The organism is Mycolicibacter algericus DSM 45454 (genome assembly GCF_002086455.1).
Classification (GTDB): domain Bacteria; phylum Actinomycetota; class Actinomycetes; order Mycobacteriales; family Mycobacteriaceae; genus Mycobacterium; species Mycobacterium algericum.
In genome coordinates, this window is the sequence record NZ_MVHC01000006.1 from 57,422 (window position 1) to 168,788 (window position 111,367).

General features: G+C 69.1%; 114 protein-coding genes and 2 pseudogenes (2 of these 116 cut by a window edge). 30 read left to right on the plus strand and 86 right to left on the minus strand.

Features of this window, described 5'->3' with window-relative positions; genetic code table 11:
• Positions 1-1,021, minus strand: partial view of a primosomal protein N' gene (locus BST10_RS08115; protein ID WP_083037481.1) — the 5' portion only. Its footprint begins 923 nt before the window's first position; only the first 1,021 of its 1,944 coding nucleotides appear in the window; it begins with the start codon at positions 1,019-1,021; its stop codon lies beyond the left edge, outside the window.
• Between the two features lie 177 nt (positions 1,022-1,198).
• Between BST10_RS08115 and BST10_RS08120 the strand changes: the two genes are divergently transcribed.
• On the plus strand, positions 1,199-2,557 hold the full coding sequence (locus BST10_RS08120) for a DUF4226 domain-containing protein (RefSeq protein ID WP_083037387.1): 1,359 nt from the start codon (positions 1,199-1,201) through the stop codon (positions 2,555-2,557).
• Between the two features lie 33 nt (positions 2,558-2,590).
• Here BST10_RS08120 and BST10_RS08125 read toward each other — a convergent pair whose 3' ends face one another.
• Positions 2,591-3,310 (minus strand): lysoplasmalogenase, encoded by a 720-nt coding sequence (locus BST10_RS08125; RefSeq protein ID WP_041318052.1) that lies wholly within the window; start codon positions 3,308-3,310, stop codon positions 2,591-2,593.
• Between BST10_RS08125 and BST10_RS08130 the strand changes: the two genes are divergently transcribed.
• Together BST10_RS08130 and BST10_RS08135 are read left to right on the plus strand one after the other, a co-directional pair.
• Complete coding sequence (locus BST10_RS08130; RefSeq protein ID WP_083037388.1) at positions 3,309-4,262, plus strand: alpha/beta hydrolase; 954 nt, start codon at positions 3,309-3,311, stop codon at positions 4,260-4,262. The genes BST10_RS08125 and BST10_RS08130 overlap by 2 nt on opposite strands.
• 52 nt (positions 4,263-4,314) lie before the next feature.
• A complete protein-coding gene (locus BST10_RS08135) occupies positions 4,315-5,811 on the plus strand; it encodes a flavin-containing monooxygenase (RefSeq protein ID WP_083037389.1) in 1,497 nt (498 codons plus the stop codon).
• Positions 5,812-5,886: 75 nt separating this feature from the next.
• Here the strand turns inward: BST10_RS08135 and metK are convergent, their stop codons facing one another.
• The 7 genes from metK to mihF form a co-directional block, all read right to left on the minus strand.
• Complete coding sequence (metK, locus tag BST10_RS08140; RefSeq protein ID WP_083037390.1) at positions 5,887-7,098, minus strand: methionine adenosyltransferase; 1,212 nt, start codon at positions 7,096-7,098, stop codon at positions 5,887-5,889.
• 243 nt (positions 7,099-7,341) lie between these two features.
• Positions 7,342-7,956, minus strand: a complete 615-nt coding sequence (locus tag BST10_RS08145) for a TetR/AcrR family transcriptional regulator (protein WP_083037391.1) — start codon at positions 7,954-7,956, stop codon at positions 7,342-7,344.
• Entirely contained in the window at positions 7,953-9,311 is a 1,359-nt protein-coding gene (gene hpnE / locus BST10_RS08150) for a hydroxysqualene dehydroxylase HpnE (protein ID WP_083037392.1), read from the minus strand. The genes BST10_RS08145 and hpnE overlap by 4 nt, the downstream gene beginning before the upstream one ends.
• 85 nt (positions 9,312-9,396) lie before the next feature.
• Positions 9,397-10,641, minus strand: a complete 1,245-nt coding sequence (gene coaBC / locus BST10_RS08155; protein ID WP_013829237.1) for a bifunctional phosphopantothenoylcysteine decarboxylase/phosphopantothenate--cysteine ligase CoaBC — start codon at positions 10,639-10,641, stop codon at positions 9,397-9,399.
• A gap of 30 nt (positions 10,642-10,671) precedes the next feature.
• Positions 10,672-10,998 carry a DNA-directed RNA polymerase subunit omega gene (rpoZ, locus tag BST10_RS08160; protein ID WP_013829238.1) on the minus strand — a complete coding sequence of 109 codons (327 nt, stop codon included), beginning with the start codon at positions 10,996-10,998 and terminating at the stop codon, positions 10,672-10,674.
• A 62-nt stretch (positions 10,999-11,060) separates the two neighbouring features.
• Positions 11,061-11,663 carry a guanylate kinase gene (gene gmk, locus BST10_RS08165; RefSeq protein WP_083037393.1) on the minus strand — a complete coding sequence of 201 codons (603 nt, stop codon included), beginning with the start codon at positions 11,661-11,663 and terminating at the stop codon, positions 11,061-11,063.
• 7 nt (positions 11,664-11,670) lie between these two features.
• Positions 11,671-11,988, minus strand: a complete 318-nt coding sequence (gene mihF / locus BST10_RS08170) for an integration host factor, actinobacterial type (RefSeq protein ID WP_003932123.1) — start codon at positions 11,986-11,988, stop codon at positions 11,671-11,673.
• An 826-nt stretch (positions 11,989-12,814) separates the two neighbouring features.
• Between mihF and BST10_RS08175 the strand changes: the two genes are divergently transcribed.
• Complete coding sequence (locus BST10_RS08175) at positions 12,815-13,147, plus strand: hypothetical protein (protein WP_083037394.1); 333 nt, start codon at positions 12,815-12,817, stop codon at positions 13,145-13,147.
• A 37-nt stretch (positions 13,148-13,184) separates the two neighbouring features.
• Here the strand turns inward: BST10_RS08175 and pyrF are convergent, their stop codons facing one another.
• The 7 genes from pyrF to pyrR are packed head-to-tail and all read right to left on the minus strand — an operon-like array spanning position 13,185 to position 21,862.
• On the minus strand, positions 13,185-14,018 hold the full coding sequence (gene pyrF / locus BST10_RS08180) for an orotidine-5'-phosphate decarboxylase (RefSeq protein ID WP_083037395.1): 834 nt from the start codon (positions 14,016-14,018) through the stop codon (positions 13,185-13,187).
• Positions 14,018-17,362 (minus strand): carbamoyl-phosphate synthase large subunit, encoded by a 3,345-nt coding sequence (gene carB / locus BST10_RS08185; RefSeq protein ID WP_013829242.1) that lies wholly within the window; start codon positions 17,360-17,362, stop codon positions 14,018-14,020. The genes pyrF and carB overlap by 1 nt, the downstream gene beginning before the upstream one ends.
• A gap of 28 nt (positions 17,363-17,390) precedes the next feature.
• Positions 17,391-18,509 (minus strand): glutamine-hydrolyzing carbamoyl-phosphate synthase small subunit, encoded by a 1,119-nt coding sequence (gene carA / locus BST10_RS08190; RefSeq protein ID WP_083037396.1) that lies wholly within the window; start codon positions 18,507-18,509, stop codon positions 17,391-17,393.
• Positions 18,506-19,018, minus strand: coding sequence for a PH-like domain-containing protein (locus BST10_RS08195; protein WP_013829244.1), 513 nt, complete (start codon positions 19,016-19,018; stop codon positions 18,506-18,508). The genes carA and BST10_RS08195 overlap by 4 nt, the downstream gene beginning before the upstream one ends.
• Positions 19,015-20,307, minus strand: a complete 1,293-nt coding sequence (locus BST10_RS08200; protein ID WP_083037397.1) for a dihydroorotase — start codon at positions 20,305-20,307, stop codon at positions 19,015-19,017. The genes BST10_RS08195 and BST10_RS08200 overlap by 4 nt, the downstream gene beginning before the upstream one ends.
• Positions 20,304-21,284, minus strand: coding sequence for an aspartate carbamoyltransferase catalytic subunit (locus tag BST10_RS08205; RefSeq protein ID WP_083037398.1), 981 nt, complete (start codon positions 21,282-21,284; stop codon positions 20,304-20,306). Before BST10_RS08205 ends, BST10_RS08200 begins: the two co-directional genes overlap by 4 nt.
• On the minus strand, positions 21,281-21,862 hold the full coding sequence (gene pyrR / locus BST10_RS08210) for a bifunctional pyr operon transcriptional regulator/uracil phosphoribosyltransferase PyrR (protein WP_013829247.1): 582 nt from the start codon (positions 21,860-21,862) through the stop codon (positions 21,281-21,283). The genes BST10_RS08205 and pyrR overlap by 4 nt, the downstream gene beginning before the upstream one ends.
• 100 nt (positions 21,863-21,962) lie before the next feature.
• Between pyrR and BST10_RS08215 the strand changes: the two genes are divergently transcribed.
• Positions 21,963-23,165 (plus strand): serine hydrolase domain-containing protein, encoded by a 1,203-nt coding sequence (locus BST10_RS08215; RefSeq protein ID WP_083037399.1) that lies wholly within the window; start codon positions 21,963-21,965, stop codon positions 23,163-23,165.
• 7 nt (positions 23,166-23,172) lie between these two features.
• Here the strand turns inward: BST10_RS08215 and BST10_RS08220 are convergent, their stop codons facing one another.
• The 8 genes from BST10_RS08220 to BST10_RS08255 are packed head-to-tail and all read right to left on the minus strand — an operon-like array spanning position 23,173 to position 31,611.
• Positions 23,173-24,324, minus strand: a complete 1,152-nt coding sequence (locus tag BST10_RS08220; RefSeq protein WP_083037400.1) for an acyl-CoA dehydrogenase family protein — start codon at positions 24,322-24,324, stop codon at positions 23,173-23,175.
• Between the two features lie 34 nt (positions 24,325-24,358).
• Entirely contained in the window at positions 24,359-24,928 is a 570-nt protein-coding gene (locus BST10_RS08225) for a TetR/AcrR family transcriptional regulator (RefSeq protein ID WP_083037401.1), read from the minus strand.
• A 60-nt stretch (positions 24,929-24,988) separates the two neighbouring features.
• On the minus strand, positions 24,989-27,691 hold the full coding sequence (locus tag BST10_RS08230) for a fumarate reductase/succinate dehydrogenase flavoprotein subunit (protein WP_083037402.1): 2,703 nt from the start codon (positions 27,689-27,691) through the stop codon (positions 24,989-24,991).
• Complete coding sequence (locus BST10_RS08235; RefSeq protein ID WP_083037403.1) at positions 27,688-28,419, minus strand: ABC transporter ATP-binding protein; 732 nt, start codon at positions 28,417-28,419, stop codon at positions 27,688-27,690. Before BST10_RS08235 ends, BST10_RS08230 begins: the two co-directional genes overlap by 4 nt.
• Positions 28,416-29,264, minus strand: a complete 849-nt coding sequence (locus BST10_RS08240) for an ABC transporter permease (protein WP_083037404.1) — start codon at positions 29,262-29,264, stop codon at positions 28,416-28,418. Before BST10_RS08240 ends, BST10_RS08235 begins: the two co-directional genes overlap by 4 nt.
• Positions 29,261-30,619, minus strand: a complete 1,359-nt coding sequence (locus BST10_RS08245) for an ABC transporter substrate-binding protein (RefSeq protein WP_083037405.1) — start codon at positions 30,617-30,619, stop codon at positions 29,261-29,263. Before BST10_RS08245 ends, BST10_RS08240 begins: the two co-directional genes overlap by 4 nt.
• A gap of 24 nt (positions 30,620-30,643) precedes the next feature.
• Positions 30,644-30,871 carry a 4Fe-4S dicluster domain-containing protein gene (locus BST10_RS08250; RefSeq protein ID WP_083037406.1) on the minus strand — a complete coding sequence of 76 codons (228 nt, stop codon included), beginning with the start codon at positions 30,869-30,871 and terminating at the stop codon, positions 30,644-30,646.
• Positions 30,868-31,611, minus strand: a complete 744-nt coding sequence (locus BST10_RS08255) for a GntR family transcriptional regulator (protein WP_083037407.1) — start codon at positions 31,609-31,611, stop codon at positions 30,868-30,870. The genes BST10_RS08250 and BST10_RS08255 overlap by 4 nt, the downstream gene beginning before the upstream one ends.
• Positions 31,612-31,809: 198 nt before the next feature.
• Here BST10_RS08255 and BST10_RS08260 point away from each other — a divergent pair, with 198 nt between their 5' ends.
• Positions 31,810-32,751, plus strand: a complete 942-nt coding sequence (locus BST10_RS08260) for an ERCC4 domain-containing protein (RefSeq protein ID WP_205277400.1) — start codon at positions 31,810-31,812, stop codon at positions 32,749-32,751.
• A gap of 30 nt (positions 32,752-32,781) precedes the next feature.
• Here the strand turns inward: BST10_RS08260 and BST10_RS08265 are convergent, their stop codons facing one another.
• A complete protein-coding gene (locus tag BST10_RS08265) occupies positions 32,782-35,523 on the minus strand; it encodes an aminotransferase class I/II-fold pyridoxal phosphate-dependent enzyme (RefSeq protein WP_109559459.1) in 2,742 nt (913 codons plus the stop codon).
• A 156-nt stretch (positions 35,524-35,679) separates the two neighbouring features.
• Here BST10_RS08265 and BST10_RS08270 point away from each other — a divergent pair, with 156 nt between their 5' ends.
• Positions 35,680-35,955, plus strand: a complete 276-nt coding sequence (locus tag BST10_RS08270; protein ID WP_083037410.1) for a hypothetical protein — start codon at positions 35,680-35,682, stop codon at positions 35,953-35,955.
• A 6-nt stretch (positions 35,956-35,961) separates the two neighbouring features.
• On the opposite strand, the gene nusB is transcribed toward BST10_RS08270, so the two are convergent.
• Genes nusB through BST10_RS08285 form a run of 3 tightly spaced genes read right to left on the minus strand, consistent with a single transcriptional unit; the run spans position 35,962 to position 38,212 of the window.
• Positions 35,962-36,507 (minus strand): transcription antitermination factor NusB, encoded by a 546-nt coding sequence (nusB, locus tag BST10_RS08275; protein ID WP_083037411.1) that lies wholly within the window; start codon positions 36,505-36,507, stop codon positions 35,962-35,964.
• 2 nt (positions 36,508-36,509) lie between these two features.
• Positions 36,510-37,073, minus strand: coding sequence for an elongation factor P (gene efp, locus BST10_RS08280; protein WP_013829260.1), 564 nt, complete (start codon positions 37,071-37,073; stop codon positions 36,510-36,512).
• A 14-nt stretch (positions 37,074-37,087) separates the two neighbouring features.
• Positions 37,088-38,212 carry an aminopeptidase P family protein gene (locus BST10_RS08285; RefSeq protein ID WP_083037412.1) on the minus strand — a complete coding sequence of 375 codons (1,125 nt, stop codon included), beginning with the start codon at positions 38,210-38,212 and terminating at the stop codon, positions 37,088-37,090.
• Between the two features lie 33 nt (positions 38,213-38,245).
• Between BST10_RS08285 and BST10_RS08290 the strand changes: the two genes are divergently transcribed.
• The gene (locus BST10_RS08290) at positions 38,246-38,992 is read left to right on the plus strand and encodes a B-4DMT family transporter (RefSeq protein WP_205277401.1); all 747 of its coding nucleotides are present in this window, start codon (positions 38,246-38,248) and stop codon (positions 38,990-38,992) included.
• Here the strand turns inward: BST10_RS08290 and aroQ are convergent.
• The 14 genes and pseudogenes from aroQ to BST10_RS08360 form a co-directional block, all read right to left on the minus strand.
• Positions 38,968-39,402 carry a type II 3-dehydroquinate dehydratase gene (gene aroQ, locus BST10_RS08295; protein WP_013829263.1) on the minus strand — a complete coding sequence of 145 codons (435 nt, stop codon included), beginning with the start codon at positions 39,400-39,402 and terminating at the stop codon, positions 38,968-38,970. The genes BST10_RS08290 and aroQ overlap by 25 nt on opposite strands.
• The gene (gene aroB, locus BST10_RS08300; protein ID WP_041319911.1) at positions 39,399-40,496 is read right to left on the minus strand and encodes a 3-dehydroquinate synthase; all 1,098 of its coding nucleotides are present in this window, start codon (positions 40,494-40,496) and stop codon (positions 39,399-39,401) included. Before aroB ends, aroQ begins: the two co-directional genes overlap by 4 nt.
• A 98-nt stretch (positions 40,497-40,594) precedes the next feature.
• Positions 40,595-41,122: pseudogene (locus BST10_RS08305) on the minus strand (shikimate kinase); the annotation flags it as partial.
• 2 nt (positions 41,123-41,124) lie between these two features.
• Positions 41,125-42,351, minus strand: a complete 1,227-nt coding sequence (gene aroC / locus BST10_RS08310; protein WP_193374388.1) for a chorismate synthase — start codon at positions 42,349-42,351, stop codon at positions 41,125-41,127.
• 113 nt (positions 42,352-42,464) lie between these two features.
• The gene (locus BST10_RS08315; protein ID WP_232062428.1) at positions 42,465-42,869 is read right to left on the minus strand and encodes a hypothetical protein; all 405 of its coding nucleotides are present in this window, start codon (positions 42,867-42,869) and stop codon (positions 42,465-42,467) included.
• 191 nt (positions 42,870-43,060) lie between these two features.
• Complete coding sequence (locus BST10_RS08320; RefSeq protein WP_083037413.1) at positions 43,061-43,489, minus strand: prepilin peptidase; 429 nt, start codon at positions 43,487-43,489, stop codon at positions 43,061-43,063.
• Positions 43,490-43,499: 10 nt separating this feature from the next.
• A complete protein-coding gene (locus BST10_RS08325; protein WP_083037414.1) occupies positions 43,500-44,336 on the minus strand; it encodes a shikimate dehydrogenase in 837 nt (278 codons plus the stop codon).
• Positions 44,314-45,567 (minus strand): endolytic transglycosylase MltG, encoded by a 1,254-nt coding sequence (locus BST10_RS08330; RefSeq protein ID WP_083037415.1) that lies wholly within the window; start codon positions 45,565-45,567, stop codon positions 44,314-44,316. The genes BST10_RS08325 and BST10_RS08330 overlap by 23 nt, the downstream gene beginning before the upstream one ends.
• A complete protein-coding gene (gene ruvX / locus BST10_RS08335) occupies positions 45,560-46,087 on the minus strand; it encodes a Holliday junction resolvase RuvX (protein WP_041318079.1) in 528 nt (175 codons plus the stop codon). The genes BST10_RS08330 and ruvX overlap by 8 nt, the downstream gene beginning before the upstream one ends.
• A complete protein-coding gene (gene alaS, locus BST10_RS08340) occupies positions 46,084-48,789 on the minus strand; it encodes an alanine--tRNA ligase (protein ID WP_083037416.1) in 2,706 nt (901 codons plus the stop codon). Before alaS ends, ruvX begins: the two co-directional genes overlap by 4 nt.
• A 93-nt stretch (positions 48,790-48,882) precedes the next feature.
• A complete protein-coding gene (locus BST10_RS08345) occupies positions 48,883-49,287 on the minus strand; it encodes a secondary thiamine-phosphate synthase enzyme YjbQ (RefSeq protein ID WP_013829273.1) in 405 nt (134 codons plus the stop codon).
• Between the two features lie 22 nt (positions 49,288-49,309).
• Entirely contained in the window at positions 49,310-50,221 is a 912-nt protein-coding gene (locus BST10_RS08350) for an HpcH/HpaI aldolase/citrate lyase family protein (RefSeq protein WP_083037417.1), read from the minus strand.
• Between the two features lie 25 nt (positions 50,222-50,246).
• Positions 50,247-51,431: a CaiB/BaiF CoA transferase family protein gene (locus BST10_RS08355; RefSeq protein ID WP_041319913.1), complete on the minus strand. Its 1,185-nt coding sequence runs from the start codon at positions 51,429-51,431 to the stop codon at positions 50,247-50,249.
• Positions 51,431-52,780 carry an LLM class flavin-dependent oxidoreductase gene (locus tag BST10_RS08360; RefSeq protein ID WP_083037418.1) on the minus strand — a complete coding sequence of 450 codons (1,350 nt, stop codon included), beginning with the start codon at positions 52,778-52,780 and terminating at the stop codon, positions 51,431-51,433. The genes BST10_RS08355 and BST10_RS08360 overlap by 1 nt, the downstream gene beginning before the upstream one ends.
• A 50-nt stretch (positions 52,781-52,830) precedes the next feature.
• Here BST10_RS08360 and BST10_RS08365 point away from each other — a divergent pair, with 50 nt between their 5' ends.
• On the plus strand, positions 52,831-53,505 hold the full coding sequence (locus BST10_RS08365) for a GntR family transcriptional regulator (RefSeq protein ID WP_041318082.1): 675 nt from the start codon (positions 52,831-52,833) through the stop codon (positions 53,503-53,505).
• A gap of 55 nt (positions 53,506-53,560) precedes the next feature.
• Here the strand turns inward: BST10_RS08365 and BST10_RS08370 are convergent, their stop codons facing one another.
• A complete protein-coding gene (locus BST10_RS08370) occupies positions 53,561-54,913 on the minus strand; it encodes a replication-associated recombination protein A (RefSeq protein WP_205277402.1) in 1,353 nt (450 codons plus the stop codon).
• An 81-nt stretch (positions 54,914-54,994) separates the two neighbouring features.
• Between BST10_RS08370 and BST10_RS08375 the strand changes: the two genes are divergently transcribed.
• Positions 54,995-56,461 (plus strand): HNH endonuclease signature motif containing protein, encoded by a 1,467-nt coding sequence (locus tag BST10_RS08375; protein ID WP_083037420.1) that lies wholly within the window; start codon positions 54,995-54,997, stop codon positions 56,459-56,461.
• Positions 56,462-56,471: 10 nt separating this feature from the next.
• On the opposite strand, the gene BST10_RS08380 is transcribed toward BST10_RS08375, so the two are convergent.
• Together BST10_RS08380 and BST10_RS08385 are read right to left on the minus strand one after the other, a co-directional pair.
• Positions 56,472-57,581 carry an NDMA-dependent alcohol dehydrogenase gene (locus BST10_RS08380; RefSeq protein ID WP_041318085.1) on the minus strand — a complete coding sequence of 370 codons (1,110 nt, stop codon included), beginning with the start codon at positions 57,579-57,581 and terminating at the stop codon, positions 56,472-56,474.
• A 41-nt stretch (positions 57,582-57,622) separates the two neighbouring features.
• The gene (locus BST10_RS08385) at positions 57,623-58,462 is read right to left on the minus strand and encodes a DUF3097 domain-containing protein (RefSeq protein WP_083037421.1); all 840 of its coding nucleotides are present in this window, start codon (positions 58,460-58,462) and stop codon (positions 57,623-57,625) included.
• A 449-nt stretch (positions 58,463-58,911) separates the two neighbouring features.
• Between BST10_RS08385 and BST10_RS08390 the strand changes: the two genes are divergently transcribed.
• Positions 58,912-59,256, plus strand: a complete 345-nt coding sequence (locus tag BST10_RS08390) for a transglycosylase family protein (protein ID WP_013829284.1) — start codon at positions 58,912-58,914, stop codon at positions 59,254-59,256.
• A 6-nt stretch (positions 59,257-59,262) separates the two neighbouring features.
• Here the strand turns inward: BST10_RS08390 and BST10_RS08395 are convergent, their stop codons facing one another.
• Positions 59,263-59,670, minus strand: a complete 408-nt coding sequence (locus tag BST10_RS08395; RefSeq protein ID WP_013829285.1) for a PaaI family thioesterase — start codon at positions 59,668-59,670, stop codon at positions 59,263-59,265.
• Positions 59,671-59,712: 42 nt separating this feature from the next.
• On the minus strand, positions 59,713-61,482 hold the full coding sequence (gene aspS, locus BST10_RS08400; protein ID WP_013829286.1) for an aspartate--tRNA ligase: 1,770 nt from the start codon (positions 61,480-61,482) through the stop codon (positions 59,713-59,715).
• A gap of 106 nt (positions 61,483-61,588) precedes the next feature.
• Here aspS and BST10_RS08405 point away from each other — a divergent pair, with 106 nt between their 5' ends.
• Positions 61,589-62,680, plus strand: a complete 1,092-nt coding sequence (locus BST10_RS08405; protein ID WP_013829287.1) for a hypothetical protein — start codon at positions 61,589-61,591, stop codon at positions 62,678-62,680.
• A 90-nt stretch (positions 62,681-62,770) separates the two neighbouring features.
• On the opposite strand, the gene BST10_RS08410 is transcribed toward BST10_RS08405, so the two are convergent.
• The 4 genes from BST10_RS08410 to BST10_RS08425 form a co-directional block, all read right to left on the minus strand.
• Complete coding sequence (locus BST10_RS08410; RefSeq protein WP_013827941.1) at positions 62,771-63,055, minus strand: WXG100 family type VII secretion target; 285 nt, start codon at positions 63,053-63,055, stop codon at positions 62,771-62,773.
• A 20-nt stretch (positions 63,056-63,075) separates the two neighbouring features.
• Positions 63,076-63,363 carry a WXG100 family type VII secretion target gene (locus tag BST10_RS08415; protein ID WP_083037422.1) on the minus strand — a complete coding sequence of 96 codons (288 nt, stop codon included), beginning with the start codon at positions 63,361-63,363 and terminating at the stop codon, positions 63,076-63,078.
• A gap of 81 nt (positions 63,364-63,444) precedes the next feature.
• Entirely contained in the window at positions 63,445-64,650 is a 1,206-nt protein-coding gene (locus BST10_RS08420) for a PPE family protein (protein ID WP_205277403.1), read from the minus strand.
• Positions 64,651-64,664: 14 nt separating this feature from the next.
• Positions 64,665-64,964, minus strand: a complete 300-nt coding sequence (locus BST10_RS08425; RefSeq protein WP_065023201.1) for a PE family protein — start codon at positions 64,962-64,964, stop codon at positions 64,665-64,667.
• A 489-nt stretch (positions 64,965-65,453) separates the two neighbouring features.
• On the opposite strand from BST10_RS08425, the gene ypfJ reads away from it, so the two are divergent.
• Positions 65,454-66,329: a KPN_02809 family neutral zinc metallopeptidase gene (gene ypfJ, locus BST10_RS08430; RefSeq protein ID WP_083037423.1), complete on the plus strand. Its 876-nt coding sequence runs from the start codon at positions 65,454-65,456 to the stop codon at positions 66,327-66,329.
• Between the two features lie 13 nt (positions 66,330-66,342).
• Here the strand turns inward: ypfJ and BST10_RS08435 are convergent, their stop codons facing one another.
• Positions 66,343-67,212, minus strand: a complete 870-nt coding sequence (locus BST10_RS08435; RefSeq protein ID WP_013829292.1) for a dihydrodipicolinate synthase family protein — start codon at positions 67,210-67,212, stop codon at positions 66,343-66,345.
• 18 nt (positions 67,213-67,230) lie between these two features.
• Positions 67,231-68,013 (minus strand): aldolase, encoded by a 783-nt coding sequence (locus tag BST10_RS08440; RefSeq protein ID WP_013829293.1) that lies wholly within the window; start codon positions 68,011-68,013, stop codon positions 67,231-67,233.
• Positions 68,014-68,096: 83 nt separating this feature from the next.
• Here BST10_RS08440 and BST10_RS08445 point away from each other — a divergent pair, with 83 nt between their 5' ends.
• Together BST10_RS08445 and BST10_RS08450 are read left to right on the plus strand one after the other, a co-directional pair.
• The gene (locus BST10_RS08445) at positions 68,097-68,630 is read left to right on the plus strand and encodes a helix-turn-helix domain-containing protein (protein WP_041319921.1); all 534 of its coding nucleotides are present in this window, start codon (positions 68,097-68,099) and stop codon (positions 68,628-68,630) included.
• Positions 68,627-68,968 carry a gamma-glutamylcyclotransferase family protein gene (locus BST10_RS08450; RefSeq protein ID WP_013829295.1) on the plus strand — a complete coding sequence of 114 codons (342 nt, stop codon included), beginning with the start codon at positions 68,627-68,629 and terminating at the stop codon, positions 68,966-68,968. The genes BST10_RS08445 and BST10_RS08450 overlap by 4 nt, the downstream gene beginning before the upstream one ends.
• Before the next feature lie 7 nt (positions 68,969-68,975).
• Here BST10_RS08450 and BST10_RS24275 read toward each other — a convergent pair whose 3' ends face one another.
• The 3 genes from BST10_RS24275 to BST10_RS08465 form a co-directional block, all read right to left on the minus strand.
• Entirely contained in the window at positions 68,976-69,533 is a 558-nt protein-coding gene (locus BST10_RS24275; protein ID WP_109559451.1) for a hypothetical protein, read from the minus strand.
• 84 nt (positions 69,534-69,617) lie between these two features.
• Positions 69,618-70,907 carry a histidine--tRNA ligase gene (gene hisS, locus BST10_RS08460; protein WP_083037424.1) on the minus strand — a complete coding sequence of 430 codons (1,290 nt, stop codon included), beginning with the start codon at positions 70,905-70,907 and terminating at the stop codon, positions 69,618-69,620.
• A complete protein-coding gene (locus BST10_RS08465; protein ID WP_083037483.1) occupies positions 70,904-71,581 on the minus strand; it encodes an MBL fold metallo-hydrolase in 678 nt (225 codons plus the stop codon). Before BST10_RS08465 ends, hisS begins: the two co-directional genes overlap by 4 nt.
• A gap of 110 nt (positions 71,582-71,691) precedes the next feature.
• Here BST10_RS08465 and BST10_RS08470 point away from each other — a divergent pair, with 110 nt between their 5' ends.
• On the plus strand, positions 71,692-72,576 hold the full coding sequence (locus BST10_RS08470; RefSeq protein ID WP_083037425.1) for a peptidylprolyl isomerase: 885 nt from the start codon (positions 71,692-71,694) through the stop codon (positions 72,574-72,576).
• An 81-nt stretch (positions 72,577-72,657) separates the two neighbouring features.
• On the opposite strand, the gene BST10_RS08475 is transcribed toward BST10_RS08470, so the two are convergent.
• From BST10_RS08475 to yajC, 6 genes are all read right to left on the minus strand, one after another.
• A complete protein-coding gene (locus BST10_RS08475; protein ID WP_041319925.1) occupies positions 72,658-74,982 on the minus strand; it encodes a RelA/SpoT family protein in 2,325 nt (774 codons plus the stop codon).
• Between the two features lie 87 nt (positions 74,983-75,069).
• Complete coding sequence (locus BST10_RS08480; RefSeq protein ID WP_083037426.1) at positions 75,070-75,615, minus strand: adenine phosphoribosyltransferase; 546 nt, start codon at positions 75,613-75,615, stop codon at positions 75,070-75,072.
• Entirely contained in the window at positions 75,612-77,270 is a 1,659-nt protein-coding gene (locus tag BST10_RS08485) for an ABC transporter substrate-binding protein (protein ID WP_013829302.1), read from the minus strand. Before BST10_RS08485 ends, BST10_RS08480 begins: the two co-directional genes overlap by 4 nt.
• A gap of 5 nt (positions 77,271-77,275) precedes the next feature.
• On the minus strand, positions 77,276-78,586 hold the full coding sequence (gene secF, locus BST10_RS08490; RefSeq protein WP_083037427.1) for a protein translocase subunit SecF: 1,311 nt from the start codon (positions 78,584-78,586) through the stop codon (positions 77,276-77,278).
• A 4-nt stretch (positions 78,587-78,590) separates the two neighbouring features.
• Positions 78,591-80,690 carry a protein translocase subunit SecD gene (gene secD / locus BST10_RS08495; RefSeq protein WP_235673610.1) on the minus strand — a complete coding sequence of 700 codons (2,100 nt, stop codon included), beginning with the start codon at positions 80,688-80,690 and terminating at the stop codon, positions 78,591-78,593.
• A 272-nt stretch (positions 80,691-80,962) separates the two neighbouring features.
• Entirely contained in the window at positions 80,963-81,271 is a 309-nt protein-coding gene (gene yajC, locus BST10_RS08500) for a preprotein translocase subunit YajC (protein ID WP_041318096.1), read from the minus strand.
• Between the two features lie 175 nt (positions 81,272-81,446).
• On the opposite strand from yajC, the gene BST10_RS08505 reads away from it, so the two are divergent.
• Positions 81,447-81,767, plus strand: a complete 321-nt coding sequence (locus BST10_RS08505; protein ID WP_083037428.1) for a hypothetical protein — start codon at positions 81,447-81,449, stop codon at positions 81,765-81,767.
• A gap of 37 nt (positions 81,768-81,804) precedes the next feature.
• Positions 81,805-83,145: a 4-aminobutyrate--2-oxoglutarate transaminase gene (gene gabT / locus BST10_RS08510; protein ID WP_041319927.1), complete on the plus strand. Its 1,341-nt coding sequence runs from the start codon at positions 81,805-81,807 to the stop codon at positions 83,143-83,145.
• 9 nt (positions 83,146-83,154) lie between these two features.
• On the opposite strand, the gene ruvB is transcribed toward gabT, so the two are convergent.
• The 5 genes from ruvB to BST10_RS08535 form a co-directional block, all read right to left on the minus strand.
• Positions 83,155-84,231 carry a Holliday junction branch migration DNA helicase RuvB gene (ruvB, locus tag BST10_RS08515; RefSeq protein ID WP_013829308.1) on the minus strand — a complete coding sequence of 359 codons (1,077 nt, stop codon included), beginning with the start codon at positions 84,229-84,231 and terminating at the stop codon, positions 83,155-83,157.
• The gene (gene ruvA, locus BST10_RS08520; RefSeq protein WP_013829309.1) at positions 84,228-84,818 is read right to left on the minus strand and encodes a Holliday junction branch migration protein RuvA; all 591 of its coding nucleotides are present in this window, start codon (positions 84,816-84,818) and stop codon (positions 84,228-84,230) included. Before ruvA ends, ruvB begins: the two co-directional genes overlap by 4 nt.
• The gene (ruvC, locus tag BST10_RS08525) at positions 84,815-85,372 is read right to left on the minus strand and encodes a crossover junction endodeoxyribonuclease RuvC (RefSeq protein ID WP_013829310.1); all 558 of its coding nucleotides are present in this window, start codon (positions 85,370-85,372) and stop codon (positions 84,815-84,817) included. The genes ruvA and ruvC overlap by 4 nt, the downstream gene beginning before the upstream one ends.
• A 99-nt stretch (positions 85,373-85,471) precedes the next feature.
• On the minus strand, positions 85,472-86,281 hold the full coding sequence (locus BST10_RS08530) for a sulfotransferase family protein (protein WP_013829311.1): 810 nt from the start codon (positions 86,279-86,281) through the stop codon (positions 85,472-85,474).
• Between the two features lie 5 nt (positions 86,282-86,286).
• Complete coding sequence (locus tag BST10_RS08535; protein ID WP_013829312.1) at positions 86,287-87,042, minus strand: YebC/PmpR family DNA-binding transcriptional regulator; 756 nt, start codon at positions 87,040-87,042, stop codon at positions 86,287-86,289.
• Positions 87,043-87,233: 191 nt separating this feature from the next.
• Between BST10_RS08535 and BST10_RS08540 the strand changes: the two genes are divergently transcribed.
• From BST10_RS08540 to BST10_RS24155, 4 genes and pseudogenes are all read left to right on the plus strand, one after another.
• The gene (locus BST10_RS08540) at positions 87,234-87,428 is read left to right on the plus strand and encodes a hypothetical protein (protein ID WP_083037429.1); all 195 of its coding nucleotides are present in this window, start codon (positions 87,234-87,236) and stop codon (positions 87,426-87,428) included.
• A gap of 94 nt (positions 87,429-87,522) precedes the next feature.
• Positions 87,523-87,645, plus strand: a pseudogene (locus tag BST10_RS24280) (PGRS repeat-containing protein); the annotation flags it as partial.
• 290 nt (positions 87,646-87,935) lie between these two features.
• On the plus strand, positions 87,936-88,370 hold the full coding sequence (locus BST10_RS24150) for a cellulase family glycosylhydrolase (RefSeq protein WP_264079537.1): 435 nt from the start codon (positions 87,936-87,938) through the stop codon (positions 88,368-88,370).
• Positions 88,316-89,227 carry a cellulase family glycosylhydrolase gene (locus BST10_RS24155; RefSeq protein ID WP_264079538.1) on the plus strand — a complete coding sequence of 304 codons (912 nt, stop codon included), beginning with the start codon at positions 88,316-88,318 and terminating at the stop codon, positions 89,225-89,227. The genes BST10_RS24150 and BST10_RS24155 overlap by 55 nt, the downstream gene beginning before the upstream one ends.
• Before the next feature lies 1 nt (position 89,228).
• Here the strand turns inward: BST10_RS24155 and pdxT are convergent, their stop codons facing one another.
• From pdxT to BST10_RS08570, 4 genes are all read right to left on the minus strand, one after another.
• Entirely contained in the window at positions 89,229-89,825 is a 597-nt protein-coding gene (pdxT, locus tag BST10_RS08555; RefSeq protein ID WP_083037432.1) for a pyridoxal 5'-phosphate synthase glutaminase subunit PdxT, read from the minus strand.
• Positions 89,822-90,667, minus strand: coding sequence for an acyl-CoA thioesterase II (tesB, locus tag BST10_RS08560; RefSeq protein WP_083037433.1), 846 nt, complete (start codon positions 90,665-90,667; stop codon positions 89,822-89,824). Before tesB ends, pdxT begins: the two co-directional genes overlap by 4 nt.
• Positions 90,668-90,676: 9 nt before the next feature.
• The gene (gene pdxS / locus BST10_RS08565) at positions 90,677-91,594 is read right to left on the minus strand and encodes a pyridoxal 5'-phosphate synthase lyase subunit PdxS (RefSeq protein WP_041319931.1); all 918 of its coding nucleotides are present in this window, start codon (positions 91,592-91,594) and stop codon (positions 90,677-90,679) included.
• Between the two features lie 72 nt (positions 91,595-91,666).
• Positions 91,667-92,320 (minus strand): TetR/AcrR family transcriptional regulator, encoded by a 654-nt coding sequence (locus tag BST10_RS08570; protein WP_083037434.1) that lies wholly within the window; start codon positions 92,318-92,320, stop codon positions 91,667-91,669.
• 58 nt (positions 92,321-92,378) lie between these two features.
• On the opposite strand from BST10_RS08570, the gene BST10_RS08575 reads away from it, so the two are divergent.
• Positions 92,379-93,161 carry a Coq4 family protein gene (locus BST10_RS08575; RefSeq protein WP_013829320.1) on the plus strand — a complete coding sequence of 261 codons (783 nt, stop codon included), beginning with the start codon at positions 92,379-92,381 and terminating at the stop codon, positions 93,159-93,161.
• A 73-nt stretch (positions 93,162-93,234) separates the two neighbouring features.
• On the opposite strand, the gene BST10_RS08580 is transcribed toward BST10_RS08575, so the two are convergent.
• The 8 genes from BST10_RS08580 to BST10_RS08615 all read right to left on the minus strand — a co-directional run bounded on the left by BST10_RS08580 (position 93,235) and on the right by BST10_RS08615 (position 101,389).
• A complete protein-coding gene (locus BST10_RS08580) occupies positions 93,235-94,248 on the minus strand; it encodes an alcohol dehydrogenase catalytic domain-containing protein (protein WP_083037485.1) in 1,014 nt (337 codons plus the stop codon).
• Between the two features lie 47 nt (positions 94,249-94,295).
• Positions 94,296-95,342 (minus strand): NUDIX hydrolase, encoded by a 1,047-nt coding sequence (locus BST10_RS08585; protein ID WP_083037435.1) that lies wholly within the window; start codon positions 95,340-95,342, stop codon positions 94,296-94,298.
• Positions 95,342-96,466, minus strand: a complete 1,125-nt coding sequence (locus BST10_RS08590) for a glycosyltransferase family 4 protein (protein ID WP_083037436.1) — start codon at positions 96,464-96,466, stop codon at positions 95,342-95,344. The genes BST10_RS08585 and BST10_RS08590 overlap by 1 nt, the downstream gene beginning before the upstream one ends.
• Complete coding sequence (locus BST10_RS08595) at positions 96,466-97,389, minus strand: phosphatidylinositol mannoside acyltransferase (protein WP_232062721.1); 924 nt, start codon at positions 97,387-97,389, stop codon at positions 96,466-96,468. Before BST10_RS08595 ends, BST10_RS08590 begins: the two co-directional genes overlap by 1 nt.
• 17 nt (positions 97,390-97,406) lie before the next feature.
• A complete protein-coding gene (gene pgsA / locus BST10_RS08600) occupies positions 97,407-98,069 on the minus strand; it encodes a phosphatidylinositol phosphate synthase (RefSeq protein WP_083037438.1) in 663 nt (220 codons plus the stop codon).
• A complete protein-coding gene (locus BST10_RS08605; RefSeq protein WP_083037439.1) occupies positions 98,066-98,638 on the minus strand; it encodes an ATP adenylyltransferase in 573 nt (190 codons plus the stop codon). The genes pgsA and BST10_RS08605 overlap by 4 nt, the downstream gene beginning before the upstream one ends.
• Positions 98,635-100,683 carry a threonine--tRNA ligase gene (thrS, locus tag BST10_RS08610; RefSeq protein WP_083037440.1) on the minus strand — a complete coding sequence of 683 codons (2,049 nt, stop codon included), beginning with the start codon at positions 100,681-100,683 and terminating at the stop codon, positions 98,635-98,637. Before thrS ends, BST10_RS08605 begins: the two co-directional genes overlap by 4 nt.
• Before the next feature lie 91 nt (positions 100,684-100,774).
• Positions 100,775-101,389, minus strand: a complete 615-nt coding sequence (locus tag BST10_RS08615) for a PaaI family thioesterase (protein WP_013829328.1) — start codon at positions 101,387-101,389, stop codon at positions 100,775-100,777.
• 65 nt (positions 101,390-101,454) lie between these two features.
• Here BST10_RS08615 and BST10_RS08620 point away from each other — a divergent pair, with 65 nt between their 5' ends.
• Positions 101,455-101,952 (plus strand): DUF1990 family protein, encoded by a 498-nt coding sequence (locus BST10_RS08620; RefSeq protein WP_013829329.1) that lies wholly within the window; start codon positions 101,455-101,457, stop codon positions 101,950-101,952.
• Between the two features lie 73 nt (positions 101,953-102,025).
• On the opposite strand, the gene BST10_RS08625 is transcribed toward BST10_RS08620, so the two are convergent.
• A complete protein-coding gene (locus BST10_RS08625; RefSeq protein ID WP_083037486.1) occupies positions 102,026-102,478 on the minus strand; it encodes an Rv2617c family stress response/phage resistance protein in 453 nt (150 codons plus the stop codon).
• A 95-nt stretch (positions 102,479-102,573) separates the two neighbouring features.
• Here BST10_RS08625 and BST10_RS08630 point away from each other — a divergent pair, with 95 nt between their 5' ends.
• Positions 102,574-103,287 carry a helix-turn-helix transcriptional regulator gene (locus tag BST10_RS08630; protein ID WP_013829331.1) on the plus strand — a complete coding sequence of 238 codons (714 nt, stop codon included), beginning with the start codon at positions 102,574-102,576 and terminating at the stop codon, positions 103,285-103,287.
• Here the strand turns inward: BST10_RS08630 and BST10_RS08635 are convergent.
• From BST10_RS08635 to fdxA, 5 genes are all read right to left on the minus strand, one after another.
• A complete protein-coding gene (locus BST10_RS08635; protein WP_083037487.1) occupies positions 103,284-104,171 on the minus strand; it encodes an NAD(P)H-dependent flavin oxidoreductase in 888 nt (295 codons plus the stop codon). The genes BST10_RS08630 and BST10_RS08635 overlap by 4 nt on opposite strands.
• A 74-nt stretch (positions 104,172-104,245) precedes the next feature.
• Complete coding sequence (locus tag BST10_RS08640; protein ID WP_083037441.1) at positions 104,246-104,584, minus strand: cupin domain-containing protein; 339 nt, start codon at positions 104,582-104,584, stop codon at positions 104,246-104,248.
• 49 nt (positions 104,585-104,633) lie between these two features.
• Complete coding sequence (locus BST10_RS08645) at positions 104,634-105,059, minus strand: hypothetical protein (protein WP_083037442.1); 426 nt, start codon at positions 105,057-105,059, stop codon at positions 104,634-104,636.
• Entirely contained in the window at positions 105,056-105,811 is a 756-nt protein-coding gene (locus BST10_RS08650; protein WP_083037443.1) for a helix-turn-helix transcriptional regulator, read from the minus strand. The genes BST10_RS08645 and BST10_RS08650 overlap by 4 nt, the downstream gene beginning before the upstream one ends.
• Positions 105,808-106,152 carry a ferredoxin gene (gene fdxA, locus BST10_RS08655; protein ID WP_041318112.1) on the minus strand — a complete coding sequence of 115 codons (345 nt, stop codon included), beginning with the start codon at positions 106,150-106,152 and terminating at the stop codon, positions 105,808-105,810. Before fdxA ends, BST10_RS08650 begins: the two co-directional genes overlap by 4 nt.
• 50 nt (positions 106,153-106,202) lie before the next feature.
• Between fdxA and BST10_RS08660 the strand changes: the two genes are divergently transcribed.
• Both BST10_RS08660 and BST10_RS08665 read left to right on the plus strand, forming a co-directional pair.
• The gene (locus BST10_RS08660) at positions 106,203-106,508 is read left to right on the plus strand and encodes a DUF2249 domain-containing protein (RefSeq protein WP_235673611.1); all 306 of its coding nucleotides are present in this window, start codon (positions 106,203-106,205) and stop codon (positions 106,506-106,508) included.
• A 172-nt stretch (positions 106,509-106,680) separates the two neighbouring features.
• Positions 106,681-107,472 (plus strand): enoyl-CoA hydratase/isomerase family protein, encoded by a 792-nt coding sequence (locus BST10_RS08665; protein WP_083037444.1) that lies wholly within the window; start codon positions 106,681-106,683, stop codon positions 107,470-107,472.
• Here BST10_RS08665 and BST10_RS08670 read toward each other — a convergent pair.
• A complete protein-coding gene (locus BST10_RS08670) occupies positions 107,469-109,130 on the minus strand; it encodes an acyl-CoA synthetase (protein ID WP_083037445.1) in 1,662 nt (553 codons plus the stop codon). The two genes, BST10_RS08665 and BST10_RS08670, sit on opposite strands and share 4 nt — an antisense overlap.
• A gap of 116 nt (positions 109,131-109,246) precedes the next feature.
• Here BST10_RS08670 and BST10_RS08675 point away from each other — a divergent pair, with 116 nt between their 5' ends.
• From BST10_RS08675 to BST10_RS08685, 3 genes are all read left to right on the plus strand, one after another.
• Entirely contained in the window at positions 109,247-109,912 is a 666-nt protein-coding gene (locus tag BST10_RS08675) for a DedA family protein (RefSeq protein ID WP_083037446.1), read from the plus strand.
• Positions 109,913-110,009: 97 nt separating this feature from the next.
• Entirely contained in the window at positions 110,010-110,630 is a 621-nt protein-coding gene (locus BST10_RS08680) for an antibiotic biosynthesis monooxygenase (protein WP_083037447.1), read from the plus strand.
• Between the two features lie 131 nt (positions 110,631-110,761).
• Positions 110,762-111,367 carry the 5' portion of an RsiV family protein gene (locus BST10_RS08685; RefSeq protein ID WP_083037448.1) on the plus strand. 168 nt of this gene lie beyond the right edge of the window, so 606 of the gene's 774 nt are visible here — the first part of the coding sequence; its start codon is at positions 110,762-110,764; its stop codon lies off the right edge, out of view.

The following is a 111,367-nucleotide window of genomic DNA, read 5'->3' on the forward strand; positions in this document are numbered from 1 at the left end:
GCAGGGCGACCGCGGGCAGTCGGGCGGTGCGCGCCGCGGCGTCACGCTCGTCCGCATACCCGCTGTCGTCGAGGGCCACCACTCGCGGTGCCGCAGCCCGCACCACCGCCCGCGACGCCACCACGTCGTGCGCCCATCCGGCACTCACCAGGGCGTGCGCCTCGGCGGTGCGCGCATAGCCGCCGATCAGTGCGGCACAGCCCGACAGATGCGCCCGCAGCATCGCCACCTCACGGGCGTGCGGGTAAGGCGCCCGCGGCTCGGCCAGGCTGTCATCGCCGTCATCCCAGACCATGACCAGCCCCAGCTCTGGCAGCGGGGCGAAGACCGCACTGCGGGTGCCGATCACCAGCCGGGCGCCGCCGCGCAGCACCGACAGCCAGCGCCGGTACCGGGTGGCCGGCCCCAGCCCCGCCGACAGGGCGGCGACCGCCGACTCGCCGATCCGGGCTGTCGCGGCATTCCACAATGCGTCGACGTCACGCTGATCGGGCACGATCGCCACGGCCGTGTGCCCGGCACGGATGGCGGCGACGGCAGCCTCGGCGAACCGATCGGTCCATGAGTCGCCCGGCAGCACCTGCCAGACCGCACGTGCGGCCCGCCCCTCCTCCAGCGCCGCCAGATACGCGCCGCCGGCCGGATAGCGCTGCCAGCCCGCCGGATTCACCGGTTCGAGCACCGGCGCCTCCGGTAGCTCCACCGCTTCGCGTTCCACCCGGGCGTGGCGCGGCGGTATCGCCAGGCGCAGCACGTCGGCCCGGCTGCCGGCGTAACGGGCAGCCACCGCTTCCACCAGCCGGCGAACCTCGGCGGTGAGCACCGGTTCGGCCGAGATCACCCGCTCCAGCCGGCCCAGTCTGCCGGTGTGGTCGGTATCGGCGCGGCGCTCCCAGATGAAGGCATCGACCAGCCGACCGTGGAAGCGCACCCGCACGCGGGTGCCGGGCAACGCGTGTTCAGCCTGCTCCGGTGTGACGAGATAGTCGAACTCGCGGTCCAGATGCGGCACCGTCAGCATCGGCAGCACCCGGGCGATGGGGCCGCCGGGCTCGCCGGGTTCGCTCTCGAGGCGCTCGACGCTCACCACGCAGGTCTAGCAGACGCCGCCGACCCCGGCATCCGCCGGATCACAGGGCCGCCCGGCCTGTGGATCGGCGGGCGCGCCGGTGCTCGCGCCGAATTACCTTGCTGCGGTATGCCCGAACAGCGCGGCGCCCACGCGGAGACGGCGCAGGCCCGCGAGGGCTCACTCGTCGTCCGGCAACAGACCGCAGCCCGCACCGACGACGTGCTGTCCACGGCACTGCGCGGCGCGGTCGATCACGCCCGGGAGGGTCGTCGGCGTCTCGATACCATCGGCGCCGAGATCCGCGATGCGCTGGGCGACCAGCGGGCGCCGGCATCGGACACCCCGGCCGGTGTCCGCCAGTTCCAGCTCTTCCTGGCCGCCAAGGCCCGAGACATCCGCCGGGTGGTCGCCGACGTCGCCGCCGACAACCGGGCGGGTACGGCGCTGCTGCAGTCGCTGGGGTCCGACTATGGGATCGCGGCCCGAGTGCGCGACCGGTTGAACCGGCAGGCTCTCGCCGATGACATCAGCCGGGTGGAGCACGCCACCGAGGCGATCAGCGCCGCGGACATGATCCGCTACGACAACGCGCTGCGGGTCCGTGACGGGCTGCGGTGCAACGCCGACGCGGGCACCGGGGCGGTGCTGTTGCTCAGTTATGACCCGGCGGCGTTCGCCGGCCGGGGCCGGGCCGCCATCGCGATCGGCGACCCCGACACCGCCGACAACACCACCGTGCTGGTGCCCGGGGCGCACAGCAGCGTCCGTGACGGCTACCTGTCGAATCCCGACGGGGTGAACGTCTACCGCGAGGCCACCCGCGCCGATCCGGCCCGATCGAATTCGGTCATCCTGTGGATGGGTTATCGCGCCCCGGACAGCCTGTTGGATCCACTGGTGGCGCAACCGGATTCGGCGCGGTCCGGCGGCAGCATGCTGGCCGCCGACGTCAACGCCCTGCGGGCGGCGCACCGCGGCACCGGCCATATCACCGTGGTCGGGCATTCGTACGGCTCGACCACGGTGGCCGACGCCGCGGCCGGCTTCGGGATGCGGGCCGATGATGTGGTGCTCGTCGGCTCGCCGGGAACCGACCTGGCACGCAGCGCCAAGGACTTTCATCTGCCGCGGGACGGACACGTGTATGTGGGCGCGGCATCGTCGGATCCGATCACCGGATTCGCCGGCGAACCACAACTGCCGGTGCCCGCAACCGCGGCAACGGTCGGGCTGGGCCCCGACCCGGCCGACGACGGCTACGGCTCGACCCGGTTCAAAGCCGAGCCCCCGTGGTTGTCCTCACCGATGGCCGGTCACAGCTCCTATTTCAAACCGGGCAGCGAATCGCTGTTCAGCATCGGCGACATCGCGTCCGGCCACGGCGACGCGCTGGCGCACGACCACATGACCGCACCGCACCGCCACCGGCTTCCTGCTTTCGACCCGGAACTGCTGCGTCCCGGAACAGGGCATCACCGGCACTGACTGATCTGGCCCGCCGGCAGGCCTCAGTCTTGCTCAGTCCAAGGCCGGCTGCTCGCCGCCGGAGCGGCCGAAGAAGAAGCCGGCCGTGATGAGCAGCTGCGCCGCCGCATAGGCCCACCAGATCGGCACCGCCAGCATCTCGTTGCCCAGCACGAACTTGCCGGCCCCGATCATGGCGTCCGACACCGCGAAGAACACCGCACCCAATGCCGTCCAACGGGTGGGCAGCTTCGCCAGCAGGGCCGCGCACACCATGGCGCCGAGCACCAGCACGTAGACGGTCACCGGGACGGTCATCCCCTCGCGAGACAGGCCGGGCCAGAACCACACCAACAGGGCCAGGCAACTGACGCCGACCAGCCCCGCCCCGATCAGCCCGCCGCGAGAGACCACCGCCAGCTGAAGCAGTGCCCCCAGAAAGCACAAGTGCGCCAACAGGAACGCGGTCAGGCCGGCAACGAACGACGGCTCCCACCACGGGATCGCCAGCAGCCAGTCACCGGCGGCCGACAGGATCAGCGCAGGGATCAGCCAGCGCGCCTCGCGCAGGATCGGGTGCGCCGCCGCGGCCACCGCCAGCAATACCGCCATGGCCGCCTTGAACGCCGGCTGGCCGACCCAGTGCCCGGTCAGCGCATCGCCCGGCGGTGATCGCAGCGCCAGCACGGTCAGAAAGATCCCGTACCCGACAGCGACCCAACCGGCCGCGGCCCAGGCGGTGGGGACCAGTCGTGTTGCGTACGGTGTTCCCATGCCGCTCGTCGACGATGACTCCGCTATCGACCCCATAGTGCTGAAGGTACTGGACGCCGTCCCCTACCGGCTGACTCTGGCCGACGGCGTCGAAGCGGCGCGCCGCACGATGCGCGACCTGCCACGCCGGCCGGTGTACCCCGAGTTGCCCGCGCAGGACCGGGTCATCGAAGGCCCTGGCGGTGACCTGCCGGTGCGGATTTATCGCCCGCCGAGCCCTGGCGCCGCTCCGGTGGTGGTGTTCTTCCACGGCGGCGGCTTCGTCGCCGGTGACCTCGACACCCACGATGGCACCGCCCGCCAGCACGCGGTCCACGCCGACGCGGTGGTGGTGTCGGTCGATTACCGGTTGGCTCCCGAGCACCCGTTCCCGGCCGCCGTCGAGGATGCGATGGCGGCCACCGAATGGGTGGCGGCACATGCCGAGGAGCTGGGCGCAGATCCGGCCCGGCTGGCGGTGGCCGGCGATTCGGCCGGCGGAAACCTGGCGGCGGTGGTGTCGCAGCTGGCCCGCGACAATCGGACGCCTTGCATCACTTTTCAGTTGCTGTGGTATCCGGCGACCACCTATGACACCACGCTGCCATCTTTCACCGAGAACGCCTCGGCGCCGATCATCGACCGCGAGGCCCTGGCAGAGGTCACCTTCGCCTACGCCGCGGGGGTCGACCTGAGTGATCCGCCGCCGATGCTGGCGCCGGCGCGGGCCGCGGATCTGGCGGGTCTGCCGCCGGCCTATATCGCGGTGGCCGGCCACGATCCGCTGCGTGACGACGGTATCCGCTACGGCGAACTGCTGTCGGCCGCCGGGGTGCCGGTGCAGGTGCACAACGCGACGACCCAGGTGCACGGCTACCTGGGCTACGCCGGGATCATCCCGTCGGCCACCGAGGCCACCGACCTGGGGCTGGCGGCCCTGAAAGCGGCCCTGCACGCCCCCGTTTCTGACTGACGCGACCGCCCGGCGCGCTACGGTCGAGCAATATCAGCGACGAGGAGCCACCGTGACCGAGAAACCCGACCATGAAGTCCTGATCGTCGGCGCCGGCTTCTCCGGCATCGGCGCGGCGATCGGCCTCGACCGAGCCGGCATGCCCGACTATCGGATCATCGAGGCCGGCGACGGGGTCGGTGGCACCTGGCATTGGAACACCTATCCCGGTATCGCCGTGGATATTCCGTCGTTCTCGTATCAGTTCTCCTTCGAGCAGAGCACCGAGTGGTCGCGTACCTACGCACCCGGCCGAGAGCTGAAGAACTATGCCGAGCACTGCGTCGACAAGTACGGGCTGCGTTCCCGGATCCAGTTCGGGACCAAGGTGCTGTCGGCGGAGTTCGATGACGAACGCGACGTGTGGCGGGTGCAGCTGGAACCGCCGCATGGCGCCAGCGGCTGGGTCACGGCGCGCTTTCTCATCAACGCCAGCGGCGTGCTGACCACACCGCAGCTGCCCGATATCGACGGCGTCGACACCTTCGCCGGCGTGGCCATCCACACCGCGCGCTGGGACCATTCCCAGGACCTGACCGGCAAGCGCGTCGCGGTGATCGGTACCGGGGCATCGGCGGTGCAGGTGATCCCGGAGATCGCGCCGACCGTGTCCTCACTCACCGTTTTTCAGCGCACCCCGATCTGGTGCTTCCCGAAGCTGGACCTGCCGCTACCGGCTCCGATCCGCTGGGCGATGCGGGTTCCCGGCGGCATGGCGGTGCAGCGGCTGGCCAGCCAGGCCTACGTCGAGGCGACCTTCCCGATCGCGGCGCAGTACTTCACGGTGTTCCCGCTGGCCAAGCAGATGGAGTCCGCCGGGCGGGCGTACCTGCGCCGGCAGGTGCATGATCCGGTGGTGCGGGATCAACTCACGCCGCGCTACGCCGTCGGCTGCAAGCGCCCCGGCTTCCACAACACCTACCTGTCGACGTTCAACCGCGACAACGTTCATTTGGTGGTTGATCCCATCGACCGGATCACCCCCACCGGGGTCGTCACCGCTTGCGGGTCGTCCCACGAGGTCGACGTGCTGATCCTGGCCACCGGGTTCAAGGTGATGGACAGTGACAACATCCCGACATTCGCCGTCACCGGGGCCGGCGGCCAGTCGCTGAGCCGGTTCTGGGACGAGCACCGGCTGCAGGCTTACGAGGGGGTCAGCATCCCCGGATTCCCCAATCTCTTCAGCGTTTTCGGTCCGTACGGCTACGTCGGGTCATCGTATTTCGCGCTCGTCGAAGCACAGACCCATCACATCGTGCGGTGCCTGACGAGCGCCCGTGGCCGTGGGGCGACCCGGATCGAGATATCCGAGGCGGCCAACGCCCGCTACTTCGACGAGATGATGAGCAAACGCCACCGGCAGGTGTTCTGGCAGGACAGCTGCAAGTCGGCCAACAGCTATTACTTCGACAAGAACGGGGATGTCCCGTTGCGACCCACCACGACGGTGGAGGCCTACTGGCGCAGCCGACGCTTCGACCTCGACGACTACCGGTTCACCGCCTGATTTCTACGGCGCGAGCAGACACGAAAGCCCCCAAATCCGGCCGGAAATGGGGGCTTTCGCGTCTGCTCGGCGGAATTAAATGGCGCGCTTGAGGTCGTCGACCTTGTCGAGCTGCTCCCACGGCAGTTCGATGTCGGTGCGGCCGAAGTGGCCGTACGCGGCGGTCGGCGCGTAGATCGGGCGCAGCAGGTCCAGGTCGCGCACGATCGCGCCCGGGCGCAGGTCGAAGACCTCGGGCACGATCTTCTCGATCTTGACCGGGTCGACGGTGGCGGTGCCGAAGGTCTCGATGAACAGCCCGACCGGGGCGGCCTTGCCGATGGCGTAGGCCACCTGGACCTCAACGCGCTGCGCCAGGCCGGCGGCGACGATGTTCTTGGCCACCCAGCGCATCGCGTAGGCGGCCGAACGGTCGACCTTCGACGGGTCCTTGCCGGAGAAGGCGCCGCCGCCGTGGCGGGCCCAGCCGCCGTAGGTGTCGACGATGATCTTGCGCCCGGTCAGGCCGGCGTCACCCATCGGCCCGCCGACGACGAACTTGCCGGTCGGGTTGATCAGCACCCGGGTCGACGACGAGTCCAGCGTCTCGTGGGCGAGCTCGGCGAGCACGGTGGTGATCACGTGCTCCCGCAGGTCGGGGTCCAGGGTCTTCACCAGGTCGATCCCGTCGGCGTGCTGGGTGGAGATCACCACGGTGTCCAGCCGGGTCGGGACGTCGTCCTCGTATTCGATGGTGACCTGGGTCTTGCCGTCCGGGCGCAGGTAGGCCAGCGTGCCGTTCTTGCGGACCTCGGTCAGCCGCCGCGACAGCCGGTGGGCCAGCGCGATCGGCAGCGGCATCAGCTCGGGGGTGTCAGCGATCGCGTAGCCGAACATCAGGCCCTGGTCGCCGGCGCCCTGGGAGTCCAGCGGGTCGGCCGCGCCCTCGACGCGGGCTTCGTGGGCGGTGTCGACACCCTGCGCGATGTCGGGTGACTGGGCGCCGATGCCGATGTTGACCCCGCAGGTCTCACCGTCGAAGCCCTTGTCCGACGAGTCGTAGCCGATGTCGAGGATGCGCTCGCGCACGGTGTTGGTGATGTTGGCGAACGCCTCGCGGGCGCTGGTCGTCACCTCGCCGACCACGTGCACCTGACCGGTGGTGACCAGGGTCTCCACCGCGACCCGGGAGCGGGGGTCATCGGCGAGCAGTGCGTCGAGCACCGAGTCGCTGATGGCGTCACAGATCTTGTCGGGATGTCCCTCGGTCACCGACTCACTGGTGAACAGCCGACCCTTTTCGCTCACAATGTCACCCTCCGGGTATCGATCCAAAAGTTAGCTCGGGCAAATATAGCTATGCGCTCCTGGTGACGGCCTGACAGTCCGGTGGGGCGCCCCCAGGTCGCGGGCCGGGTAGTGCCTGTGCTCCCCCCGCGACCGGGAGATGCTCGACGACACGCCCCACGACGAGACACCTGAACGACTCGGCCCTGTGGCTGCCCACCTTACCGTCCTGGCTGCGTGCGGCGGCAGGCCGGGTGGCGGCTGTCACGGTGTCGGCGGCGTCGCCGTCTCGAGGCGGACCGCCCAGCCGACCAGCGACCGCAGATAGCGCAGCACCAACTCATCCGGATACGCATCGGGGTCGGTCAGGTGCAGCAGCGCCAGTTCCTCCAGTGCGGACAACAGCAGTCGCGCCGTCGCGCCGTCGGCGTCGACCGGGTGACCGGTGAGCCCGGACAACCTGTCTGCCGCGATACGGCGGGCATAGCGGCGGCCCAGCTCGGTGCGGGCTTGCAGTTGCGGTGGTGCTGCGGCGGGCGGGCTCAAGATGATGCGCCAGCTCGTCGGCGCCGCGTGCAGGTAGGCCAGGATGCCCCGGCCGACCGCGTCCGGGTCATCGTCGGGCGGGCCGTCCACACTGCGCATGCCGGCGAAGGCGATCTCCGATTCCCGGTCGAGCAGCGCCGACATCAATCCGGCCAGGTCGCCGAAGTTCTGGTACACCACCGTGCGGGTGACCCCGGCGGCGCGGGCCACCCGTTCGATGGTCACCGCGGCGAAACCCTCGGTGGCGACGATGTCGCGGGCACGGTCGAGCAGCTGGGCACGGCGGGCCTGTCCCGACATCCGCCGCCGCGGCGACGCCGGCTGCGCGCTCATCGGTGTTCCGGCAGTGCGAGCAGCAGCTTTACCGCGCGGGCCGCACTCTGCGCGGCGCTTTCCATCGTCGCCGACCAATCGGTGCGGGTCCAGTCGCCGGCGAGCACCAGGCTCGGCACCGAGGTGCGCTGGTCCGGGCGCAGCCCGTCGGTGCCGACGGCCTGCGAGAAAGTCGCCTTCGGCATCTTGACCACCTGGGCGGCCACCACGTTCGCCTCGGCGGCGGCCGGATAGTAGCGGCGCAGCAGCTCCAACTGCTCGGCCACGATCTGGTCGCTGGACCGGTGGATCTGTTCGTAGGCGCCGCTGGTGGTCAGGCAGTACAGCCATGCGCCGTCCGGGTCGCGGCCCTGCATCCGCTGCCGGTCGAAGACCTCGTCGATGATGCCGGTGCCGCCGATCACCGCCTCCATCGCTGCTTCGGTGCCCAGCGGCCGGTCCAGGTAGAGGTTGGTGCTCACGATCGGGGTGTGATGCAACTTGTCTGCCGCGGCGTAGATTTCGGCGTGCTCGGGCAGGTCGTCGAGCAAGCCGCCGATATGGGAGTTGGGCACCGCGCACACCACCGCGTCTGCCGGTATCTCGGTACCATCGGCCAGTTCCACCGCGCGGACCGCGTTGTGCTGCACCACGATTCGCCTGGCCACCGTGCGATAGCGCACGTCGACGCCGCGTCGGTCGAACAGCGCGAGCGCACCCGTGATGTAGAGCGTGTCGAGGTCGGTGGTCGGGTAGCCGATCGTCACCGCGGTGCGGTGCCGCAGGCCCAGCCGGATTCCGGTGGCGAGCACGTCGGCGAAGACTTTGGCCGAGCCACGCTCCACCGGCTCGGCGGCGATGCCGAGAGCTAGCCAGTCCCATACCGCCTGGCGCGCCGACGCCGGCATGCCCACCCGCCGAAACCACTGGTCGGTGGAGAGATCGGGCAGATCGGCGGGTTGGCGCAGTGCCTGGTGTGTCAACCGTGCCGTCGCCACCGCCGTGCGCACGCGGTCGAGCAGGCTTGCCTCCGGGTGCACACCGAACAGCGTCCGCACCGCACCCAGCCCGCGGGTCGCCATGGTGGTCGTGGCGCCTCCCGGCCAGCGCAGGGTGCCGCCGGCCGGGAACTCGACCATGGACCGGGTGCCGACGCTGGTCAGGTAGCGGAACAGGTGTTCATAGCCGCTTGCGATGACGTGCTGGCCGTTGTCCGGAAGGTCGGCTATCCCGTCCACTTTCATCGCGTGGGTGCGCCCACCGAGCCGTCCACGCCGCTCCAGCAGGGTCACCTTCTTGCCCGCCTCGGCCAGCCAGACCGCCGAGGCCAGCCCCGCCAGGCCGCCCCCGATCACCACATACCGTCGGTCGTCCATGTCGGGCCCCTTCCGAGTAACTTACGAATCGTAAGTTACTGCGGCGGCGATTGCGCGGTCAACCGCACCCCGGCCGGCGGCGGCGCTAATCGCGGCCGCCCAGGAAAGCCACCACCGCGTCCACGATCCGGCTGGCCATCAGGGTCTTCGAACCGGGCTCCAGGGCGGACTCGGTCCCGTCGGCGGCCAGCAGCCAGCCGTCATTGTGGTCCACCTCGAAAGCCCGGCCTTCCCCGACGGCGTTGACCACCAGCAGGTCGCATCCCTTGCGCTGCAGTTTCGCCCGGGCGTGGAACAGCACGTCGCCGTTCTCATCTCCGGTCTCGGCCGCGAAGCCGACGATGGCCCGCATGTTGGGCAACTGCCCGTCGGCGCGGGCCCGAACCGCGCCGGCCAGCACGTCGTCATTGCGGATCAGTTCGATGGTCGGCTCCCCCTGGTTGTCCGGCCCCTTCTTGATCTTCGCCTGCGCCGTCCGGGCGGGGCGGAAGTCGGCCACCGCGGCGGCCATCACCAGAACCTGTGCCTCGGGGGCGTGCTTGGTCACCGCGTCCTGCAGTTGCTGGGCGGAACTGACGCGCACCACGTGGACCCCGGCCGGGTCGATCAGCCCGGCGGCGTGCGCCGCGATCAGGGTGACCTCAGCGCCACGCTGAGCGGCCACCCGGGCCACCGCGTAGCCCTGCTTGCCCGAACTGCGGTTGCCGATGAACCGCACCGGGTCGATCGGCTCACGGGTACCGCCGGCGGTCACCAGCACTTTGCGACCCGCCAGGTCGTAGGGCAACGCGTCGGACCGCTCCAGCAGCAGCGAGACGACGGTGTTGATCTCCTCGGCCTCGGGCAGTCGCCCGGGCCCGGTGTCGGCGCCGGTCAGTCGGCCCGACGCGGGTTCGAGAACCACCGCGCCGCGTTCGCGCAGCGTTGCCACATTGGCGACGGTGGCCGGATGCTGCCACATCTCGGTGTGCATCGCCGGGGCGAACAGCACCGGACAGCGGGCGGTGAGCAAGGTGGCGGTCAGCAGGTCGTCGGCGCGGCCGGCGACCGCGCGAGCCAGCAGGTCGGCGGTGGCGGGCGCCACCACCACCAGGTCGGCCTGTTGGCCGATGGCGACGTGCGGAACCTGTGGGACGTCATCGAAGACGCCGGTGTGCACCGGCAGCCCGGAGAGTGCCTCGAAGGTCGCAGCCCCGACGAACCGCAGCGCGGACTCGGTCGGTACGACCTGGACGGAGTGGCCGGCCTCGGCCAGCTGCCGGACCACCGTGCAGGCCTTGTATGCAGCGATCCCACCGGAGACACCGACGACGATCCGCTTGTGCTCCACGGCTACCGACCCGTCCCGTCTCGGCCTCTGTTACTCGCCTTCGGTGTATTCGAGCAGGTCGCCGTGGATCTCGCGCAGCGCGATCGACAGCGGCTTCTCCTGCAGACCGGGCTCGACCAGCGGCCCGACGTACTCGAGGATGCCTTCGCCGAGTTGGTTGTAGTAGTCATTGATCTGTCGCGCGCGCTTGGCCGCGTAGATCACCAGGGCGTACTTGCTCGACGCCCGCTGCAGCAGTTCGTCGATGGGCGGGTTGGTGATGCCCAGCGGCGTGTCGTAGCCACCGATCATCGCCGGGTCGAATTCGGCGTCGGTGGCCGGCGAGATGGTGGCCGCGTCGGCCTGTGAGGTACTCACGTAAGACAATCTCCTGGCGATTTAGGGGCTTGGGGTGAAGCTGTTGGCGCTGTCCGGACCGATCACACCGCGCCCGGTGCGGTATCCACCAGCAAGGATACCAATTCTGAGCAGGCGGTTTCCAATCGAGCGTTGACCACGACCGCGTCGAAGTCGCCTTGCGCGGCCAACTCGGTGCGGGCGGTGGCCAGCCGACGTTCCATGACGTCCGCCGATTCGGTGCCACGCCCGACCAGTCTGGCCTGCAGCGTGTCCCAATCCGGCGGCGCCAAAAACACCGTCACGGCCTCCGGCAGGGCCTTCTTGATGGCCCGGGCCCCGGCGAGGTCCACTTCGATCAGCACCGGCCGGCCGGCTCGGGTCGCCTCGGCCACCGGGGCCGACGGGGTTCCGGATCGCTGCAGGCCGCCGTGGATGTCGGCCCACTCCAGCAGTGCGTCGGTCTCGATCAGCCGGTCGAACTCCCCCGGCGTCACGAACCGGTAGTCGACGCCGTCGACCTCCCCGGGACGGGGCGCCCGGGTGGTCGCCGACACACTGAAATACAGGTCCGGCACCCGTTCCCGCAAGCACCGGACCAGGCTCGACTTACCGACCGCGGATGGGCCGGACAGCACCACCACGCGTCCCGCGTGTCGGCTGTCCGGCCCTCCACCGGCATTCACCGACAGGTCAGGAGAAGTCGAACTTCTCCAGCAGCGCCTTGCGCTGCCGGTCGCCCAGGCCGCGCAACCGGCGGGTGGGAGCGATCTCCAGCTCGGTCATGATCTCCTGCGCCTTGACCTTGCCGACCTTCGGCAACGCCTCCAGCAGCGCGGAAACCTTCATCTTGCCCAGGACCTCGTCGGTCTCGGCGTCCTTGAGCACCTGCTTGAGGTTGGTGCCGCCACGCTTGAGCCGGTCCTTGAGCTCCGCTCGGGCCCGACGTGCGGCCGCCGCCTTCTCCAACGCGGCGGCGCGCTGCTCGTCGGTCAACTGGGGAAGGGCCACGATTCCTCCGTCTCGTCATCATCGACAACGTCGATGTTTTCCATGTCCCGGCCGGGTACTCCCGCCAGAGACGACGACCGTACCCACGCCGTCTGACGAAATCTAACCCCACCCCCCGTTTCCGGCTACAAATGCCCAGCGTGTGGCGGCTGCGCGCGGCCCACTCACCGAACCGGACCGGCGCCCTCCAGGCCGGCCACCGAGGGCCGCCATTGGTGTCAGCCAGCCTCGAGAAACAGCTTCTAGCAGGGCTTTCATCGATTTCGCCAGCCGACGGGAGCATCCGGGCCCCACCCCCGCCGGGTAGCTGAGAGACGGGCCGAATCTTCAGCGCATTGAATTCGCACCTCGCGGCGTGTCGGGCGTGTCGAGACGTGCGTCGACCGGTGGAAACGCGGCATCCCGGCAGCGCATGTGCTGATGTTGCGCGCCCTGGTCGGCCTGGCGGCGATGGCCTGTCAGCTCGAGGCCGAGGTGGCCTTGCGCGACATCGTGACGCAGTGGTAGCGCGGCTTCGCGGAACCGAAGATTCCGCCTCGGCTGGCCGCGGCATTGGGGCGCGATTAGCGGACGCGTATTTGTGCGTACCAACTGCGGCCACCACAGGTCGGCTGCCGGAGTTTCCGGCGGGAATTGACAGCACCGTCAGCAATTTATCGACCGTCACACCAGGTCAGCTCGGTAGAAAGCGGAATAGTTGCCGCTCAATGTATTGACGGCGTGAATGGCAGCAGAATGGATGATTGCCGGTCCGGCGCGCTCCGGATACAGTTTTTCTTCCGGGTGGGCGGTTGCGCCCGTTCGATGGCGAAAAAGGGGGGCCGGGATGAAGACACAGCGGTTTGGCGGCTGGGTAGTGACCGGGGTGGTGGCGCTGGCAGTCGGCACGATCGGTGCCGGTTTGGCCGCCGCCGATCCAGGCGACGGGGTCACGGCCGGCAACGGCGGTGGAGCCGAGACGAAGTCCGGCCCGTTCGGCGGCGACCTCAACGACGGCAGCTTCAATCTGTGGCCGAGTGATCATGCCGCCGACAACGTGAACCTCGGCCCGTTCAGCGGCGGTTTCGACGCCGGCACCGCCGGCGACCTCGATCAGGGAGCCGCCGGGGGCGACGGCCGCAGCGGCGACAACGCCGGCGGCATGCCTTTCCTCTGGTAGCCGCCGCGACGTCCCGCAATACCCGGCGCGCGGGTCGTTACCCGGCGCCCAGGTAACCGACGGCGTCGCGCATCCGCTCCGCTGCGCCCCGCAGCGCCGCGACGTCGGGGCCGGCGCGCAGCACCTCACGGGAGACCGCCGGCAGCAGCGTTCCCGGCGCCGCCCCGCCCAGGCCGGCCAGTTCCTCGGGGCGCCCACCCTGTGCCCCGATGCCCGGTAGCAGCACCGGGCCGCCGAGGGCACTCAGGTCGGGTACCTCGCGCAGCGTGGCGCCGACGACCACCCCGACCGAGCCGGGCTGCGGGCCCGCGCGGTTGGCTTCGGCGGCGGCATCGACGATCGACTGCGCCACCGTGCGGTCGCCGGCCCGGGCGCGCTGCACCGCGGCCCCCTCCGGATTGGAGGTGGCGGCCAGCACGAACACCCCGCGCCGGTGCGCGGCGGCGGTGTCCAGCAGCGGCCGCAGGGATCCGAAACCCAGGTACGGCGACGCCGTGACCGCGTCGGCAGCCAACGGTGACTCACCGGCCCAGGCCGCGGCGTAGGCGGCCATCGTCGAGCCGATGTCACCGCGCTTGGCGTCGGCCAGCACCAGCACGCCGGCCTCGCGAAGCGCCGCGATGGTGCGCTCCAGCACGGCGTAGCCGGCCGATCCGTAGGCCTCGAAGAACGCCACCTGCGGCTTGACGATGGCGAACCCGGCGAACGCCGCCACGCAGGTCTCGCCGAATGCCGCCAGCCCGTCCGGCGTCGGCGGCAGTCCCCAGGCGGTCAGCAGTTCGGGGTGCGGGTCGATGCCCAGGCACAGCGGGCCGCGGGCCGCCGTGGCCTGGGCCAGCCGAGTCCCGAACGCCTCGGACCCCGGAGCCACTAGTGTCCGCCGAGCGTGCTGTGCAGCTCCTGCAGCGAGCGCACCCCGATATCGCCCCGGATCCCGGCTTCGATGCCCTGAACCGCCGCGGCGGCGCCCTGCACGGTGGTGACGCACGGGATGTTCACACCCACCGCGGCCGAGCGGATCTCGTAGCCGTCCACGCGCGGACCGGAGTTGCCGTAGGGGGTGTTGATCACCAGATCGACCTCGCCGGCCCGGATCGCGTCCACCGCGGTCAGCTCCGGACGCTGCGGGCTCGGCTCCTCGAAATTCTTGCGCACCACATCGCACGGAATACCGTTGCGGCGCAGCATCTCCGCGGTTCCCTCGGTGGCCAGCACCCGGAAGCCCAGGTCAGCCAGCCGTTTGACCGGAAAGACCAGCGACCGTTTGTCGTGGTTGGCCACCGAGACGAATACCGTGCCGTCGGCGGGCAGCGACCCGTAGGCGGCGGTCTGGCTCTTGGCGAACGCGGTGCCGAAGTCCCGGTCGATGCCCATCACCTCACCGGTGGACTTCATCTCGGGGCCCAGCAGCGAGTCGATGCCCGAGCCGTCGGCGCGGCGGAAGCGGTGGAAGGGCAGCACCGCCTCCTTGACCGCGATCGGGGCGTGCGGGCCGACGCTGGCACCGTCGCCGGAGGCCGCCAGCAGCCCCTCGGTCCGCAGCCCGGCGATGGTGGCGCCTAGCATGACCCGCGCGCAGGCCTTGGCCAGCGGCACCGCGGTGGCCTTGGAGACGAACGGCACCGTCCGACTGGCCCGCGGGTTGGCCTCCAGCACATAGAGCACGTCGTCCTTGAGGGCGAACTGCACGTTGAGCAGCCCCACCACGCCGACGCCGTGGGCGATCGCCTCGGTGGCGCGGCGGACCTTCTCGATGTCGCTGCGGCCCAGCGTCACCGGCGGCAGCGCGCAGGCCGAGTCCCCGGAGTGGATGCCCGCTTCCTCGATGTGCTCCATGATCCCGCCGATGTAGACCTCGGTGCCGTCGCACAGCGCGTCGACGTCGATCTCGATGGCGTCCTCCAGGAAGCGGTCGACCAGCACCGGGTGCTCCGGCGTCAGCAGCGCCGCCCGGGTGATGTAGCCGCGCAACGTCTCCTCGTCGTAGACGATCTCCATGCCGCGGCCGCCCAGCACGTACGACGGCCGCACCAGCACCGGGTAGCCGATGTCGGCGGCGATCCGTTTGGCCTGTTCGAAGGTGGTCGCGGTGCCGTAGCGCGGAGCGGGAAGCCCGGCCGCTGTCAGCACGTCCCCGAACGCGCCGCGGTCCTCGGCCAGATCGATGGCCTCCGGGGTGGTGCCGACGATGGGTACGCCGGCGTCGGCCAGCCGCTGCGCCAGCCGCAGCGGCGTCTGGCCGCCCAGCTGAACGATGACACCCACCACACCCGGACCGCCCAGACCGGACTGCTGCTCGGCGTAGTAGACCTCGAGCACGTCCTCGAAGGTCAGCGGTTCGAAGTAGAGCCGGTCGGCGGTGTCGTAGTCGGTGGAGACGGTCTCGGGGTTGCAGTTGACCATCACGGTCTCGAAACCGGCCTGGCTCAGCGTGATCGCGGCGTGCACACAGCTGTAGTCGAACTCGATGCCCTGACCGATCCGGTTCGGCCCGGAGCCCAGGATGAGCACCTTGGGTTTGACGTCCTGGGGGGCCACCTCGGTCTCGGCGGCCGGGTCGAGCTCGAAAGTGCTGTAGTGGTACGGCGTTTTGGATTCGAACTCCGCCGCGCAGGTGTCCACGGTCTTGAACACCGGGTGGATGCCCAACCGTGACCGCAGCAGCCGTACCCCGTCCTCGCCGGCCAACTCCGGGCGCAGCGCGGCGATCTGATGGTCCGACAGGCCGTTGTACTTGCAGCGGCGCAGCAGGTCGGCGTCGAGCACCGGGGTGTCGACCACCTCGGCGCGCAGCGCCACCAGGCCGTTGATCTGGTCGACGAACCAGGGATCGACCCCGGACGCCTCGGCGACCTGTTCCACGGTGGCGCCCAGTCGCAGCGCCAGTTCGATGTCGTAGAGCCGGCCCTCGGTGGGCACCCGCAACCGCTGCAGCGCGTCGTCGGCTGAGTCTTCTTCGGGGTCGGGTTGGGTCCAGAACCCGGCACGGTCGCTCTCCAGCGAGCGCATCACCTTGCCAAGTGATTCGATGAAGTTGCGGCCCAACGACATCGCTTCGCCCACCGACTTCATCGTGGTGGTCAGCCGCGGGTCGGCGCCGGGGAACTTCTCGAACGCGAACCGCGGCGCCTTGACCACGACGTAGTCCAGCGCCGGCTCGAAACAGGCCGGGGTCTCGCCGGTGATGTCGTTGACGATCTCGTCGAGGGTGTAGCCGATGGCCAGCTTGGCGGCGATCTTGGCGATCGGGAAGCCGGTGGCCTTCGAGGCCAGCGCAGAAGACCGTGACACCCGCGGGTTCATCTCGATCACGATCAGCCGGCCGTCTTCCGGGTCGACCGCGAACTGGATGTTGCAGCCACCGGTGTCCACGCCGACCTCGCGCAGGATCGCGATGCCCAAGTCACGCATCCGCTGATACTCCCGGTCGGTCAGTGTCATCGCCGGGGCGACGGTCACCGAGTCGCCGGTGTGCACGCCCATCGGATCGACGTTCTCGATCGAGCACACCACGACGACGTTGTCGTTGCCGTCGCGCATCAGCTCGAGCTCGAATTCCTTCCAGCCGTAGATGGATTCCTCGATCAGCACGTTGGCCGTCGGGGAGGCGGCCAGGCCGTCACCGGCCATCCGGGCCACCTCGTCGAGGCTGGCCGCCAGGCCCGAACCCAGGCCGCCCATGGTGAAGGAGGGCCGGACCACGACCGGCAGGCCGAGCTCGGCGACGGTTTCCTCGACCTCGGCCATGGTGTAGCAGACCCGGGAGCGGGCCGACTCGCCGCCGACCCGGGCGACGATGTCCTTGAACTGCTGACGGTCCTCGCCGCGCTGGATGGCCTCGAAGTCGGCGCCGATCAGCTCGACACCGTAGCGTTCCAGCACCCCGTGCTCGTGTAGCGCCACGGCGGTGTTCAGCGCGGTCTGTCCGCCCAGCGTGGCCAGCAGCGCGTCGATCTTGTTGCCGCGCTCGGCCTGCTGGGCGAGCACCTTCTCGACGAACTCCCAGGTGATGGGCTCGACATAGGTGTGGTCGGCGTACTCGGGGTCGGTCATGATCGTGGCCGGGTTGGAGTTGACCAGGCTCACTTGCAGGCCCTCGGCCTTGAGCACCCGGCACGCCTGGGTGCCGGAGTAGTCGAACTCACAGGCCTGGCCGATCACGATCGGTCCGGATCCGATCACCAGCACGTGGCGCAGGTCGGTACGGCGCGGCATTACTTGCTGCCTTTCTTTCCGCGAGCGCTCATCGGTTCTCCATCAGGTCGACGAACTGGTCGAAAAGGTGTCCCGCATCGTGCGGTCCGGCCGCGGCCTCGGGGTGGTATTGCACCGAGAAGGCTCGGCCGTCGGCGAGCTTCACGCCCTCGACGACCCCGTCGTTGGCGCAGGTGTGGCTGACCACCGCCGGGCCGAAGTCGGTGTTGAAGACTTCTCCTGCTTGCCCCTCCAAGGCGAATCCGTGGTTCTGCGCGGTCACCGCGACCCGTCCGGTGGCGTGGTCGATCACCGGGATGTTGATGCCGCGGTGCCCGAACTTCATCTTGTAGGTCTTTCGGCCCAGCGCTCGGCCCAGGATCTGGTTACCGAAACAGATGCCGAACAACGGGATTCCGGCGCCGATCACCTCGCGTGTCAGCGCCACCAAGCGGTCTGCGGTGGCCGGGTCCCCGGGCCCGTTGGACAGGAACACCCCGTCGGGCTTGAGGTCGGCGAGCGCGGCGAAGTCCACCGATGAGGGCAGCACGTGGCAGCGGATGCCGCGCCGGGTGAAGTTGCGCGGCGTATTGATCTTGATGCCGAGATCCAGCGCGGCCACCGTGAACCGGTGCGCCCCGTCGGGTTCGACGACATACGCGGTATCGGTGCTGACCTGCCCGGCGAGGTCGGCGCCGAGCATCGAGGGCTGCTCACGGACCCTGTCCACCAACTCCTCGGGTGCGGCCAGCGCATCGCCGGAGAACACCCCGGCCTTCATGGCGCCGTGGTTGCGCAGATGCCGCACCACGGTGCGGGTGTCGACGCCGGCCACCCCAACGATGCCCTGGCTCACCAGTTCCTCGTCGAGGGTTCCGGTGGCCCGCCAGTTCGAGGCGCGTGGCGACGGGTCGCGGACCACGTAGCCGGCCACCCAGATCTTCTCGTCGCGGCTCTCACTGTCCTCGCGATTCCAGCCGGTGTTGCCGATCTGCGGGGCGGTGGCCACCAGGATCTGCCGGTGGTAGCTGGGGTCGGTCAAAGTCTCCTGGTAGCCGGACATCGCGGTGGAGAACACCGCCTCGCCCAGGCTCTGCCCCACGGCCCCGAACGGCCGTCCGGTGAAGATCCGGCCGTCTTCTAAAACCAGCACCGCGCGCGGGTTCATGTGTTGTCGCCTTCCAGCCAGCGGGTGTGTTCGGAACGGTCGTCGGCGCGGAAGCCGGTGTCGATCTCGGTGCCCGACGGCAGTCGCCAGCGAATCGCCAGCACCCCGTCGTGGGCTCGGGTCGGGATGGCGCGGCCGGCGATACCGCGTTCGGTGCGGACCGCCAGGATCGCATCCTGCGGAATCCAGATCGGGCGGGCGCCGCTGCGCTGCACCATGATTCCCTCCGGGTAGCGGGTCAGCACCGCCTTGGTGCGGTAACCCAGGTCGCCGGCGACCACCCGGTCGTTCCACTTCGGCGCGAGCGTGCAGCCCAGGTACTGGCCTCGGGTGGCCGCCACGATGGGCGGGCCCACCATGTCGGGCACCGCGGGCAGCGTGCCGATCAGGGTTTCCTGCAACTGCCCCCGCCGGCGCCAGCCGCGCATCATCAACCGGATCAACCACCCGATCACCAGCACCAGCACGACCGCGAAGATCAGCGACGCGACCATCGTGGGCGTGTTCATGCCGGGATCTTCCCGTCCCGCGCGGTCACCCGGCCGCGCAGCAGGGTCGCGGTGACGGCGCCCGGCAGTGTCATCGCCTCATACGGGGTGTTGGCCGACCGGCTGGCCAGCCGGTCGCCGGCCACCACCCAGCTCGCCTCGGGGTCCACCACGGTCAGATTGGCCGGTTCGCCCACCTCCAGCGGCCGGCCCTGGTCGGGCAGGCCGACGATCTGCGCGGGCCGTTCGCTCATCACCCGGGCCACGTCGCGCCAGCTGAGCAGCCCGGGCGCCACCATGGTCGCCACCACCACCGACAGCGCCGTCTCCAGCCCGAGCATGCCGGGCCGGGCGACGGCGAACTCGCAGGCCTTCTCGTGTTCTGCGTGCGGAGCATGGTCGGTGGCCACACAGTCGATGACGCCGTCGGCCAGTGCCTGGCGCAGCGCGGCCGCATCGGCGGCCTCTCGCAGCGGCGGGTTGACCCGATTCCTGCCGTCGTAGTCGGCCAGCCGGCTGTCATCGAGCATCAGGTGATGCGGAGTCACTTCGGCGGTCACCGAGATACCTTGCGCCTTGGCCCATTTGAGAAGCTCCACCGTGCCCGCGGTGGATGCGTGACAGATGTGCAGGCGGGCACCGGCGTCGCGGGCCAGCAGGACGTCGCGAGCGACGATCGACTCCTCGGCGACGCGCGGCCAACCGGCGAGCCCCAGCCGGGCGGCGTTGGGCCCCTCGTGGGCGACCGAGCCGACGGTCAGCCGGGGCTCCTCGGCGTGCTGGGCGACCAGCACCCCCAGCCCGGTGGCGTACTCCAGTGCGCGACGCATGACCAGCGGGTCGGCCACGCACACCCCGTCGTCGGAGAACATCCGAACGCCCGCGGCGCCCGCGGCCATCATGCCCATCTCGGTCAGTTGCGTCCCGCCCAACCCGACGGTGACCGCACCGACCGGGTGCACATCGACCAGGCCGACCTGCTGGCCGCGCTGCCAGACGTGGTCGGTGACCACCGGGGAGTCGGCGACCGGATCGGTGTTGGCCATCGCGAACACCGCGGTGTAGCCGCCTAGTGCCGCTGCGGCCGAACCGGTTTCGATGTCCTCGGTGTATTCGCGACCCGGTTCGCGCAGATGGGTATGCAGGTCCACGAAGCCGGGCAGCAGCACCTGACCGGGTGCGTCGACGACATCGCATCCGGCCGGGGCACCGAGGTCCGCACCGATCTCGGCGATCTGGCCGTCTTGTACCAGCACGTCGACCCGGTCGCCCTCGCCGTAACACCGCACCCCGCGGATCAGCACGCTCACGGCGCTTCGTCCTCTCCGGCCGCCCCCGGCCCCGCCGCGGACCGACTGCCCACCAGCAGGTGGAACAGCACCGCCATCCGCACGTGTACGCCGTTGGAAACCTGTTGCAGCACCGCCGATTGCGACGAGTCCGCGACCGACGAGGCGATCTCCATCCCGCGCAGCATCGGTCCGGGGTGCAACACCACCGCGTCATCGGCCAGCATGGTGCGGCGCTTCTCGCTCAACCCGTAGCGCACCGAGTACTCGCGCGCCGAGGGGAAGAAGCCACCGGTCATCCGTTCGGCCTGCACTCGCAGCATCAGCACCGCGTCGGCGGCCGGCAGCTCGGCGTCGAAGTCGTGGCTCACCGTCACCGGCCAGTCGGCCACCCCGACCGGCAGCAATGTCGGCGGGGCCACCAGCACCACCTCCGCGCCCAGCGTCGCCAGCAGTCGCACGTTGGAGCGGGCCACCCGGCTGTGCACGATGTCGCCGACGATCACCACTCGGCGGCCGTCGATCGCTCCGAGCCGCTGCCGCAGCGTCAGCGCATCCAGCAACGCCTGGGTTGGGTGCTCGTGGGTGCCGTCGCCGGCGTTGATCACCCGCGGACCGCCTCCCTCGGCGCCTGCGGTCCACTCGGCGAGCAGCTGTGCAGCACCGGACGCCGGATGCCGGATGACCAGTGCGTCGGCGCCGGCGGCGCGCAGGGTCAGCGCGGTGTCGCGCAGCGACTCCCCTTTGCCCACCGAGGATCCCGACGCGGACACGTTGACGACGTCGGCGCTCATCCACTTGCCGGCCACCTCGAACGAGACCCGGGTGCGGGTGGAGTTCTCGTAGAACATGGTGATCACGGTGCGTCCGCGCAGCGTGGGCAGCTTCTTGACCTCGCGGCCGACCAGGGCTTGGGCGAACCTGTCGGCGTCGTCGAGGATCGCGGTGGCCTCGTCACGGCTCAGATCGCCGGCCGCCAGCAGGTGTCTGGCGGTCATCGGGTGATCACCACCGCGTCACGGCCGTCGTGTTCGGCCAGCAGCACGTGCACGCTCTCACCGCGGGAGGTCGGCACGTTCTTGCCGACGTAGTCGGCGCGCACCGGCAACTCGCGGTGGCCGCGGTCGACCAGCACCGCCAACTGCACGATCCGGGGCCGGCCCACGTCGCGCAGCGCATCGAGGGCGGCACGTACCGATCGGCCGGCGTAGAGGACGTCGTCGACCAGGATCACGCACGCATCATCGATGCCGCCGGCCGGGATCGAGGTGGATTCCAGCGGCCGCGGCGGCTGGCGCATCAGATCGTCGCGGTACAGCGTGATGTCCAGGGCGCCGTGCCCGACCTCGACCCCGCAGAATTCGCTGATCTTGGCGGCCAGGCGATCGGCCAGGGTGACTCCGCGGGTCGGAATGCCCAGCAGCACCACCCGTGGCGCGGCGGGATCATCGGCGCCGCGAACCTCGTCCAAGGCGGTCTTCTCGATGATCTGATGCGCGATACGAGAGATCGTGCGACCCACATCCGCCGAGGACATCAATTCCCGGTCGGTGCTGGAATTACCGGCAGCGCCCATGCGAAACCGCTGGACCTCCTTCTCCGCCTCGCGGGACGGATCGTTAAAGGATGTCGAACTGCCGCGTAGCCTAGCATCCCGTCACCGCTAGCCTGAGCCGGTGAACCTCGACCCCAATCGGGCGCCGCTGTCCGAGGCCTGCGACACCGGCCTGCTGGCCGGTGCGGTGACAGTCGTCTGGCAGCGCGGCAAGCTGCTTCAGGTCAACGAGATCGGTTACCGCGACGTCGGGGCGCAGTTGCCGATGACCCGCGACACGGTGTTCCGGATCGCCTCGATGACCAAACCCGTCACCGTGGCCGCCGCGATGAGCCTGGTCGACGAGGGCCGGCTGCGGCTGAACGATCCGATCGCGCACTGGCTACCGGAGTTCGCCGCGCCCAGCGTGCTGGTGGACCCGGCCGGGCCGCTGGATCGCACCGCCCCGGCCCGGCGAGCGCTGACGATCGGGGATCTGATGACGCACCGCTGCGGCATCGGCTACGGCTTCTCGACGCTCGGGCCGATCGCGCGGGAGTATCAGCGGCTGCCGTTCGGGCGCGGTCCGGATCCCTGGCTGACCGCACTGGCCGCCTTACCCTTGGTGGATCAGCCCGGCGAGCGGGTGACCTACGGGCACGGCACCGACGTCCTCGGGGTGCTGCTGGCCCGCGTCGAGGGCAAGCCGCTGCCGCAGGTGCTCGACGAACGGATTCTCGGGCCACTGGGGATGGCCGACACCGGGTTCTGCGTCTCCCCCGCGCTGCGCGGGCGCAGCGCCACCATGTATCGCATCGACGGCGACACCCTGCGCGACGACGCGATGGGGCCGATGCCGATCACCATGCCGGCCTTCCCCAACGCCGGTGGCGGGCTGATGTCGACCGCCGACGACTACCTGGCTTTCGCACGAATGCTGTTGGCCGACGGTGTGTTCGACGGCACCCGGGTGCTCTCGGCGGAATCGGTGCAGGCGATGCGCACCGACAAGCTGACCGCCGCCCAGAAGCGCCATCCGTTCCTGGGGGCCCCGTTCTGGGTCGGCCGCGGATTCGGCCTCAATCTGTCGGTGGTGACCGACGCGGCGAAATCCCAGCCGATCTTCGGTCCCGGGGGCGCGGGCACGTTCAGCTGGCCGGGCGCCTACGGCACCTGGTGGCAGGCCGATCCGGCGGCGGATCTCATTCTGCTGTACCTGATCCAGAACGCCCCGACGCTGTCCACCGAGGCGGCCGTCGCCGTGGCCGGCAATACCTCGGTCGGCAAACTGCGGGTCGCGCAACCGAAGTTCGTGCGCCGGACCTATCGCGCCCTGGGGATATAGGTCGCGATCAGATCATCGCGATCGGGGAGATCTTCACTCCGGCCTCCAGCGCGCCCGACAGTTCGCGCGCCACGTCGTAGTCGAAAACGACGTGCCCGCAGATGATGTCGACGTCGCGTTTGATCCGCTGCAGCGGGTTGTCCACGAAATGCACGCTCGCCCCGGACGCTTCGAGCAGATCGGCGATCACACTGCAGGATTCGTGCACGATGTGGGCGGCCGCGGCGCGCGCGTCCGCCCGGGCGGCTCGGCCGATCCGTTCCCCGCTGCTGACCGCAGCTTGGATGCCGGCCACCGTGTCGTCGCGCAGCCCTCGCAGCGCGCGCAGCCGTACCCTCGCGTCCCCGAGTCGGATCTGCGCGGCGGGCTGATTCTTCTGCGCCGCACCGGAATAGGCCAACACCCGTTCGCCGAGACGCTGGGCGTAGAGGTCGGCTACCCGTTCGGCCGAACCCAGCGCGGGCATCGCCGCCACCATCGCCAGCGCCGGCACCATCGGCCAGCGGTATGCCGGGGCGTCGTGCAGCGCGGCACCCGGCGCGGTGCCCGAATAGATGTCGACGACCTTGACCAGCCGGTGCTGCGGCACCCAGACGTCGTTGACGACGACGTCGTTGGAACCGGTGGCCCGCATACCGGCGGTGTGCCAGACGTCTTCGACGCTGATGTCGGAGGCCGGTAGCAGCACCAGCGCCGGATAAGGCGCGTCGTCAGGGCCGCAGATTCCCCCGACCAGGATCCAGTCGGCGTTGGCGACCCCGGTCGCCCAGGACCATCGGCCGCGCAGCCGGATGCCATCGCCGTCGGGCACCCCGCGACCGGTCGGGGCCAACGGCGCCGGACACAGCACCGGCCCGGAAGCGAACACCTCGTCCTGGGCCTGCTCGCCGAAGAGCGCCAGCATCCAGTTGTGCAGGGTGTAGAAGCCCAGCGTCCAGGCACTGGATGCGCAGCCGTGCGCCATGGCCCGGATCGGCTCGAGGATCTCCGCGAACTCCGCCTGTTGACCGCCGTAGCGCGCCGGCAGCAGCAGACCGGCCAACCCAGAGCGCCGGTAATCCTCGATGGTGGCGGCCGGCAGCCGCCGCAGGTCTTCGGCCTCCGCCGCGCGGTCGGCCAACCGATCGATGAAGTCCGCGGTGACCGGCGGTGTCGTCATCCCGGGAACGTACCATACCTTTTGGTATGGACGGTCAGTGTCGCAGCATCACGTCCAGGAACTGTTCGCGCCGGCCTACCGCCCGCGGGCTCGGGCGCGAGCCGGCCAGGTGCAGGAATCCGATCCCCGCGGCGAACGTGGCGTTGGCACGCATGTCGGCGGCGTCAGAGTCGAAGCCGTCGTCGAGAAAGACCTGGCGGACCGCCTTGAGCACCCGCCGATCCGAGCTGCGCACCGCTTCGGCGACGCTGTCCTCCGAGCGCGCCCACTCGCGCATCGCGCGTTCCAGCATCCAGTGCCGCGGCCCGACCAGCGAGGTCATCATGCGCGAGAGTCGCTCGCGCGGCGGCAACGCCGACAGCGCATCGAAGTCGCCGCGGTCCTCGTCACGGACAGCGGCCCAGGTGTCGACCACCGCCTGCCGGTAGGTCTTCATGTCGGAGAAATGCCAGTAGAAGCTGCCCTTGGTGACCCCGAGACGCCGGCAGAGCCGATCGATGGTCAGGGCCTTGACGCCGTCCTCGGCCAGAATGCGGAAGCCGGCCTGCACCCAGTCCTGCACGGACAGGCGCGCATTGGTGGAGGCTGTGGGGGCATTGGCCATGCCGAGTCAGGGTACTGATCCCGGCGCGCGCCGCATACCGTTTCCACCGTTGTCGACCACCTAGCCGCCCGAGTGCACGCCTGCTTCCCGCAGTGCTGCACGCGCATAGGCGCGAACGTCGGCGTCGCTGTCCTTGACGGCGATGCCCAACGCATCACGTGCGGCGCGGTCCGAGGCGGCCCAGCGTGCCAATCCCAGCACTGCGGCCTTGCGCACGTCGAGGTGCGGATCCTCGAGCGCGAACGTCAGCCGGGGCACCGCCTCGGCGGCGGAAGCGCCGGCCAGCGCCCGCGCCGCGCCGACCCGAACCTGCCACGCCGACTCCGTCAGGGCCGGTACCACCACAGCGATGGCCTCGTCGCCGCAACCGATCTCGCCGAGTGCTGCCAACGCGGCGGCGCGCACCAGCGGGTCCGGGTCCCCGATCAGGCCGCGGACGGTGTCGGCCCCGGTGCCCAGCGTCGCGCACGCGTTCGCCGCTGCGATACGCACCTCGCGGTTGCCGTCGCCGGCGGCGGTGGCCACGGCCGGTGCATCATCGACCGAGACCAGTGCCCGCACCGCCTCGATCCTCACCCGGTGGTCGGGGTCGGCCAGCATGGCGCGATAGGCCGCGGGGTCCCCGACGCGCCGACTGGACAGCAGATACAGCACGCAGGCACGAACCACCGGATCTGTCGAGTGCAGCTGGGCAGTGGGCGCGCCCGGCTCCGTCACCACCTCGACCAGTTCGCGAGCGCCGTCGGCGGCGGTCCGGCGTACCGCGGCGTCGTCGTCGGCGAGGGCATCGAACAACGCGGATTCATACCCGTCGGGGGTGTGCTCGGTCAGCACGGCGACCGCGGTGCGCCGCACCGCCGGATCGGGGTCGCCAAGAAAACCGACGAGGTCCGACAGGGCCGGCTCGTCCAAGGCGACGACGGCCGCGATCCGAGGCGACGGCGGGCGCGAGGCGCCCGGCGGCGCGACCCGGGACTGTGCGGTCGCAGGCGCCTGACCGCCCAGCAGCGGCGGCTGCGACACCGGGTACACCGACTGGTCGGCCGGCGGCAGCCCGTCGAGCTCGGGCACCGCGACGAAATACGGTGCGACGGGGCGTTTGAGGAATTCCATCTCCCCGTCGGAGCCCTTGCGCACGTTGAGGTGATACCCCCACCGGCTGTCGTCCCGGCCGGGCAGATCGGCACGCTCGTGGTAGAGACCCCAGCGCGATTCGGTGCGGGTCAGTGACGAGCGGGCCGCCAGTTCGGCGCAGTCCCGGATGAAGGACACCTCGACCGCCCGCATCAACTCGTGCGGGCTGCGCGCGCCCATCTCGGCGATCTCACCGCGCATCCGCTCGAAGGTCTGCACCGCCAGCGAGAGCTTGGCGGCCGTCTTGGGCGGTGCGACATAGTCGTTGACGAACCGGCGCAGCTTGTATTCCACCTGCGGTTGCGGCGGGCCGTCAGGGTGGCGCAGCGGACGGTAGATCAGCTCGTGGGCAGCGGCGAGCTGGTCGGCCGGCAGCTGCTGCGGAGCCGCGACGCCGGCCAGGGTGGACGCTGCGTGCGCGCCGGCCAGATCACCGAAGACGAAGGCGCCGATCATGTAGTTGTGCGGCACGCAGGCCAGGTCACCCGCCGCGTACAAGCCCGCCACGGTGGTGCGGGCGTGCTCGTCGACCCACACCCCCGACGCCGAATGCCCCGAGCACAAGCCGATCTCGGAGATGTGCATCTCCACGTCGTGAGTGCGGTAGTCGTGGCCGCGGTTGGCGTGAAAGGTGCCCCGGGTGGGCCGTTCGGTGGTGTGCAGGATGTCCTCCAGCGCCGACAGCGTCTCGTCGGGCAGGTGCGACACCTTGAGGTAGATCGGCCCTCGGGCGGAGTCGATCTCGGATTTGACCTCGGCCATCATCTGTCCGGACCAGTAGTCGGAGTCGACAAAGCGCTCCCCCAGCGCATTCACCTGATAGCCGCCGAACGGGTTGGCGACATAGGCGCAGGCCGGCCCGTTGTAGTCCTTGATCAACGGGTTGACCTGGAAGCACTCGATGCCGGAGAGCTCGGCGCCGGCGTGATAGGCCATCGAGTAGCCATCACCGGCGTTGGTCGGGTTCTCGTAGGTGCCGTACAGGTAGCCCGAGGCCGGCAGCCCCAGGCGCCCGCACGGCCCGGTGGCCAGGATCACCGCCTTGGCGCCGACGGCGACGAACTCGCCGGTGCGGGTGTGCAATGCGGCCGCGCCGACCGCTCGGCCGTCCCGGGTGAGCACGCGTACCGGCATCAGCCGGTTCTCGATGCGGATCTTCTCGCGCATGGAGCGTTGCCGCAGCACGCGGTAGAGCGCCTTCTTGACGTCCTTACCCTCGGGCATCGGCAACACATAGGAACCGGAGCGGTGTACGCGGCGCACCGCATACTCGCCGTGCTCGTCTTTCTCGAACTTCACGCCGTAGCGCTCCAGCCGCTGCACCATCGCGAAGCCGCGGGTGGCGGTCTGATACACGGTGCGCTGGTTGACGATTCCGTCGTTGGCACGGGTGATCTCGGCGACGTAGTCCTCGGGTTCGGCCTTGCCGGGAATAACGGCGTTGTTGACTCCGTCCATGCCCATCGCCAAGGCGCCGGAGTGCCGCACGTGCGCCTTTTCCAGCAGCAGCACCCGGGCACCGTGCTCGGCGGCGGTCAGGGCGGCCATGGTGCCCGCGGTGCCGCCGCCGATCACCAGCACGTCGCAGTCCAGCCGCAGCGGCTGGGAGGCATCCGGTATCTCGATCATGAATAGTCCAATGCGGAAAGAAGTTCGGCGCGCAACGCGGGCTCGGGCCGCGCGCTGCGCGGCTCGGGAACATCGGCCAGCGCCCGCAGTGGCTGCCCGGCGCGGCCCAGGACCGCCACCCGGTCGCCGAGCGCCAGCGCCTCGTCGACGTCATGGGTGACGAACACGATCGTGGTCGGGTGGGTACGCCAGGCCTCGATCAGCAGTGCCTGCATCGCGGCGCGGGTCGCGCTGTCCAGGGCGCCGAACGGCTCGTCCATCAACACCGCACGGGGAGCGCCGGCCAGTCCCCGGGCCAACTGCACGCGTTGCCGCATCCCGCCGGAGAGGCTCTTGGGCAGATAGTCGCCGAACCCGCTCAGGCCCAGCTCGGTGATCCACCGATCGGCTTGTGCCCGGCGCCCGCTGCGCGGCACACCACGCAGCCGCAGCGCCAGCTCGATGTTGGACCGCACCGACCGCCACGGCAGCAGCGCGTTGTCCTGGAACACCATCGCCCTCTCCCCCGAGGTGGTGGCCACTGTGGCGCCGTCGGCCAGCACTCGGCCGCGATCGGGTGTCAGCAGTCCGGCCAGGGCGCGCAGCACCGTCGACTTGCCGCAGCCGGACGGTCCGGTCAGCACCAGTATCTCGCCGGGGCGCACCGCCAGGCTCAGCTCGTCGATCACCGGGGAATCGGTGTAGGACAGCCGGATCCGCTCCAAAGTGAGGCTCATGCCCGCGGTCATCGCGCGTACTCCTCGCTGCGCGGCAACCAGCGGGTCAGCCGGCGCCCGAGCACCTCCACCGCCGCCGACGTCGCGAAACCCAGCACGCCGATGGTGATGATCCCGACGAAGACATCGGGGTAGGCCAGCACCGTGTAGGCCTGCCAGGCGCGGTAGCCGATACCGAGGCGCCCGGAGATCATCTCCGCGGAGATCACGCAGATCCACGACACGCCCATCCCGACCGACAGGCCGCCGAAAACCCCCGGCAGGATCCCGGGAAACACCACCTGGCTCAACACATCCCACCGGCCGCCGCCCAGCGTGCGGACCGAGTCCTCCCACAGCGTCGGCAGCGCGCGCACCGCATGCCGGGTGCTGACCAGGATCGGGAAATAGGCGGCCAGAAAGGTGATGAACACGATGCCCTGTTCGCCGGCCGGGAACAGCAGGATCGCCACCGGCACGACGGCTATCGCGGGGATGGGCCGGATCAGCTCGGTGATCGGTCCCAGTACGTCCGCGGCGACCCGGGAGCGGCCCAGCAGGATGCCGGTGGCTACCCCGGCGACTGCGGCCAGGCCGAATCCGGTCAGAATCCGGACCAGTGACTGGGCCAGGTCCAGCCAGTACGCCTCGGTGCCCAGCCGGCGCACCAGGGTGGCGAAGACCTCGTCGACGGTGGGCAGGGTGTCGAATCGCAGCCACCAGCGCACGTCGGCCGCGGTCAGCAGCTGCCACAGCCCGACCGCGGCGGCGACCGACGCCAGGCGCAGCAGCCAGGACCGTCGCACCGAGGCATGCCGGCGCGGCGCTGCATCGACCGTTGCCGACACCGCGGGGCCACCGGTGATCACCGCGGTCATGCCGCGGCCGCCAGCGCCTGCTGGTAGTCCACCACGGTGCTGCCCGGATGCGCGGCCGCATAGCGCCGCGCCCCCGCGACGGTGTCGAAGGCCAGGTGGTGCCCGTTGTCGCGGACCCACGCCGACTTGTCGGCGAACCAGCGGGTGCCCAGTTCGGCGTCGTGCACATACGCCGCACGGACACGATCGCCGCGGGCGGTCGCTGCCCGCACGGCCTGCAACAGCTGGTCGGGATCGGCCACGCCCACCGTTGTCTCCGAGCCCTGCAGCCAGAGTTCGCCACCGGTCGTCGCGGGCTTGTCCAGGGCGGCGACCGCCTTGTTGTAGTCCAGCTTGCGCTCGGCGAACGCCGCCCGCAGCGGCCCGTCGTCGATGAACCGGTCGATGTCGAAACCGTCCAGGCCCGTGAAATCACCGATCGACTTCAGATAGGGCACATCGTTTTTCAACGCCTTGACCAACGCCGGTTTGACGGTGGTGTCGAACGATGTTCCGCCCGGCCCGTTATAGAGGTAGACAACCTCCTGCGGCAGCCCGCTGCCCTCGGCAACGATCCGGGCCGCCTCCAGCGGCTTGCGGTTCAGGAAGTCGGTGGCATCCAGCTGTGCTTGCAGAAACGCGTCGAGCACTTCCGGGTGCGATCGCACATAGCCGCGACGCACCACCACCCCGTGCAGGGTCGGGTGGTTGAGTTCGGCGCCGTCGTAGAGCAATCTGGCCCGGTCCTGGTAGACCAGCAGGCCGGGCCAGGCCACGAACTGCGACAGGCCCTGTACCTGCCCGGACTCCAGGGACGAGGCACCGACCTGTGGCTGCTGGTTGAGCACCTCGACTTGCGCCCCGGTACCGGCCAGCGCGCGCAGCAAGGTGCCGTGGCCCGCCGAGCCCACACTGGCCGACACTCTGGCCCCGGCCAGGTCTGCGAGGGTGTCGGCGTGCGAATCCGGCGCCACCACCACCATGTTCAGCGCACCGGCCGGCTGGTAGCCGGTCACCGAGACGATCGCGGTGCGGGCCTGCTCGCTGTCCCGGGTTCGGACGCCGTTGACCAGCATCGGATAGTCGCCCATCGAGCCGATATCGATCTTCTCGGCGAGCATCTGTGCGGTGATCGGCGCCCCGGTGTCGTAGTCCTGCCAGTCGACCCGGTAGCGGGTGCCGGTCCGGGCGGTGATGTCGGCGAGCCGGCGTTCCAGATAGCCACGGGCGCGCAGCAGCGTGCCGGCGGTAGCGGTGTTGATGGTCTTGGACTGGTAGCCCACGACCACGTCGACGGAATCACCCGCCGGCGCGGAATCCAGCGAGCACCCGGCGAATACCAGGCTGCACGCCAGCAGGATCAGGGTCTTCTTCATGAAACACCTTGGTGGTCACTATGTTCAGCGAAGCAGATAGGGCATGTTGACGGTGACGGCACCGGTCGGGCAGCGCGCCGCACACGGCCCGCAATACCAGCACTCGTCGACGTGCATGAAGGCCTTGCCGTTGTCCGGGTTGATCGCCAGCGAATCCAGCGGGCAGATGTCGACGCACAGCGTGCACCCGGTGATGCACAGCGACTCGTCGATGGTCACCGGGACGTCGGAACGGCTGCTGACCAGCGTCATGGATTGCTCCTTGTCAGACTTCCGCGCATGGTGACCCGGTCACCGCGCATCCGGATGTATTCGAGGTCGACCGGTCTGCCGTCCTCAAAGCTGGTGAGCCGCTCCAGCATCAGCAGGGCCGCACCGTCGGCCAGCTGCAGAATGGCCGCCGAGTGCGGGTCTGCCGGGATGGCCTCCAGCGCCAGCGTGGCATCGCCGAGTCGCTGCCCGCTGATCTGCTCGATCAGCGGGAACAGGTCGCTGTCCTCCAGCGGATGGGCCAGCACGGCGTCGCCGATATCGGCCGGCAGATAGGTCTGATCCAGGCTCAGCGGCACATCACCGAGGTATCGCAGCCGTTCGATGAACACCAGCGGTGCGCCGGCGTCGAGTAACAGTCGCCGGGCGATGGAGGGCGGGGCATAGACAACCGTTGCCACCCGCACCTCGTTGCGCACCTGGCCGTGGCCGTCGAAGGTCTCCTGCAGACCGAGCAGGAGGTCCAGCCCGTGGTCGTGTTTGTGTTGCGCCACCCGGGTGCCGGTTCGGGGTCCCCGGCTGATCAGGCCCTCGGCCTTCAGTGCGCTCAGTGCCTCGCGAATGATGTTGCGGGACACCATGAATTCGTCAGCGATTTCCGTTTCGCCGGGCAGCCCGCCGGCGTAGGCGCCGGCGTGGATCTGGTGGCGCAGCACGTCGGCGACCTGCCGCGCCCGGTCCGCGCGGCGGTTCGGTTGGACTGCGACACGGGCTTCGGCCATGCAGACACGCTAAGGGTCCACCGGCGCCGGATGACAGCGCCGCGAAACTCTGCTGACCAGCGGTTTGCCGCATTGCGCCACTCGCCTGCGCCCGGCTGCCAGCGGAAACCGGTCGCGGAGGCGCCAATGCGCCGCAACGGCACCGGTGGCCCGGGAAACAATCGCGGTGAGGAAAACCAGCCGCTAACGTCGTCGGTTGTGGAGTTGCTCATCGCCACCAATCCCAATCCGGACTCTCGACTGCCCTATCTGATCCGGCTGCCACTGGGCGGCGGGCTGATATTCGCGACGTCGGATGTATGGCCGCGTACCAAAGGGCTGTACTGCCACCGACTCGACATCGCCGATTGGCCCGCTGACCCGGTGATCGTCGACCGGGTCGCGCTGCGTAGTTGCAGTCGCCGCGGCGCCGCCATCGATGTGGTCGCCGACCGGTCCCGGGAGAACCGGTCACAACTTGTCCACACCATGGCCCGCGGCCGGCAGATGGTGTTCTGGCAGAGTCCCAAGACGCGCAAGCAGTCGCGCCCGGGAGTGCGCACGCCCACCGCCCGCGCCGGTGGTATCGCGGACCTGGCGATCGTCGTCGACGCTCATGAGCGCTACCCCTACACGTTCAGCGACAAACCGGTGACCGCCACTCGCGGCGCATTGGCGTGCGGTGACTACGGCATCTTCGCCGGCCAGCGGCTGGTTGCAGCGGTGGAACGGAAATCCCTGTCGGACCTGGCGTCCAGCCTCGTCAAGGGCTCACTGAAATACCAACTCACCGAGCTGTCCGCCTTGCCGCGGGCGGCCGTCGTCGTCGAAGACCGCTACTCGGAGATCTTCACACTGACCTTCGCCAACCCCGCCAAGGTCGCCGATGCCCTGGCCGAACTGCAGGTCGCCTTCCCCACCGTGCCGATCGTGTTCTGCCAAACGCGGAAACTGGCACAGGAATACACTTACCGCTACCTGGCTGCCGCGCATACCTGGCTCGGCGATGACGCAGCTGCAGCGCCGGTGTTCGAGCCGCCCTCCCAGCCGGACAATGCCGAACTGCGTGCGTGGGCCAAGCAGAACGGCTTTTCGGTGTCGAGCCGGGGCCGGGTCGCCGGCGACATCCTGCGTGCCTGGCACGAGGCGCACCGCCGGTAAGCGTGCGCCGAGCGTGCGCCGAAACGGGTTTCAGGACGGCGTGTCGGCCGGGGACGCGCACGCCCGCGGAGAAGTTGCCATACGCGCCAAGGCGTCCTGGGTGAACACCGCCAACCCCAGGTCGGGGTTGTAGCCGTGGATCTCCTTGACGTCCAGTTCGGCCAGGAAGTACAGAATCTCTTTGGAGACCACCTGTCCGGGGACCAGCACCGGGAAGCCGGGCGGGTACGGCACGACGAAGGTGGTCGACACCAGGGTCTTGCCGTCGGCGACCCGGCGGCCGGCGTCGCCGAGCAGGACGTGCTCGCGATCGGACTCCTCGTAGCCGCCGTAGAACGCCGCCCTCATATCACCGAATCCGCTTGCGCCGTCGGGCCGGAACGCGTGGTCGAACTCGCTGAAGTCCGGAAGCGGCGGCAGATCCTCGGTGATCTCCACCACCTTGCGCTGCTGCAGCGCCCGGTCGTCGATGCTGGCCGCCTCCCAGGCATGGTCCAGTTCGCCGGCGACCCGGCGTAACGCGTCGAGCAGGTAGTGCACGGACGACCAGGTCACCCCGATGGTGAAGATCAGCAGCACGGAGTTGATCGAAGTCTTGTTGATCTGGATGCCGAAGCGCTCCATCAAGATCTTCTCGCGGAAGTCGTAGCCGTTCATCCCGGTCTTGCCGATGTACAGCGTGACCCGGGTCGGGTCGAGCACGAACTCGTCGGATCGCCAGGCCTCGTTCCACTCCGCCAGCGCACCCTGGCGAACCTGGCGATAGGAGCTGACCGTCGACTCCCGGAACCGGGCGGGCACCAGGTCGTCTTCGTCGAGAATGCGGAACCACTTGCTGATCAGCCGGTCCTTACGGACCCGGTGGCGAAACACCAGTGCCATATCGTAGACCCGCCGCACCATGTGGAAGCCTTCGATGTCAACCTGTCGGCGAGCCAGGTCCAACGATGCCAATAGCTGCTGGTTCGGCGAGGTAGAGGTGTGAGTCAGAAACGCTTCGGTGAACGCGTCTCGAGCCAGCGCGTTGAAGTCCTGGTCGCGGACGTGGATCATCGAGGCCTGCCGCAGCGCCGACAGCGACTTGTGGGTGGAGTGGGTCGCATAGACCCGCACTCGAGCCGAGGGGTCGGGCAACAACCGATGCTCGCTCCACCGGGAGCGGTCGATGCCCTCCATAGAGGCACGCCACGCCTGGTATTCCTCGGCGTAGTCGGGTGAGCAGAGCATGGCTTCCAGGCGTTCGGCGGCGACCATCGCGGTGCGCTGCCGGGCCCACGGTACGGCGGTCGCGAAGGCGTACCAGGCCTCGTCCCACAGAAAGCAGATGTCCGGCTTGATCGCCAGGATCTCCTCCATCACCCGCTGTGGGTTGTAGACCACGCCGTCGAAGGTGCAGTTGGTCAGTGAGATCATCCGAACCCGGTGCAGCTGCCCGGCCGCCTCCAGGTCCAGCAGCGCGCGCTTGATGGTCTGCAGCGACACCGCACCGTAGATCGCGAACGGCGCCAGCGGATAGGCATCCAGATACATCGGGTACGCACCGGCCAGCACCAGACTGTAGTGATGCGACTTGTGGCAGTTCCGGTCGATCAGCACGATGTCGCCCGGCCGGGTCAGTGCCTGCCCGACGATCTTGTTTGCCGTCGAGGTCCCGTTGGTGACGAAATAGGTGTTGTCGGCGTTCCAGGTCTTTGCGGCCTTGTCCATCGCGACCCGGATGGTGCCGTGCGGGTCGAGCAGCGAATCCAGCCCGCCGGATGTCGATGAAGTCTCGGCCATGAAGATGTTGCGGCCGTAGAACTCTCCCATGTCCTGCAGCGAACGGGAGTTGAATATGCTGGCGCCGCGAGCCACCGGAAGCGCGTGGAACTGGCCTACCGGCTCGGCCGCATAGGCCCGCAACGCATCGAAATACGGTGTGGAGTAGCGCTTCCGGATGCCGGCAAGCACGGTGCTGTGCAGGTCGGTGACATCGTTGAGCCGGTAGAAGGTCCGGTCGTAGATGTCCGGCTCCTCCTCGGTGTCAGCGGCGATCGACTCATCAGTGAGCAGGTACAGGTCGATGTGCGGCCGCAGCAGCCGCATCCATTCCCCGCATTCGACGGCGTCGCGGCCGCAGTCGACTACTCCGGCGTCGTCGCTGACGCCCAGCAACGTGGTCATCAGCGGCACCCGGTCACGCGAACGGAGCGGCAGATCATGCCGCACGATCGCAGCCTGGACCTCGCCGTTGAGCGCGACCGCGGTGACGGCGTCCTCCACGCTCGAGACCACCAGCAACTCGACCTGCACCTCGTCGTCGACCTTTCGCAGCGCACGGAGACTTTCCGCCAGGCTCTCGGGAGCCTCCTGCGGCGAATCGTCCGCCAGCAACACGGTGTAGAACTGCTGCTGGCGAGCCTGAGCCACCAGTTCCTGTTCTGAGAGCGGCGAGCTCAGATCGAACAACGCCGCGCGGTCGCCGTAGTCCGACAACAACCGCACCACCAGCGAGACCTGCTCGCTGAGCGACACCGTCGCCATCGCCTCGAGGTAACCGCGGAACGTCGCCAACCGCGCCGCACCCGGAAACAGCCAGTACCGCTCGAACGCGCCGAGGCGGTGCATCAAGCGCTTCACATGCGCGGCATGGTGAGTGCTGTCCAGGCCGGCGCGGTCAACCGCGGCCAGTTCCCGACAGGCGTCGTCGAGCAGGTTCCAGGTGTCCACCCGCGAATACGACGGGTTCGCCACCGCCGCCAGCGCCGAGACCCGTAACCGTCGATTTCCCATGTCGCCGCGTGAGTTCATAGGGCCAGTGTGCCGGTTCGGCGCGCCTGCGGGGTGCTTTCGCCGCCGCCGGTGCACGGCTGGCAAGGGTCTAAGGCCCTACGATCCGGAAGCCAAAGGCCATGTCAGAACGGCGCCGTGGTGAGTAGCGTCGGAAGGGTGGGTGATATAGCCAACATCGACGCCTACACCGCCGCGCTGGCCGGTGCGCAGACCGCCGAGGAAGCCTGCGAACGTCTTTCGGCCGCGGACTGCGTCGCTGCAACACAGGACGAGTCGGTCGTCATCGGTGACGGCGAGGCGACGGCCCGCCCGTTCGAGGGCGTCAACAAGATCGGCGATGCCTTCTTCCTGTGGTGCCTGCACGACCGCGACGGCGAGATCGTCCGGTGCGTCGCGCGCGGTCCGCAGGGCAGTTGCCCGCCGCGGCACTGAGACCGGTCACTCCTCGGAGCCGGCCTCGGGCTCGGTGGCGACAGGCGCGGGCGGCGCAGCCGCTTCCCGGACGGCCTGCGATGCCGCCCGCAGTTGCGGTGTCACCAGCATCACCTGCCCCAGCACGCCGTTGACGAAGCCGGGCGAGTCATCGGTGGACAGCTCCTTGGCCAGTTTCACCGCCTCGTCGACGGCAACCGGCTCCGGGACGTCCTCGGCGTGCAGCAACTCCCAGATCGCCACCCGCAGGATCGCCCGGTCGACGGCCGGCAGTCGCTCCAACTTCCAGCCCTGCAGGTGCGAGGTGATCAGGTCGTCGATATGAGCGCTGTGGGTGGACACGCCCTGTGCCACGGTGACCGTGTACGGGTGCAGTGCTGCCACGTCGGGTTGCTCGCTGGCCAGCGCCGTCCGCAGCTCGGCGCCCTGCGCCGGAGTCAGCCCACGGGCTTCGGACTCGAACAGTAGATCCACCGCGCGCTTGCGTGCCTGATGCCGTCCTCTGACGGGCCTCGCGGGTCGCGGCGACTTGGCCTCCCCACCCTCCGGCATGGTCAGGAGTTGACCCGGCCCAGGTAGCTGCCGTCGCGGGTGTCGACCTTCAGCTTGTCTCCGGTGTTGATGAACAGCGGAACGTTGATCTGGGCGCCGGTCTCCATGGTGGCCGGCTTGGTTCCCGCACTGGAGCGGTCGCCCTGCAGGCCCGGCTCGGTGTGAGTGACCTCCAACTCGACGCTGACCGGCATCTCCAGGTACAGCGGCACCCCGTTATGGAAGGCGATCTGCACCGGCATGCTCTCCAGGAGATAGTTCGCCGAGTCGCCGACCATCGCCTCGGGCAGCGGGTGCTGCTCGTAGTCGGCGCTGTCCATGAAAACGAAGTCGGCGCCGTCGCGGTACAGGAAGGTGGCGTCCCGGCGGTCGACGGTGGCGGTCTCGACCTTCACCCCGGCGTTGTAGGTCTTGTCGACCACCTTGCCCGACACCACGTTCTTGAGCTTGGTGCGCACGAAGGCCGGCCCCTTGCCCGGCTTGACGTGCTGGAATTCGACGATCTGCCAGAGCTGGCCGTCGATCACCAGCACCAGTCCGTTCTTGAAGTCGGCAGTTGAGGCCACGTTTCCTACGTCTCCTAGAGGGTGGTCAGTTCCTTGGGGAACCGAGTCAGCAATTCCGGGTGCGTCCCCGCGGCTGCGGGTGAGTCACCGCCGACCACGAGCGTGTCCTCGATGCGGACGCCGCCACGATCGGCCAGATAGACGCCGGGCTCCACGGTCACCACAGCACCGGCAAGCAGTGTACCGTCGGCCGTCGCATTGATTCCCGGCGCTTCATGAATCCGCAGCCCGACCCCGTGGCCCAGGCCGTGCCCGAAGGTCTTGCCGTACCCGGCGTCGGCGATCACCCCGCGCGCGGCCGCATCGACGTCACGCAGCGCCGCACCCGGTCGCAGCGCCTCCCGGCCGGCGCGCTGGGCGGCCGCGACCACCTGATAGATCTCCTGCTGCCAGTCGGCCGGTGGGCCCAGCACGAAGGTGCGGGTCATGTCGGAGTGGTAGCCGGCCACCAGCGCCCCGAAGTCGATCTTGACGAAATCACCGGCCGTCAGCACCGCCTCGGTCGGCCGATGGTGCGGTATCGCCGAATTCGGGCCGGCGGCCACGATGGTCTCGAAGGAGGCGGCGTCGGCGCCGTGGTCGAGCAGCAACGCCTCCAGGTCCCGGGCGACCTCGCGTTCGGTACGGCCCGGCCGCAGTCCCCCGCGCTCCACCAGGGCGCTCAGCGCAGCGTCGGCGGCCTCGCAGGCCAACCGCAACAGCGCCACCTCGCCGGCGTCCTTGACCTCCCGCAGCGCCTCCACCGCACCCGAGGCCCGAACCAGTTCGGCACCCGCGACGGCGCCGTCAGCGGCGCACAGCGCCGCCGCCAGCGTGTCGAAGCCGTCGACGGTGACCACGTGCGCCTCGAACCCCAGCCTGCCCACACCGGCCGCAGCAGCCTGCCCGACCAGGTGACTCGCCCCGGCGCGCTCGATCGCAGCCGGTAGGTCGGGGGCCTGCCGAGCGGCTTGAGTGCGGTAGCGGCCGTCGGTCGCCAGCAGCGCGGGCCGCTGGTCGGCGTAGACCAGCAGAGCACCGGCCGAGCCGGTGAATCCGGACAGGTACCGCACGTTGATCAAGTCTGTGACCAGCATCGCGTCCAAACCGGCCGCATCGATCGCGGCGCTCAGACGTAGCCGACGGGAGGAATGTGTCACGCGGTGTGACGGTACTCGCTACGCTGTGCCCCCATGAGCAAGTGGTTTCTTCGCGGGTTGGTCTTCGCAGCGCTGATGGTCGTCATCCGCATGATCCAGGGGGTGTTGATCAACGCCTTCGAGGCCCAGGCCGGCCTGATCAGCCTGATCCTGATGATCTTGTTCGCGATCGCCGTGGTGGTGTGGGGCTATTCCGATGGCCGCGCCGACGCCCGCGCGAACCCCGACCCGGACCGGCGCGACGACCTCGCCATGACCTGGCTGGGTGCCGGGCTGGTCGCCGGGCTGGTGAGCGGCCTGGTGTCGTGGATCATCGGGCTGGTCGACAAGGCGCTCTACGTCAGCTCGCTGTTCAACGAGCTGACCAGCTTCGCGGCCTTCACCGCGCTGCTGGTGTTCGTCACGGCGGTGGCCGCCGTCACCGTGGGACGCCGTCGCGTCGACAAGGAGTACGAGAAGGCGCCGCACCGCCACCACGGCCTGGCCGCCCAGGGCGAGGCTGCCCCGACGGACGTGTTCGCCACCGTCGGTGCCCCCGCCGTGGCCGCCGAGCAGACCGACACCATCCAGACCGAGGCCGCGCCCCGCGCCGACACCGCCGCACCGCAAGCCGACGCTCCTGCCACCCAGGCCGACGCCGGCGCGACATTGGCCGGCCCCGCCGCGGGTTTCACCACCGAGGAGTTCCCGGCCGTTGAAGACCAGGCCGACGCCACCACCGAGATCCCGGCGGTCGACGAGGGCGGCCCGTCAGCTCAGTCCGACGACTCGGCCAAGTAGCGCAGCGCCAGCAGATAGCCGCGCACACCGAATCCCACGATCACGCCGCTGGCGACCGGACTCAAGTAGGAATGGCGTCGAAAGTCTTCGCGGGCATGAACATTGGAGATATGTAGTTCGATCAGCGGTGCCCGCAGTTCGGCGCAGGCGTCGCGTAGCGCCACCGAGGTGTGGGTCAGACCACCGGCGTTGAGGATCACCGGCTCGGCGGCGTCGGCGGCGGCGTGAATCCAGCCCAGCAGCTGCGCTTCGCTGTCGCTCTGGCGCACCACGGCCTGCACACCCAGCGCGGCGGCCTCCCGCTCGATCAGCGCCTGCAGGTCCTCATAGCTGGTGTCGCCGTAGACATCCGGCTCCCGCCGGCCCAACCGCCCCAGGTTGGGGCCGTTGATGACATTGATCCGGTTCACCGTCGCTCCAATCGGAATCGCCGGCCCACCTCGTCGTAGGCGGCGGCCAGCAGCATCGGGTCAGGCCCCTCCAGCCGGCCCGGCTTGGCCAGGCCGTCGAGCACCACGAACCGCAACACGCCGGCCCGGTTCTTCTTGTCCCCCATCATGTATTCCAGCAGCGCCGGCAGGGCGCTCTCGTAGTAGCTCACCGGCAGGCCCAGCGACTGCAGGATCGAGCGGTGCCGGTCGGCGGTCTCGTCGTCGAGGCGCCCGGTGACGCGGGCCAGCTCCGCGGCGAAGACCAGTCCGACCGACACCGCGTCGCCGTGGCGCCACTGATAGTGCTCCAGCGCCTCGATCGCGTGCGCGAGGGTGTGGCCGTAGTTGAGGATCTCGCGCAGGCCCGACTCCCGCTCGTCGGCGGCGACGACTTCGGCCTTGACGGTGATCGCGCGCCGGATCAGCTCACCCAGCACCTCCCCGGCCGGGTCCATAGCGGCCTTCGGGTCGGCTTCGATGAGGTCGAGGATCACCGGATCGGCGATGAAACCGGCTTTGACGATCTCGGGCATACCGGCGACGATCTCGCGCTGCGGCAGCGTCTCCAGGGTGGCCAGATCGACCACGACGGCCGCCGGCTGGTGGAACGCGCCGACGAGGTTCTTGCCGGCCTCGGTGTTGATGCCGGTCTTGCCGCCGACCGCGGCGTCCACCATCGCCAGCAGTGTGGTGGGCACATGCACGATCGAGACGCCGCGCAGCCAGCTGGCCGCCGCGAAACCGGCCACGTCGGTGGCGGCGCCTCCGCCCAGACTCACCAGGGCGTCTCTGCGGTCGAGCCCGATCCGTCCCAGCACGTCCCAGATGAAGCCCAGCACCTGCAGCGACTTGCCGTCCTCGGCATCGGGGATCTCGATGCGATGCGCCTCGATACCCTTGTCGGACAGGTACGTTCGGATCCCCTCGGCGGTCTGCTCCAGCGTCGGCTGATGCAGGATCGCGACCTTGTTGCGGCCGGCGAGCAGATCGGCGAGATCACCGAGCAAGCCTTTGCCGATCACCACCGGGTACGGCGGGTCGGTGGCCACCGTCACGGTGATCGGCTCGGGAATCTGGGTCACTTGCGTCCTCCGGTCTGTCGTGCGGCCAGCGTGGCCGGGGTGGGCGGTGAGCCGGTGGGCGCCGCCGGTGGCTGTACCCGGGCAGGCCGGGTGGCCTTGCCGCCCGGCGCGGTCGCCTCCAGCCGGGACACGATATAGCGCACCACCGCGCCCGGATTTCGCCGGTTGGTGTTGACCCGGATCGTGGCGAGGCGCCGGTAGAGCGGCACTCGTTGCGCCATCAACTCGCGGAACTTCTCGGCCCGGCCCGGCCCGGCCAGCAGCGGCCGTACCGTGCTGCCGCCGGTGCGCCGGACTCCCTCGGCGGCGCTGATCTCGAGGAACACCACGGTATGCCCGGCCAGTGCTTCGCGCACCCCGGGGCTGGTGACCGCTCCCCCGCCCAGTGACAGCACCCCGTCGTGATCCGCCAGCGCCGCGCGCACGACTTCCTCCTCGATACGGCGGAACTCCTGTTCGCCGTCGGTGGCGAAGATGTCGGCGATGCTCCGCCCGGCGCGGGCCTCGATGGCGGCGTCGGTATCGAGCATCTCGACGCCGAGCGCCTTGGCCAGGCGCCGTCCGATGGTGGATTTGCCCGCGCCGGGCAATCCCACCAGAACCGCTCTGGGCGTCACGCCTACCCCGATGCCCGGGCCTGGCCGCCCACCGACCCGCGTTCGGCCACCGAACGCCGGTATGCCTCGATGTTGCGCCGGGTTTCGGTCAGCGAGTCGCCGCCGAATTTGGCCAGCGCCGCGCGGGCCAACACCAACGCCACCATGGCCTCGGCCACCACTCCCGCGGCCGGGACGGCGCACACGTCGGAGCGCTGATGGATCGCGACCGCTTCGTCGCCGGTGGCCATGTCGACGGTGGCCAGTGCCCGCGGAACGGTGGAGATCGGCTTCATCGCCGCGCGCACCCGCAGCGGCTGGCCGTTGGTCATGCCGCCCTCCAGCCCGCCGGCACGGTTGGTGGAGCGAACCACACCGTCGGGGCCCGGGTGCATCTCGTCGTGGGCGGCGCTGCCGCGCCGGCGGGCGGTGGTGAAACCGTCTCCGATTTCGACACCCTTGATGGCCTGGATGCCCATGATCGCCGCGGCCAGTTGGCCATCCAGGCGATCGTCGCCACTGATAAAGGACCCCAGGCCGATCGGCAGGCCTGAGACCACCACTTCCACCACGCCCCCCAGCGTGTCGCCGTCGGCCTTGGCCGCCTCGATCTCGGCGATCATGGATTCCTGTGCCTGCCGGTCGTAAGCACGGACCGGGCTGGCGTCGATGGCGGCCAGATCCTCGGGCTGCGGCACCGGACCGTCGTAGGGGTCGGACGCGCCGATCGAGATCACGTGGGAGATCACCTGCACGCCCAGCGCCTGGTCCAGGAACGCCCGCGCGATCGTTCCGGCGGTGACCCGGGCGGCCGTCTCGCGCGCGCTGGCCCGCTCCAGCACCGGGCGGGCGTCGTCGAAGCCGTATTTGAGCATGCCGGCGTAGTCGGCGTGGCCGGGTCGAGGGCGGGTCAGTGGCGCGTTGCGAGCACCGCCCTCGCTGTCGAGTACCGCCGGGTCGACCGGGTCGGTCGACATCACCGTCTCCCACTTGGGCCACTCGGTGTTGCCGATCTCCACGGCGATCGGGCCGCCCAAGGTGACACCGTGCCGGACCCCGGACAGCACGGTGACGGCGTCGGCCTCGAACTTCATCCGAGCGCCACGGCCGTAGCCGAGGCGGCGGCGGGCCAACTGGGTCGAGATGTCAGCCGAGGTGACGGCCACTCCGGCGACCATGCCCTCGACCACGGCGACCAGCGCGCGACCGTGCGATTCCCCGGCGGTTATCCAACGCAACACGTGTCCCATCTTCCCATGCCGGTGCTGGGTGCCCGGGCTTGGCGGATTCTACGGTTCGGCACACCGCCGGCTCAACGCAGCGACGGCCGGGGCATCGCCCCGGCTCGTCACCCGGAAGGGGGTCAGGAACCGTTCTTGAGGATCAGGTAGGTGACCGCGTCGGGCCCGTTGCTGGGCGAGGTCACCGCATTGAGCTGGCTGCCCACGTTGCCGACCACGCCGTCGAGGATCCGGTCGAAGTCCTCGGCGGAGGTCTCCGGGTCGATCAGCACCAGCGGAGATTCGCCGGGCGGAACCGCCGAGGTCGGGTCCAGCAGATACCCGCCGAACGCGTCGGCATTGGCGGCGGAAGTCTGCGCGAACAGGTCCAGCCACTGTACGGTGGCGTCGGTTCCTTCGGCGCTGGACAGCGCCACCGCCGGAACCTGCACGTCGGGCAGGGACGGTGAAGCCATATTGGTGGCCAGCACGGTGCCGCCGACGATGACCGCGGCAGCGGCCACGCCCCCGATTACTGCTCGCTTCACGGTCACCACCCCCTCATGGTCAGGCCAGATCAGCGTCACTTCCCGATCAGCACAATTCAGAACTCCGATATTACCTAATAATGGGCTGAGGGGCAAACGTTTCCTGTCAAGGCTAACCACGGCGTTAATTTGTGTTCGCTCTCGCTCCCGCAACGTCGGCCACCTCGCCATTTCGCCCCGCTACGGCGTCCTCAGAACATTCCCAGGCCCGCCGCCACCGCGCTGGCCAGGCACATCGATGGCCCATGCGGAACGGTCGGTCCCCGGCGTGCGCACGCGGCGATCAGTCCGCACAACCCGGTCAACAGCGGTGCGGACAACGCCGCCAGCAACCACACGTCGGCGCCGAAGGAACCGGTCAGTGCGCCGAGCCCGACGGCGAGTTTGACGTCACCGGCGCCCAGCCCGGCCGGGGAGATCAGATGCACGGCCAGGTAGACCAGCGCCAGCGCCGCCGCCCCGGCCAGCGCCGCGGATCCCCGCCCGGCCCCGGCCGCCACAGCCGGCACCAGCACCGCCGCGGGCAGCGTCAGCCAGTTCGGCAACCGGCGCGCTGCGATGTCATAGCCGCTCAGCAGTGCCAGCCACACCAGCACCACAACCGCCGCCGCCTGCTCCACGGCGCCATGCTCAGGCCGGGTCGGCGATCACGCAAGTCATCGCCGCCCGGGGCGCGGGCCGGCCGGTGAAGAGCTCGACTTGGGTGAACGCCTGGTGCAGCAGCATCTGCAGGCCGCTGATCACGGTTCCACCCGCCGCGGTGACCGCCGCCGCCAGCGGTGTCGGCCACGGGTCATAGATCGCGTCCAGCAGCACCGGCACCCCGGCCAGCACCGGCGCGTACCGGGCTGCGACCTCGGCAGGCAGGGTGCTGACCGTCACCGATGCCGACGCGGCGGCCTCGGCCAGCCCGGCCTCGTCGAGTGCGCAATAGCGTGCCGGCACACCGACTTGGGTCGCCAGCGCCACCAGCCGCGCGGCGTTGTCGGGGTTGCGGGCGGCCACCGTGATACCGCTGACCCCGAGGTCGGTCAACGCCACCACGGCGGCCGGGGCGGTACCGCCCGACCCCAGCACGATCGCCTCCCGGTAAACCTGTCCGACCGATCCCAGCGCCCCGCTGACCCCGTCGACGTCGGTGTTGTCGGCCAGCCAGCCGGTCGGGATGCGAACCAGGGTGTTGGCCGAGCCGATCCGCTCGGCGCGCGGCGTGCGCTCGTCGGCGAAGGCCAGCGCGGCGAATTTGCCCGGCATGGTCACCGACACGCCGACCCATTCTGGCCCGAGTCCCGATACCAGCGCCGGCAACCGCTCGGCGTCGCACTCGATGCGGTCATACGTCCATCCCCGCAGCCCCAACGCCCGGTAGGCCGCCAGGTGCAGTTGCGGCGACCGGGAGTGCGCGATCGGCGATCCCAGCACGGCCGCCTTGCGTGGCCGCGGGTCAGCGGGAGCTGTCGAGGACACCGTTGCCCAGAGCCATCTCGATGTTGTTCAAGTGCTGCTGATAGTTGTGGGTGAACAAGGTGGTGCCGTCCTTGTCGATCGTGACGAAGTACAGCCAGTCGCCCGGTTCCGGGTGCTCGGCGGCTCGCAGGGCCTCCACTCCCGGTGAACAGATCGGGGTGGCCGGCAGTCCCTCGGCGGCGTAGGTGTTCCACGGTGTCAGCTTGGCCCGGTCGGCGTCGGTGGTGGCCACCTCCTGGCGGTCCAGCGGATAGTTGACCGTCGAGTCGAACTCCAGGCGCTGGGGCTCGTTGAGGCGGTTGTCGATGACCCGGGCCACCTTGGCGAAGTCGTGCGGCAGGGCTTCGCGTTGCACCAGCGAGGCCACGATCAACAGCTCGTAGGGGGTCATACCCAATTGCTCGGCGATGGCGGGCAGTCCGGTCTTGGCCAACTCCGCGGCGCTCTGGCCGATCACCTTCGACAGCACGACCGGTGCCGGCGCGGTCGGGTCGACGTTCCAGGTGCCCGCCGTGATCAGCCCCTCGATGCGGCGGTGGTCGCGGCCCATCCTGGTCACCGGCCCAAAGGCCCAGTCCGGCACCGACAGCGCCTCCGGCGTCTCCGTCTCCGCGGCCCGCCGCAACTCCTGCGGCGTGAGGCAGTGGCGATCGCCGTTGAGATCCAGACAGCTGGCCTGAGCGATGAGCGTGAACACTCCCGGTGTCACGGCGTTGGTCTTCATGTCGGTGGTGTCGTCGAGTTGGCGACCCTCCGGGATCACCAGCTTGCCCACCCGGTTCGCCGGGTCGGTGAGCTGCTGTACCGCGGTAACGGCAGGGATCTCGGCCCGCAACCGGTAGAAGCCGGGCTGGATCGCCGCGATGGCGGCGTTGCCCTGCGCGGCGTCGAGGAACGTTTTGACATTGGCGATCACACCGGCGCCCAGCATGGTTTCGGCGATAGCGGTGGTGAAGTCGCCCTCGTGCACCTCGATCAGCACCTGCTGGCCGCCCTCGCCGGTGTAGTCGACCACGGGGCCGCGTGAGTGCCACAGCTTGGAGCCGAGGAACACCGCGGCGATGAGCATCATGGTGACCAGCGCGACGCGCACGGCGCCGACCACCCGCCGGCGCCGGTTCCGCCGCCGTCGCTGCCGGTGGTCGCGGGCGCGCTCGGTCCGGCTCATCCGGCGGCGCGGCGGCCCGACCGCCACGGGTTTGGCCTTGGCGGCGGAATAGTCGTCAGACACCGTTGTCCTCCGTCGCCGGGGCCGCCATGCCCGATGTCCGGCGCTGGTCGAGCCAGCTCTGCAGGATGGTCACCGCTGCGGCCTGATCGATCACCGAGCGCTGACGCTTGGACCGTACACCGGCCGCCTGCAGGGCCCGGGCCGCGCTGACGGTGCTCAGGCGTTCGTCGGCCAGTCGCACCGGGACCCGCCGATCCCACTTGGCCAGCATCCGGGCCAGGTCGTCGGCCACCGCGATGGCATCCGCGGCGGCCGCTCCCGTCCGGTCGGCCAGGGTCCGGGGCAACCCGACGACCACTTCGACCACGTCGAGTTCGTCGACCAGGCCGGCCAGCCGGCGCAGGTGTGACCCGGAGGGATGCCGGCGGACGGTCTCCACCGGCGTCGCCAACAGGCCATCGGGGTCACTGCACGACACCCCGATGCGCACGCTGCCCACATCCACCCCGAGCCGTCGTCCGCGGCCGGGATCATCCGGCCCGCCGGGCCGGTCCGGGGTGCGATGGTGGGGGAAGGTCACGCCGGCGCGCTCCGGGCGACCGCCGAGCGGACCGCCGCCAGGGCGGCGTCGATGCCGGCCGAGTCCTTGCCGGAGCCCTGCGCCAGGTCGGCTTTGCCGCCGCCCCGGCCGGCCACCGCGGCCGCCAGGTCTTTGACCAGATCATCGGCACGCAGCCCGAGTTCCTGTGCGGCGCTGTTGGTGGCGACCACATAGGGCACGCTGCCCGGCGAATCCGCGGCAGGGTCGGCGATCAACACCACCACCGCGGGCTCCTCGCCGAGTTTGCCGCGGATGTCGCCGGCCATCGAACGCAGATCGCCACCGCCGATACCACCGGACATTCGCTGCGCCACCAGGCGCACGTTACCGACTCGCTCAGCACCGCTGGCGGCATTTAAGGCAGCTGCGCGTGCACCGGCCAACCGGGCGCGCTCGAGTTCCTTCTCGGCGGCCCGCAGTCGCTCCACCAGGTTTGCCACCCGGGCGGGTACCTCCTCGGACGGCACCTTGAGCGAAGACGCCAGGCCGGCCATCAGCGCCCGCTCCTTGGCCAGGTGGCGGAACGAGTCCAGCCCGACGTAGGCCTCGACCCGGCGCACCCCGGATCCGACCGACGATTCGCCGAGCAGGGTCACCGGGCCGATCTGCGCCGAGTTGTGCACGTGGGTGCCGCCGCACAACTCCAGCGAGAACGGCCCGCCGATCTCGACGACCCGCACCCGATCGGGGTATTTCTCGCCGAACATCGCCATGGCGCCCATCGCCTTGGCCTTCTCGAGGTCTTCGTTGAAGGTGTGCACCTCGAAGTCGGCCTGCACCGCCTCGTTGGTCACCTCTTCGACTTCCCGGCGCTGCTCGTCGCTCAGTGGGCCCTGCCAGTTGAAGTCGAACCGTAGATAGCCCGGCCGGTTCAACGAGCCGGCCTGAACGGCGTTGGGACCCAACACTTGCCGCAACGCGGCATGCACCATGTGGGTGCCGGAGTGGCCCTGGGTGGCGCCCTTGCGCCAGGCCGGATCCACGGCGGCGGTGACGGTGTCACCCTCCACGAACTCGCCGGACTCCACGTTGACCCGGTGCACGAACAGCGTTTGGGCGATCTTCTGCACATCGGTGACGGCGGCCTTGGCCGCCCCGCCGCTGATCGTGCCGACGTCGGCGATCTGCCCGCCCGACTCGGCGTACAGCGGCGTGCGGTCCAGCACCAACTCGACCCGGTCCGGCACCTCGCCGCGGCCCGCGCGCGCCACCACGGGCACCCGCTTGCCGTCCACGAAGATCCCGAGAATCCTTGCCTCCGAGCTCAACTCCTCGAAGCCGGTGAACTCGGTCGGTCCGGCGTCGACCAGTTCGCGGTAGGCACTCAGGTCGGCGTGGGCGTGCTTGCGGGCCGCAGCGTCGGCCTTGGCGCGGGCTCGCTGCTGGGCCATCAGTTCCCGGAAACCGATCTCATCGACGGTCAGGCCGGCCTCGGCCGCCATCTCCAGGGTCAGCTCGATCGGGAAACCGTAGGTGTCGTGCAGGGTGAAGGCGTCGGTGCCCGACAGCACGGTGGTTCCGGAGGACTTGGTGGCCTGTGCGGCGTCGTCGAACAACCGTGACCCTGAAGCCAGGGTGCGGTTGAACGCGGTCTCCTCGGCGACGGCGATGCGGCTGATCCGGTCGAAGTCGGTGACCAGTTCGGGATAGGACGGCCCCATCGCGTCGCGAACGGTCACCATCAGCTCCCCCACGATGGGGCCTTCGATGCCCAGCAGCTTGGCCGAGCGGATCACCCGGCGCAACAGGCGGCGCAGCACGTAGCCGCGGCCGTCGTTGCCCGGACTCACCCCGTCGCCGATCAGGATCGCCGCGGTGCGGGAGTGGTCGGCGATGACCCGGTAGCGCACGTCATCTTGGGGCGCGTCGGGGTTTCCGTAGGGGCGCGGGGCGCGCTCGGCGACCACATCGATGACCGGCCGCAGCAGGTCGGTCTCATAGACGTTGTGCACACCCTGCAGCAGAAACGCGACCCGCTCGACACCCATCCCGGTGTCGATGTTCTTGCGCGGCAAGGGCCCCAGGATTTCGAAGTCCTCCTTGCCGGTGCCCTCGCCGCGCTCGTTCTGCATGAACACCAGGTTCCAGATCTCGATGTAGCGGTCCTCGTTGGCGATGGGGCCGCCGCCGACACCGAACTCGGGGCCGCGGTCGAAGTAGATCTCCGATGACGGGCCGCAGGGCCCGGGAATGCCCATCGACCAGTAGTTGTCGGCCATCCCGCGGCGCTGAATCCGCTCGGCCGGCAACCCGGCGATCTCCTGCCACAGTTCCATGGCCTCGTCGTCGTCGAAGTAGACCGTGGCCCAGATCCGTTCCGGGTCCAGGCCGTAGCCGCCCTGCTCGACGCTGTTCGTCAGCAGCGTCCAGGCCAGCTCGATCGCCCCGCGCTTGAAGTAGTCACCGAACGAGAAGTTGCCGGCCATCTGAAAGAAGGTGTTGTGCCGGGTGGTGATACCCACCTCGTCGATGTCCGGGGTGCGGATGCATTTCTGGATGCTGGTGGCGGTGGCATAGGGCGGGGTCTGCTGCCCCAGGAAGTAGGGCACGAACTGCACCATGCCGGCGTTGATGAACAGCAGGTTGGGGTCATCGAGGATGACCGAAGCGCTGGGCACCTCGGTGTGGCCCGCCTTCACGAAGTGATCGAGGAAGCGTTTCCTGATCTCGTGTGTCTGCACTCTAAAGTCGCTTTCCCGCCGTTGTCGCACCTATTGGACGGCCCTACAGTACCGGTCTGCCGGTCACCGTCTTGACGCCAAGAGGGTGCGGGTTCAGGCGCTGTTGAGGAAACTCAGCCGCACCGACCGTCGCGGGTTGTCCCGGTTGAGGTCGACCAGCACCACCGACTGCCAGACACCGAGCAGTGGCTCGCCGCCGGCCACCGGCACCGTGATGGAGGGCGCGACGATCGCCGGCATGACATGGTCGGCGCCGTGCCCCGGCGACCCGTGGGCGTGCCGGTAGCGGTCATCGCGTGGCAGCAGCCGCTCCAGGGTGTCGACGAGGTCGGCGTCGGAGCCGGCCCCGGTCTCGATGATCGCCACCCCGGCCGTCGCGTGCGGCACGAACACGTTGCACAACCCGTCACCGTGCCCGGCGCAGAACGACCGCACCTGGTCGGTGAGGTCCACGGTGCGGCGCCGGGAGGTGTCGACGTCGAGCACTTCGGTGTTCATGCCCTCCAGGTTACGGGCGCGTTCAGGCCGGCGAGCCGCCGTTGATGAGCGCGACCCGATCCAAGGTCCGCTGCGCCATCTTCACGTGCGCGGCATCAATGAGCACGCCTTCGACGCCGACCGCGCCCAGTCCCCTGGCCTCGGCCTCGCGGTAGGCGGCCATGTTGCGTTCGGCCAACGCGATCTCGTCGGCGGTGGGCGCAAAAACGGCGTTGGCCACCGCAATCTGATCGGGGTGGATCGCCCACTTGCCGGTGTAGCCGTACAGCGAGGACCGGCGGGCCTCGGTTTCGTAACCGGCCAGGTCGGCGTAGTCCGGGTAGGGCGAGTCGATCGCCTCGATGCCGGCGATGCGGGCGGCGACCAGCACCTTGTTGCGGGCGTAGTGCCAGAAGTCACCGGGGTAGTCGCCCAGCGGGACGAAGTTGGTGTCCACCCGGGCACCCTGCGACAGTGAGAAGTCGCCGACGCCGAAGATCAGCGCGTCGATCCGTGGGCTGGCCGTGGCAATCTGCTCGGCGTTGGCCAGCCCCTCGACCTCCTCGATGAGCACTTCGAGGCGGATCTTGCGCTCGAGGCCGAGTTTCGCCTCCAGCTGGGTGAGCAGCAGATCCACCCACCACACGTCGCGGGCGGTGCAGGCCTTGGGCACCACGATGGTGTCGAGGTTGCGTCCGGCGGCGGTGACGACCTCGATGATGTCGTCGTGGCACCACACGGTGTCCAGGCCGTTGATGCGGATGGCTCGCGCGGTGCGCCCCCAGTCCAGTTCGTTGAGGGCGGTGATCACCTTGGCCCGGGCGGCTACCTTGTGGGCGGGCGCGGTGGCATCCTCCAGGTCCAGGAAAACCAGGTCGGCATCCGAGGCCGCAGCCTTGGCGAACATGTTGTCGTTGGCGGCCGGCACGGCCAGTTCGGAACGACGCAACAGCATGAATTTGTCTCCTTGCGATTGGGAATTACAGCACGCCGCGGGCGTGCAGGCCGTCGATGTCGGATGGACTCAGGTCGAGGAGTTCGCGATAGACCTCGGCGTTGTGCTCGCCCAGTTGCGGCCCGAGGTGCTCGACGCGACCTTCGGTGTCGGAGAACCGCGGCACCGGGGCCTGGACGGTCATGGCGCCGAGTTCGTCGTCGCCCACCTTGACGAACACCGCGCGGTGGGCAAGCTGCTCGTCGGCGACCAGGTCGGTGATGTCGTAGACCGCGGCGGCCGCAACCTGTTCGGTGTCGAAGACGCCCATGGCCTCGTCCAGGGTCTTGGTCGCCACCCAGTCGGCGACCACCCGGTCGACTTCGTGGGCCCGGGCCAGCCGGCGCTGCGGATCAGAGAAGTCGGCGTCATCGACCAGATCGGCGCGCCCGATCGCCCGGAACACCCGCAGCGCCAACGCCGGTGAGCTGCCCGACATCGCCAGCCAGCGACCGTCTTTGGTGCGGTAGGTGTTGCGGGGTGCGGAGATATCCCAGCGGTTGCCGGCCCTCGTGGGCACCAACCCGAGCTGGTCGTAGCCGAGCAGGGTCTGCTCCAGCAGCCGGGCCAGCGGGTCGATGAGGTTGACGTCGATCAGCTGACCGGCGGCCCCGTGCACGTCACGGTGATACAGCGCCATCATCACCGCATAGGCGGCATTGAGCGACGCCACCCCGTCGGCAAGCATGAACGGCGGCAGGGTGGGCGGCCCGCCGGCCTCGCCGGTGATGTTGGCGAAGCCGCTCATCGCCTCCCCGAGCGTGCCGAAGCCGGGCCGTTCGCTCTTCGGGCCGGACAGGCCGTAGCCGGTGATGTGCAGCATCACGATGCGATCGTTGACCGCACGCAGCGCCTCGTAGTCGAGCCCCCAGCCGCGCAGCGTGGCCGGCCGGGTGTTGACGATCACCACGTCGGCATGCGCCACCAGCTTGCGGACCAGCTCCTGTCCCTCGGGCACCCGCAGGTTGGCGGTGACCGATCGCTTGTTGCGCGACACCGACTTCCACATCAGCCCGACGCCGTCGCGCTGGTGGCCCCAACCGCGGATCGGGTCGCCGGACCCGGGCTGCTCGACCTTGATCACGTCGGCGCCGAATTCGCCGAGATAGGTCGCCACCAGCGGCGCCGCGGCCAGTGTCGCCAGGTCGAGCACCCGGATCCCGTGCAGCATCATGCCGCGGTCAGACCCGGCCGGGCCAGACCCAGGTGCTCGCGCAATGTGGCGCCGCGGTACTCGGTGCGGAACAGCCCGCGCCGCTGCAACTCCGGGACCACCATGCGCACCACGTCCTCATAGGCCCCCGGTGAATGCGTTGCCGCCAGCACGAATCCGTCACAGGCGCCGCCGTGGAACCACTCCTCCATCTGGTCGGCGACCTGGGTTCCAGTGCCGACGAAGCGCGGGCCCTGCAGCAGGGTGGCGCGGTGCCCGGCCAGATCACGCAGCGTGATGTCGTCGCCGATGTGGGCGCGCAGGTTCTGTACCAGCCCGCGGATGCCCGAGACCGAGGTGATCAGGTCGTCGGTGATCGGTTCGTCCAGGTGGTGCTGGGCGAAGTCGTAGTTCATCAGCTCGGAAAGCAGTGTCAGCGAGGCCATCGGGTCGACCAGGTCGTTGAGGAAGACCTGCTCGCGATGCTTGGCGTGGTCCTCGGACTCGCCCACCACGGCGTAGGCCATCGGGCACAGTTTCACCGAGGCCGGGTCGCGTCCGGCGTCGGCGATGCGCTGCTTCTGATCGGCGTAGTGACTGCGGGCCACCTCGAGTCCCGGATCCCCGGTGAAGATCAGATCCGCCCAGCGGGAGGCGAATTCGCGGCCCCTGCCGGACGAGCCGGCCTGGATGATTACCGGCCGGCCCTGCGGGGTGCGCGGCACGGTCAGCGGACCGCGCACCGAGAAATACTCGCCTTCGTGCCGCAGCTCGTGCACCTTGTCCGGGTCGGCGTAGAAACCGCGGGCACGGTCGGCCACGATCGCGTCGTCCTCCCAGGTGTCCCATAATCCGGCCACCACGTCGAGGAACTCGTCGGCGCGGTCGTAGCGCTCGTCGTGGCTCAGATGACTTGTCAGGCCGTGGTTCTGCGCTTCGCCGTCGTTGACGGAGGTGACCACGTTCCACGCCGCGCGCCCCGCCGACAGGTGATCGAGGGTGGCGAAGGTGCGTGCGACGTGAAACGGCGCGTAGTAGGTGGTGGAGTACGTCGCGCCCAACCCGATCCGCGAGGTGGCCTGAGCCAGCACGCCGAGCACGGTCGACAGATCCAGCTTCACCGGCCGCGCCCCGTAGCGCACCGCGTCGGCGACCGCTCCGCCGTAGATGGCCGGCATGGCCAGTCGGTCGTCGAAGAACATCAGATCGAAGCAGCCCTCCTCGAGCTGCCGGCCGATCTTGGCGTAGTAGGAGGCGTCGAGATAGCCGTGTTCGGTGGCGGGGTGGCGCCACGACCCGGCGTACACCGAGGCGTTGCCGGCTTGCATGAAGGCGACAAGCGCCATCTGGTCGGTTCGGGAAGTCATGATTGATATCTACCATCTGATATATCAGATATCAACGTTTAGATTTTGTGATGTGTACCATTCCTGCCGTGACGGCCAACAATGTCGACATCGGGGGCACGGTGCGCGAGCGCGCCGCCCGTGAGCTGCGCAACCGGATCCTCACCGGCGAGCTGGCCCCCGGCACCCGCCTTGACCTCGACGCCATCACCGCGGAGTTCGCCACCAGCCGCACCCCCGTTCGCGAGGCGCTGCTCGAGCTGTCCTACGAGGGGCTGGTGCAGGTCGCTCCCCGCAGCGGCGTCACGGTGATCGGGATCCGCCCCGAGGACGTGCTGGACAGCTTCACCATCCTGGGCGTGCTGACCGGCCAGGCCGCAGCATGGGCCGCCGAGCGCCTCACCCCCGACGACGTCGCGCACCTGCGGACATTGGCCGCCGATGTCGAAGCGCTACGCGGCTCCGATCGCATCGGCGACGCGAACTGGCAGTTCCACCAGGAGATTCACCGGGCCGCCCACTCGCCGCAACTGCTGATACAGATCCGGCATGCCGCGCGGGTGGTGCCGACCAACTTCCTCACGGTGTTTCCCGAGCACGAACACCATTCACTCGAGGATCACCAGAAGCTGGTCGCCGCACTGGCCGAGCGCGACGGCGAGGCGGCTCGTGCCATCGCCGAGCGGCACGTCCTGGACGCCGGGCGCTCGCTGGCCGACTGGCTCGGCCAGACCGCCGCCGGCTGACACCGCGTGTTTGCCGGCCATCCACCGTGGCGGGCCGGCGCCGGTCGCCGCGGGCTCAGCCCCGGCGGCGAATGATCGCCCGCAACTTCTGTAGGCGCCCGCCGATCTCGCGCTCGACGCCCCGCGCAGTGGGCTGGTAGTAGTCGGCGCCGACCAGATCATCGGGCGGATACTGTTGTGGCACAACACCATCAGGGTGGTCGTGGGCGTAGCGGTAGCCGACCGCGTTGCCCAGCGCCTGCGCCCCCGAATAGTGCCCGTCGCGCAGGTGCGCGGGCACCGCCCCGGCCTTACCGGCTTTGATATCGGCCATCGCCGCACCCAGCGCGGTGGTCACCGCGTTGGATTTCGGCGCCGTCGCCAGGTGCACGGTGGCATGCGCGAGCGTGAGCTGAGCTTCGGGCATGCCGATCAGCGCCACGGTCTGCGCGGCGGCGACCGCGGTGGGCAGCGCGGTCGGGTCGGCCATCCCGATGTCCTCGCTGGCCAGGATCATCAGCCGCCGGGCGATGAACCGCGGATCCTCCCCCGCGGTCAGCATCCGGGCCAGGTAGTGCAGCGCGGCATCGACGTCGGAGCCGCGCACGCTCTTGATGAACGCGCTGATCACGTCGTAGTGCTGGTCGCCGTCGCGGTCGTAGCGCACCGCAGCCTGGTCCAGGGAGGCTTCCACAGTTTCGACGGTGACCTGGTGGCCCTCAGCCACCCCTTCAGCGGCAACCTCCAGAGCGGTCAGGGCACGGCGGGCGTCCCCGGCGGCCAGCCGCACCAGCAGGTCGACGGCCTCGGGCGCCACCTCGACCCGCCCGCCCAGCCCGCGCTCATCGGCGATGGCGCGGCCCACCACGGCGGCGATGTCCTCGGGGCCCAAGGGGCGCAGTTGCAGGATCAGCGACCTGCTCAGCAGCGGGGCGACCACCGAGAACGACGGGTTCTCGGTGGTGGCGGCCACCAGCAGCACCACCCGGTTCTCGACGGCGGCCAGCAGTGCGTCCTGCTGGGTCTTGGAGAACCGGTGCACCTCATCGATGAACAGCACGGTCTGCTCGCCGTAGGCCGCCGCGCGTCGGGCGGTGTCGATGACGGCGCGTACCTCTTTGACCCCGGCGCTCAGCGCCGACAGCGCCTCGAAGCGGCGGCCGGTGGCCCCGGAGATCAACGAGGCCAGCGTGGTCTTGCCGGTACCGGGGGGTCCGTAGAGGATGACCGACGCCGCACCCGAACCGTCCACCAGCCGGCGCAGCGGGGAACCCGGGCCCAGCAGATGGTCCTGGCCGACCACCTCGTCGAGCGAGGCCGGGCGCATCCGCACCGCCAACGGCGTGGGGGTGCCAGCGCCGGGCCCGGAGGATTCGGGCGCCGGAGCGCCGGTCAGGTCGAACAGGCCGTCGGACACGCCTTCAGGCATACCACGCGCGGCTCGGATCCGGCGCCAGCCGGGTGCCGGATGTTCGGCCGGATGTCAGCCTGCTCGGGTATACTCGAACACATGTTCGATCCAAGCGCATCGACGCAGGCCACCGAGGCTTTTCGGGGGATCGACGATGCGGCTGTGGCCGGGGCGATCACGGCTGCCTCGCGGGAACAGAACGCGGCATGTGCACGCGAGTTGGCCGCGATCGGGGAGCTGTATACGCGCCGCGCGCCCGAGCAGGACATCGATCGCGCAAACTGGGCCGTCGACGGGCATGCCAATGTGGTCGCCGAGGTCTCGGCGGCGTTGGGCATCAGTAGCGGCCGCGCCCGCGGGCTGCTGCGATACGCAATCGACTTGCGCGAGCGACTGCCGCGAGTGGCGGAGGTTTTTGCCCGCGGCGACATCGACTTTCGGCTGATGGCAGCGGTGGTGAGCCGCACCGAACTGGTGGAAGATCCGGAGCTGGTCGCCAAGCTGGATGCCGCAGTGGCCAAACATGCCCACAGATGGATGCGGCTGTCGAAACCCAAACTCATCGAGCGCATCGATATGTGGGTGGCCCGGTTCGATCCGGCCGGCCGGCGCATGCCCAATCAGAACGACGACGATCGCTATGTCGAGATTGGGCCGGTGGACTCCGGTTTGGCAGGAATCTGGGCGCAACTGCGCGCCCCGGACGGGGCAGCACTGGATCGCAAACTCGACGCGTTGGCGGCCACGGTGTGCCGTAATGATCCGCGCACCAAACGGGAGCGGCGGGCTGATGCGTTCGGGACACTTGCCGCTGGATTGGACGCGATGCGCTGCGAATGCGGCTCCCCCGACTGCCCGGCCGCCTGTCGCTCAGCGGGCACCGATGTGGTCATCCATGTGCTCGCCGAGCAGGGAACCCTCACCGGTGACACGAAAGCCCCCGGCTATCTTCCCGGCTACGGCCCGATTCCGGCCACCGCGTTGCGCAAGATGGCCGCCACCGCCAAACTCAAGCCGCTGCCGATCCCGTCCGCCGATCCAGAGCTCGGTTATCGCCCCTCGGTCGCATTGGCCGAATTCGTGCGCATACGCGATCTCACGTGCCGGTTCCCCAACTGCGATGAACCGGCTGCGGTGTGCCAGATCGACCACACCGTGCCCTATCCGGTGGGCCCCACCCATCCGTCAAATCTCAAGCTGCTGTGCGTTTTTCATCACCTTTTGAAGACCTTCTACACCGGTGTGGGCGGCTGGGCGGATCGCCAACAGCCTGATGGCACCGTGACCTGGACCGCACCCAGTGGTCAGACCTACACCACCATCCCGACCGGGAGCATCTTCTTTCCCGTCTTGTCCACCCCCACCGGGAGACTGGTGCTGCCCGACCGGGTCCCAGCGCCCGACACCGTGCGGGGAGTGATGATGCCGCGCCGCCAACGGACTCGCGCGACTGAACACCGCTACCGCATCACCTGGGAACGACGCATCAATGAGGAGCGTCTGGCCCAAGAACACCAGAAACGTGCGGCCGAACGTACCCGAAACGACGAACCGCCGCCGTTCTGAGCGAACCGGCTCAGCGGTGCACGATCACCCCGCGGATGTTCTTGCCGTCGCGCAGATCCTGGTAGCCCTCGTTGACCTGCTCCAGGGTGTAGCGGCGGGTGACCAACTCGTCGAGCTTGAGTTTGCCGGCGTCGTAGAGGCGCAGCAGCCGCACGATGTCGTACTGCGGGTTGGCCCCGCCGAACAGGGTGCCCTTGATGGTCTTGCCGAACAGCGCGAGCTGCGACCCCGAGATGTGCACGTCGAGGCTCTCCAGCTTCGCCAGCGCGGCGATCACCACGGTGCCGCCCTTGCCGATGGTGTTGAACGCCGCGGTGGTGACGGCCTCGTCCAGATCGCCGACGGTGATCAGCGCCTGATCGGCCATCTGACCCCAAGTGAGCTCGGCGACCGTGACCATCGCCTCCTCGGCGGTGGCGAAGGCGTGGGTGGCGCCCAGCTTGAGCGCGGTCTCGCGCTTGAACTCCACCGGGTCGACCGCGACGACGTACTTGGCACCGGCGTGGGCGGCGCCCTGCACCGCGTTGATGCCGACCCCGCCGACGCCGTAGACCACCACGGTGTCCCCGGCGCGCACCCCACCGTCGTAGTTGGCGCTCGCCCAGCCGGTGGGCACCCCGCAGCCGACCAGCACCGCGGTCTGAAGCGGTAGCCAGTCGTCGACTTTGACCACCGAGTGCTGCGAGACGGTCGCGCGCTCGGCGAAGGTGCCCAGCATGCAGAAGCCGCCGTAATCGGTGCCGCCGGAATGAAATCGGAAGGTGCCGTCGGGCATGCAGCCCTCCAGGATGGTCGCCCCCATGTCGCACAGGTTCTGCCGGCCGGTCGAGCAGTACCGGCAGGTTCCGCAGCTGGGGATGAAGCAGCACACCACGTGATCGCCGGGGGCGACCTTGGTGACACCGGGACCGACGTCTTCGATGATGCCGGAGCCCTCGTGTCCGCCGACGATCGGGAATCGCGCGGGCCAGTCGCCGTCGGCCAGGTGCAGATCCGAATGACACAGCCCGGCGGCGGTGAATTTGATCAGCACCTCGCCCGGCCCTGGCCCGTCCAGATCCAGCTCCATGATCTCGAACGGCTGGTTGGGCGCATGAGCCACGGCAGCAATTGTTTTCATGGGTGTCATCCAACCGCTCCGGTTGACCGCGGTGACCCGATTCAGCCGGATTGCGTCACAAAGTCGATCAGCTCTTCGACCCGGCCGATCAGCTCCGGCTCCAGGTCGGTCCAGTCGCGCACCCGGCCGCGGATGCGCTGCCACGCCGCGGCGATGTCGGCCTGTCCGTTGTGCGGCCAGCCCAGGGCGGCGCAGATACCGTGTTTCCACTCGATGCTGCGCGGGATGGTCGGCCAGTTCCGCAAGCCGAGCCGCCCGGGCTTCACCGCCTGCCAGATGTCGACGTAGGGGTGGCCGACGATCAGGGTGTGCGCACCGCCCGGCCCGCGGCGTACCACCTCGGCGATGAGGGTCTCCTTCGAACCCGATACCAGGTGGTCGACCAGCACGCCGAGCCGCCTCCCGGGGCCCGGCTGGAATTCGGCCACGATGCCGGCCAGGTCGTCGATGCCACCGAGGTATTCGACGACGACGCCCTCGATGCGCAGATCGTCGCCCCAGACCTGTTCGACGAGCTCGGCGTCGTGGCGACCCTCGACGTAGATCCGGCTGGCCAGCGCCACTCTGGCGCGCGCGCCCGGTACCGCCACCGAGCCCGACGCGGTGCGAGCGGGCGCTTGGGGTGCGGCCGGTCGCGGCTCGGTGAGGATCACCGGCTTGCCGTCGATCAGGTAGCCGGGCCCGAGCGGGAAGCCGCGGGTGCGGCCATGCCGATCCTCCAGCTCGATGCGGCCGTATTCGACACGCGTCACGGCGCCGACGTAACCGGTCTGGGCGTCTTCGACGACCATGCCGCGCTGCACCGGCACCTCGGTGGAACGGATCTTGCGGGCGCTGTGCGGGTTGTCGGCGAGGATGTCGGTTCCATAGCGGTCGGCCACCCGAGGCAGCCTAGGGCCGCCGACCCCGCCGCGGGGCGAACCGGCCGCGCGATTCCGACGACTTTTTCGGCGGGCTTGCGCCACGAGGCCCTGCGAACGCCGCCAGTCACTTCTGCCACTTAAGCAACAATTGCCTCAGAAACAACAATAGTCACTCAAAATAGTCTTAATTTCTAAGAGATCTCTCGCAACATACGTATCAATAACAACAGCGTTAACTCTAGCCACTCCAAATGACTACTACATCAGCTAATGACACCAATCCCATTTGCATCTTTAGCTATTCAAAATGTGCAATTTCATCATTTATCGCGTTATGCTCGTAAACCTCACTGATAGACAACTATCACGGAGGTTGTGATATGCACCGGAACACGGCACGGCGTGTCGTGCAGTTCGGTAGTCGGCGTCTCGCGTGGGCCGCGTCCGGGCTGATCACCGGGGGGATCATGGGCGGACTACTGGCGCCGGCAGGTGTCGCCCGCGCCGACAGCAACATGTTGATGGGTTGGGACGCCGTCGCCCAATGCGAATCGGGCGGCAACTGGGCCGCCGACACCGGCAACGGCTTCTACGGCGGGCTGCAGTTCAAACCGTCGACGTGGCGCGCATTCGGTGGTGTCGGACTGCCGTCGAAGGCGTCGCGCGAAGAACAGATCGCCGTCGCCAACCGGGTGCTCGATGAACAGGGACCGTATGCCTGGCCGAAATGCGGTCCCGGCAAGGTATTCCCGTCGTCGGTGAAGGGCTGGGTGCCGCCGGCGATGCGCCAGTTGCTCAAGCCGTTCTGGTGAGCCCGGCTACTTCGGCGCCAACACCGCCTGGGTCTGGGTGACCCGGGCGACCAGTTTGCCGTTGTCGTCGGTCAGGTCGGTCTGCACCACGATCGTGGTCCGTCCGACGTGCAGCGGAAGGCTGGTCGCGGTGACGGTGCCGTCGCGGACCGCGCGGAAGAAATTGGTTTTCGATTCGATGGTCGAGGTGCTGGCGCCCTGCGGCAAGTTGGCGACCGCGCACACCGCACCGACGGTGTCGGCGAACGCCATCAGCGCTCCCCCATGCAGGATTCCCGCGGTGGTGCAGCGTTCCTGCGCCCACGCCATGGTGGCGGTCACCTGCTGCGGTGTCAGGTCGGTGACGTCGATCTGGAGGGCCGACGCGAACGGCATGCTGGAGACCACCAGCCGGGCGAACTCAACCGAATCCATGCCCGATAGCCTTGCCGACACCGTTGCCGATGTCTACCGGCCTCAGCGCGGCTGGGGGGGCACGTCCATCCCGGATTCCTTGCGCTGCGCCGCGGTGATCGGCGCCGGGGCGTCGGTCAGCGGGTCGATGCCACCACCGGACTTCGGGAACGCGATGACCTCGCGGATCGAGTCGACGCCGGCCAGCAACGCCACCACCCGGTCCCAGCCGAACGCCAGCCCGCCGTGCGGCGGTGCACCGAAACTGAAGGCGTCCAACAGGAATCCGAATTTCTCGTTCGCCGCCGCCTCATCGATCCCCATCACCTTGAAGACCTGCTGCTGGACGTCGCGGCGGTGGATACGGATCGAGCCGCCGCCGATCTCGTTGCCGTTGCACACCACGTCGTAGGCGTCGGCCAGCACCGCACCCGGGTCGGATTCCACGCTGTCGGCGTGTTCGGGCTTGGGCGAGGTGAACGCATGGTGCACCGCGGTCCATGCCCCGGAGCCCACGGCGACGTCTCCGGCGGCGGTGGCGTCGTCGGCGGGCTCGAACAGCGGCGGGTCCACCACCCAGGTGAACGCCCAGGCGTCCGGGTCGATCAGGTCGAGCCGGCGGGCGATCTCGCCGCGGGCCGCGCCCAGCAGCGCCCGGGACGGTTTGGCAAGCCCCGCCGCGAAGAAGATGCAGTCGCCCGGAGCGGCCCCGACGTGTCCGGCCAGTCCGGCGCGTTCGGCATCGGTGAGGTTCTTGGCCACCGGTCCGGACAGTTCGCCGTCCTGGCCGACCAGCACATAGGCCAGGCCCTTGGCCCCGCGCTGCTTGGCCCACTCCTGCCAGCCGTCCAGCGTGCGCCGCGGCTGTGATGCCCCGCCCGGCATCACCACCGCACCCACGTACGGGGCCTGGAAGACCCGGAAGGTGGTGTCTTTGAAGAACGCGGTGCACTCCACCAGTTCCAGACCGAACCGCAGGTCGGGTTTGTCGGAGCCGAACCGGCGCATCGCGTCGGCGTAGGTCATCCGCGGCAGCGGGGTCGGCAGGTCATAGCCGATCAACGCCCACAGCGCCGTGAGCACCTGTTCGGCGATGCCGATCACGTCCTCGGCGTCGACGAAGCTCATCTCCAGGTCCAGCTGGGTGAACTCCGGCTGCCGGTCGGCGCGGAAGTCCTCGTCGCGGTAGCAGCGGGCGATCTGGTAGTAGCGTTCCATCCCGGCCACCATCAGCAGCTGCTTGAACAGCTGCGGGCTCTGCGGCAGCGCGTAGAACGAGCCGGGCTGCAGCCGCGCCGGCACCAGGAAGTCACGCGCGCCCTCCGGGGTGGAACGGGTCAGCGTGGGGGTCTCGATCTCGACGAAGCCGTGCTCGCCCAACACCGTTCGGGCCGCTGCGTTGACTCTCGACCGCAGCCGCAGCGCGGCCCCGGGGCCGTTCTCACGGCGCAGATCCAGGTAGCGGTGCCGCAGCCGTGCCTCTTCGCCGACCGGTTCGTCGAGCTGGAACGGCAGCGGTGCCGCTTCGTTGAGGACCGTCAGCTCCGACGCGTTGACTTCGATGGCGCCGGTGGGCAGGTCGGGGTTCGCGTTGCCTTCGGGGCGGACTTCGACGGCACCGGTGACCGCGACGCAGAATTCGGCGCGTAGCCGGTGGGCCTGCTCCAGCACCGCCGGGTCGCGAAACACCACCTGCGCCACCCCGGAGGCGTCCCGCAGGTCGATGAAGATGACCCCGCCGTGGTCGCGTCGGCGTGCCACCCAGCCGGCAAGGGTGACACTGCGCCCGGCGTCGGTGGCCCGCAATGAGCCGGCGTCGTGGCTGCGCAGCACTAAAACCCCCTGGTTTGAGGACGGTCAGGTAACGGTTCGACGGTGGCCAAGTCTAGAGGCATCGCTGCCCTGCCCCGCGCCGCCCGGTGCTTTAAGCTGGCTCACTGTGACCAACGGGACCGATGACGTCGACTTCGATTACGACTACGAGGACGACGAGGAAGTCGCCACCCCAAAGCAGTCCAACAGCCTCAAATGGGGGCTGGCCGCCGTGGTGGTGCTGGCCGTGGTCGCTCTGGTGCTGGTCGCGGTGGTGCTGCTGGGCGGGGACCCTGGCAAGGGTTCGATGGCTGACGGCGGGAGTTCCAGCCGCAATGCGGCCGCCTCGGGCATCGCCAGCGCGGACGACACCGGCCCGGTGGCGATCATCATGAGCGACCCCAGTTGCACCGCGTGGGGGTCGATCAGCAGCAACCTGTCCAACACGCTGTCGCTGCTCGGGCATGGCAAATGGAATGAGCGCGATCAGTCGATCCCGGCCTCGGCGTGGAACGACGAACAGAAGAAGGAGTACCTGGCCGCCGGGCAGGTGGTGCGTAACGCCGCCGCGCAGACCGTCGGGCTGGTGAAGCTCACCCCGCACCGGGTGATGCGCGAGCTCTACGAGCAGTTCATTGCCTATGCCCGCGCCTTCGTGGAGCACATTCCCACCTACACCGAACGCGACGCCGCGCTGGCCGGTACCGCGCACAGCGCGGCCTCGGCGCTGGCGGCGATCTGCGCGGCCGCCAACAACGGATCGGCGGCCACCCGCGCGCCGCTGGTCGAGGCACAGTCCGCGCCCACCAAGACCGCCCCACCGGGGAACCCCACCAACCCGCAGCGCTACCTGACCGGGCCCAACCCGGTCTGCGCCGATTGGAAAGCGGCACTGGACAAATTCGGCGCCGACACCGCCGAATGGACGGAGATCGACCCGAGCATCCCGGGAACCTATTGGAATCCCCAGCAGAAGGCGATCAACCTGGCGGTCGGCCCGGTGATGATCAGCCTGGCCAACAAGATGCAGCAGCTGGGTCGCCGCAGCAACAACCCCACCCTCCAGGATTTCGCGGAGCTGTCCGCGCAGTACCGGCGGGCGTTCGTGCTGGCGCTGCCGACCTACGACCCGTCGGACAACTACCTGGCCAACGCCGCGACCTTCATCTCCACCACGGTGCTGGGCGGGTGCGCCTCGATAGCGGTGGCCGGGCGGTAACCCGCCCGGCGCGCTGAACCGACCTCTCTAACGCCAAGAACCGGCGCAGCCCGCAGGCTGCACCGGTTCTCGGCTGTGTTCTGGCTTGGATCAGGCCCAGCTGGAGCCCACCGAGGCGTCGGTGTTGGCCATGTTGTTGCCGGCGGTCTGCACCTTCTGACCGTGGGCGTTGGCCTGCTCGTAGATCACCGCGAAATTGCGGCCCAACTGCGCCACGAACTCCTGGCAGGCCACCGAACCGGCGCCACCCCAGAAATCCCCGGCCGCCAACACGTCATGCACGATCGCCTGGTGCTCGGCCTCCAACGAGGCAGCCTGAGCACGGATCAACGCACCGTGGGCATTCACATCACCGAACTGGTAATTGATCGACATAGTTGCTCTCCTTGGCCCTTCTAGCTCGACAGGATCTGCTGGGAAGCAGCTTCCTGCTGCTCGTAGTGGTTGGCGTCACGGATCAACCCATCGCGCACCCCGTGCAGCATGTTCACGATGTTGCGAAACGCCGTCTGCATCTGACCCATGGTGTCCATCGACGCCGCCCCACTCCAGCCCGCACCGGCGATGTTCTGCGACGACGCCCACATCCGGCGCGCCTCATCCTCCACCGTCTGCGCGTGAACGTCGAAACGCCCCGCCATCGCCCGCATCGCATCCGGGTCGGTCATAAAACGAGTTGCCATGAAAATCTCTCCTTCTTGCTCGGAATTCGTTGTGGTGCCGGGCGGCGGCCCGGCGGACACGTGTGGTTCAGGCCCCTTCCGTTACCCGCCGGCCGGCGAACGGGGCATAACTTTGGGGGCTTTGGCGGCGACTGCGCCGAGTCCGCGTCCGGCCATCGCACCCATCAGCGCGTTGCCGAACGGACCGCCCGGCAGTCCGGACGATCCCGACATCGTCTGAATGGGAGCGCTCACCGTGGTGGACGGCAGCACCGGTGCGGCACGAACCATGCCGTCGGCGGCCATCGACCAGGCTTGCGGCACCTTCAGCGCGCCCATCGAAGCGGCCTGGCCGAGCTTGGCGGAGATGGCGTTGGTCGCCGAGCTGAAGTGGCCGGCCAGTACGCCGACCGCGCCCTGCAGCTTGTCGTTGACGAAGTCGCCGATCTGGGTCATCAGGGTGCCGGTACCGGCCGCGCCGGCGGTCTGTCCGGCCAGCGCGCCCGTGCCGCCCATCGCGCCCATCCGGGCCATCTGCATGAGCAGCATCGGCAGGATTCGCGCCGCCATCAGGGCGGGCATGCTCATCGTGTTGATGGGCGACATCACCTGGCTCAGCTGGGTGGCGAGCAGGGTCTCGTCGATGCCGGTGGTCGGGATGCCCATCGAATCCATGATCCCGCCGATCGTCGACAGGTTGTATCCCGGGTTGACATCGCCGCCGGGGGGCGATGGTGTACCGGGGCTCGGGCCTCCCTCGGCCGATCCTGGCTGCTGCGCCATGTTTGCGGTGTGCGGCGGCGGGTCCTGCGCCCGCAGCGCATTGTTGTTGGCCTCGGCAGACCCCGCGTAGGTGTCCATCGCGGCGCCGTCCTGCGCCCACATCGCTTCGTACTGGGCTTCGGTCGCCGCGATCGCCGGGGTGTTCTGCCCGAAGAAGTTGGTCGAGATCAACGCCATGAGCATGGCCCGGTTCGCCGCGATCACCGGCGGCGGCACCGAACCGGACCTGGCCGCTTCGAACAGCGCGGCCGCCTGACTGGCCAACGCAGCGTTCTGGGTGGCGTTGGCCGACGCCTGCTGTAGCCAGGCCACATAGGGCGCAACCGACGAGGACGCCGCAGCCGACCCCATACCCGTCCAGGTCGAGGTCAGATTGGTGACCACCGAATGCGTCGCCGTCGCCGACGTCGACAACTCGGCGGCCAGATTGGCCCAAGCCGTCGCCGCCTCCAGCAGAGGCGCCGAACCCGGCCCGGTATATATCAAGCCGGAGTTGATCTCCGGCGGGAACATACTGAAGCTCATTGACGCGCCTCGACTCAGCCGGCCGACGCAGCGTTGGCGGCCTCAGTGAGGGCGTAGGCGTTGGAGTTCCCGCTGAGGGTGGCCACGATCTGCTGGTGAACAGCCGCAGCCTGGGCGCTGACCTGCTGGAACAGCTGGGCGTGCGTGGCGAATTGGGCAGCAGTCATCGCCGAGACCATGTCGGCGGCAGGCGGCACCACACCGGTGGTGGGAGCGGCCGCGGCAGCCATGCCCGCGGTCATAGAGTCACCGATTCCCGACAGGCTGCCCGCAGCCGCCGTCAGGACCTCCGGCTGAGCGGTTACGAATGACATCTTTCCTCCTGGAACCTGAAGCGATGTGGTGTTACGCGATCGAAGTCTGGGTCAGTAGTTGACGCACGTCACTCTAGCCGACGTCGTCTAATAACGATCTGATAAAGCTGTGGCTGCCGATGCCAGCGAGAGCCCCGGCCATGTGCCATACCAGGGGGTAACAACACGAGCTGACGCGTTCACCGGGCAGACGACCTCTCCGTAAATCTGCGGCATAAGGCTGTGGCGGCCGTTGCGGGTGTGGTCCCACCGCAGCCGGAAGCAGAACGTAACACCGGCACCACCGCCCCGTACAGCACCGCGACAAACATTCAGTAAAGGTTTGGGAACCGGTCAGACAAGATCGTCTTTGGTTAACGAACTCCCTGGATTCGCCACGGTAACCGGGCTCAACCCACCCGGCTGCCCGTGCGGGTATGCAAAGCTAAGGATGCTCACAAGGCGGCCGGCCGGTGACCAGGAACCTACGGAAATTCCACGGAGCGTGCGATGACCTTCAACGAAGGTATGCAGATTGATACCAGCACCACCTCATCTGGCGGGGGCGGCCGTGGGATCGCCATCGGCGGTGGTGTCGCCGGGCTGGTGATCATGGTGGTGGCGCTGCTGCTCGGGGCGGATCCCGGCGACGTGCTCAGCCAGCAGCCGGTGGATCGCGGGCAGTACACCGCGCCGGGGTTCGACCTCAGCAAGTGCCGCACCGGTGAGGACGCCAACAGGTACGTGCAGTGCCGGGTGGTGGCGACCGCCAACTCGGTCGACGCGGTGTGGTCGGAGCTGCTACCCGGTTACAGCCGTCCGCAGGTGCAGTTGTTCAGCGGCCAGACCTCCACCGCCTGCGGAGCGGCCACCAGTGCCGTCGGGCCGTTCTATTGCCCGGGCGACCAGACCGCCTATTTCGACACCGATTTCTTCCAGGTGCTCGTCGACCAGTTCGGCTCCAGCAGCGGGCCGCTGGCCCAGGAGTATGTGGTGGCCCACGAGTTCGGCCACCACGTGCAGAACCTCCGCGGCGTGCTCGGCCGGGCCCAGCACGGTGCGCAGGGCGCGACCGGCGCCGGGGTGCGCACTGAGCTGCAGGCCGACTGCTACGCCGGGGTGTGGGCGCACTACGCCGCGGTGACCAAGCAGAAGAGCACCGGGGTTCCGTTCCTCAAGCCGCTGACCGACGACGACATCCGCGACGCGCTGTCCGCGGCATCGTCGGTGGGTGACGACCGCATCCAGCAGGCCGCGACCGGCCGCGTCAACCCGGAGTCCTGGACGCACGGCGCATCGGCCCAGCGGCAGCACTGGTTCACCGTCGGCTACCAGACCGGGGACCCCAACCAGTGCGACACCTTCGCCGCAGCCGACCTGGGTTAGCGGCAGCTCCGGGTCAGCCGAGCAGGCTGCGCAACTCGGCGCGGCCCGACTCGTCGAGCGGCAACAGTGGGCGCCGCGGCGCACCGGCCGGCACCCCGAGCAGCTCCAGGCCGGCCTTGACCGTGGTCGCCAGCCCGCCCGCCACGATGAACGTCAGCAGCGGCTTCAGGTCGTCGTAGAGTGCCTGCGCGGCGTCGAGGTCGCCCGCGGTGACCGCGGTGTAGAGGTCCAGGCACGGCTTCGCACGCAGGTTGGGGGCCGCGGTGCACCAGCCGGCCGCTCCGGCGCGCAGCGCGTCGAGCACCAGCGGGTTGCTGCCGTTGAAGAACGGCAGCCGCCCGTCGGAGAGCTCGGCGATGCGCAGCATCCGGGTCAGATCACCGGTGGACTCCTTGACCATGGTGACGTGCTCGATGTCCTCGAACATCCCGACCAACAGCTCGGGGCTCATGTCCACTCCCGAGGTGGCCGGGTTGTTGTAGGCGACGATGTCGATGTCGACGGCGCCGGACACCGCCGCGTAGTGCGTGGTGATCTCCAGCTCGGAGAGCTTCCAGTAGGACACCGGCGCGACCATCACCGCGTCGGCACCGGCCTGCGCGGCGTAGCGGGCGCGGCGGACCGTCGTCGCGGTGGTCAGGTCCGAGACCCCGACCAGCACCGGCAACCGCCCGGCCACCGCCGCGACGGAGGCGTCGACGACGGTGTCGAACTCGCGTTCGTTGAGGTAGGCGAGCTCACCGGTGCTGCCCAATGGAGCGATGGCATGCACACCGGCGTCGACGAGGCGGTCGATGACGGCGGACAACACCGCGGTGTCGATACCGTCGTCGGCGAACGGTGTGATCGGGTAGCCGATGATGCCGTGCAAGGGTGCTGCCACGAACTGCTCCTTTGGTTATCAGGTGATCGCGTCGGGGTGGCCGGCCAGCGCCCGTCGGGCGTAGTAGGCGAAATTGGCGACGCTGCGGTTGGGCAGCAGGGTCCAGTCGTGGGCTTCGCGGGCCAGCCTTTCGGGGAGTTCCTTGATGGTGCCGGCGGCCATGGCGGCCAGTTGCAGCGCGGCGGCGCGTTCGATCAGCACCGCCAGCGAGCACGCCTCCTCGACGCTGGCACCGGCCACGATCTGACCGTGGTGCGCCAACAGGATCGCCTTTTTGTCGCCCAGGGCCTGCGAGATGATCTCGCCTTCCTCATTGCCGACCGGAACCCCGGGCCAGGTCGGCAGGAACGCGCAGTCGTCGTAGAGCGGAGTGGTGTCCATGTGCGAGATGACCAGTGGGGTCTCCAGCATCGACAGGGCGGCCACATGGAATGGGTGGGTGTGCACGATGCACTGCACGTCGGGGCGCACCCGGTAGATCCAGCTGTGGAATCGGTTGGCGGGGTTGGCCATTCCCTCGCCTTGCAGGACGTTGAGGTCTTCGTCGACGAGCAACAGGTTGTCTTGCGTGATCTCGTCGAAGCCCAAGCCGAGCCGCTGGGTGTAGTAGGTGCCGGGCGCCTCCGCGCGGGCGGTGATCTGCCCGGCCAGTCCCGAGTCGTGACCGCGGTCGAACAGCGCCCGGCAGGTCAGCGCCAGTTTCTGGCGGATGGACCAGCTGTCCTGCCCGACATTCGCCGCGAAGCGCCGTTCCGCCTGCTCCATCAGATCGGACTTGGAGTCGTCGAACGTGCTGGCCATGGCAGCTCCTCGGTAGGCAGCAGATGACACAACCGTAGTCGATAGGACACCTTGTGTCATATCGTTGTGTCATCATGTCCAGCATGACGGCACTGTTGCGTAACGTCCGCAAGCAGCGAGGACTCACCCTCGAGGGCCTCGCCGAGCGGACCGGGCTGACCAAGAGTTACCTGTCCAAGATCGAACGCAGCCGCAGCACGCCGTCGATCGCGACGGCCATCAAGGTGGCCCGGGCGCTGGATGTCGATGTGGCACAACTGTTCGCCGAACGCGGTGACGAGGACAACATTGCCGTCGACCGCGCCGCCGACCGCAGCGCCGATCGGCAACGCTATCGGGCGATCGCCTCGGGCATGCTGGGAAAAACGATGTCCCCGTTCGTGCTACGTCCCGGCGCTACCCGAACCTCCCACCCGCTGCGCTCGCAGCATGGCGGCCAGGAATTCGTGTTCGTCCACTCCGGCACCGTCGAGCTGGCATACGGCGATGAGAGCTGGACCCTGGCGGCCGGCGACAGCGCCTACTTCGACGCCTCGGTCAGTCACCGCATCCGTGCCGTGGGCGGCGAACCCGCCGAGGTCGTCGTCGTGACCACCGACGGAACCGGCGCGCGGTGAACACCGAACTGCTGTTCTCCTACGGCACCTTGCGGCTGCCCGAGGTACAGCGCAACACCTTCGGACGCGAACTCGACGGCCGGCCCGACGCCATCATCGGCTACGACCTGGACTACGTGACGATCACCGACCCCGAGGTGGTGGCGCTCAGCGGCAGCGACCGCCACCCGATCCTGCGCCCGTCGGCGGCGCCCGACGCAGCGGTCAGCGGCACGGTATTCGCCATCAGCACCGCCGAACTGGCCGCCGCCGACGACTACGAAGTCGACGCCTACCGACGGATCTCGGTCCCGCTGCGCTCCGGCGCGCGGGCGTGGGTCTACGTCTTCGCCGAGTGAGCCGGCATCACCACGGCCGGGTCGAGCAGGTCACCCCGCTGCCACCCTGTTGGGAGACCACCACTTCACCGTCAACGGCGATCTCGCAGTGGAACTCGGGGTTGATCCGCAATCCCCCGCTGGCGGTGACCAGCGCCCACTGGCCCGGGTCAGCCAGTGTCGCGGTGTAGACCAGCGGTTGTCCGCCGCCGATCGGCACGCGGACGGTCTCCAGATACTCCGAGGAGTTGGCGTTGTAGGCCGCCATGCTCGGCGGGTCGGTCTTGATGTAGGAGATGTTGCCGGTCAGGTCGCTGGTGGCGGTGATGGTGTAGGTGACCTCGTGGCCCCCGGTCGTGCCCTTCGCCGGGGTCTCCCCCGCCTTCGGGGCCTCGCCCGCCGCCTTCGGGGCCTCACCCGAGGGTTCGGGCGCATTCTCCGCCGGGGCAGGCGCCGGCGATTCCGCCGAAGAATCCGTCGAGGGCGTCGGCTCCGCCAGTGACGTCGCCGGGCCGGCCAGCACTCCGGCCACCGCCGCAAGCAGCGTCGCGCCGAGTACGGCTGTCACATTCCGCATGGTCGTCATACCGCGTCACGATACCGGAGGGTCATCGTCGGGCGGGTTGCTGCGCATCGCGCGATACCCGCGAGAACCCACTCACGCAGGCTCTCACCCGGCGTTTTCGGTGTGGTTGTCATCGCGCAGCAGTCGACCCAGCACGTCGGCAACGACGTCGTCGAACGCCACGTCGAGTTGCTCCCCGGTGGCCAGATTCTTGACGCCGACGGTGCCGGCTTCCAGGTCGCGGTCCCCGGCCACCAGTGCCAGCACGGCGCCGGAGCGGTCGGCGGCGCGCATCGCGCCCTTGAGCCCGCGGTCACCGTAGGCCAGATCCACCCGTACCCTGGCGGCGCGCAGTTGGCCGGCCAGCACCGCCAGCCGAAGTTTGGCCGCCTCGGATAGTCCCACCCCGAACACGTCGCAGCGGGCGGTCGCGCCGACGGCCTTGCCCTCGGCGGCCAGCGCCAGCAGCGTGCGGTCCACCCCGAGCCCGAAGCCGATCCCGGACAGGTCCTGCCCGCCGAGTTGGCGCATCAGTCCGTCGTAGCGGCCGCCGCCGCCGATCCCCGATTGCGCGCCGAGCCCGTCGTGAACGAACTCGAAGGTGGTCTTGGTGTAGTAGTCCAAACCGCGCACCATGCGTGGGTTGATCTCGTACCGCACGCCCAGGGCGTTCAGGTGTGCCAGCACGGTGTCGAAATGCGCTTTGGCCCCGGCAGAGAGGTGGTCGAGCATCAGCGGGGCGTCCGCGGTCATCTCCTTGATATCCGGGCGCTTGTCGTCGAGCACCCGCAGCGGGTTGAGCTGGGCGCGCCGTCGGGTCTCCTCGTCGAGGTCGAGGCCGAACAGGAACTGCTGCAACAACTCTCGGTAAGCCGGCCGGCAGGTGTCGTCACCGAGCGAGGTGATCTCCAGCCGGAAGCCGTCCAAGCCCAGCGAACGGAAACCGGCATCGGCGACCGCGATCACCTCGGCGTCCAGCGCCGGATCGTCGACCCCGATGGCCTCCACCCCGACCTGCTGCAGTTGGCGGTACCGGCCGGCCTGCGGACGCTCGTAGCGGAAGAACGGCCCCGCGTAGCACAGCTTGACCGGCAGTTGACCGCGGTCCAGCCCATGCTCGATCACCGCGCGCACCACCCCGGCGGTGCCCTCGGGGCGCAGCGTCACCGACCGGTTGCCGCGATCGGCAAAGGTGTACATCTCCTTGGAGACCACGTCGGTGGACTCCCCCACTCCGCGGGCGAACAGCGCGGTGTCCTCGAAGATCGGCAGCTCGATGTCGCCGTAGCCGGCACGGCGGGCCGCCGTCAACAATCCGTCGCGCACCGCGACGAAGCCCGCCGAAGCGGGCGGCACGTAATCGGGCACCCCCTTGGGGGCGGCAAAGGTGCTCACGCGCTCAGCCCTTCCAGGAACGGGTTGAACCGGCGCTCGGCGCCGATGGTGGTGGTGGGTCCGTGGCCGGGCAGCACCACGGTGGCGTCGTCGAGGCACAGCAGCTTGTCGACGATCGAGTTCATCAGATCGCGGCCGCTACCGCCGGGCAGGTCGGTGCGCCCGACCGAGTTCTGGAACAGGGTGTCCCCGCTGAACACCACCTCGGTGGCGTCACCGTCGACCCGGAAGACCACCGAACCGCGGGTATGCCCGGGAGTGAAATCGACGGTGACCGTGGTGTCGCCCAGGCCGATCTTGTCCCCGTCGCGATCCAGATCGACCAGCTGTTTGGGTTCGGAGAACATCACCTTGCTCAAGACGCCGAACAGCGCCTGGCCCGGCAGCGTGCCCAGAGACCGCAGTGGGTCGGTGAGCATGAAGCGGTCCTCGGGGTGGATGTAGGTCGGGCAGCCATAGCTGTCGGAGACCTTCTGCGCCGACCAGATGTGGTCGATGTGGCCGTGGGTGAGCAGCACCGCCGACGGCGTCAGCCGATTCTCGTCGAGGATGTGGCGCAGCCGGGACATCGCGCGCTGCCCAGGGTCGACGACAATCGCGTCGGCGCCTTGCCGCTGCGCCACGACGTAGCAGTTGCACGCCAGCATTCCGGCGGGGAATCCGGTGACCAACACGTGCACCAGTTTCCCATTGCGCGCCGTTGCGGCATGGACGTGGGCGGTGCTGGCAGACTTTGGCAGACTGTAGAGCCGACTCACCCGCAAGCCAGGGAGGTATTCCGGCGGTGTCCACGAACGAAGAACGGCGCGCCCAGGCCAAGCGCAAGCTGGACGAACAGGTGCAGCAGCGCGCCGAGGCGGCACGCAAGCAGCGCCGGATACTGACGATCGCCGGCGCGGTGGTGGCCGTGGCGCTGCTGGCCGGCGTGGTGTTCGTGGTGCTGCGCGACGACGGCGATACCGGCAACATCAACGCCGTCCCGACCTCGGAGACCTCCGACGCTCCGGCGCCGTCCCCCGGCGAGCCCGGTCAGCTGCCGAAGTTCACCGCCTCGCCCACCCTGGGCGCCGACTGCCAGTACCCCAAGGCCCGTCCGGCCAGCAAGCCGGTCGAGCCGCCGCGCTCCGGAAAGGTCCCGACCGAGCCGGCTGAGGTCAGCGTGTCGATGATGACCGATCAGGGCCCCATCGGGCTGATGCTCGACAACGCCCAATCACCCTGCACGGTCAACAGTTTCATCAGCCTGGGCGCCAAGGACTTCTTCGCCGACACCCAGTGCCACCGGTTGACGACGTCTCCGATGCTGAGTGTGCTGCAGTGCGGCGACCCGGCCGGCGACGGCACCGGGGGCCCGGGCTATGAGTTCGCCAACGAATACCCGACCGACCAGTACGCGCCGAACGACCCGGCCGCGCAGCAACCGGTGCGCTACCCGCGCGGCACCCTGGCGATGGCCAACGCCGGGCCGGGCACCAACGGCAGTCAGTTCTTCCTGGTCTATCAGGACTCGATGCTGCCGCCGCAGTACACGGTGTTCGGCAAGATCCAAGACGACGGGCTGGCAACCCTGGACAAGATCGCGGAGGCCGGTGTCGCGCCGGGTGGCCGCAGTCCCGATGACGGCCCGCCAGCCACCAAGGTGACGATCAAGTCCGTGCGGGCCGACTAAGCCACCGGCTGCGAGCGTGCGTAAACCCGGTTGTCCAACGGCGTGTCGGGCCGGGGACAAGCGCGCTCGCGCAAGGGGGGCTCAGGCGGCCGAGGTCACCCGGTAGACGTCGTAGACGCCCTCGACGTTGCGCACCACGTTGAGCAGATGCCCGAGATGCTTCGGGTCGCCCATCTCGAAGGTGAACCGGCTGATCGCCACCCGGTCCCGCGACGTGGTGACCGAGGCCGACAATATGTTGACCTTCTCGTCGGCGAGCACCTTGGTCACGTCCGACAGCAGTCGGTGCCGGTCGAGCGCCTCGACCTGGATGGCCACCAGGAACACCGACGACGGCGACGGCGCCCACTTGACCTCGATGATCCGCTCGGCCTGCTGCCGCAGCGCGTCGGCGTTGGTGCAGTCGGTGCGATGCACCGACACCCCGCCGCCGCGGGTGACGAAGCCCATGATCTCGTCGCCAGGCACCGGGGTACAGCACTTGGCCAGCTTGGTCAGCACCCCGGAGGCACCGGGCACCGCGACACCGACGTCGTCGGTGTGCCGCTCGCGGCGCGGGATCGTCAGCGGGGTGGAGCGCTCAGCAAGGTCCTCCTCGGCCTGATCCACCCCACCGAGTTGGGCCACCAGCCGCTGCACCACGTGGTGCGCCGAGATGTGGTTCTCCCCGACCGCGGTGTAGAGCGCGGACACGTCGCTGTAGTGCAATTCGCGGGCCACCGCGACCATCGACTCACCGCTGATCAGCCGCTGCAGCGGCAACCCCATCCGGCGCACCTCGCGCGCGATCGCGTCCTTACCGGATTCCAGCGCCTCCTCGCGGCGCTCCTTGGCGAACCACTGCCGGATCTTGGCCTTGGCCCGCGGCGACACCACGAACTGCTGCCAGTCCCGGGACGGACCGGCGTTCTGGGCCTTGGAGGTGAAAACCTCGACCACTTCCCCGTTTTCCAGCTTGCGCTCCAGCGCCACCAGCCGGCCGTTGACCCGGGCCCCGATGCAGCGATGACCGACCTCGGTGTGCACGGCGTAAGCGAAGTCCACCGGGGTCGAGCCATTGGGCAGCGTGATCACGTCACCCTTCGGCGTGAAGACGAAGATCTCCTTGACAGCCAGGTCGTAGCGCAACGACTCGAGGAACTCGCCGGGGTCGGCGGCTTCCCGCTGCCAGTCCAGCAACTGGCGCATCCAGGCCATGTCGTCGATCTCGGCGGCCGCGTTCGGATGCGGAACACCGTTGCGGCCCTTGGCCTCCTTGTAGCGCCAGTGCGCGGCGATGCCGTATTCGGCGGTGCGGTGCATCTCCCGGGTACGGATCTGGATCTCCAGCGGCTTGCCCTCCGGGCCGATCACCGTGGTGTGCAGCGACTGGTAGACGCCGTAGCGGGGCTGGGCGATGTAGTCCTTGAACCGGCCGGCCATCGGCTGCCACAGCGAGTGCACCACACCGACCGCGGCGTAGCAGTCCCGGATCTCGTCGCACAGGATTCGCAGGCCCACCAGGTCGTAGATGTCGTCGAAGTCGCGGCCCCGCACGATCATCTTCTGATAGATCGACCAGTAGTGCTTGGGCCGGCCTTCAACGTTCGCGGCGATCTTCGACTTCGCCAGCGTGTTGATGATCTCGGTGCGCACTTTGGCCAGATAGGTGTCGCGTGACGGCGCCCGGTCGGCCACCAGCCGCACGATCTCCTCATACTTCTTCGGGTGCAGGATCGCGAAAGACAGATCCTCGAGCTCCCATTTGACCGTGGCCATACCCAACCGGTGTGCCAGCGGCGCAATCACTTCCAGCGTCTCGCGGGCTTTGCGGGCCTGCTTCTCCGGCGGCAGGAAGCGGATGGTCCGCATGTTGTGCAGCCGATCGGCGACCTTGATCACCAGCACCCGCGGGTCGCGCGCCATCGCGATCACCATCTTGCGGATGGTCTCGGCTTCGGCGGCAGTGCCCAGCACCACCTTGTCGAGCTTGGTCACCCCGTCGACCAGGTGGGCGACTTCGTCGCCGAACTCCCCGGCGAGCGCCTCCAGGGTGTAGCCGGTGTCTTCGACGGTGTCGTGCAACAGTGCGGCCACCAGCGTGGTGGTGTCCATCCCCAGCTCCGCCAGGATGGTGGCCACCGCCAGCGGGTGGGTGATGTAGGGGTCCCCGGAGTGCCGCAGCTGGGTGGCGTGCCGTTGTTCGGCGACCTCGTAGGCGCGTTGCAGCAACGCCAGGTTCGCCTTCGGGTAGAACTGCCGGTGCACTGCGACCAGTGGTTCCAGCACCGGGCTGAGCGCGCCGCGCTGGGCGGTGATCCGGCGGGCGATCCTGGCCCGTACCCGCCGGGAGGCACTGGTGGGCACCTTGAGCAGATCGGTGCGCTCAGTGGGCGAGTCCTGGTCCGGCGGCTGGAAGACCGCCACCGGCTGGCCGCCCTCCTGCTCACGCCGCTCGACCTCGAAGCCCTCCTCAGAGCCCACGTCGCTCACCTCCGACCACGAGAATATCGGCTAAAGCGCAAGCAGGCTGTGCAGCGGCAGCGGCGCCACCGCTGCGCGCCCGCCCATATCGGCCAACTCCAGCACCACCGCGGCCGCAGCGACCTCGGCTCCGGCGCGACGCAACAACCGTTGCGCGGCCGCCAGGGTACCGCCGGTGGCGAGCACGTCGTCGACGATCACCACCCGGCGGCCGGCCAGGCCGATCCCGTCGGCCGGGATCTCCAGCACGGCCTGGCCGTACTCGAGTTGGTAGGCCTCCGACAGCACCGGCGGCGGCAGCTTGCCGCCCTTGCGCACGGCCAGCGCACCTACGTGGAGCCGGTCGGCGATGGCCCCGGCCAGCAGAAACCCGCGGGCGTCGATGCCGGCCACCAGGTCCACTCCGGCGGCGACCTGAGCCAGCGCCGCGGTGACCGCCGCCAGTCCGGCGGCGTCGGCGAATACCGGGGTCAGGTCCTTGAACGCGATTCCGGGGGTGGGAAAGTCGGCCACCTCGCGGGTCAACGACGCGATGATCCCGGCGACATCGTCGGCCGGCCGCCCGGCGGCTTTCACTGTTGCAGCGCCCAGCGGTCCATGTTCCAGCCCGCACCCCAACGGGTGGGGTTGGCCGCGACGCCGTAGGTCTTCTTCGATGACAGCAGGGTGCGCTGCTGCCGGTAGAGCGGCAGCGTCGGCATGTCCGCCCACAGCACCGGGGCGCTCTCGGCCAGCAGCCGGACCAGGTCCGCCGGATCGGCGGTCACCGCCAGCGCGGAGATGATGCCGTCGATCTGATCGTTGTGGTACCCGGACAGATTGTTGCCGTTGCCGCTGAACAGCTCGTAGGCGTCCATCACCGACGATCCGGTCGACCCGCTACCGGTGGACCCGCCGGTGCTGGCCAGCAGTACGTCGATCTGCCCCTCCCGCAGTGACTGCGGTCCGATGCCCTCGGATGCCACCTCGGTGACGGTGACGCCGGCCGGCGCGCAGGAGGCACTGATGGCCCCGACCACCGCCGCCAATCGGGTGTTGGGGCCGCGGTAGCCGATCCGCACCGTCAGGGGTTTGCCGCCCAGCGTGTCCCGGGCGGCGTTCGGGTCGGCCTGGGCGAACTGTTGGGCTTCGGGCACGTTCTCGGCCTGGTCGAACGCGTCGTCCATGGCCGTGTTCAGCCGCGAGTTCACCATCGGCACCCCGGCGTCGCGGGCGATGACATCCCGCGGGGTGCACAGCGCCACCGCCCGGCGCGCCGGGATCTCCGCCAGCGGGCCGGAGGGAGCGAAGATCAGCTGCTCGATGCCGCCCGACGGACTGTCGCTGCTCTGGTAGTCGTCGGGGGTGATCACCGACCCGGCGGACCCGGTCGCCACGTCGACGACCTCCACCACGCGTTTGTTGACGCGGTCGGCGATGTCGGCGCCCTGCGGCCACACCGTGACCCGTCTGGTCACCGGCTTGGCGCCCCACCACAGGTCGTTGGCAACCAGCACGACGGCGCCGCCTTCGAGCACCGAGTCGATCTTGTAGGGCCCCGACGACGGGAAGTGCCCCAGATCGGCATTGGCGTCGAGTTGCCACGTGGTGTTCCAGGCATGGGCGATCTTGGCCACGACCTCCTCGGCCGGCGGTTCGTTGCCCAGGATCGCCTCGGTGATGTTCAGCCCGAGCAGGTCGTTGAGGATGTGCGACGGCATCATCGACGTCGCGGTGAACAGTTCCTCGTAGTCGACGATGTTGCGGTCGGGGAAGAACGACACCCGGGCCTTCTTGGCCCCGGGCCGGCATTCGATGTGCTCGATATCGAGGTAGCCGGCTCGGCTGGCGGCATCGAAGCCACCGAACCGCCCGGATTGCGCCGCCCAGGCCAGAACCAGGTCATCACAGGTGATCGGCTTGCCGTCGGAGTAGACCGCCGCCTCGGCGATCTGGTAGTCCAGCACCAGCGGGGCGCGGCCCACCACCGAGATGCTGCCGAAGTCGTGGTCGGCAACGATCTGCCCGTCCGGGCCGTGGTAGCCGAAGCCGGTCAGGGTCCGGGAGAACGCTTGCGGCCCAGCCGAAGCGGCGCCGGTCACCGAGGTGGTGTTGTAGGTGATCAGGCCGCCGTCGACGGCGTAGTCGATCTGATCGACGGTGGCGCTGGTACATGCCGACACCGACCAGGCGCCCAACGCGGTGGTGGTCGCCGCTACCCACGTCGCCGCGCGCCGCCAGCGGGCCGCCATCGGCGTTACCGTCCGGCGCCCGGCTTGCCGGTCGGACGCTGGGTGCGCCGGCTGGTCGGGCGGACCGGCTTGGCGCCCGGCGCCGGGGCTGCCGGCGTCGCAGCGGTGCTGACGGCCGCGTTCTCGGTCGTCTCCCCCTCGTCGACATCGGCCGCGTCGTCGGCCGGCGCGGTTTTCGAACCCACCACGGCTTTACGCCGCCGCATCACCCGACGGTTGTGGTTCTGCACCAGTTCGGTGCGTTCTCGCAGCGTGACCAGCAGCGGTGTGGCCAGATAAATCGACGAATAGGTGCCCACGACAACGCCGACCAACTGCACCAGCGCCAGGTCCTGGAGCGTTCCCACCCCCAGCAGCCACACCGCGACCACCATCAGCGACATGATCGGCAGCGCCGAGATCAGGCTGGTGTTGATCGACCGCATGAAGGTCTGGTTGACCGCCAGGTTGGCCTCTTCGGCGAAGGTGCGCCGGGTTTTGTGCTCGAAGCCGTGGGTGTTCTCCTCGACCTTGTCGAACACGATGACGGTGTCGTAGATGGAGAACCCGAGGATGGTCAACAAGCCGATCACGGTGGCGGGAGTGACCTCGAACCCGACCAGCGAATACACCCCGGCGGTGACGACGACGTCGAAGACCATCGAGATCATCGCCGCCAGGGTCATGTACCACTCGTAGCGCACGGTGATGTAGAGCGACGCCAGCAGCAGGAACACCACTAGCGCGATCACGGCCTTCTGGGTGATCTGCCCACCCCAGGTCTCCGACACCGCCGAGTCGCTGATCGCCAGCTTGCTGGGTTGCCCGTCGGGGCCGACCGGCTGGAACGCGTCGAACAGTGCGTCGCGCAGCTTATCGGTCTGCTCGTTGGTCAGCGTCTCGGCGCGGACCTGCACGGTCGCCGAGCTGCCGTTGCCGACCACGACCACCGATTCGGGACTGCTGCCGACGGTGTCGCGGAACACCTGCTCGACCTGGGTGACCGAGGTGTCACCGCGCGGGAACGACACCTTGGTGCCGCCGGCGAAGTCGATGCCGAAGGTGAAGCCGCGGATCAGGATGCTCAGGATGGCGATCGCGACCATCGCGCCGCTGATCGCGTACCACATCCGCCGCTTACCGATGACCTCGAACGCGCCGGTGCCGGTGTAGAGCCGCGACAGGAAGCCGTGTTGCGGCGGCCGCGGGGCGCCGGTGGTCTTGCGGGCCGTCTCCTCCACGGCGGTGCCGGTCTCGGTGAGTTCGACCGCGCCTGCCTCGTCTTTCGCGGACTTCGTGGCGCGCTTCGCGCCGCTGCTGGTGCTCGGTTTGGCCATCTGGCTATCCCTGTCCCGTCGACTGGGCGGTCACCCGCGCGCCCGTTTTGGCTGCGGGTCTGCCACCCGATCTCGCCACCGCCCGCCGCTCACGTGCGACCTGCTGCACCGCGCCGAGGCCGTTGTAGCTCGGCTTGGCCAGCGTCGGCGACTTGGACGCCAGATAGACCAGCGGCCAGGTCACCAGGAACACCACCACCAGGTCGAGGATGGTGGTCAGCCCCAGCGTGAACGCGAAGCCCTTCACCTGGCCGACCGCCAGGAAGTACAACACCGCCGCGGCCAGGAAGGTCACCGCGTTGCCGGACACGATGGTCTTGCGGGCCCGGGTCCATCCGCGTGGCACCGCGGAGCGGAAGGACCGGCCTTCGCGGATCTCGTCCTTGATGCGTTCGAAGAACACCACGAAGGAGTCGGCGGTGGTGCCGATGCCGATGATCAGGCCGGCGATGCCGGCCAGGTCGAGCGTGTAGTTGATGTATCTGCCCAATAGCACCAGGATCGCGTAGACCATGGCGCCGGCGACCACCAGCGATAGCGCGGTGAGCACCCCGAGCACCCGGTAGTAGAGCAGCGAATACACCAGCACCAGCAGCAGGCCGATCGCGCCGGCGATCAGGCCGGCCCGCAGCGACGTCATTCCCAGTGTGGCCGAGACGGTTTCGGCTTCCGAGGACTCGAACGACAGCGGCAGCGAACCGTATTTCAACACGTTGGCCAACTGGCGCGCCTCGTCCTGAGTGAACCCCGGCGAGCCGCCGGTGATCTGGGTCCGACCGCCGGGAATGGCCTCCTGGATCTGCGGTGCGCTGACCACCTGCGAGTCCAGCGTGAACGCGGTCTGGGTGCCGATGTGGGCCGCGGTGTAGTCGGCCCAGACGTCGGCAGCGCCGCTCTTGAACTGCACCTGCACGATGTTGGAGCCGCTGCGCTGGTCCATGCCCGAGCTGGCGTCGGCGATCTGGTCACCGCTGATGATCGACGGCGCCAGCAGATAGGCGGTCTGATGGTCCTGGGAGCAGGTCACCAGCGGCAGGTCCGGGTCGTCATTGCCGGCCAGGATGTCTTCCTTGTCGCAGCGGCTGGCCTGGATCTGCAGCGCCAGCGCCTGCACCACCTTGTTGTCGCTTTGCCGCAACCGCTTCTCGGCGGCGATGCGAGCCGCCAGGCCCTGCGGCTGGCCGGGCTGGCCCGGGATGCCCGGCATGCCCGGCAGACCGGGCAGGCCCGGCAGTTGGGCACCCGGGATCGGCGGCTCGGCCGGTGCGCCCGGTTGAGTGGGCCCCGGGGTCTCGGAGACGCCCGGCGTTGTGGTCTCGGTGGTGTCCTCCGGTTCGGGGCTCTCCGAGGTGGTGCCCGGAGCGGGAGCCGGTTCCTGCGGATAGGGCCGCGGCTGAGCCGGCGGGAACAGCGGTTGCTGAAGGGGGCCGCCGTTGCCGCCCAGGGCACCCTCGCCGCCTGCACCGGAGCCGCCCGGCAGGCCCGATTCGCCCGACGGGAGCTGGCCACCGGTGGCCGGCAACCCGGGCAGGCCGGGGCTGCCACCCGGGACACCGGGCACACCGCCCGGGACACCGGGCACACCGCCCGGGACACCGGGCACACCGCCCGGGACACCGGGCACACCGCCGGGGACACCGGGGATTCCCGGCGGCAGGCCGGGTTGCCGGGGTCCGCCGGGAAGTCCCGGCATCTGACCGCCGCCGGCCTGCTTGGCTTCCTCCACCGATACCCCGCTGATCACCGGCCTGATGTAGAGCCGGGCTGTCTGCCCGAGGGTGCGCGCTTCGTTGCCATCGCTGCCGGGCACCGTGATGACCAGGTTGCTGCCGTCGATGATGACTTCGGAGCCCGACACGCCCAGGCCGTTCACGCGCGCGCTGATGATCTGCTGCGCCTGGTTGAGCGCGTCACGGGTCGGGGCGGAGCCGTCCGGGGTGCGGGCAGTGAGCGTCACGCGAGTGCCGCCCTGCAGGTCAATGCCGAGTTTCGGCTCGGCCAGCTTGTCTCCGGTCAGGAACACCAGCAGGTAGACACCGATGAGCATTGCCAGGAACACCGCCAGACTGCGGGCAGGGCGCACCGGCGCCGAAGGCGATGCCACGTTGCTTCAGTCTCCTTCGCTCATTGCACGATGCGCACTCGCGGTCGTCGGGGCTGGTCCGCGCTCGGTCCGTTCCCGACGATCAGTTCGACTGCACCCGCAAAAGGGTACGTGCCCGGCTGCCGGGCTCGCTCGTCGGGCAGGCGTTGGGCGCGTCGGCGTCCGGCCTCATGGCGACGACCCGCTGCGCCCGGCTCCGCCGCGCTCGCGATCGTCGCTGGACTCATGGCGACGACCCGCTGCGCCCGGCTCCGCCGCGCTCGCGATCGTCGCTAGGCGTCTTCGGTGGCCTGCTCGACCGCCGCGTCGGCGGTGAAGTCCTCCGGCTCGATCTTGTCGCGGATCGCCAGCTTCATCCAGGTGGTCACCACGCCGGGCGCGATCTCCAGATCAACGTTGTCGTCGGTGATACCGGTGATCGTGGCCTCCATCCCGGAGGTGGTGTGGACCCGGTCCCCCACCCGCAGTGACTCGTGCAGGTCGATGGTGGCCTGCATCGCACGCTTCTGCCGCCGCGAGGCGAAGAACATAAACGCGCCCATGACGATGAGCAGCGGCAGGAAGGCAACCATGCTATTCATGACGACAACCGATCTTTCGAGTTCAGGTACTGGTCTTGCGCGCCGGTTCACGTGCGACGGCGGCTGTGATGACAACAGTCTGCCATTGTGTCGCACGACTTCGAGTCGGTACTGCGGTTGGCCCCCTAGGCTGTGGGAGAAATCGGGGGTCAGAAGTCTCGAGGGAAGGTCGGCGATGAGGAATTTCGCATGTGGTCTGGCTACCGCCGTTGCGCTGGCGGCGGCCCCCCTGGCGGTAGGTGCGATCGCGATGCCCGCCGTCGGATCGGCGGCACCGCTGGACTGCCCGGGCGGTCAGTACTGGGAGCCGAGCACCAACACCTGCATGCCACTCGGCCAGGGCCCCACGCCGCTGGACTGCGCGGAAGGCCAGTACTGGGAGCCGAGCACCAACACCTGCATGCCCCTCGGCCAGGGCCCCACGCCGCTGGACTGCCCGCCCGGCGAATGGTGGAACCCGTTCGGCAATGCCTGCCGGCCACTCGGCCAAGTCTGAACCGCCGCAACAACCGCTGAGGAGACAGCCCATGTCTGTGTCGCCACTGCAGCAGAGCCGTCACCTGGCCACCGAGATTCCCGGCCCCGGTTCGGTGCGGCTGGCAAGCCGCCGCGCGGCGGCCGTCGCTCGCGGCGTGGCCAGCACGCTGCCGGTCTACGCTGCCCGCGCCGGCGGGGGCATCGTCGAGGATGTCGACGGCAACCGGCTGATCGATCTGGGCTCGGGCATCGCGGTGACCACCGTCGGCAACGCCGCACCGCGCGTCGTCGAAGGGGTGCGCGAGCAGGCCGGTGAATTCACCCACACCTGCTTCATGGTCACGCCCTACGAGGGATATGTGGCCGTCGCCGAAGCGCTGAACCGGCTCACCCCCGGCGCCCATGAGAAGCGTTCGCTGCTACTCAATTCCGGCGCCGAAGCCCTGGAGAACGCCGTCAAGATCGCTCGCTCCTACACCCGCAAGTCGGCGGTGGTGGCGTTCGACCACGGCTACCACGGCCGCACCAACCTGACGATGGCACTGACGGCCAAGTCGATGCCGTACAAGAGCGGGTTCGGGCCGTTCGCGCCCGACATCTACCGCGCACCGACCTCCTACCCCTACCGTGACGCCCTGATCGACAAGGAGTTGGGCAGCGACGGCGAGCGGGCCGCCGAGCGCACCATCGCTGTGCTGGAGAACCAGATCGGCGCCCACAACCTGGCCGCGCTGGTCATCGAACCGATCCAGGGCGAGGGCGGGTTCATCGTTCCGGCACCGGGTTTCCTGCCCGCACTGTTGTCATGGTGCCGCGACAACGACGTGGTCTTCATCGCCGACGAGGTGCAGACCGGGTTCGCACGCACCGGGGCGATGTTCGCCTGCGAACACGAACCCATCGAGCCCGACCTGATCTGCACCGCCAAGGGCATCGGCGGCGGGCTGCCGCTGGCGGCGGTCACCGGTCGTGCCGAGATCATGGACGCTCCCCACGTCAGCGGCCTGGGCGGGACGTTCGGCGGTAACCCGCTGGCGTGTGCGGCGGCGCTGGGGGCGTTCGCCACCGTGGCCGCCGACGATCTGGTGGGCCGCGCCCGGCAGATCGAGCGGCTGGTGTTCGAGAGACTGGGCCGGCTGCAGGCCGACGATGACCGCGTCGCCGATGTTCGCGGCCGCGGCGCCATGATCGCCGTCGAGTTGGTGCGGCGCGACAGCACCGAACCGGACGCGGAGCTGACCAAGGCGCTGGCGTCGGCCTGCCACCGGGCCGGCGTGATCGTGTTGACCTGCGGCACGTTCGGCAATGTGTTGCGGTTGCTACCGCCGCTGACCATCAGCGACGAACTGCTGGCCGAGGGGTTGGACGTGCTGGCCGGCGAGCTGGGCAAGCTGTAACCGGGCCGTTCAGTCGGTCTCAAACAGTCCCTGCTCCCCGTAACCGGGCGGTATGCCCAGCCCGGCGGCTCCGGCCGGCGGGACCATGCCCAGATGCGTCCAGGCCGCCGGCGTCGCGACGCGGCCCCGCGGCGTGCGCGCGACCATCCCGGCGCGCACCAGAAACGGTTCGCAGACCTCCTCCACCGTGGCCGCTTCCTCGCCCACCGCGACCGCCAGGGTGGACACCCCGACCGGGCCGCCGCCGAAACTTCGGGTCAACGCCGACAGCACCGCCCGGTCGAGCCGGTCCAGACCCAGCTCGTCGACGTCGTAAACGGCCAGCGCGGCCTTGGCCACGTCGCGGGTGATCACCCCGTCGGCGCGCACCTCGGCGTAGTCCCGCACCCGGCGCAGCAGCCGGTTGGCGATCCGCGGGGTGCCCCGCGAGCGCCGCGCAACCTCGGCGGCCGCTTCGTCGCCGAGCTCGATGCCCAGGATCGTCGCCGATCGGGCCAACACCAGCTGCAGCTCGGCCGGCTCATAGAAATCCATGTGCGCGGTGAACCCGAACCGGTCCCGCAGCGGGCCGGTCAGCGCACCGGAGCGGGTGGTCGCCCCGACCAGCGTGAACGGCGCCACTTCCAGCGGAATCGACGTCGCCCCAGGTCCTTTGCCCACCACGACGTCGACCCGGAAATCCTCCATCGCCAGATAAAGCATCTCCTCGGCCGGCCGGGCGATGCGGTGGATCTCGTCGATGAACAACACATCGTGCTCGACCAGATTCGACAGCATCGCAGCCAGGTCGCCGGCACGTTCCAGCGCGGGCCCCGACGTCACCCGCAACGAACTGCCCAGTTCACCGGCGATGATCATTGCCAGCGACGTCTTGCCCAGCCCGGGTGGACCCGACAGCAGGATGTGATCCGGTGTGCCACCACGGTTCTTGGCGCCCTCGATCACCAGCTGCAACTGCTCGCGCACCCGGGGCTGGCCGATGAATTCGGCCAGGCTGCGCGGGCGCAGGCCCGCCTCGACATCGCCGTCGCCGACCGTCAACGCCGGCGACACCTCGCGGTCATCCGCCGTGCCGGGTTCGCTCACTTGATCTTCCCCAGCCGGCTCAGCGCGGTGCGCAGCGCGTCGGATGTGCTGGCGTCCGGAGACTCAGCCAGCACCTTGTCGATGGCGTCTTCGGCCTGTTTTGCCGCAAACCCCAGGCCGACAAGGGCTTCCACCACCGGTGCGCGCACCACATGGCCGTTGAACACGGCCCCGTCGGGGGCCGCCACCGGTCCGATCTTGTCGCGCAGTTCCAGCACCAGGCGCTCGGCGCCACGTTTGCCGATCCCGGGCACCCGCGTCAGCGCCGTGACGTCGCCGTCGGCCAGCACCCGGCGCAGCGCGGTCGCGTCGTAGACCGCCAGCGCGGCCAGCGCGATTTTGGGCCCGATCCCCGACACCCCGATCAACGTCAGAAACAGGTCCCGCGCGTCGGCGTCGGGGAATCCGTACAGCGTCATCGAGTCCTCGCGCACGATCATCGCGATGATCAACCGGGATTCGGTGCCGCGACGCAGCGTCGAGAGTGTCGCCGGAGTGGCCATCACCTTGTAGCCGACACCGGCCGCCTCGATCACCACATGGTCGAGTGCGATGTCGATGACCTCACCGCGCACCGAGGCGATCATGCCCGAGCCGCCTTGAGCTTGGCGGCATAGCGGCGTCGCTGCTCGGCGGCCATTGCCTCGGCGGCGGCCATCCGCGCGATCATCGGGGCACGCCAGCAGTGGCAGATCGCCAGCGCCAGCGCGTCAGCCGCGTCGGCGGGTGTGGGCTTCTGCTGCAATCCGAGGATTCTGGTGACCATCGCGGTCACCTGCGCCTTGTCGGCCGAGCCGTTGCCGGTCACCGCGGCCTTGACTTCGCTGGGGGTGTGGAAATGCACGTCGATGCCGCGCCGGGCCGCCGCCACCGCGATCACGCCGCCCGCCTGGGCGGTGCCCATCACGGTGGAGACGTTCTGCTGGGAGAACACCCGCTCGACGGCGACGACGTCCGGGCGGTGGGTGTCGAGCCAGTGCTCGGCGGTGTCGCTGATGATCAGCAGTCGCTGCGGCAGCGGCTGATCGGCCGGGGTGCGCACCACGTCGACGTCCAGGGCGATGACCTGGCGTCCGCTGCCGCCCTCCACCACCGACAACCCGCAGCGCGTCAGCCCGGGGTCGACACCCATCACCCGCACCGCCAACTCCCTACCGTAGTGAACATCTGTTCGAACAGTAGCGGGCGGGGGCGACAGTCCCGGGCAGGACACGCGGGGCGGCAGCGGATCGTACCGCCGTCACACCACCCGCAAGCCCGCCGGGACGGCGGCCGGGTCGCGCCAGAACGCATCGTTGACGAACCGGTTGAACAGGTCCGGGGGCAGGATGGTCTCGCGGGGCTGCGCCCTGACCTCACTGTGCACCGTGTGCAACCCCGGCGTGCCGGCCCGTTCGTCGAAGTCGGTGACGTCGTAGTCGATGTGGTCGAAGCTGTGCTCGAACATCGGCTCACCGATGAAGTCGTAGATGGCCCGCATGGTGCGGGCCGGCTCGGCGGTCAGCGTCTCGTACTGCACCACCAGCAGCCGGTCGCGCTGTGCGCCGAAACAGGCCTGTTTGAGCATGTCGTAGGCCGCGCCGACCATGCCGTCTTGTCCCACCACGCCGTTGGCGCGGGTGTAGACGGTGCCACCGGGGTTGAAGCCGAAGATCGACGACGGCGTGAACACGTTGCGCTGGATCAGCCGTTCGATGCTGTCGACCACCCACGGCAACTCCCGCACGCAGGCGATCACCTTGGCGTCCGGGAACAGCCGCGAGACCGCCGCCATCCAGCCGCACCACCCCCGGTTGGTATCGAAGACCACGTCGGCTGGGCAGTCGGCGTAGAAACTGTCGAACAGCCCGTGCAGGATGCGCTCCCGCTTGGCGTCGTCGATGAACACCGAGAACTCGTTGCGGGCGCTCATCTCGCCGAGCAGGGCGCCGAACAATCCGGCCAGCGGGCCCGACATCCCGGCTTCGAATCGCGGGTTCTGCCGCAGCAGCGCAGCCAGCAGCGTCGAGCCCGACCGGGGCAGTCCCGAGATGAAATGAATCGTCGCCACTGGCGCTACTCGGACTCGAGGGCGGCCAGCACCTCATCGGACAGGTCGACGTTGGTCCAGACGTTCTGTACGTCGTCGCTGTCTTCGAGCGCCTCGACCAGCTTGAACACCTTGCGGGCGCCTTCGACGTCGACGGGGACGCTGACCGACGGCTGGAAGCTGGCCTCGGCCGAGTCGTAGTCGATGCCGGCGTCGACCAGCGCGGTGCGCACCGCCACCAGATCGCCCGGCTCGGAGATCACCTCGAAGCTCTCGCCCAGGTCGTTGACATCCTCGGCGCCGGCATCGAGCACCGCGACCAGCACGTCGTCCTCGGTCAGGCCGTTCTTCTCCAGCGTGACCGTGCCCTTGCGGCTGAACAGGTAGGCGACCGAGCCCGGGTCGGCCATGGTGCCGCCGTTGCGGGTCATCGCCACCCGCACCTCGCTGGCGGCGCGGTTGCGGTTGTCGGTCAGGCACTCGATGAGCACCGCAACCCCGTTGGGTCCGTAGCCTTCGTAGGTGATGGTCTGGTAGTCCGCGCCGCCGGCTTCCTCACCGGCACCGCGCTTGCGCGCCCGCTCGATGTTGTCGTTGGGAACCGAGTTCTTCTTGGCCTTCTGGATGGCGTCATACAGCGTGGGGTTGCCCGACGGGTCACCACCGCCGACGCGCGCCGCGACCTCGATGTTCTTGATCAACCGAGCGAAGTTCTTGCCGCGACGAGCGTCGATGACGGCCTTCTTGTGCTTGGTGGTGGCCCACTTGGAATGGCCGCTCATGCCGCCCTACCTCACTGTTACTGGAGAAAAGTTCGCGTGCCGAGTCTACGGCCACCGTGTCGGTGCGGCCGCACCGTGCGCGGTACTTGCTGCGCCAATCACGCTCGCGCCGGCGATAACCGTGATAATTATGAGATCACTCACAACGTTGTGGAGGTCTTTATGCCCCCGACAACCTGTGCAATCGCAGTGTGAAATCTAAGAATGCTCGGCGTCGGGTCACCGGCGCGGGGACGGCGGTCGGGGCCTTCCTGGCCGTCGGAATCGCCTCGTTGACCACTGCACCGCAGGCCTGCGCCGAGGATTTCGACATCGGCGCCTGGTTCGCCGACCCGGACATGTTCGCGGCCGCCGCCGAGGCGTCGTTTCAGCAGTGGGTCATCTAACCCCTGCACACCGGTATCGAGGAGTGGGTCAACAGCGATTTCGGGCAGCAGATCGCCGGCGTCGTCAACCAGCTCTCCGGGCTCTATCTGATCGGTGAACGGCGCCGCCGGAACGGCCGAGAACCCCAATGGCGGCGACGGAGGCTTGTTGTTCGGCGACGGGGGCGACGGCTGGGACGCCACCGGGAGCGGTGAGGCCGGCGGCCACGGCGGGGCGGCGCTGAGCCTCTTCGGTAACGGTGGCGACGGGGGTGACGGGGGCGCCGGTGCGCGCGCGGTGACGGCGGCGTCGGCGGCTGGCTGTTCGGCGACGGCGGCAACGCCGGCGACGGCGACACCGCCAGCGGCCTGCCCGCGCTCGGCGGAGCGGGCGGCAACGGCGGCATCCTCGGCAGCCACGGCACGGTCGGCCACTTCGGCACCCTGGCGAGCGGGCCACCGGTCGCCACCGACGGCGGGCTGGGCGTCACCGGGAGTTGGATCACCGACAGCGACGGCCGCGTCGTCATGCTGCACGGGCTCAACCAGGTGTACAAGCTGCCGCCGTTCACGCCTTCGGCGAGCGGCTTCAGCGACGACGACGCGCAATTCCTCGCCGCCAACGGGTTCAACGTGGTGCGGTTGGGCGTCATCTGGGCCGGCGTGGAACCGCAGCCAGGCGTCTTCGATCGCGACTACCTCGACTCGATCAACGAGACCGTGCAGACCCTGGCAAGCCACGGCATTCGCCTCATTCTCGACATGCACCAGGACAGCTACAGCAGCGTGTTCGGCGGGGAGGGCGCGCCGGAGTGGGCGACCCAGACCGGTGGCATGCCCAACCTCAACCTGGGCTTCCCGCTCGACTACTTCTTCAACCCGGCCCAGTACGCCGCCTGGGATGCGCTGTGGTCCAACGCGAAAGCCCGGATGAAGTGGGGCTGCTCAACCACTACGCGCTGACGTGGCAGTACATCGCCGACTACTTCAACGGCAACCCGGACGTGGCCGGCTACGAGATCATGAACGAACCCTGGGGAGGCAGCAACGGAGTGGGCTCCTACTTCGGCGCCCAGATCTTGACGCCGTTCTACAACCAGGTGATCTCGGCGATCAGGTCCGTCGACCCGAGCACATCGGTGTACTTCGAACCGGACCTGCTCACCACCAACGGGCTGCCGCTGACCCTGGGCACCGTCGACGACCCGAACACCGTGCTGTCGTTCCACGACTACGCCGACAAGTTCCTGCCCGGGTTCGGACTCGGCGCCCAGAGTGCGAGCAATGCGGTGCAGTACGGAAACTCACACAATATCCCGGTCTTCCTGAGTGAGTTCGGATCCACCAACGACTACGCACACATCAGCGACATGCTCAAGATCGCCGACCAGTACCGCTTCGGCTGGGCGGAGTGGGAGTACACCGACAAGGGTGACATCACCACCACCGGCGGCGGCTACGGATGGCTGGTCCGTGACCCCGACCAGCCCCCCACCGGTGACAACGTCGACGCCGAGAAGCTGGCAACGCTGGCCGCCCCGTACCCGCAGGAGATTTCGGGTACGCCGACTACCTGGTCGTTCGACTCGACAACCGGGACCTTCCAGTTCAGCTACTCCACCGAGCGGGCCGACGGCCTGGGCAGTTTCGATGCCGGGTCCAGGACCACCATCTCCACGCCGCTGGTCGAATACCCGAACGGCTATCAGGTGAGTGTCACCGGCGGCCGCGTGGTGTCGGATCCCAACGCCGCCGTGCTGACCATCGCATCGAACGACGGCGCCGACACCGTCACCGTCACGGTGCGGCCCGCCGGCTAGCTCAGGCCTGCCCGGCAACGATGTCGACGAACAGCCGGTGGATCCGACGATCCCCGGTCACCTCCGGGTGAAACGACGTGGCCAGCACGCCGCCCTGTCGCACCGCGACCGGATGCCCGGCGACCTCGGCCAGCACCTGCACCTCGGGCCCGACGTGCTCCACCCAGGGCGCCCGGATGAACACCGCGTGCACCGGCTCGGCCAGTCCGGCGAAGCTCACGTCGCCCTCGAAGGAGTCCACCTGTCGTCCGAAAGCGTTGCGCCGCACCGTCATATCGATGCCGGCCAACGGGATGGCGGCACGCCCGTCGGCGCCGGCATCGACGATCTCACTCGCCAACAGGATCATTCCCGCGCAAGAACCGTAGGCCGGCATCCCGTCGGCCAGCCGGGCCCGCAGCACATCGACCAGTTCCAGCTCCCGCAGCAGATGACTCATGGTGGTTGACTCCCCACCGGGAAGCAGCAGCGCCTCGACGGCGTCGAGTTCCGCACGGCGACGCACCGGCACCGGCTCGGCGCCGACGCCCGCAACTGCGGCGAGGTGTTCGCGCACATCGCCCTGTAGTGCGAGCACGCCGATGCGCGGGCCGCTCACTGACCGGCGGGGGTGTATCCGGACGGGTATCGGGTCAGCCCCTCCTGCATGACGGCCGCCACCATGTCCCCGTCCTGGTTGTAGATCTTGCCCTGGGTCAGCGCCCGGCCGGCGCCCGCCGACGGCGACGACTGGTCATAGAGCAGCCACTCGTCTGCCCGGAAGGGACGCATGAACCACATCGCATGGTCCAGTGAGGCCACCTGCAGGTGGTCGCGGTCGCCCGCGTGGATCGACCAGGCGGAGCCCAGCAAAGTCAGGTCGCTCATATAGGCCAGCGCACAGATGTGCAGTACCGGGTCGTCGGGCAACCGATCCCGGTGGCGAAACCAGACCTGCTGCTCGGCAACCTTGCCCGGAATGTGCGGCAGCGATTTGCGCGGCACCCGGCGCAGATCCCATTCGGCGAACGCCTTGAAGCCCGCGTCGTCGAAGGCCTTCATCGCGGCGATGTCGGGCAGGTCCTGCGGGTCGGGTGCGCCGGGCATCGCGTTCTGGTGTTCGATGCCGCGTTGTTCGCTCTGGAACGACGCCGACATGTTGAAGATGGTCTCGCCGTGCTGCACCGCATTGACCCGCCGCGTACAGAACGAACCGCCGTCACGCACGCGTTCGACCAGAAAAACCGTGGGGGCCTTGGCGTCTCCGGGCCGAAGGAAATAGCCGTGCAGGGAATGGACCTGGAACTTCGGGTTCACGGTGCGCACCGCCGACACCAGCGCCTGCCCGGCGACGTGCCCGCCGAAGGTGCGCTGGTTGTCGGCCGAGAACGGACTGAACACGCTGCCGCGGTAGATGTTGACCTCGAGTTGCTCGAGATCGAGGATCTCTTCGATCGCCACGGAGAATGTCTACCAGCCGCGTTCGGCAAGCCGGTGCGGTTGCGCGATGTCCTCTACGTTGATGCCGACCATCGCCTCGCCCAGCCCGCGCGACACCCTGGCCAGCACGTCGGGATCGTCGTAGAAGGTGGTCGCCTTCACAATGGCAGCCGCCCGCGCCGCCGGGTCACCGGACTTGAAGATGCCGGAGCCGACGAACACCCCCTCGGCGCCGAGTTGCATCATCATCGCCGCATCGGCCGGGGTGGCGATGCCACCGGCGGTGAACAGCGTCACCGGCAGCTTGCCGGCCTTGGCGACTTCGGCGACCAGTTCGTAAGGCGCCTGCAGTTCCTTTGCCGCGACGAACAATTCGTCCTCGGACAGCGAAGTGAGCCGGCGGATCTCGCCGCCGATGGCACGCATGTGGGTGGTGGCGTTGGAGACGTCGCCGGTTCCGGCCTCGCCCTTGGAGCGGATCATGGCCGCGCCCTCGGTGATCCGGCGCAGCGCCTCACCGAGGTTGGTCGCCCCGCACACGAATGGAACGGTGAACTGCCACTTGTCGATGTGGTGGCTGTAGTCGGCCGGAGTGAGCACCTCCGACTCGTCGATGTAGTCCACCCCGAGGCTTTGCAGGATCTGCGCTTCGACGAAGTGCCCGATGCGCACCTTGGCCATCACCGGGATGGTGACCGCGGCGATGATGCTCTCGATCATGTCGGGGTCGCTCATTCGCGACACCCCGCCCTGAGCGCGGATGTCGGCGGGCACCCGCTCCAGCGCCATCACCGCGACGGCGCCGGCCCCCTCGGCGATCCGGGCTTGTTCGGGGGTGACGACGTCCATGATGACGCCACCCTTGAGCATCTCGGCCATGCCGCGCTTCACTCGCGCAGTACCCGTCTGCCCGCCGGGTGCCGAACCGTTCTGCGCCGCGCTGTCCACTGAATGCTTCTCCTTGCTGCCCACTGATACCCGCTCAGTGTAGTGGGCCGACGCCACCGGTTTTCCCGCTCGTTACCCCGAAGCGGTGAACACCGGTCCGGCCGGCGACGGATCGGCGACCAGCGCGGGGAGCACGAACACCTGCACATACCGGCGGACCTGTTCGGCGTCGTCGGCGCCGGGAACCAGACCCAGCAGCAACCCGAGCGCCACCGACAACACGAAACGGGCGGCGTCGCCGGGGCGCAGGCCGGCGCGCAGTTTGTCGCCGGCCTGGCGAAATCCCATCTCGAACTGCCCGGCGAGCACCTCGCTCAGGGTTGCCGACCGGGCGATCATCGCGGCGACGTTGCCCTCGTCGGTGTGCTCGGAGATCACCCGCAGCAGGGGGTCCTGGCCGACTTCGGTGGCCACGATCACCAGTGACTCGGTCACCAGGTCGCCGGGGTCGGTCGTGGTCTCCAGCCGCGCGGCGATGGCGGCCATTTTGCGCACCGCCACCCGCACCACCAGCGCGTCCAACAACTGGTCTCGGCTGCCGAAATGCCGATAGATCACCGCGCGGGTGTAGCCCGCGTCCCGCGCAATGACCTGCATCGTCGATGCGCGGTAGCCCCGATGCGCAAACGACCGTTCCGCGGCGTCGAGCAGCAACTCCCGAGCGTGCTCGGGAGGATTGCCGCCACCGGGTGGCCTGCCTCGGCCGCGGGTCGTCTTCGTCGACATATATGGACATCTCCATTCAAATGTCTATTATCGAAGCATCCGGTGAAGGGATCGTCGCATGGCCGCAGCGTTTACTGGTGTACCCGAACAGCGTGACTGGCCGGCAGTCTTCGGCTCGTGGCGGCTGCTGGCCAACCCGGGCAAGAACGGGGGCTCCGCCTTCGAGTTGATCGTGGGCCTGGCGGCTCCGATCCTGGCGCGCAGCTACCACCAGCTGCGGGCGCATCCCAACGGCCGGAGGCTGTTCGCCGAGAAGCCGGACCTGTTGGCGCTGCTGGGCGACGACGACTACCTGGCCTCGTTGCCCGCGGGATCGCTGGGCCACGCCTACCGTTCTTTTCTGCGCACCAACCGGCTCGATGCCGGCGTGTTCGACGTGGACACCGTGATCCGGCCGATCGCCGAGCGTCGCGGCTGGGATGACGATTTCTTCTACATGATGCGGCGCGGCACCGCCCTGCACGACATGTTCCACACGCTCGGGGGTTACGGTCCGGACATGGGCGGAGAGTTCGGCAACCTCGGCTTCCACTGCGGCCAGATGGAGCCCTCCGGTGCACTGAAGGCGCTCACCCTCGGCTTGCTGGGACCACTCATCCCCGCCTCCCCACGCCGCAAGCTGCGCTATTTCCGTGAGGCGGTCCGTCGGGGGCAACGCGCCGACAACCTGATGGCCGCCCCCTACGAAGAGCTGCTGGACAAGCCGCTCGCCGAGGTGCGCGAACTGCTGGGAATCGAGCCGACCGCCCGCGCGCATCGCGACGGGCACCTGTTCATCGGGTGGATGCCGCCGGGAATGACACCACCCACCCGCTGGGACTACGACGCGGGCGTTGCTTGACCGCGGAGCAGACGCGAAAGCCCCCATTTCGGGCGGATTTTAGGAGCTTTCACGACTGCTCGTCGGAGAAAAATCACATCGTCAAGACCATGCGGTAGCGGGCGCGGCCCTGCTGCATGGCGGCGTAGGCCTCGGCCGCCTGGGCCAGCGGCCGCTCCTCGATGCGGGCGCGCACCCCGGACAGCACCGCGAACGCCATGGTCTCCTCGACGTCGCGGGCGGTGCCCGACGGGTGACCGGACACCCGCAGCCCCGGCCCGATCAACTGCACCGGGGCGATCGGCAGCGGATCGGCGGAGACACCGATGATGACCAGTTCCCCGCGCGGCGCCAGGCCGCCCAGCGTATCGGCCATCGCCTGCGAATTGGCGGCGGTGGCCAGCACCACCGACACCCCGCCGAGGGCGCGCAGCGCTGCCGCGACGTCGCCTGCCGTGGAGTCGATGTAGTGGTGGGCGCCCAGTGCGCGGGCGTCTGCGCCCTTCCCGGCGCCGCGAGCGACCGCGATCGTCTCGAATCCCATTGCGGCGGCGAACTGCACGCCCAGGTGGCCCAGCCCGCCGACACCGAGCACCGCGACGCGGTCGCCGGGCAGCGCCTGGGTGGAGCGCAGCGCGTTATAGGTGGTAACGCCGGCACATCCCATCGGCGCCGCCTCGACGAAGGACAGTCCGTCGGGGATCCGGGCCAGCGCGTTGGCCGGCACCGTCACCGATTCGCCGTAGCCGCCCGGGTAATGCAGGCTCGGCACCTGCCCGTTGTCGCAGTGGATGAAATGGCCCTTGCGACAGGGGATGCAATGGTTGCAGTGACCGCCGAACCATCCCACCGCCACCCGGTCGCCGACGGCCCAGCCGGTCACGGCCGAGCCGAGCTCGGCGATCCGGCCGGCGATCTCGTGCCCGGGGGTCAACGGCCAGCTGACGCCGGGAAACCCGCCACCGACGATGCCCTGGTCGGTGCCGCAGACACCGCAGGCCGCGACGTCGATCCTGACCTGATCGGGTCCCGGCGCGGCGGTGTCGACGTCGACAAGGCTCAGCGGCGCACCGGCGGATGGCACGTGAACAGCGCGATGAGTTGGCATTGCAAGAGCGTATTCCGCCGCGACCCGGGCAGCCATGGTCCGGGCGATCAAGAAATGCGGCGCAGCACCGGTTGGGCATCGGCCGAATCGGCCAGCCGGGCGGCCTCGGCGAGCCGCTCGCCGAGTTGCAGCGGGTAGACCTTCTCGCCGCCGGCGGCCAGCTCGGCGATCGTGGCCGCATCGCACCAGCGGTGACCGTGCAGGTAACGCTGCTCCAGTCCGGTGTGACCGGCGCCGGACGGTTCGAACCGGGTGGTGCGATAGGTGAAGAAGAACTCCTGACTGTCGATCCGGTCGCCGTTGAACTGGAACGCCGCGTCGCGGCGCCAGATCGGTCCGACCAGCTCGGCGGGATCGACCTTCAGCCCGGTCTCCTCGTGCAGTTCGCGCGCCGCCGCGTCGGCCAGCGGCTCATCGGGCAGCACCTGGCCGCCGACGGTGAACCACCAGCGCGGTGCGGGGTTCTCGGCGTCGTCGGGCAGGGCTGGGTCGCGGCCGCGCAGCAGCAACACCGAGCCCGCGTCGTCGAGCAGCACCACCCGCGCCGAGACGCGCGGGCCCCGTACACCGTGGTCGCCGTGGGCGACCATACCGGCCCGTTCGACGATCTCGAAATACGTTGGCATCGGGGCGGTTCCGCGCAGATACAACGCCCGAACCAGCGGGCGTTCCCGCAGCGCCACGGTGTCGCGGACCGCGTCGTTGTGGAACCGGCGCGCCAGCAGCACCCGCGCTTCGGCGTCGGCCAGCTCGGCGATCATCGCCGGCGGCAGCGACGCGGTGTCGACCATCGCCAGTTCGGCGGACAACGCGTTCTCGGCCGTCTCACGGGCGTCTCGTGAGGCTCGCTCGGCGGCATCGGCCACGGCGGCCAACCGCCGCCCGGTGAGCGTGTCGCCGTATGCCTCGAACGCGACCGCCCGGGCCACCACGGCACGGCGCGCCAGGGCCGCGTCCAGTGCCTGCCAGGACAGGTCGCAGCGCACGTGCAGCCGGTTGAGCCGGCTGGCGGTCTGGTAGGCCCATCCCACCGTGGCGGCCAGCAGCGCGACGGCGACCAGCACCAGCACGGTGCCCAGGATCGTCGGGCCCATCAGTCGCCCACCGAGACCTTGCGGCCGACGCCGGCGACCGTCTCGTAGACCCGGATGATCTGGTCGGCCACCACCGACCAGTCGAAGCGCCGTACCGCCTCGCTGCCCGCCGCCACATACGACGCCCGCAGCGCATCGTCGTCGAGCACCTCGATCAGGGCCGCGGCCAGCGCCGCGTGGTCATCGACCGGCACCAGCCGGCCCGCCTGTCCGTCGCGCAGCACCCGGCGGAACGCGTCCAGGTCGCTGGCCACCACCGCCGCGCCGGCGGCCATCGCCTCGGCCAGCACGATGCCGAAGCTCTCCCCGCCGGTGTTCGGCGCGCAGTACACGTCGGCGCTACGCAGCGCCGATGCCTTCTCGGCGTCATCGACTTGGCCTAGGAACCGCAGATGTTTCGCCAATGTGCCTGCATTGCTGCGCAATTCGGCCTCGTCCCCGCGGCCGACGATCAGCAGCTCGACGTCGGCGAATGTCTCGACCAGCGCCGGCAGCGCCGCCAGTAGCACCGCCATTCCCTTGCGGGGTTCGTCGTAGCGGCCGAGAAACAACACCGTACGGCCGGTGCGGGGATAGCCGGGCAACGGCTGCGCCGTGGCGAACGCGGCCACGTCGACCCCGTTCGGGATCTCGACCGCGTCGGATCCGAGCGCCTCCATCTGCCAGCGGCGCGCCAGGTCCGAGACCGCGATGCGGCCGATGATCTTCTCGTGCATCGGCCGCAGCAGGCCCTGAGCCACGCTCAACGTCAACGACTTGGTCGTGGAGGTGTGAAAGGTGGCCACGATCGGGCCCTCGGCGACGTTCAACGCCAGCATCGACAGGCTGGGGGCATTCGGCTCGTGCAGGTGCAACACGTCGAAATCGCCCCGCATGAGCCACTTCTTGACCTTGCGGTGCGCGGCCGGGCTGAACTGCAGCCGGGCCACCGAGCCGTTGTAGGGGATCCCGACGGCCTTGCCGGCGGAGACGACGTAGTCGGGCAGCTCCACATGTGGTGAGGCCGGCGCCAGCACACTGACCTCATGCCCGCGGCCGCGCAGCACCTCGGCCAACTGCAGCACATGAGCCTGCACCCCGCCCGGCACGTCGAACGAGTAGGGGCAGACCATGCCGATCCGCATCAGCTCTCCCCCAGGTGTGCCCGTCGCGATTCAGGCAGATCCATCACCCACTGCGGCTGCATCATGTGCCAATCCTGCGGGTAGGCGGCGATGCCCTCGGCAAAGGTGTCGGCCAGCGCCTGGGTGATGACCCCGACATCGCCGCTGCCGCACTCCAGCGGCGGATGAATCCGGATCCCCCAGCCCGCGCCGTCGAACCAGCAGTGCGCCGGCAGCAGGGCCGCATCGGTTGCAACAGCGAGTTTGGCCGGGCCGGCCGGCATCCGGGTCGTCTCACCGAAGAACTCGACCGCCACCCCGTTGCGGGTCAGGTCACGATCGGCCATCAGGCAGACCAGCCCATTGGCACTCAGCCGGTCGGCCAGTACCTCGAACGGCGGGCGTTCGCCACCGGACAGTGGCAGCACCTCGAAACCCAGGCTTTCCCGGAAGTCGAGGAAGCGCCGGTAGAGCGACTCGGGTTTGAGGCGCTCGGCGACGGTGGTGAACCCGCCGTGGGTCTGGGCGAGCCAGACCCCGGCCATGTCCCAGTTGCCGCTATGCGGCAACGCCAGTACCGCGCCGCGCCCGGCCCGCAACGCGGCTTCGATGTGCTGCTGGCCCTGCACCGAATCGTGCAGCCGGCGGGCCAGCTCGGCGTGGTCCATGGTGGGCAGCCGAAACGCCTCGCGCCAATACCGGGCGTAGGACGCCAGCGAAGCCCGCATCAGCCCCGACGGCACCTCGGCCGGCGCCACCCCCAGCACCCGGGCCAGGTTCTTGCGCAGCTGCTCGGGTCCCCCGCCGCGGGCCGCGAACAAGGCGCCGGCGTCGAATGCGTTGCGGGCGACGAATTCCGGCAACGCGCGCACCATCATCCAGCCTGCGGCGAACCCGGCATCGGTGGCCCAGGCGTCCAGTTGGCTCAGGCCGGGCACTCGCAGACCGCTCGGGATGAAGGTCACGATCCGGCGGTTTCCTCGCCGTCGGCTTCCGGCAGGGGCTCCACCGCGCCCGGTGAGGTGCGCACGGTGTGCAGCCGCTGCGCGCAGGTGATCAGGCTGGCCACCGCCAGCAGCCACATCGCCACATGCAGCGCCCACGGCAGCGGGTACACCGGCAGATCGGACAGGCCGGCACCCACCAGCACGATGATCAGCCGTTCCGGGCGTTCGATGTAACCGCCGTCGCCGCGCAGCCCGCTGGCTTCGGCACGCGCCTTGATGTAGGAGATCACCTGCGAGGTCACCAGGCAGATCAACGTGGCGACCACCAGCGGGGCGCTGTCGAGACCGAACGCCGCCCACCACGCCAGCCCGCAGAACACCGCACCGTCACTGATCCGGTCGCAGGTGGCGTCCAGAACCGCGCCGAACGCACTGCCGCCGCCGCGCAGCCGGGCCATCGCGCCGTCGAGCATGTCGAAATGCACGAAGAACCAGACCACCAGCGTGCCGGCGAACAATTGGCCGGTCGGGAACAGTGTCAGTGCGGCCAGCACGGCACCGGCGGTTCCCATGATCGTGACGACGTCGGCGGTGAGCCCGGCCCGCAGGAAGGCCCGTGCCACCGGCGTGGTGACGCGCGCGAACCTGGCCCGCGACAGGAACGGCAGCCTGCTCATGGCTGTTGCGCCCACTCGTCGGCGAGCAGCCGGCGAGTGTCACGCAGCAACTGCGGGATCACTTTGGAGCCGCCGACGATGGTGATGAAGTTCGCGTCGCCGCCCCAGCGGGGCACCACGTGCACGTGCAGATGCTCGGCCAGCGAGCCACCGGCCGACTCGCCCAGGTTCAGGCCGACGTTGAACCCGTGCGGCCGCGACACCGCCTTGATCACCCGGATGGCCTTCTGGATGAACGTCATCAGCTCGGCGCCCTCGGGTTCGGTGAGGTCTTCGAACTCCGAGAACCGCCGGTAGGGCACCACCATCAGATGACCCGGGTTGTACGGGTAGAGGTTGAGCACCGCATAGACGTTCTCGCCGCGCGCCACCACCAGTCCGTCCTCATCGGACATATTCGGGATGTCGGTGAACGGCCTGGTGGACCGTGCCGAGCCAGCTTCGGTGCGCTTGAGGGGCGCCTCGGCCAGATAGGTCATCCGGTAGGGCGTCCACAGTCGCTCCAACCGGTCGGGATCACCGGCGCCGGTGTCGACGATTCCGTTGTCACCGCCCTGGTCGCCGGTCATGTCGCTTCGCCCGCCTTCAAGCCCGGCTTGACCGTCTCCGCGGTCGGTGCGGTGTTGTCCCGGGCGGCGATCCAGCCGGCGATCGCCGCGACCGCGTCATCGCGGGGCACGCCGTTGATCTGGGTGCGGTCGCCGAACCGGAAGCTGACCGCCCCGGCCTCGACGTCGCGGTCGCCGGCCAGCAGCATGAACGGCACGTGCGTGTTGGTGTGGTTGACGATCTTCTTGGGCATCCGGTCGTCGCTGGCGTCGACCTCGACCCGTATCCCGTGGCTGCGCAGCTGTGCGGCGATCTCATCCAGGTATTCCACGTGCTGGTCGGCCACCGGGATGCCGACCACCTGCACCGGCGCCAGCCAGGCCGGGAAGGCTCCGGCATAGTGCTCGGTCAGCACACCGAAGAACCGCTCGATCGAGCCGAACAGCGCCCGGTGGATCAGCACCGGACGCTGCCGGGTGCCGTCGGCCGCGGTGTACTCCAACTCGAACCGGTCGGGCATGTTGAAGTCGAGCTGAATGGTCGACATCTGCCAGCTGCGACCGAGGGCGTCTTTGACCTGCACCGAGATCTTCGGCCCGTAGAACGCCGCGCCGCCCGGGTCGGGCACCAGCGTCAGTCCGGACGCCTCGGCGACCTCGCGCAGCGTCTCGGTCGCCTCCTCCCACACCTCGTCGGAGCCGACGTGCTTCTCCGGGTCCTTGGTGGACAGCTCCAGGTAGTAGTCGTCCAGGCCGTAGTCGGCGAGCAGGTCCAGCACGAAGCGCAGCAGCGAGGCCAACTCCTCGCGCATGCTTTCGCGGGTGCAGTAGATGTGTGCGTCGTCCTGGGTCATGCCGCGCACCCGGGTCAGCCCGTGCACCACACCGGAACGTTCGTAGCGGTAGACGCTGCCGAACTCGAAGAGCCGCAACGGAAGTTCCCGGTAGGAGCGCCCCCGTGACCGGAAGATCAGGTGGTGCATCGGGCAGTTCATCGGCTTGAGGTAGTAGTCCTGGCCGGGCTTGCGCACGGTGCCGTCCTCGGCGAACTCCGCGTCGATGTGCATCGGCGGGTACATGCCCTCGGAGTACCACTGCAAATGACCGGAGGTCTCGTACAGCGCCGACTTGGTGATGTGCGGGGTGTTGACGAACTGGTAGCCGGCCTCGATGTGCTTGCGCCGCGAGTAGTCCTCCAGCTCACGGCGGATGATCCCGCCCCTGGGGTGGAAAACCGGTAGGCCCGAACCGATTTCGTCGGGGAAACTGAACAGGTCCAGCTCGACGCCCAGCTTGCGGTGATCGCGTCGCTGGGCCTCCTCGATCAGCTCGAGGTGACGCTCCAAGGCCTCCCGCGACTCCCACGCGGTGCCGTAGACGCGCTGCAGGCTGGCGTTGTTCTGATCGCCGCGCCAGTAGGCGGCCGAGGAGCGGGTGAGTTTGAACGCGGGGATGAAGCGCGTGGTCGGGATGTGCGGGCCGCGGCACAGGTCACCCCAAACCCGTTCCCGGGTACGGGGATTCAGGTTGTCGTAGGCAGTGAGTTCATCGCCACCCACTTCCATGATGTCGCTGTCGCCGGATTTGTCGTCGACCAGCTCGAGCTTGTAGGGCTCGCCGGCCAACTCGGCGCGGGCGGCCTCTTTGGACTCGTAGACCCGCCGGGCGAACAGCTGACCGTCTTTGATGATCGCCCGCATCCGCTTCTCGAGCTTCTCCAAGTCCTCCGGGGTGAAGGCTTCGGGCACGTCGAAGTCGTAGTAGAAGCCGTCGGTGATGGGCGGGCCGATGCCGAGCTTGGCGGCCGGGAACAAGTCCTGCACGGCCTGGGCCAGCACATGCGCGCAGGAGTGCCGGATGACGCTGCGGCCGTCCTCGGTGTCGGCCGCCACCGGGGTCGCCTCGGCGTCGGTGTCGGGAATCCAGCTCAGGTCGCGTAGCTTGCCGTCGGCGTCGCGCACCACCACGATCGCATCGGGCGCCCCCCGGCTGGGCAGGCCCGCCGCGCGCACCGCATCGGCGGCGGTGGTGCCGGCAGGAACCCGGATCGGTGCGGGCGCGCTCATGGGGTGGTCTCCAAGGGGATGCGAGGTGGTCGAACGTCCGCGACCATGCTATCGGGGCTGTCGTGACCGACCGCTCGGGAGTACGCCGGGCTCACGGCTGGCCTGGCCTGAGTACCACGAACAGCGCCTCGCCGTCGGCCAGCACGGTATCGCCGTCGCGCAGCGAGGTCCCGACGAAGATCTTGCGGCCCTCCGTCCGGCTGATCCATGCCTCGACCTGCAACTCCTTGTCGATCGGGACGATGTTGCGGTAGTTGACATGCAGATAGGCGGTGCGCTGGTAGGGCCCGCCGGTCAGCAGCCACGACGCGGTTCCCAGTACCGAGTCGAACAGCAGGCCGATGGCACCGCCGTGCGCGGCGCCGTTGCGCCCCAGGTGGAAGCGCCGGAATCGGGCCCAGCCGCGCAGCCGGCCGTCCTCGGTCCTGCTGAGCTTCATCGGCACCGCCAGCAGGTTGCCGCGCATCGGCAGATCCAACCGGCGCCCCGACGGCGAGGACCATTCGTCGCCGTCGAACGGCGCCAACAGGTCGCAGACGTCCTGCAGCGCGTCGGCGGCGCGGCTGAACACCTCATCCGGGGCGTCGGCGGCTCGGGCGTGGTCCTGCAGCGCACGCATCGTCTCGAGGAACCGGCCGTAGTCCGGCCCGCCCTTCTGGGTCGGTTCGGGCGGGTTGAAACCGCCGCCGGCATGTGTGGCTGTCACGCGTCTATTTAACGTTCAGGTGATTACCGGGTGTACGCCACGCCCGCGATGGCAGGGTTGGTGCGGTGGACTTGAGCAGACTGCGCGACCTACCGCTGACCTACGCCGAGGTGGGCGCCACCGCCGGGGCGCTGCCCGCGGGGTATCAGCATCTGGAACACGCCGCCCCGATCGGCCGCGGCCGGCAGCGGTTCGAACAGGCGGCCGAGGCGGTGCTGCACTGGGGAATGCAGCGCGGCGCCGGTCTGGGGGTGCGGACGGACAGCGACGTCGCCACGGTGGGCGCGACAGTGGTGGTGCGGATGGGTTTGCTGAGCGCACCGTGTCGGGTGGTCTACGTGGTGTCCGAGCCCGATCGCCGTGGCTTCGCCTACGGCACCCTGCCGGGACACCCCGAATCCGGTGAGGAGTTGTTCTCGGTGCGCTACGACCCCGCCGACGACACGGTCCACGCACAGGTGCGGGCGTTCTCCCGGCCTGCCACGTGGTGGATCAGGGCGGCCGGACCGGTGGCTTCGGCGGCGCAGCGCGTCATCGCCAGGCGTTACCTGCGGGCGATCTGACGTCCCGGCATGAAGCGACCGCGCCGCGGTTCCGGTTGGCCGTGGCGCGGCCGCGAGCTGGACTGTGGCGGCGTCAGGTCACACGACGGACATGCACGGCCGGGGCCAGCCGTGCCAGCACCACCGCGGCGACCAGGAGACCGAAGTCCCGCAGCGCGACGTCGTAGTAGCCGGACAAGGTGAGCAGGTCGACGATGATGCCGGCGAGCCACGCCGCCACCACCCAGGCGCCGATCCGCGGCACGACCGCGACCAGGACCCCGGCGACTATCTCGATGACGCCGATCAGATACATGGCTTGGTCGCCGTTGCCTGGCAGGATGTCATTGATCCAGCCGGCAAGGTACTTGTCCCAGTGGCTCGGGCCCGCGCCTCCGGGGACGTGCGTCAGCAGATTGAAGAACTTGTCCAGACCGAACAGGATCGGGGCGACCGTGAACAGCGTTCGCAGCAAAAAATACGCCTCGAACAACGGGTCCTTCAACCGCTCCGAAAGGGCAGCTGAGCCCAGATTGGTGGCACTCATGAACATCCTCCTCGCTTCTAAATATCAACATTTTGAACGTTAGAACCACTGGAATCTAACGTCAAGAACTTTCTCCGATAGAGACCTGCTTGCCGATGGCCAATCTGGACCGCAACATGACCGGGATCGGTGCGCTCGCCGATCCGGTTCGTCGCGAGCTGTATCGATTCGTCGCCTCCCAAGCCGCCCCGGTCAGCCGTGACGATGCTGCCGCTGCTACCGGGATTGCCCGCCATCAGGCAAAGTTCCATCTGGACCGACTGGAGGCCGACGGCCTGCTGGTGAGCGACTATGCCCGGTTGACCGGTCGCTCAGGTCCCGGCGCCGGCCGCCCATCGAAGCGCTACCGGCGCTCCCCGAGCGAGATCGCGGTGAGCCTGCCGCCGCGGGAATATGAGCTGGCGGGCCGGTTGATGGCCGATGCGATCGCCGAATCCGCCCGTACCGGCACACCGGCAATCCAGGCGCTCGACCGACTGGCCCGCGATTACGGCCGCGAGCTCGGTGAGGCCGCCACGGCGGAGCGACCACCGACCGACACCGCTGCCGCCCTCGAGTTGGCCACCGATGTGCTCACCGAACATGGCTACGAGCCGCGTGACGACGGCGGCGGCGACGTGTATTTGGCCAACTGCCCGTTTCACGGACTGGCCCAGTCCCAGACAGAACTGGCCTGCACCATGAATCTCGCCCTGATCAGCGGCGTCGCCGATGCGCTGATGCCGTACTGCCCGCGGGCCCGGCTGGCGCCCGATCCGTCTCGGTGCTGTGTGGTGCTGACCGCCGGTGGGTGTCCCGCCCCCGGTTAGCCCCAGCGGGCCAGCAGGCGCTGTGCCCCGGTGGACAGCTCATCGACGACCACCGCCACCGGACGGCTCGCGCTGAGCAGTCCCACGCCCTGGCCGGCGTCCACCGGAGCGATCCGCTGGTCTTCGGCGGCGATACCGGCCGCCAGCTCCGCAACCGCGTGCTCGTCACCGGCCAGCGTTGCCTCGCGGCCCGTCCAGCGGCCGGCGAACTCGTTGCGCAACACCCTGGACGGGAATTGCGCCGGCCAGGCCAGCCGCTGGCCGACGTCGAACACCCGGGTGGTCACGGTGTCGGTGCCGGCCGCCGCGATCAAGGCGCGCCGGGCCGCGTCGCCGGTCAGTGCCTCAGGACAGGCCGACAGGCAGGTTCCCAGCCAGGCGCCGGCGGCTCCGGCGGCCAGCACCGCGGCCAGGCTGCGCGGCGAGGCGACCCCTCCGGCGGCCAGCACCGGCACCGTCACGGCGTCCAGGACGGCGTCGAGCAGCGGCAGCGTGGCGAGCCTGGTCTCCCCGTGTCCACCGCCCTCGGCGCCGCGGGCCACCAGGACGTCCAGCCCGGCGTCTTGTGCGCGCCGGGCGGTCTCGGCGTCGTAGACCTGGGTGGCGGTGCGGATTCCGGCCGCGTGGGCGCGCTCAACCCAGCGCAGGTCGGTGCCGAAGCTGACCGAGAGCAGCGCGGGGCGGGCGGCCAGCGCGGCATCGAACAGGTCCGGTTGGTCGCGGATCACCCAGTCCACCAAGCCGATTCCGAACCTCGCCTGCCCGGCCAGGTCCAGCTCGGTGGCCAGTGACGCCGCGGTGGCGGTGCTGCCCATCCCGATCATGCCCAGCCCGCCGGCGGCGGTGACCGCAGCGGCCAGCCGTCCACCGGCCACACCTCCCATAGGCGCGTTGACGATGGGCACCCGCAGCCCCGCCCCCAGCGACCAGGGTGTGCCGAGCTGCGGCGCGGGCACGCTCAGTGCGAGGCGCTCTTGGCGACGGTCAGCAGCACCACCGAGTCCTCGGGCGCCTCCAGCGCGTGGCGGGTGCGGGGCAGAACGACGAACTCCCCGGCCGAGCCCTCCCAGGCGTCGTCACCGGCGGTCAGCCGCACCCGGCCGCGCAGCACCTGCAGGGTGGACTCCCCCGGGCTGTCGTGTTCGGCCAGCGCCTCACCGGCCCGCAGTGCCACCAGGGTCTGACGCAGGTGGTGCACCGATCCGCCGTAGACGGTGTGGGCCGAACGCCCGCTGTGGTGCTGCCGGGCTTCGGCCAGCTTCTCGTCGGCCAACGTGGTCAGCGAAGTCGATTCCATCGGTAATCCTTACTGCTAGGCGGGTGGACAGGTGTTCGGTTCAAACAGTTCAGCGGGCCAGCAACAGGATGCCGAGCGGCACCAGCGCGGCGACCTTGATCAACTCCAGGACGATGTAGGCGTAGTGCGCGCGGGAGCGGGGCGCATCCAGCCCGGCAAGCACCTGATCGGCGCGACGGCTCAGCCCCGGCCGCACCATCAGCAGCTGAGCGACCAGCATCGTCACCGCGACCGCGAACGTCACCACGACGGGACCGGTCGGCCGCTCGGAGACGAATGACGCCGCGATGGCGGCCGCCAGGATGAGTTCCGCGGAGTTAAGGGCCCGAAAGACCAACCGGCCGATACCCAGACAGACCGGGATCGTCGCGTTGGGGGCCCGGAACTTCAGCGGCGCCTCCATGAACGAGATCGCCATCACCATGCCCAGCCAGAGAAATGTCGCGGCGATCGCAACGGCGGCGGCAATGCTCACCCGGTGGGCCCTTCCACTCGCACCGGAGCCGCGGGCGACGGCTCGACCAGGGCCCCGTTCGGGGCCGGCTCGCGCTCATCGAGTTCCATCGACTTCAAGTGCGCCACACACAGATCCGGCTGAGCGAACGAGTCGAGACGATCAACGGTCACCGGTGCGTCCCAGGCTTCCAGCGCGCCTTGCATCAGGCCCAGATGGATCGGACAGACCACGTCGGTGGAGGTCTCGGCGAGTTCCAGGAACGGGCAGTGCCGCAACCCGAGCTGCGTCTCACCGGCATCGTCGGGTTCGAGCTGCTCGGGCTGGAAACCCAACTCGTCGAGCATGTCGACGAGCTGGTCGGTCGACTCGTCGGCGCCGACGGGATCGGCCGGGCGGTTCAGCGGCCGCAACCGCTGTCCCCACGCCCGGCCGGCCGCCAGGGCTTTGCCGCTGGGGTCGGAGTCGGCGGCCAGGCCGATGGTGAGGATCTCTGCCAGCAGCCGGAATCGGCGGGTGCCACCACGGTCCATCTGCCGGATCGCCCGGAACATCAGCGCCGGACGGCCCCGGCCCTTGTGGTCGGGCTCGGTGTGCTCGACGCGGCCTTCCTCCACCAGGGTGTCCAGATGGAAACGCACGGTGTTGGGATGCACCCCCAACTCGTCGGCGATCTGGACGATGCTCAGCGGCTCGTCCGCGGCCTGCACCAGCCGAAGCACGTCGAGGCGACGTCCTCCAGGCGGCCCAGGCGGTTTGGCGATGTCGCTCACTCCCCCTGGGGAGGGAAGCTGGCCACTAGCGGGGTGTCGATGCCGAGCGGTCCGATCTTGGCGGCCCCACCGGGTGAGCCGAGCGCCTCATCGCGGCCGGGCAGCGCCTCGGTGAAGAACTCCGCGTTGTCGGCCAGGTGCGGTTGCAACTCCTCCGGAAGGTCATCCTCGTAGTAGATGGCCTCGACCGGGCAAACCGGTTCGCAGGCACCACAATCCACACATTCGTCAGGATGGATGTAGAGGGCTCGCCCGCCTTCGTAGATGCAGTCGACGGGGCACTCCTCCACGCAGGCCCGGTCCATCACGTCAACGCACGGCTTCCCGATCACATATGCCATGGGCGTGAGTTTACACAAGGGATTTTGTAGAAACTAGAAGGGAGACCCAAATGTCGGAGGCCGAACTCGACGCCCGGGTGCTGCCCAGATCCGAGAAGCACAAGACCATCTTCGCGGCCTTCGCCGAGCTGGCGGCCGGCGAGTCGTTTGTGCTGCTCAACGACCACGAGCCGGAGCCGTTGCGCCTCGAGGTGGAACGCGAACACCCCGGCAGCTACGGCTGGGAGTACCTGAAGAAGGGCGCCGGGCGGGGCGCGCTGTGGCGGACCAGAATCTCCCGGCTCTCCTCGACCGCGGTGCCCTGGATTCTGACCGACACCACGACCAGCGGCGACGGGACGGCACGATCGAGCTGACCTCCGGCGCCTTGTTGTGGATGCCCAAGCGCTCCCGTCGCCAGTTCGTCGCCGGCCCGGATGGATTGCGCTACTTGACGATTCACCTGAAGCGTCAGTTCTTGAACCTGATGGCAGCGGGCTGACAGGCCATTGCTGGACCACAGCGGTCAGGCTCGGGTAGAAACGACTGATGGCTGACCGGTACCGCGACTTCCCCACCCTTCGACTCGAAACCGGCGACAACGGTGTGCTGCAGCTGGTGCTGGACGCGCCGGGGCTCAATTCGGTGGGCCCCCAGATGCACCAGGACCTGGCCGACGTGTGGCCGGTCATCGACCGCGACGACGCGGTGCGGGCGGTGCTGGTCCGCGGCGAGGGCAAGGCATTCTCCGCCGGCGGCAGCTTCGAACTGATCGAGAAGACCATCGGCGACTACCCCGGGCGGATGCAGGTGCTGCGCGAGGCCCGCGACCTGGTGCTGAACATGGTCAACTTCTCCAAGCCGGTGATCTCGGCGATCAACGGCCCCGCCGTCGGCGCCGGGCTGGTGGTGGCGCTGTTGTCGGACATCTCGGTGGCCGGGCGCACCGCCCGGCTGATCGACGGCCACACCAAGCTGGGGGTGGCCGCCGGCGATCACGCCGCGATCTGCTGGCCGCTGCTGGTCGGCATGGCCAAGGCCAAGTACTACCTGTTGACCTGCGAGACGCTGCACGGCGAGGAAGCCGAACGCATCGGGCTGGTCTCCAAGTGCGTCGACGACGACGAGGTGCTGGCCACCGCGACCGGTATCGCCGACGATCTGGCGCACGGCGCCCAGGACGCGCTGCGCTTCACCAAGCACAGCCTCAACTACTGGTACCGCCAGTTCGCGCCGGCCTTCGAGACCGCGCTGGGGCTGGAGTTCCTCGGCTTCTCCGGCCCGGATGTGCACGAGGGGCTGGCCGCCATCCAGGAGAAGCGCAAGCCCCGGTTCAATTAGGCATCGACCCCGATGGCCTGCGCCTTGGCCCAGCGGTAGTCGGCCTTGCCGGACGGCGAGCGCTGCACCCGCTCGCAGAACACCACGTCCTTGGGCAGCTTGTAGCGGGCGATGTGGCGGGCCGCCTCGGCGACGATGTCGCCGGCCTCGGCATCGGCTCCCGCCGCCAGCTGCACCACGGCGACGACCTCGTGGCCCCACCGTTGACTGGGCCGCCCCACCACCACGACGTCGTAGACGGCGGGGTGCCGGGACACGGCGGCTTCAACCTCCTCGGCGAAGATCTTCTCGCCGCCGGAGTTGATCGTCACCGAGTCACGGCCGAGCAGCTCGATGCCGCCGTCGGCATGCCAGCGTGCCCGGTCACCGGGGACCGAATGGCGGATGCCCTCGATGACCGGGAAGGTGCGCGCGCTCTTCTCCGGGTCGCCCAGGTAGCCCAGCGGCACATATCCCTGCTGCGCCAGCCAGCCGATCTCGTCGTCGCCGGGCGCCAGGATGCGGGTGAGGTCCCCGCTGACCACGACGGCGCCCGGGTTCGGGGTGAACCGACCGGTGGACGCCTGCCCGCGGCTGGTGGTCTGGCCCATCTGCGCACCGGTCTCCGAGGAGCCGCCGGCATCCAGGATCGACAATTGCGGCAGCAGTTCCAAGATCCGTTGCTTGATCGGGACGGTCAGCGGCGCGCCGCCGCTGGCCAGCACGAACAGTCCCGACAGCGCGTCTGCCAGCTCGGAGCCACCGGCCTCCAGCGCGTCGGCAAGCGGGCGCGCGAAGGCGTCCCCGACGATCGACAGCGAAATGACCCGCTCGTCGGCCGCCAACTCCCAGGTCGCCACCGGGTCGAACCGGTCGGTGGTCGCCGACATGACGAACGGCCGGCCGCCCAGCAGCGTGATGAACGCCGCCCACTGCGCGGCGCCGTGCATCAGCGGCGCCACCGTCATCGAACCAGGGCCTCCGGCGCGGGTCCGATCGACGACCTCGGCCAGGCTGGTGGGCACGGCACCGGTGCCGAACTCCCGGCCGCCCATCGCGTTGATGAAGATGTCGTGCTGGCGCCACAACACGCCCTTGGGCATGCCGGTGGTGCCGCCGGTGTAGAGCAGATACAGGTCATCCGGCTGCGGCGTCAGCTCCAACGGGTCGGCGGAGGTGGCGGCCAGCAGCTCCTCGTAGCGCACCGCGCCGGGCAGCGGCTCGTTGCCGGAGTCGTCGTCGACATGGATCAGCGTCAGCGGCGGCAGCCGGTCGCCGGCCCGCCCCACTGCGTCGGCCAGCGTCGGGGCGTACCGGGCGTGGTACATGACCGCCTCGGCGGCGGCATCGGTCAGCAGGTAGACCAGTTCGTCGGCCACATAGCGGTAGTTGACGTTGAACGGGGCGACCCGGGCGTTGTAGGCCCCGAGCATGCCCTCCAGGTATTCGTTGCCGTTGGCCAGGTACAGCGCGAGATGACTCTGCCCGGATTCGTGGGCGGTTAGTTCCGGGCGCTCGCGGCGCACCCCCAGGCCACGCTCGTGCAGTGCCCGCGCCAGCCGGCGCGCACGGTCTTCGATCTGGGCGTAGGTCAGCCGCCGATCGCCGAACACCACGCAATCGCGATCGGGGATCGCCGCCGCCACCGCCGAGAAAACCTGGGCGAGATTGAATTCCATTGCCGCTCCTCGATCGACCACCGGCCTGCGCGGTGGATTACGCTACTAGCTGACTCCTATTCGGCCGATGACGGTCTCGGGGGGCGCATCACAGCAGCGTCAGGCATGCTTGCCGCATGTCGGTGGACGCCCTGCTGCAGTCGATCCCGCCCTTGCTGGTTTACCTGCTTGTCGGCGGGGTGATCGGCCTCGAGAGCCTGGGCATCCCGTTGCCGGGTGAAGTCATGTTGGTCGGCGCCGCGTTGTTGTCTTCACGCCACGAGTTGGCGGTCGACCCCGTCGGGGTCGCGGCGGCGGCGATCACCGGCGCGGTGATCGGCGACTCGATCGGATATTCGATCGGTCGGCGCTTCGGCATGCCACTCTTCGACCGGCTGGGTCGGCGGTTTCCGAACCACTTCGGCCCCGGTCACATCGCCTACGCGGAACATCTGTTTGCCCGTTGGGGAACCAGCGCGGTGTTCTTCGGCCGGTTCGTCGCGCTGCTGCGCATCTTGGCCGGTCCGCTGGCCGGAGCGTTGAAGATGCGCTATTCGCACTTTCTCGTCGCCAATGTGACCGGCGCGATCTGCTGGGCCGGCGGCACCACCGCCCTCGTTTACTACGCCGGGATGGCCGCCGAGCACTGGTTGTCCCGGTTCTCCTGGGTCGCGCTGTCGGTAGCGGTGCTGGGCGGTGTCGTCGGCACCCTCGCGCTGCGGGGACGCATCGGCGCGCACATCGCCGAACTCGAGGCGCAGCATCGCCGCCAGTCCGGCCCCGTTCAAGAACCCGCCGAATAGGGCCCGAATAGGGGTTGTCCTCGCGCCGTCGCCGGAGCATGGTGGAAGGGACCGGCGGCGCCGCCGGGGCGTCGCCCCGATCTACTCGGAGGCCGATATGTTCGCGCGCGCAACCACCATCCACGCCCATCCGTCCTTCCTCGACGAGGGCATCACCCACGTCCGCGGCGTGGTGATGCCGACCCTGGCCGACATGGACGGCTGCGCGGGGATGTCGATGCTCGTCGACCGCGACGCCGGCCGGTGCATCGTGACCTCGTCCTGGCTCGATGAGGACACGCTGCGAGCCAGCGAGGCCGGTGCCCAGCAGCTCTGCGACCGCGCCACCGAGATCTTCCACGCCACCGCCGAGATCACCCGCTGGGAGATCGCCGCGGTACGCCGCGATCACCGGTCACGGCGCCACGCCGGCGTGCGGGTCACGTGGCTGCGGACCGACCCGGCCAGCTGCGAGCGGTTGATCGACACCTACAAGCTGGCGCTGATCCCGCAAATGGCCGACCTGCACGGGTTCTGCAGCACCACCCTGCTGGTGGACCGCTCGTCGGGGCGCGCGGTGTCGTCGATCAGCTTCGAGGACCGTGCGGCGATGGTGGCCAGCCGTGCCGGCGAGCAGGCGATCTGGGCCCGGGCCATCAACGATGTCGGCGCCGATGTGCTGGAGGTTGCCGAGTTCGATCTGGCGATCGCGCATCTGAACGCACCCGAGATGGTTTAGCCGTCGTAGGCGACGATGCCACCTTGTCGTCCATGGTGTAGCAACGGCTTACGCGAGGCGAAGCGGCAGGGGTGACCGCGCGTTAACCTTTGGTCGCGGCGTGTTGCCGCGTTTGCTAGGAGGTATCACCCATGCGCCTTGTCAGCGTGGCCGTGGCCGTCACGGTTGCCGCCATGTTCGGTTGCGTGCCCGTGGCTGTGGCGGCCCCGAAGGATTACTGCGCCGAACTCCAAGGCGGTAACACCGGCCGCACGTGTGAGATCCACATCTCCGACCCCGGGTACAGCGTCGACATCAGCATCCCGCTGAACTACCCCGACCAGAAGCCGGTCGCCGAGTACGTCGCCCAGACGCGCGATGCGTTCCTCAACTCGGCCAAGTCCGGTGCGCCTCGCAGCGCACCCTACGAGTTGAGCATCAAGCCGACGGAATACACCTCGTCGATCCCCCCGCGAGGCACGCAAGCGGTGGTGTTCACGGTGAACCAAAACGTCGGCGGGGCGCAGCCACAGACGACGTACAAGGCGTTCAACTGGGACCAGACCTACCGCAAGCCGATCACTTACGCGGCCGCGGCGGACGACAAAGAACATGCGCCGTTGTGGCAGGTGGACGATCCGCTGAAGACCGTCGCCCCGATCGTCCAAGCTGAACTGCAGCAGCAGCTGGCGCCGCCGCCCGCACCACCAGAACAGTCGGCCACGACCAGGACCACGACCAGCACGGCGCCACCACCG

Excerpts from the sequence above, each read along its gene's own strand:
- BST10_RS08630 (WP_013829331.1), top strand. The coding sequence starts at position 102,574 with ATGGCCAATCTGGACCGCAACATGACCGGGATCGGTGCGCTCGCCGAT.
- BST10_RS24275 (WP_109559451.1), bottom strand. The coding sequence starts at position 69,533 with ATGACGACCATGCGGAATGTGACAGCCGTACTCGGCGCGACGCTGCTT.
- ruvA (WP_013829309.1), bottom strand. The coding sequence starts at position 84,818 with ATGATCGCCTCGGTGCGCGGTGAGGTCATCGACATCGCACTCGACCAT.
- BST10_RS08660 (WP_235673611.1), top strand. The coding sequence starts at position 106,203 with ATGTCGGAGGCCGAACTCGACGCCCGGGTGCTGCCCAGATCCGAGAAG.
- BST10_RS08350 (WP_083037417.1), bottom strand. The coding sequence starts at position 50,221 with ATGCTGTTGCGTCGTTCCGAACTGGCCGTGCCGGCCGCCAACGACAAC.
- BST10_RS08485 (WP_013829302.1), bottom strand. The coding sequence starts at position 77,270 with ATGGCGGCCCGCTGGCGGCGCGCGGCGACGTGGGTAGCGGCGACCACC.
- BST10_RS08375 (WP_083037420.1), top strand. The coding sequence starts at position 54,995 with ATGTTCGATCCAAGCGCATCGACGCAGGCCACCGAGGCTTTTCGGGGG.
- BST10_RS08220 (WP_083037400.1), bottom strand. The coding sequence starts at position 24,324 with ATGACGACACCGCCGGTCACCGCGGACTTCATCGATCGGTTGGCCGAC.
- yajC (WP_041318096.1), bottom strand. The coding sequence starts at position 81,271 with ATGAATAGCATGGTTGCCTTCCTGCCGCTGCTCATCGTCATGGGCGCG.
- BST10_RS08635 (WP_083037487.1), bottom strand. The coding sequence starts at position 104,171 with ATGGGAGGTGTGGCCGGTGGACGGCTGGCCGCTGCGGTCACCGCCGCC.
- pyrR (WP_013829247.1), bottom strand. The coding sequence starts at position 21,862 with ATGGGCGCTGCCGGTAATTCCAGCACCGACCGGGAATTGATGTCCTCG.
- BST10_RS08250 (WP_083037406.1), bottom strand. The coding sequence starts at position 30,871 with ATGACGCTGGTCAGCAGCCGTTCCGACGTCCCGGTGACCATCGACGAG.
- BST10_RS08130 (WP_083037388.1), top strand. The coding sequence starts at position 3,309 with ATGCCGCTCGTCGACGATGACTCCGCTATCGACCCCATAGTGCTGAAG.
- BST10_RS08570 (WP_083037434.1), bottom strand. The coding sequence starts at position 92,320 with ATGTCGACGAAGACGACCCGCGGCCGAGGCAGGCCACCCGGTGGCGGC.
- carB (WP_013829242.1), bottom strand. The coding sequence starts at position 17,362 with ATGCCGCGCCGTACCGACCTGCGCCACGTGCTGGTGATCGGATCCGGA.
- carA (WP_083037396.1), bottom strand. The coding sequence starts at position 18,509 with ATGAACCCGCGCGCGGTGCTGGTTTTAGAAGACGGCCGGATCTTCACC.
- BST10_RS08665 (WP_083037444.1), top strand. The coding sequence starts at position 106,681 with ATGGCTGACCGGTACCGCGACTTCCCCACCCTTCGACTCGAAACCGGC.
- BST10_RS08235 (WP_083037403.1), bottom strand. The coding sequence starts at position 28,419 with ATGACCGCGGGCATGAGCCTCACTTTGGAGCGGATCCGGCTGTCCTAC.
- BST10_RS08355 (WP_041319913.1), bottom strand. The coding sequence starts at position 51,431 with ATGCTGCACGGGATCCGGGTGCTCGACCTGGCGACACTGGCCGCGGCG.
- BST10_RS08145 (WP_083037391.1), bottom strand. The coding sequence starts at position 7,956 with ATGAGCGCGCAGCCGGCGTCGCCGCGGCGGCGGATGTCGGGACAGGCC.
- BST10_RS08675 (WP_083037446.1), top strand. The coding sequence starts at position 109,247 with ATGTCGGTGGACGCCCTGCTGCAGTCGATCCCGCCCTTGCTGGTTTAC.
- BST10_RS08580 (WP_083037485.1), bottom strand. The coding sequence starts at position 94,248 with ATGCCAACTCATCGCGCTGTTCACGTGCCATCCGCCGGTGCGCCGCTG.
- nusB (WP_083037411.1), bottom strand. The coding sequence starts at position 36,507 with ATGCCGGAGGGTGGGGAGGCCAAGTCGCCGCGACCCGCGAGGCCCGTC.
- BST10_RS08440 (WP_013829293.1), bottom strand. The coding sequence starts at position 68,013 with ATGGCCAGCACGTTCGACGACTCCAAGTCCGATCTGATGGAGCAGGCG.
- pgsA (WP_083037438.1), bottom strand. The coding sequence starts at position 98,069 with ATGAGCAGGCTGCCGTTCCTGTCGCGGGCCAGGTTCGCGCGCGTCACC.
- BST10_RS08420 (WP_205277403.1), bottom strand. The coding sequence starts at position 64,650 with ATGAGCTTCAGTATGTTCCCGCCGGAGATCAACTCCGGCTTGATATAT.
- BST10_RS08395 (WP_013829285.1), bottom strand. The coding sequence starts at position 59,670 with ATGGATTCGGTTGAGTTCGCCCGGCTGGTGGTCTCCAGCATGCCGTTC.
- BST10_RS08425 (WP_065023201.1), bottom strand. The coding sequence starts at position 64,964 with ATGTCATTCGTAACCGCTCAGCCGGAGGTCCTGACGGCGGCTGCGGGC.
- BST10_RS08360 (WP_083037418.1), bottom strand. The coding sequence starts at position 52,780 with ATGACTTCCCGAACCGACCAGATGGCGCTTGTCGCCTTCATGCAAGCC.
- BST10_RS08255 (WP_083037407.1), bottom strand. The coding sequence starts at position 31,611 with ATGGCCGAAGCCCGTGTCGCAGTCCAACCGAACCGCCGCGCGGACCGG.
- BST10_RS08625 (WP_083037486.1), bottom strand. The coding sequence starts at position 102,478 with ATGAGTGCCACCAATCTGGGCTCAGCTGCCCTTTCGGAGCGGTTGAAG.
- BST10_RS08245 (WP_083037405.1), bottom strand. The coding sequence starts at position 30,619 with ATGAAGAAGACCCTGATCCTGCTGGCGTGCAGCCTGGTATTCGCCGGG.
- BST10_RS08125 (WP_041318052.1), bottom strand. The coding sequence starts at position 3,310 with ATGGGAACACCGTACGCAACACGACTGGTCCCCACCGCCTGGGCCGCG.
- BST10_RS08365 (WP_041318082.1), top strand. The coding sequence starts at position 52,831 with ATGTGTACCATTCCTGCCGTGACGGCCAACAATGTCGACATCGGGGGC.
- BST10_RS08390 (WP_013829284.1), top strand. The coding sequence starts at position 58,912 with ATGGGCGGACTACTGGCGCCGGCAGGTGTCGCCCGCGCCGACAGCAAC.
- BST10_RS08535 (WP_013829312.1), bottom strand. The coding sequence starts at position 87,042 with ATGAGCGGCCATTCCAAGTGGGCCACCACCAAGCACAAGAAGGCCGTC.
- BST10_RS08445 (WP_041319921.1), top strand. The coding sequence starts at position 68,097 with ATGACGGCACTGTTGCGTAACGTCCGCAAGCAGCGAGGACTCACCCTC.
- BST10_RS08225 (WP_083037401.1), bottom strand. The coding sequence starts at position 24,928 with ATGGCCAATGCCCCCACAGCCTCCACCAATGCGCGCCTGTCCGTGCAG.
- fdxA (WP_041318112.1), bottom strand. The coding sequence starts at position 106,152 with ATGGCATATGTGATCGGGAAGCCGTGCGTTGACGTGATGGACCGGGCC.
- thrS (WP_083037440.1), bottom strand. The coding sequence starts at position 100,683 with ATGAGCGCGCCCGCACCGATCCGGGTTCCTGCCGGCACCACCGCCGCC.
- BST10_RS08175 (WP_083037394.1), top strand. The coding sequence starts at position 12,815 with ATGAAGACACAGCGGTTTGGCGGCTGGGTAGTGACCGGGGTGGTGGCG.
- BST10_RS08415 (WP_083037422.1), bottom strand. The coding sequence starts at position 63,363 with ATGGCAACTCGTTTTATGACCGACCCGGATGCGATGCGGGCGATGGCG.
- BST10_RS08195 (WP_013829244.1), bottom strand. The coding sequence starts at position 19,018 with ATGAACACGCCCACGATGGTCGCGTCGCTGATCTTCGCGGTCGTGCTG.
- BST10_RS08575 (WP_013829320.1), top strand. The coding sequence starts at position 92,379 with ATGGCCGCAGCGTTTACTGGTGTACCCGAACAGCGTGACTGGCCGGCA.
- BST10_RS08640 (WP_083037441.1), bottom strand. The coding sequence starts at position 104,584 with ATGGAATCGACTTCGCTGACCACGTTGGCCGACGAGAAGCTGGCCGAA.
- BST10_RS08230 (WP_083037402.1), bottom strand. The coding sequence starts at position 27,691 with ATGATCGAGATACCGGATGCCTCCCAGCCGCTGCGGCTGGACTGCGAC.
- BST10_RS08240 (WP_083037404.1), bottom strand. The coding sequence starts at position 29,264 with ATGACCGCGGTGATCACCGGTGGCCCCGCGGTGTCGGCAACGGTCGAT.
- BST10_RS08370 (WP_205277402.1), bottom strand. The coding sequence starts at position 54,913 with ATGCCTGAAGGCGTGTCCGACGGCCTGTTCGACCTGACCGGCGCTCCG.
- BST10_RS08670 (WP_083037445.1), bottom strand. The coding sequence starts at position 109,130 with ATGGAATTCAATCTCGCCCAGGTTTTCTCGGCGGTGGCGGCGGCGATC.
- BST10_RS08265 (WP_109559459.1), bottom strand. The coding sequence starts at position 35,523 with ATGGGAAATCGACGGTTACGGGTCTCGGCGCTGGCGGCGGTGGCGAAC.
- BST10_RS08605 (WP_083037439.1), bottom strand. The coding sequence starts at position 98,638 with ATGACCGGCGACCAGGGCGGTGACAACGGAATCGTCGACACCGGCGCC.
- BST10_RS08290 (WP_205277401.1), top strand. The coding sequence starts at position 38,246 with ATGAGCAAGTGGTTTCTTCGCGGGTTGGTCTTCGCAGCGCTGATGGTC.
- BST10_RS24150 (WP_264079537.1), top strand. The coding sequence starts at position 87,936 with ATGCTGCACGGGCTCAACCAGGTGTACAAGCTGCCGCCGTTCACGCCT.
- BST10_RS08205 (WP_083037398.1), bottom strand. The coding sequence starts at position 21,284 with ATGACCGCCAGACACCTGCTGGCGGCCGGCGATCTGAGCCGTGACGAG.
- BST10_RS08120 (WP_083037387.1), top strand. The coding sequence starts at position 1,199 with ATGCCCGAACAGCGCGGCGCCCACGCGGAGACGGCGCAGGCCCGCGAG.
- BST10_RS08505 (WP_083037428.1), top strand. The coding sequence starts at position 81,447 with ATGAGGAATTTCGCATGTGGTCTGGCTACCGCCGTTGCGCTGGCGGCG.
- BST10_RS08410 (WP_013827941.1), bottom strand. The coding sequence starts at position 63,055 with ATGTCGATCAATTACCAGTTCGGTGATGTGAATGCCCACGGTGCGTTG.
- BST10_RS08345 (WP_013829273.1), bottom strand. The coding sequence starts at position 49,287 with ATGAACACCGAAGTGCTCGACGTCGACACCTCCCGGCGCCGCACCGTG.
- hpnE (WP_083037392.1), bottom strand. The coding sequence starts at position 9,311 with ATGGACGACCGACGGTATGTGGTGATCGGGGGCGGCCTGGCGGGGCTG.
- secF (WP_083037427.1), bottom strand. The coding sequence starts at position 78,586 with ATGGCCAAACCGAGCACCAGCAGCGGCGCGAAGCGCGCCACGAAGTCC.
- ypfJ (WP_083037423.1), top strand. The coding sequence starts at position 65,454 with ATGACCTTCAACGAAGGTATGCAGATTGATACCAGCACCACCTCATCT.
- BST10_RS08585 (WP_083037435.1), bottom strand. The coding sequence starts at position 95,342 with ATGGGCCCGACGATCCTGGGCACCGTGCTGGTGCTGGTCGCCGTCGCG.
- BST10_RS08380 (WP_041318085.1), bottom strand. The coding sequence starts at position 57,581 with ATGAAAACAATTGCTGCCGTGGCTCATGCGCCCAACCAGCCGTTCGAG.
- BST10_RS08590 (WP_083037436.1), bottom strand. The coding sequence starts at position 96,466 with ATGCGGATCGGCATGGTCTGCCCCTACTCGTTCGACGTGCCGGGCGGG.
- aroC (WP_193374388.1), bottom strand. The coding sequence starts at position 42,351 with ATGGGACACGTGTTGCGTTGGATAACCGCCGGGGAATCGCACGGTCGC.
- BST10_RS08680 (WP_083037447.1), top strand. The coding sequence starts at position 110,010 with ATGTTCGCGCGCGCAACCACCATCCACGCCCATCCGTCCTTCCTCGAC.